The 113,302-nt window shown below is 62.5% G+C and carries 103 protein-coding genes, 4 tRNA genes, 2 pseudogenes and 1 riboswitch (1 of these 110 cut by a window edge); of the genes and pseudogenes, 57 read left to right on the top strand and 52 right to left on the bottom strand.

The genetic code is table 11. The features are described from left to right. Window positions 1–1,029, top strand: partial view of an amidohydrolase gene (locus NKJ73_RS07460; RefSeq protein ID WP_352568876.1) — the 3' portion only. Its footprint begins 171 nt before the window's first position; 1,029 of the gene's 1,200 nt are visible here — the last part of the coding sequence; the start codon falls outside the window, past its left edge; it ends in the stop codon at window positions 1,027–1,029. Here the strand turns inward: NKJ73_RS07460 and NKJ73_RS07455 are convergent. The 5 genes from NKJ73_RS07455 to NKJ73_RS07435 all read right to left on the bottom strand — a co-directional run bounded on the left by NKJ73_RS07455 (window position 1,007) and on the right by NKJ73_RS07435 (window position 7,122). Beyond that, the gene (locus NKJ73_RS07455) at window positions 1,007–3,229 is read right to left on the bottom strand and encodes a xanthine dehydrogenase family protein molybdopterin-binding subunit (protein WP_352568875.1); all 2,223 of its coding nucleotides are present in this window, start codon (window positions 3,227–3,229) and stop codon (window positions 1,007–1,009) included. The two genes, NKJ73_RS07460 and NKJ73_RS07455, sit on opposite strands and share 23 nt — an antisense overlap. Further along, complete coding sequence (locus tag NKJ73_RS07450) at window positions 3,226–4,215, bottom strand: FAD binding domain-containing protein (protein ID WP_352568874.1); 990 nt, start codon at window positions 4,213–4,215, stop codon at window positions 3,226–3,228. The genes NKJ73_RS07455 and NKJ73_RS07450 overlap by 4 nt, the downstream gene beginning before the upstream one ends. Beyond that, window positions 4,212–4,697: a (2Fe-2S)-binding protein gene (locus tag NKJ73_RS07445; RefSeq protein WP_352568873.1), complete on the bottom strand. Its 486-nt coding sequence runs from the start codon at window positions 4,695–4,697 to the stop codon at window positions 4,212–4,214. The genes NKJ73_RS07450 and NKJ73_RS07445 overlap by 4 nt, the downstream gene beginning before the upstream one ends. Window positions 4,698–4,948: 251 nt before the next feature. Next, window positions 4,949–5,920 carry an NADP-dependent oxidoreductase gene (locus NKJ73_RS07440; protein WP_352568872.1) on the bottom strand — a complete coding sequence of 324 codons (972 nt, stop codon included), beginning with the start codon at window positions 5,918–5,920 and terminating at the stop codon, window positions 4,949–4,951. A gap of 128 nt (window positions 5,921–6,048) precedes the next feature. Beyond that, window positions 6,049–7,122 carry an alkene reductase gene (locus tag NKJ73_RS07435; RefSeq protein WP_352568871.1) on the bottom strand — a complete coding sequence of 358 codons (1,074 nt, stop codon included), beginning with the start codon at window positions 7,120–7,122 and terminating at the stop codon, window positions 6,049–6,051. An 83-nt stretch (window positions 7,123–7,205) separates the two neighbouring features. Here NKJ73_RS07435 and NKJ73_RS07430 point away from each other — a divergent pair, with 83 nt between their 5' ends. After that, window positions 7,206–8,075, top strand: coding sequence for a LysR family transcriptional regulator (locus NKJ73_RS07430; protein ID WP_352568870.1), 870 nt, complete (start codon window positions 7,206–7,208; stop codon window positions 8,073–8,075). Between the two features lie 433 nt (window positions 8,076–8,508). On the opposite strand, the gene NKJ73_RS07425 is transcribed toward NKJ73_RS07430, so the two are convergent. Next, entirely contained in the window at window positions 8,509–9,159 is a 651-nt protein-coding gene (locus NKJ73_RS07425) for a hydrolase (protein WP_352568869.1), read from the bottom strand. A gap of 181 nt (window positions 9,160–9,340) precedes the next feature. Here NKJ73_RS07425 and NKJ73_RS07420 point away from each other — a divergent pair, with 181 nt between their 5' ends. Then, entirely contained in the window at window positions 9,341–10,234 is an 894-nt protein-coding gene (locus tag NKJ73_RS07420; protein WP_352568868.1) for a LysR family transcriptional regulator, read from the top strand. A 511-nt stretch (window positions 10,235–10,745) separates the two neighbouring features. On the opposite strand, the gene NKJ73_RS07415 is transcribed toward NKJ73_RS07420, so the two are convergent. Continuing rightward, a tRNA-Asn gene (locus NKJ73_RS07415) sits at window positions 10,746–10,820 on the bottom strand. 220 nt (window positions 10,821–11,040) lie between these two features. Between NKJ73_RS07415 and NKJ73_RS07410 the strand changes: the two genes are divergently transcribed. Further along, on the top strand, window positions 11,041–11,301 hold the full coding sequence (locus NKJ73_RS07410) for a hypothetical protein (RefSeq protein WP_023676401.1): 261 nt from the start codon (window positions 11,041–11,043) through the stop codon (window positions 11,299–11,301). 64 nt (window positions 11,302–11,365) lie between these two features. On the opposite strand, the gene NKJ73_RS07405 is transcribed toward NKJ73_RS07410, so the two are convergent. Then, window positions 11,366–11,566: a hypothetical protein gene (locus tag NKJ73_RS07405; protein ID WP_156937330.1), complete on the bottom strand. Its 201-nt coding sequence runs from the start codon at window positions 11,564–11,566 to the stop codon at window positions 11,366–11,368. 217 nt (window positions 11,567–11,783) lie between these two features. On the opposite strand from NKJ73_RS07405, the gene NKJ73_RS07400 reads away from it, so the two are divergent. The 8 genes from NKJ73_RS07400 (at window position 11,784) to NKJ73_RS07365 (ending at window position 22,919) form a co-directional block, all read left to right on the top strand. Next, window positions 11,784–11,857 (top strand) — tRNA-Cys (locus tag NKJ73_RS07400). An 89-nt stretch (window positions 11,858–11,946) separates the two neighbouring features. Beyond that, complete coding sequence (locus NKJ73_RS07395; RefSeq protein ID WP_352568867.1) at window positions 11,947–12,615, top strand: protein-L-isoaspartate O-methyltransferase family protein; 669 nt, start codon at window positions 11,947–11,949, stop codon at window positions 12,613–12,615. A 186-nt stretch (window positions 12,616–12,801) separates the two neighbouring features. Next, a complete protein-coding gene (locus NKJ73_RS07390) occupies window positions 12,802–14,193 on the top strand; it encodes a TolC family outer membrane protein (protein WP_023676398.1) in 1,392 nt (463 codons plus the stop codon). 199 nt (window positions 14,194–14,392) lie between these two features. Continuing rightward, complete coding sequence (locus NKJ73_RS07385; RefSeq protein ID WP_352568866.1) at window positions 14,393–15,274, top strand: DUF2497 domain-containing protein; 882 nt, start codon at window positions 14,393–14,395, stop codon at window positions 15,272–15,274. A 389-nt stretch (window positions 15,275–15,663) separates the two neighbouring features. Next, window positions 15,664–18,447, top strand: a complete 2,784-nt coding sequence (locus NKJ73_RS07380) for a valine--tRNA ligase (RefSeq protein WP_352568865.1) — start codon at window positions 15,664–15,666, stop codon at window positions 18,445–18,447. Between the two features lie 424 nt (window positions 18,448–18,871). Continuing rightward, the gene (locus NKJ73_RS07375; RefSeq protein WP_352568864.1) at window positions 18,872–20,092 is read left to right on the top strand and encodes an outer membrane protein transport protein; all 1,221 of its coding nucleotides are present in this window, start codon (window positions 18,872–18,874) and stop codon (window positions 20,090–20,092) included. Between the two features lie 279 nt (window positions 20,093–20,371). After that, complete coding sequence (ilvD, locus tag NKJ73_RS07370; RefSeq protein WP_352568863.1) at window positions 20,372–22,096, top strand: dihydroxy-acid dehydratase; 1,725 nt, start codon at window positions 20,372–20,374, stop codon at window positions 22,094–22,096. Beyond that, window positions 22,083–22,919, top strand: coding sequence for a tetratricopeptide repeat protein (locus NKJ73_RS07365; RefSeq protein ID WP_023678939.1), 837 nt, complete (start codon window positions 22,083–22,085; stop codon window positions 22,917–22,919). The genes ilvD and NKJ73_RS07365 overlap by 14 nt, the downstream gene beginning before the upstream one ends. Before the next feature lie 24 nt (window positions 22,920–22,943). Here the strand turns inward: NKJ73_RS07365 and NKJ73_RS07360 are convergent, their stop codons facing one another. The 5 genes from NKJ73_RS07360 to erpA form a co-directional block, all read right to left on the bottom strand. Then, window positions 22,944–23,261 (bottom strand): hypothetical protein, encoded by a 318-nt coding sequence (locus tag NKJ73_RS07360; protein ID WP_023678938.1) that lies wholly within the window; start codon window positions 23,259–23,261, stop codon window positions 22,944–22,946. A 77-nt stretch (window positions 23,262–23,338) separates the two neighbouring features. Then, complete coding sequence (xth, locus tag NKJ73_RS07355) at window positions 23,339–24,133, bottom strand: exodeoxyribonuclease III (protein ID WP_023678937.1); 795 nt, start codon at window positions 24,131–24,133, stop codon at window positions 23,339–23,341. A 30-nt stretch (window positions 24,134–24,163) separates the two neighbouring features. Beyond that, window positions 24,164–24,553, bottom strand: a complete 390-nt coding sequence (locus NKJ73_RS07350; RefSeq protein WP_352568994.1) for a VOC family protein — start codon at window positions 24,551–24,553, stop codon at window positions 24,164–24,166. A 2-nt stretch (window positions 24,554–24,555) separates the two neighbouring features. Then, window positions 24,556–25,035, bottom strand: a complete 480-nt coding sequence (locus NKJ73_RS07345; protein WP_352568862.1) for a hypothetical protein — start codon at window positions 25,033–25,035, stop codon at window positions 24,556–24,558. A gap of 37 nt (window positions 25,036–25,072) precedes the next feature. Next, a complete protein-coding gene (gene erpA, locus NKJ73_RS07340) occupies window positions 25,073–25,420 on the bottom strand; it encodes an iron-sulfur cluster insertion protein ErpA (protein ID WP_352568861.1) in 348 nt (115 codons plus the stop codon). A 73-nt stretch (window positions 25,421–25,493) separates the two neighbouring features. Here erpA and NKJ73_RS07335 point away from each other — a divergent pair, with 73 nt between their 5' ends. The 13 genes from NKJ73_RS07335 (at window position 25,494) to NKJ73_RS07275 (ending at window position 42,241) form a co-directional block, all read left to right on the top strand. Continuing rightward, on the top strand, window positions 25,494–26,708 hold the full coding sequence (locus tag NKJ73_RS07335; protein ID WP_352568860.1) for a deoxyguanosinetriphosphate triphosphohydrolase: 1,215 nt from the start codon (window positions 25,494–25,496) through the stop codon (window positions 26,706–26,708). Between the two features lie 61 nt (window positions 26,709–26,769). Then, window positions 26,770–28,527, top strand: a complete 1,758-nt coding sequence (gene argS / locus NKJ73_RS07330) for an arginine--tRNA ligase (protein WP_352568859.1) — start codon at window positions 26,770–26,772, stop codon at window positions 28,525–28,527. 103 nt (window positions 28,528–28,630) lie between these two features. Further along, the gene (locus NKJ73_RS07325; protein WP_352568858.1) at window positions 28,631–32,248 is read left to right on the top strand and encodes an SPOR domain-containing protein; all 3,618 of its coding nucleotides are present in this window, start codon (window positions 28,631–28,633) and stop codon (window positions 32,246–32,248) included. A gap of 116 nt (window positions 32,249–32,364) precedes the next feature. After that, window positions 32,365–33,384: a beta-N-acetylhexosaminidase gene (gene nagZ / locus NKJ73_RS07320; protein WP_352568857.1), complete on the top strand. Its 1,020-nt coding sequence runs from the start codon at window positions 32,365–32,367 to the stop codon at window positions 33,382–33,384. Window positions 33,385–33,442: 58 nt separating this feature from the next. Continuing rightward, entirely contained in the window at window positions 33,443–34,243 is an 801-nt protein-coding gene (locus NKJ73_RS07315; RefSeq protein WP_023678931.1) for a segregation and condensation protein A, read from the top strand. Next, window positions 34,240–35,019 carry an SMC-Scp complex subunit ScpB gene (scpB, locus tag NKJ73_RS07310; RefSeq protein WP_352568856.1) on the top strand — a complete coding sequence of 260 codons (780 nt, stop codon included), beginning with the start codon at window positions 34,240–34,242 and terminating at the stop codon, window positions 35,017–35,019. Before NKJ73_RS07315 ends, scpB begins: the two co-directional genes overlap by 4 nt. 178 nt (window positions 35,020–35,197) lie before the next feature. After that, the gene (locus tag NKJ73_RS07305) at window positions 35,198–35,419 is read left to right on the top strand and encodes a twin-arginine translocase TatA/TatE family subunit (RefSeq protein WP_352490594.1); all 222 of its coding nucleotides are present in this window, start codon (window positions 35,198–35,200) and stop codon (window positions 35,417–35,419) included. Window positions 35,420–35,448: 29 nt separating this feature from the next. Then, window positions 35,449–36,135, top strand: coding sequence for a Sec-independent protein translocase protein TatB (gene tatB / locus NKJ73_RS07300; protein ID WP_352568855.1), 687 nt, complete (start codon window positions 35,449–35,451; stop codon window positions 36,133–36,135). Further along, window positions 36,132–36,995 carry a twin-arginine translocase subunit TatC gene (gene tatC / locus NKJ73_RS07295; protein WP_023678927.1) on the top strand — a complete coding sequence of 288 codons (864 nt, stop codon included), beginning with the start codon at window positions 36,132–36,134 and terminating at the stop codon, window positions 36,993–36,995. The genes tatB and tatC overlap by 4 nt, the downstream gene beginning before the upstream one ends. A 413-nt stretch (window positions 36,996–37,408) precedes the next feature. Continuing rightward, complete coding sequence (gene serS / locus NKJ73_RS07290; protein ID WP_352568854.1) at window positions 37,409–38,716, top strand: serine--tRNA ligase; 1,308 nt, start codon at window positions 37,409–37,411, stop codon at window positions 38,714–38,716. A 244-nt stretch (window positions 38,717–38,960) separates the two neighbouring features. Further along, a complete protein-coding gene (gene surE, locus NKJ73_RS07285; protein ID WP_352467008.1) occupies window positions 38,961–39,719 on the top strand; it encodes a 5'/3'-nucleotidase SurE in 759 nt (252 codons plus the stop codon). Further along, window positions 39,716–40,381: a protein-L-isoaspartate(D-aspartate) O-methyltransferase gene (locus NKJ73_RS07280; RefSeq protein ID WP_352568853.1), complete on the top strand. Its 666-nt coding sequence runs from the start codon at window positions 39,716–39,718 to the stop codon at window positions 40,379–40,381. Before surE ends, NKJ73_RS07280 begins: the two co-directional genes overlap by 4 nt. Window positions 40,382–40,708: 327 nt before the next feature. Next, window positions 40,709–42,241, top strand: coding sequence for a peptidoglycan DD-metalloendopeptidase family protein (locus NKJ73_RS07275; protein ID WP_352568852.1), 1,533 nt, complete (start codon window positions 40,709–40,711; stop codon window positions 42,239–42,241). A gap of 97 nt (window positions 42,242–42,338) precedes the next feature. On the opposite strand, the gene NKJ73_RS07270 is transcribed toward NKJ73_RS07275, so the two are convergent. Then, the gene (locus NKJ73_RS07270; protein WP_352568851.1) at window positions 42,339–43,214 is read right to left on the bottom strand and encodes an ATP-binding protein; all 876 of its coding nucleotides are present in this window, start codon (window positions 43,212–43,214) and stop codon (window positions 42,339–42,341) included. A 292-nt stretch (window positions 43,215–43,506) separates the two neighbouring features. On the opposite strand from NKJ73_RS07270, the gene yajC reads away from it, so the two are divergent. From yajC to NKJ73_RS07250, 4 genes are read left to right on the top strand one after another with little or no spacing between them, the layout of a single operon-like run. Beyond that, entirely contained in the window at window positions 43,507–43,848 is a 342-nt protein-coding gene (gene yajC / locus NKJ73_RS07265; protein ID WP_352451381.1) for a preprotein translocase subunit YajC, read from the top strand. 51 nt (window positions 43,849–43,899) lie between these two features. Beyond that, window positions 43,900–46,452, top strand: a complete 2,553-nt coding sequence (gene secDF / locus NKJ73_RS07260; RefSeq protein ID WP_352568850.1) for a protein translocase subunit SecDF — start codon at window positions 43,900–43,902, stop codon at window positions 46,450–46,452. Between the two features lie 15 nt (window positions 46,453–46,467). After that, window positions 46,468–46,857 (top strand): Mth938-like domain-containing protein, encoded by a 390-nt coding sequence (locus NKJ73_RS07255; protein WP_352568849.1) that lies wholly within the window; start codon window positions 46,468–46,470, stop codon window positions 46,855–46,857. Between the two features lie 25 nt (window positions 46,858–46,882). Next, window positions 46,883–47,710, top strand: coding sequence for a phytoene/squalene synthase family protein (locus NKJ73_RS07250; RefSeq protein ID WP_502894606.1), 828 nt, complete (start codon window positions 46,883–46,885; stop codon window positions 47,708–47,710). Between the two features lie 26 nt (window positions 47,711–47,736). Here NKJ73_RS07250 and trmFO read toward each other — a convergent pair whose 3' ends face one another. The 3 genes from trmFO to NKJ73_RS07235 all read right to left on the bottom strand — a co-directional run bounded on the left by trmFO (window position 47,737) and on the right by NKJ73_RS07235 (window position 49,850). After that, the gene (gene trmFO / locus NKJ73_RS07245; RefSeq protein ID WP_352568848.1) at window positions 47,737–49,146 is read right to left on the bottom strand and encodes a methylenetetrahydrofolate--tRNA-(uracil(54)-C(5))-methyltransferase (FADH(2)-oxidizing) TrmFO; all 1,410 of its coding nucleotides are present in this window, start codon (window positions 49,144–49,146) and stop codon (window positions 47,737–47,739) included. Between the two features lie 374 nt (window positions 49,147–49,520). Then, window positions 49,521–49,661 (bottom strand): DUF1127 domain-containing protein, encoded by a 141-nt coding sequence (locus NKJ73_RS07240; RefSeq protein ID WP_023678914.1) that lies wholly within the window; start codon window positions 49,659–49,661, stop codon window positions 49,521–49,523. 48 nt (window positions 49,662–49,709) lie between these two features. Continuing rightward, a complete protein-coding gene (locus NKJ73_RS07235; protein WP_023678913.1) occupies window positions 49,710–49,850 on the bottom strand; it encodes a DUF1127 domain-containing protein in 141 nt (46 codons plus the stop codon). 222 nt (window positions 49,851–50,072) lie between these two features. Here NKJ73_RS07235 and NKJ73_RS07230 point away from each other — a divergent pair, with 222 nt between their 5' ends. Both NKJ73_RS07230 and NKJ73_RS07225 read left to right on the top strand, forming a co-directional pair. Beyond that, window positions 50,073–51,191: a DUF2157 domain-containing protein gene (locus tag NKJ73_RS07230; protein ID WP_352568847.1), complete on the top strand. Its 1,119-nt coding sequence runs from the start codon at window positions 50,073–50,075 to the stop codon at window positions 51,189–51,191. Continuing rightward, complete coding sequence (locus NKJ73_RS07225; RefSeq protein WP_352568845.1) at window positions 51,188–51,772, top strand: GDYXXLXY domain-containing protein; 585 nt, start codon at window positions 51,188–51,190, stop codon at window positions 51,770–51,772. Before NKJ73_RS07230 ends, NKJ73_RS07225 begins: the two co-directional genes overlap by 4 nt. Before the next feature lie 91 nt (window positions 51,773–51,863). Here the strand turns inward: NKJ73_RS07225 and NKJ73_RS07220 are convergent. Continuing rightward, window positions 51,864–51,948 (bottom strand) — tRNA-Leu (locus NKJ73_RS07220). A 343-nt stretch (window positions 51,949–52,291) separates the two neighbouring features. Here NKJ73_RS07220 and tig point away from each other — a divergent pair. From tig to NKJ73_RS07195, 5 genes are all read left to right on the top strand, one after another. Continuing rightward, window positions 52,292–53,767: a trigger factor gene (tig, locus tag NKJ73_RS07215; RefSeq protein WP_023678910.1), complete on the top strand. Its 1,476-nt coding sequence runs from the start codon at window positions 52,292–52,294 to the stop codon at window positions 53,765–53,767. 160 nt (window positions 53,768–53,927) lie between these two features. Then, the gene (locus tag NKJ73_RS07210; protein ID WP_023678909.1) at window positions 53,928–54,449 is read left to right on the top strand and encodes a hypothetical protein; all 522 of its coding nucleotides are present in this window, start codon (window positions 53,928–53,930) and stop codon (window positions 54,447–54,449) included. 212 nt (window positions 54,450–54,661) lie between these two features. Further along, entirely contained in the window at window positions 54,662–55,015 is a 354-nt protein-coding gene (locus NKJ73_RS07205; RefSeq protein ID WP_502894605.1) for a c-type cytochrome, read from the top strand. Between the two features lie 146 nt (window positions 55,016–55,161). Next, on the top strand, window positions 55,162–56,094 hold the full coding sequence (locus NKJ73_RS07200; RefSeq protein ID WP_023678907.1) for a heme o synthase: 933 nt from the start codon (window positions 55,162–55,164) through the stop codon (window positions 56,092–56,094). A 316-nt stretch (window positions 56,095–56,410) separates the two neighbouring features. Then, window positions 56,411–57,223, top strand: coding sequence for a DUF2189 domain-containing protein (locus NKJ73_RS07195; protein WP_023678906.1), 813 nt, complete (start codon window positions 56,411–56,413; stop codon window positions 57,221–57,223). 66 nt (window positions 57,224–57,289) lie between these two features. Here the strand turns inward: NKJ73_RS07195 and NKJ73_RS07190 are convergent, their stop codons facing one another. The 10 genes and pseudogenes from NKJ73_RS07190 to NKJ73_RS07145 form a co-directional block, all read right to left on the bottom strand. Further along, window positions 57,290–57,763: an aminoacyl-tRNA deacylase gene (locus NKJ73_RS07190; protein ID WP_023678905.1), complete on the bottom strand. Its 474-nt coding sequence runs from the start codon at window positions 57,761–57,763 to the stop codon at window positions 57,290–57,292. Window positions 57,764–57,907: 144 nt separating this feature from the next. Then, the gene (locus tag NKJ73_RS07185) at window positions 57,908–58,312 is read right to left on the bottom strand and encodes a cytochrome C oxidase subunit IV family protein (protein WP_023678904.1); all 405 of its coding nucleotides are present in this window, start codon (window positions 58,310–58,312) and stop codon (window positions 57,908–57,910) included. A 10-nt stretch (window positions 58,313–58,322) separates the two neighbouring features. Then, window positions 58,323–59,045 carry a heme-copper oxidase subunit III family protein gene (locus NKJ73_RS07180; protein ID WP_023678903.1) on the bottom strand — a complete coding sequence of 241 codons (723 nt, stop codon included), beginning with the start codon at window positions 59,043–59,045 and terminating at the stop codon, window positions 58,323–58,325. A 13-nt stretch (window positions 59,046–59,058) separates the two neighbouring features. Then, window positions 59,059–59,763: a cytochrome c oxidase subunit 3 gene (locus tag NKJ73_RS07175; RefSeq protein ID WP_352568844.1), complete on the bottom strand. Its 705-nt coding sequence runs from the start codon at window positions 59,761–59,763 to the stop codon at window positions 59,059–59,061. After that, window positions 59,760–61,529 (bottom strand): cytochrome c oxidase subunit I, encoded by a 1,770-nt coding sequence (gene ctaD, locus NKJ73_RS07170; RefSeq protein ID WP_023678901.1) that lies wholly within the window; start codon window positions 61,527–61,529, stop codon window positions 59,760–59,762. Before ctaD ends, NKJ73_RS07175 begins: the two co-directional genes overlap by 4 nt. 91 nt (window positions 61,530–61,620) lie before the next feature. Then, a complete protein-coding gene (coxB, locus tag NKJ73_RS07165) occupies window positions 61,621–62,436 on the bottom strand; it encodes a cytochrome c oxidase subunit II (protein ID WP_023678900.1) in 816 nt (271 codons plus the stop codon). 168 nt (window positions 62,437–62,604) lie between these two features. Then, window positions 62,605–62,761 (bottom strand): annotated as a pseudogene (locus NKJ73_RS07160) (efflux RND transporter permease subunit); the annotation flags it as partial. Between the two features lie 42 nt (window positions 62,762–62,803). Then, on the bottom strand, window positions 62,804–64,150 hold the full coding sequence (locus tag NKJ73_RS07155; protein WP_352451368.1) for a PQQ-dependent sugar dehydrogenase: 1,347 nt from the start codon (window positions 64,148–64,150) through the stop codon (window positions 62,804–62,806). After that, window positions 64,150–64,599 carry a DUF2231 domain-containing protein gene (locus tag NKJ73_RS07150; RefSeq protein ID WP_352568843.1) on the bottom strand — a complete coding sequence of 150 codons (450 nt, stop codon included), beginning with the start codon at window positions 64,597–64,599 and terminating at the stop codon, window positions 64,150–64,152. The genes NKJ73_RS07155 and NKJ73_RS07150 overlap by 1 nt, the downstream gene beginning before the upstream one ends. A gap of 131 nt (window positions 64,600–64,730) precedes the next feature. Continuing rightward, window positions 64,731–65,087: an SPW repeat protein gene (locus NKJ73_RS07145; RefSeq protein ID WP_352451366.1), complete on the bottom strand. Its 357-nt coding sequence runs from the start codon at window positions 65,085–65,087 to the stop codon at window positions 64,731–64,733. A 493-nt stretch (window positions 65,088–65,580) separates the two neighbouring features. Here NKJ73_RS07145 and NKJ73_RS07140 point away from each other — a divergent pair, with 493 nt between their 5' ends. From NKJ73_RS07140 to NKJ73_RS07130, 3 genes are all read left to right on the top strand, one after another. Continuing rightward, window positions 65,581–66,675 carry a glycosyltransferase family 4 protein gene (locus NKJ73_RS07140; protein WP_352451365.1) on the top strand — a complete coding sequence of 365 codons (1,095 nt, stop codon included), beginning with the start codon at window positions 65,581–65,583 and terminating at the stop codon, window positions 66,673–66,675. Window positions 66,676–66,912: 237 nt separating this feature from the next. Continuing rightward, entirely contained in the window at window positions 66,913–67,779 is an 867-nt protein-coding gene (locus NKJ73_RS07135; RefSeq protein WP_023678894.1) for a class I SAM-dependent methyltransferase, read from the top strand. A gap of 350 nt (window positions 67,780–68,129) precedes the next feature. Further along, complete coding sequence (locus tag NKJ73_RS07130; protein ID WP_036239064.1) at window positions 68,130–70,709, top strand: bifunctional diguanylate cyclase/phosphodiesterase; 2,580 nt, start codon at window positions 68,130–68,132, stop codon at window positions 70,707–70,709. Window positions 70,710–70,797: 88 nt separating this feature from the next. On the opposite strand, the gene radC is transcribed toward NKJ73_RS07130, so the two are convergent. Together radC and map are read right to left on the bottom strand one after the other, a co-directional pair. Then, entirely contained in the window at window positions 70,798–71,544 is a 747-nt protein-coding gene (gene radC / locus NKJ73_RS07125; RefSeq protein ID WP_352568841.1) for a RadC family protein, read from the bottom strand. A gap of 52 nt (window positions 71,545–71,596) precedes the next feature. Next, window positions 71,597–72,424 (bottom strand): type I methionyl aminopeptidase, encoded by an 828-nt coding sequence (map, locus tag NKJ73_RS07120; protein WP_352454462.1) that lies wholly within the window; start codon window positions 72,422–72,424, stop codon window positions 71,597–71,599. 294 nt (window positions 72,425–72,718) lie between these two features. Between map and NKJ73_RS07115 the strand changes: the two genes are divergently transcribed. After that, window positions 72,719–73,015 carry a DUF982 domain-containing protein gene (locus NKJ73_RS07115; protein WP_023678889.1) on the top strand — a complete coding sequence of 99 codons (297 nt, stop codon included), beginning with the start codon at window positions 72,719–72,721 and terminating at the stop codon, window positions 73,013–73,015. A 205-nt stretch (window positions 73,016–73,220) separates the two neighbouring features. Here NKJ73_RS07115 and NKJ73_RS07110 read toward each other — a convergent pair whose 3' ends face one another. Next, a complete protein-coding gene (locus NKJ73_RS07110) occupies window positions 73,221–73,709 on the bottom strand; it encodes a hypothetical protein (protein ID WP_352568840.1) in 489 nt (162 codons plus the stop codon). Window positions 73,710–73,926: 217 nt separating this feature from the next. On the opposite strand from NKJ73_RS07110, the gene NKJ73_RS07105 reads away from it, so the two are divergent. Together NKJ73_RS07105 and NKJ73_RS07100 are read left to right on the top strand one after the other, a co-directional pair. After that, entirely contained in the window at window positions 73,927–74,121 is a 195-nt protein-coding gene (locus NKJ73_RS07105; RefSeq protein ID WP_352568839.1) for a hypothetical protein, read from the top strand. A gap of 127 nt (window positions 74,122–74,248) precedes the next feature. Next, window positions 74,249–75,037 (top strand): DUF4145 domain-containing protein, encoded by a 789-nt coding sequence (locus tag NKJ73_RS07100; protein ID WP_352568838.1) that lies wholly within the window; start codon window positions 74,249–74,251, stop codon window positions 75,035–75,037. Window positions 75,038–75,104: 67 nt separating this feature from the next. Here the strand turns inward: NKJ73_RS07100 and NKJ73_RS07095 are convergent. The 3 genes from NKJ73_RS07095 to phaC form a co-directional block, all read right to left on the bottom strand. Beyond that, a tRNA-Glu gene (locus NKJ73_RS07095) sits at window positions 75,105–75,179 on the bottom strand. Window positions 75,180–75,353: 174 nt separating this feature from the next. Beyond that, complete coding sequence (locus tag NKJ73_RS07090; RefSeq protein WP_352568992.1) at window positions 75,354–76,466, bottom strand: YcbK family protein; 1,113 nt, start codon at window positions 76,464–76,466, stop codon at window positions 75,354–75,356. 327 nt (window positions 76,467–76,793) lie between these two features. Beyond that, entirely contained in the window at window positions 76,794–78,629 is a 1,836-nt protein-coding gene (gene phaC / locus NKJ73_RS07085) for a class I poly(R)-hydroxyalkanoic acid synthase (protein ID WP_352568837.1), read from the bottom strand. Between the two features lie 151 nt (window positions 78,630–78,780). On the opposite strand from phaC, the gene NKJ73_RS07080 reads away from it, so the two are divergent. The 5 genes from NKJ73_RS07080 to recJ all read left to right on the top strand — a co-directional run bounded on the left by NKJ73_RS07080 (window position 78,781) and on the right by recJ (window position 84,756). Then, window positions 78,781–79,113: a hypothetical protein gene (locus NKJ73_RS07080; protein WP_348625939.1), complete on the top strand. Its 333-nt coding sequence runs from the start codon at window positions 78,781–78,783 to the stop codon at window positions 79,111–79,113. Window positions 79,114–79,153: 40 nt separating this feature from the next. After that, window positions 79,154–80,371: an LL-diaminopimelate aminotransferase gene (locus tag NKJ73_RS07075; RefSeq protein WP_023678886.1), complete on the top strand. Its 1,218-nt coding sequence runs from the start codon at window positions 79,154–79,156 to the stop codon at window positions 80,369–80,371. A 40-nt stretch (window positions 80,372–80,411) separates the two neighbouring features. Then, window positions 80,412–81,725: a homoserine dehydrogenase gene (locus tag NKJ73_RS07070; RefSeq protein WP_352454459.1), complete on the top strand. Its 1,314-nt coding sequence runs from the start codon at window positions 80,412–80,414 to the stop codon at window positions 81,723–81,725. 202 nt (window positions 81,726–81,927) lie between these two features. Beyond that, window positions 81,928–82,911 (top strand): class II fructose-bisphosphatase, encoded by a 984-nt coding sequence (gene glpX / locus NKJ73_RS07065; RefSeq protein WP_352568836.1) that lies wholly within the window; start codon window positions 81,928–81,930, stop codon window positions 82,909–82,911. Between the two features lie 60 nt (window positions 82,912–82,971). Beyond that, window positions 82,972–84,756, top strand: a complete 1,785-nt coding sequence (recJ, locus tag NKJ73_RS07060; protein WP_352568835.1) for a single-stranded-DNA-specific exonuclease RecJ — start codon at window positions 82,972–82,974, stop codon at window positions 84,754–84,756. A gap of 19 nt (window positions 84,757–84,775) precedes the next feature. Here the strand turns inward: recJ and NKJ73_RS07055 are convergent, their stop codons facing one another. The 3 genes from NKJ73_RS07055 to folE all read right to left on the bottom strand — a co-directional run bounded on the left by NKJ73_RS07055 (window position 84,776) and on the right by folE (window position 86,975). Then, window positions 84,776–85,747, bottom strand: a complete 972-nt coding sequence (locus tag NKJ73_RS07055) for a patatin family protein (RefSeq protein WP_023678882.1) — start codon at window positions 85,745–85,747, stop codon at window positions 84,776–84,778. Window positions 85,748–85,831: 84 nt separating this feature from the next. Next, the gene (gene hisI / locus NKJ73_RS07050; RefSeq protein WP_352568834.1) at window positions 85,832–86,302 is read right to left on the bottom strand and encodes a phosphoribosyl-AMP cyclohydrolase; all 471 of its coding nucleotides are present in this window, start codon (window positions 86,300–86,302) and stop codon (window positions 85,832–85,834) included. A gap of 10 nt (window positions 86,303–86,312) precedes the next feature. Further along, window positions 86,313–86,975 carry a GTP cyclohydrolase I FolE gene (folE, locus tag NKJ73_RS07045; protein WP_023678880.1) on the bottom strand — a complete coding sequence of 221 codons (663 nt, stop codon included), beginning with the start codon at window positions 86,973–86,975 and terminating at the stop codon, window positions 86,313–86,315. Between the two features lie 240 nt (window positions 86,976–87,215). Between folE and NKJ73_RS07040 the strand changes: the two genes are divergently transcribed. After that, entirely contained in the window at window positions 87,216–87,662 is a 447-nt protein-coding gene (locus NKJ73_RS07040; protein ID WP_023678879.1) for an iron-sulfur cluster assembly scaffold protein, read from the top strand. On the opposite strand, the gene NKJ73_RS07035 is transcribed toward NKJ73_RS07040, so the two are convergent. Next, window positions 87,659–88,573 (bottom strand): LysR substrate-binding domain-containing protein, encoded by a 915-nt coding sequence (locus tag NKJ73_RS07035; protein WP_352568833.1) that lies wholly within the window; start codon window positions 88,571–88,573, stop codon window positions 87,659–87,661. The two genes, NKJ73_RS07040 and NKJ73_RS07035, sit on opposite strands and share 4 nt — an antisense overlap. Before the next feature lie 91 nt (window positions 88,574–88,664). Here NKJ73_RS07035 and NKJ73_RS07030 point away from each other — a divergent pair, with 91 nt between their 5' ends. The 4 genes from NKJ73_RS07030 to thrS all read left to right on the top strand — a co-directional run bounded on the left by NKJ73_RS07030 (window position 88,665) and on the right by thrS (window position 92,389). After that, entirely contained in the window at window positions 88,665–88,832 is a 168-nt protein-coding gene (locus NKJ73_RS07030; protein ID WP_352568832.1) for a hypothetical protein, read from the top strand. 79 nt (window positions 88,833–88,911) lie between these two features. Then, the gene (yidD, locus tag NKJ73_RS07025; protein ID WP_352454656.1) at window positions 88,912–89,286 is read left to right on the top strand and encodes a membrane protein insertion efficiency factor YidD; all 375 of its coding nucleotides are present in this window, start codon (window positions 88,912–88,914) and stop codon (window positions 89,284–89,286) included. A gap of 146 nt (window positions 89,287–89,432) precedes the next feature. Further along, window positions 89,433–90,248, top strand: coding sequence for a class D beta-lactamase (gene blaOXA, locus NKJ73_RS07020; protein WP_352568831.1), 816 nt, complete (start codon window positions 89,433–89,435; stop codon window positions 90,246–90,248). A 167-nt stretch (window positions 90,249–90,415) separates the two neighbouring features. After that, window positions 90,416–92,389, top strand: a complete 1,974-nt coding sequence (gene thrS, locus NKJ73_RS07015; RefSeq protein WP_352568830.1) for a threonine--tRNA ligase — start codon at window positions 90,416–90,418, stop codon at window positions 92,387–92,389. Between the two features lie 264 nt (window positions 92,390–92,653). On the opposite strand, the gene NKJ73_RS07010 is transcribed toward thrS, so the two are convergent. Next, window positions 92,654–93,619, bottom strand: coding sequence for an RgsD C-terminal domain-containing protein (locus NKJ73_RS07010; RefSeq protein ID WP_023678874.1), 966 nt, complete (start codon window positions 93,617–93,619; stop codon window positions 92,654–92,656). A gap of 156 nt (window positions 93,620–93,775) precedes the next feature. On the opposite strand from NKJ73_RS07010, the gene NKJ73_RS07005 reads away from it, so the two are divergent. Further along, window positions 93,776–94,360 (top strand): nitroreductase family protein, encoded by a 585-nt coding sequence (locus tag NKJ73_RS07005; RefSeq protein WP_352568828.1) that lies wholly within the window; start codon window positions 93,776–93,778, stop codon window positions 94,358–94,360. Between the two features lie 19 nt (window positions 94,361–94,379). Here the strand turns inward: NKJ73_RS07005 and NKJ73_RS07000 are convergent, their stop codons facing one another. Both NKJ73_RS07000 and NKJ73_RS06995 read right to left on the bottom strand, forming a co-directional pair. Then, window positions 94,380–95,261, bottom strand: a complete 882-nt coding sequence (locus NKJ73_RS07000) for an HpcH/HpaI aldolase/citrate lyase family protein (protein WP_352568827.1) — start codon at window positions 95,259–95,261, stop codon at window positions 94,380–94,382. Window positions 95,262–95,264: 3 nt separating this feature from the next. Then, the gene (locus NKJ73_RS06995; RefSeq protein WP_502894602.1) at window positions 95,265–95,756 is read right to left on the bottom strand and encodes a MaoC family dehydratase; all 492 of its coding nucleotides are present in this window, start codon (window positions 95,754–95,756) and stop codon (window positions 95,265–95,267) included. A gap of 110 nt (window positions 95,757–95,866) precedes the next feature. On the opposite strand from NKJ73_RS06995, the gene NKJ73_RS06990 reads away from it, so the two are divergent. Continuing rightward, window positions 95,867–96,988, top strand: a complete 1,122-nt coding sequence (locus NKJ73_RS06990; protein WP_352568826.1) for a DUF2336 domain-containing protein — start codon at window positions 95,867–95,869, stop codon at window positions 96,986–96,988. Here the strand turns inward: NKJ73_RS06990 and NKJ73_RS06985 are convergent. Then, window positions 96,985–99,051 carry an FUSC family protein gene (locus tag NKJ73_RS06985; RefSeq protein ID WP_352568825.1) on the bottom strand — a complete coding sequence of 689 codons (2,067 nt, stop codon included), beginning with the start codon at window positions 99,049–99,051 and terminating at the stop codon, window positions 96,985–96,987. The two genes, NKJ73_RS06990 and NKJ73_RS06985, sit on opposite strands and share 4 nt — an antisense overlap. A gap of 42 nt (window positions 99,052–99,093) precedes the next feature. Continuing rightward, complete coding sequence (parE, locus tag NKJ73_RS06980) at window positions 99,094–101,145, bottom strand: DNA topoisomerase IV subunit B (RefSeq protein ID WP_352451346.1); 2,052 nt, start codon at window positions 101,143–101,145, stop codon at window positions 99,094–99,096. A 273-nt stretch (window positions 101,146–101,418) separates the two neighbouring features. Here parE and NKJ73_RS06975 point away from each other — a divergent pair, with 273 nt between their 5' ends. Continuing rightward, a complete protein-coding gene (locus NKJ73_RS06975) occupies window positions 101,419–102,588 on the top strand; it encodes a GGDEF domain-containing protein (protein ID WP_352568824.1) in 1,170 nt (389 codons plus the stop codon). 72 nt (window positions 102,589–102,660) lie between these two features. Here the strand turns inward: NKJ73_RS06975 and gcvP are convergent, their stop codons facing one another. The 3 genes from gcvP to gcvT are packed head-to-tail and all read right to left on the bottom strand — an operon-like array spanning window position 102,661 to window position 106,980. Continuing rightward, complete coding sequence (gcvP, locus tag NKJ73_RS06970) at window positions 102,661–105,471, bottom strand: aminomethyl-transferring glycine dehydrogenase (protein WP_352568823.1); 2,811 nt, start codon at window positions 105,469–105,471, stop codon at window positions 102,661–102,663. Between the two features lie 16 nt (window positions 105,472–105,487). Next, window positions 105,488–105,856 carry a glycine cleavage system protein GcvH gene (gcvH, locus tag NKJ73_RS06965; RefSeq protein WP_352568822.1) on the bottom strand — a complete coding sequence of 123 codons (369 nt, stop codon included), beginning with the start codon at window positions 105,854–105,856 and terminating at the stop codon, window positions 105,488–105,490. A gap of 5 nt (window positions 105,857–105,861) precedes the next feature. After that, a complete protein-coding gene (gene gcvT / locus NKJ73_RS06960) occupies window positions 105,862–106,980 on the bottom strand; it encodes a glycine cleavage system aminomethyltransferase GcvT (RefSeq protein ID WP_352568821.1) in 1,119 nt (372 codons plus the stop codon). A 148-nt stretch (window positions 106,981–107,128) separates the two neighbouring features. After that, window positions 107,129–107,215, bottom strand: a riboswitch (glycine riboswitch). Window positions 107,216–107,419: 204 nt separating this feature from the next. Between gcvT and NKJ73_RS06955 the strand changes: the two genes are divergently transcribed. Next, window positions 107,420–108,418, top strand: coding sequence for a hypothetical protein (locus NKJ73_RS06955; protein ID WP_352568820.1), 999 nt, complete (start codon window positions 107,420–107,422; stop codon window positions 108,416–108,418). A 12-nt stretch (window positions 108,419–108,430) separates the two neighbouring features. Here the strand turns inward: NKJ73_RS06955 and NKJ73_RS06950 are convergent, their stop codons facing one another. Next, the gene (locus NKJ73_RS06950) at window positions 108,431–109,258 is read right to left on the bottom strand and encodes a transporter substrate-binding domain-containing protein (protein WP_352568819.1); all 828 of its coding nucleotides are present in this window, start codon (window positions 109,256–109,258) and stop codon (window positions 108,431–108,433) included. Window positions 109,259–109,344: 86 nt separating this feature from the next. Between NKJ73_RS06950 and NKJ73_RS06945 the strand changes: the two genes are divergently transcribed. After that, window positions 109,345–109,947: a DUF3011 domain-containing protein gene (locus NKJ73_RS06945; RefSeq protein ID WP_352568818.1), complete on the top strand. Its 603-nt coding sequence runs from the start codon at window positions 109,345–109,347 to the stop codon at window positions 109,945–109,947. Between the two features lie 23 nt (window positions 109,948–109,970). On the opposite strand, the gene NKJ73_RS06940 is transcribed toward NKJ73_RS06945, so the two are convergent. The 5 genes and pseudogenes from NKJ73_RS06940 to NKJ73_RS06920 all read right to left on the bottom strand — a co-directional run. Further along, a complete protein-coding gene (locus tag NKJ73_RS06940; RefSeq protein ID WP_352568817.1) occupies window positions 109,971–110,780 on the bottom strand; it encodes a molybdopterin-binding protein in 810 nt (269 codons plus the stop codon). Window position 110,781: 1 nt separating this feature from the next. After that, complete coding sequence (locus NKJ73_RS06935; protein ID WP_352568816.1) at window positions 110,782–111,663, bottom strand: cytochrome b/b6 domain-containing protein; 882 nt, start codon at window positions 111,661–111,663, stop codon at window positions 110,782–110,784. A gap of 105 nt (window positions 111,664–111,768) precedes the next feature. Continuing rightward, window positions 111,769–112,446 (bottom strand): DUF1345 domain-containing protein, encoded by a 678-nt coding sequence (locus tag NKJ73_RS06930; protein ID WP_352454436.1) that lies wholly within the window; start codon window positions 112,444–112,446, stop codon window positions 111,769–111,771. Between the two features lie 5 nt (window positions 112,447–112,451). Beyond that, window positions 112,452–112,919 carry a YaiI/YqxD family protein gene (locus NKJ73_RS06925; protein WP_352454435.1) on the bottom strand — a complete coding sequence of 156 codons (468 nt, stop codon included), beginning with the start codon at window positions 112,917–112,919 and terminating at the stop codon, window positions 112,452–112,454. A 66-nt stretch (window positions 112,920–112,985) separates the two neighbouring features. After that, window positions 112,986–113,302, bottom strand: a pseudogene (locus NKJ73_RS06920) (S-(hydroxymethyl)glutathione synthase); the annotation flags it as partial.

Raw genomic sequence — 113,302 nt, 5'->3', positions numbered from 1 at the left:
GGCGTCGTCGGTGTCCTGCGCAGCGGTGGCGGCGCACGCGCCATCGGCCTTCGCGCCGAGCTCGACGCGCTTCCGGTGCTGGAGAAAACCGGCTTGGCCTATGCCTCCAGGAAAGAAGGAGTAATGCACGCCTGCGGCCATGACGGCCACACCGTCATGCTGCTCGGCGCCGCCAAACTGCTCAGTCAATCGCGCACCTTCGACGGCACCGTCACTTTCATCTTTCAGCCGGCCGAGGAGAACGAGGGCGGCAGCATGCGCATGATCGAGGACGGCCTGTTCAAGCGCTTTCCGGTCGAAGCGGTCTATGCGGTCCACAACTGGCCGGGCATCAGGCTGGGGACGATCGCCGCCCGCGTCGGGCCGCAAATGGCGGCCGTCGATAATTTCGAACTGACCTTCGAGGGTCTTGGCGCTCATGCCGCCATGCCGCAGCTCGGCGACGACCCGATCCTGGCCGCCAGCGCCTTCGTGCAAGCCGTCCAGCGCATCGTCAGCCGCTCGGTCGACCCGCAGAGCGCGCTTGTCGTCAGCATCACGCAGATCCATGGCGGCAATGTCGGCAACATCGTGCCGGGCAAGGTCTGGCTGCAAGGCACTTGCCGCTTCTTCGAGCACGGCCTTTCCGACCATTGCGAGAGGCTGATCGGCGAGATCGCACAAGGTATTGCCGCCGCGCATTCGCTCAAGGCCAGGCTCGACTACAGGAAGGGCTATCCGCCGCTGATCAATACGGCGGATGCGACGGCCCGCGCCGTCGAGGCCGCCGCCTCCGTCGTCGGCCGGGAGAATGTCTTGACCGAGTTCAGCCCCAGTCTCGGCTGCGAGGATTTCGCTTTCATGATCCGCGACGCCGGCGGCTGTTATGCGTGGATCGGTGCCGGCGAGGTCGGCCCGGGCGAAGGCCTGCACGGCGACCGCTACGTTTTCAACGACGAGATCGTGCCGACGGTGATGCGCTATTACGGCAACCTCGTCGAGCAGACGCTTCCGCGGCCCGATCCTTCTACAGCAGTTTTTCCGGCGTGATCGGCAACTCCCGGATTCGTTTGCCTGTGGCGTCGAAGACGGCATTGGCAACAGCAGCGGCAACGCCGGTGGCGCCGAGTTCGCCGATGCCTTTGCCGCCGATCGGGCTGGCATGCTCGTCCACCTCGTCGACGAAGTGGATTATGATATTGCCGGGAATGTCGGCGTTGACCGGAATGGCGACCCCGGAAAGGTTCTTCGACAAGAACCGCCCAAGCACTGGTTCGTGCCTGCTCTGCTCCATTGCCGCCATGCCCCATCCCCAGATGATGCCGCCCGTCATCTGGCTGCGTGCGGTGCGGGGATTGACGATACGGCCGGCGCTGTAGCTGCCCACGGCGCGACGAAGCCTGAGCAGGCCGAGCCCCGGATCGACGCCGACCTCCATGAAGATCGCGCCGAAAGTGCGCATCGCAAGGCCTTTGCCATGCTGCGCCGGATCGAACGAGCCCGAGCCGGTGATCTCGCCGATGTCGGTATGACTCATCACGTCGGCGATCGTCTGACCGCCGGCAGCGCCCCTGCGGCGAATATGGCCGTCTTGCATCTCCACTTCGTCCGGCAGCAGATTGGCAAGACGGGCAAGCTGCGAACGCGCATCTTCGGCAGCGGCAAGCACCGCCGCGCCCACCCCCATGGTCGATGACGAGCCATAGGTCGGCCCCGCCTCCGGCAGCTGCGTATCGCCCATTTCCAAGTTCACCTTCTCCATCGGCAGGCCCAGCACGTCCGCCGCGATCTGCGGAAAGATGGTGAGTGTTCCGGTCCCTATGTCCTGGGTGCCGGTGCGGATGAGCACCGTGCCGTCCCGGCGCAACCTGACTTCGGCTGCAGGCGTCGGGTTGCGGAAACAGCCCATGCTGCAGGTTGCCATGCCGTAGCCGATCAGCCAGTCGCCGTCGCGTTGCGGCTTGCGCGGGCGCTCGCGCCAGCCGAACAGGCGGGCGCCTTCCTCATAAGCCTCGCGCAGCTTCTTCGACGACCAGGGCTGGCCGGTAGCCGGATCCGTGTCCGCATGGTTGACCAGACGCAGGTCGAGCGGATCGATGCCGAGGCGGTGGGCGAGCTCGTCCATCGCGCTTTCAAGCGCCCAGGTGCCCGGACCCTCGACCGGCGCGCGCAGCGGCGTCGGCATGGCGACGTTTGCGCGCTCCACGCGCTGGCTGAGACGCATGGCCGGCGTGGCGTAGAGACCCTTCGAGGCTTCGGTGGCGAACTCGACGAAATCGTCGGTCACGGTGGTCAGGTTGACCACGTCCTGCTGCACGGCCGTCAGCTTGCCCGACCTGTCCGCCGCCAGCACGATCTTCTGTGCCATGCGCGGCTGATACCCGAGGCAGGAATAGGCATTGGCGCGGCTGAGCGCCAGCCTGACCGGGCGCTGCATGATGCGCGCGGCGGCGGCGGCCAGCACCTGATGCGGCCAGATCCAGCCCTTGCCGCCGAAGCCGCCGCCGGTATGGCGGGAAATCACGCGGACCTTCTCGGCCGGGACATTCATGCGGGCGGCAACCACCTGGCGGACACCGTAGACGTGTTGCGTGGCGTCGTGCAGCGTCAGCTCTCCGTCATTCCATTCGGCGAGCGTCGCCGAGGGCTCCATGGCGTTGTGATGGCGCGACGGCTGCAAATACACGGCTTCGACCGTGGCGGCGGCGTCAGCAAGCCCGCGGTCGACCTCGCCCTTCGTAAACGTCGGCTCCAGGAACAGGAAGCCGCTCTCCCTCGGCGAGACAGCAGCCTTGTCGATGGCGGTCCACTCGGGGGGTGCCGGCAACTCCGGCTCGGCGAACTCGTAGCGCAATGCGACGCGGCGGGCACCGGCCTCCGCTGCCTCCAGCGTCTCGCCCAGCACAATGGCAAGCGGCTGACCCTCGTGACGTATCTCGTTGCCCTGCATGGGCATGAAGCTCTGCGCTGCCGGCGGGCCTTCGGCCTGCTGCATCTGCGTATCGGGCTCGGCCCTCGGCGATGCGAACCGGCCGAATTTGGGCATGTCCTCATGCGTGAGCACACGCACGACGCCGTTCTCGGCGAGCGCGTCGTCGACCATGATCGACGTCACGCGGCCGGCGGGAACGGGCGCGGTCACGAGTACCGCATAGAGCAGATTGGGGGCAAAATAGTCGGCCGCATAGCGGGCGCGGCCGGTCACCTTGACGCCGCCGTCAGGGCGGGCAACAGGCTGGCTGATCATCATGACGGCATCCTCGCTGCTCTTTCGATCGCCCGCAAAGCGGCGGTCTTGGCCAGTTCGATCTTGTAGGCGTTCTGCGACAAGGGACGCGCTTCGGCGAAGGATTGCTCGATAGCGGTGCTCAATGCCTCGCGATCGCCGATTTCGGCACCGGCGAGCTGCTCCTCGGCGGCGCTCAGCCGCCACGGCCGCAGCGCGACGGACCCCAGCGCCAGGGCCGCCCGACGGATGGTTTGGCCGTCCATCTCCAGCACAGCGGCGGCAGAGACGATGGCGTATTCGTAGGATTCGCGCTCGCGCACCTTGAGGTAAGCCGATCGCGGCGCCGGCGCCGGCAGCTCGATTGCCGTGATCAGTTCGCCTTGCTGCAACACATTGTCTGCCTCGGGCCGCGTGTCGGGAAGCAGGTGGAATTCCGCTGCCGGAATGCGCCGGCCGCCGCTGCGGTGCGCGGTGACGATGACCGCATCAAGTGCTGCCAGCGCCACGGCCGGGTCGGATGGCTGGGTGGCGACGCAATCCTCGGTCCAGCCGAATATCGCGTGATTGTCGTTGATGCCATGCAATGCCGAGCAGCCGGAGCCGAGCTGACGCTTGTTGCATGGCAACTGCTCTTCGGCACGGAAATAGGCACAGCGCGTCTTCTGCAGAAGATTGCCGCCTATCGTTGCTAGGTTTCTCAGCTGCGGCGATGCGGCGTTGAGGATCGCCTGGCTCAACACCGGATAGTCGCGCATGACCAGCGCATGCTGCGCGACATCGTTGAGATGCGTCAGCGCGCCGATCGTCAAGCCGCCGCCGGGCAGTGCCTCGATCTGATCCAGCCCGTCGAGGCGGGAGATGTCGATGATCCGGGTCGGCTCGGCAATGCCAAGGCGCAGCCAGTTGAGCAATTCGGTGCCGCCGGCGAGAAAGGCGCTGTCCGGCGCGGCACCTGCCGCGATCGTTTCGCCCAGGCTGTCGGCGCGCGCGTAGACGAATGGGGTCATTGGCTCACCCTCCCGGCCGCCGCGCGCACGGCCTCGACGATTTGCGGATAGGCCGAGCAGCGACACAGATTACCGCTCATCCATTCGCGGATCTCGGCATCGGAGCCGGTATGTCCCTCCTCAATCAGCGCCGCCGCCGACATCACCTGGCCGGGCGTGCAGAATCCGCACTGGAAACCATCATGATCGATGAACGCCTGCTGCACGGGATGAAGCGCATCGTCGTTTGCCAGGCCTTCGATCGTCGTGACCTCGCGTCCCTCGCAGGACACGGCAAGTATCATGCAGGCATTCACACGCCGTCCGTCGAGGTGCACGGTGCAGGCGCCGCACTCGCCGAAATTGCATCCCTTTTTCGTTCCGGTCAGATGAAGCCGCTCGCGCAGCAGGTCGAGCAGCGTGACGCGGGGATCGAGATCGGAAAGGCTGTGGTCCTCTCCGTTCACCCGCAACCGCAATAGGTGCCGATCGTGGAAGTCCATTGGGGGTTACCTCGAAGCACATGCCGTACTCGTCGCAGGGACTCGTCCAGCAAGCAGCCGCCCACCTGTCGAGGCGAAATAGGGCGATCGATTTTAGGGAAAAGGCGCTGCCGGTCAGGGAAAGCGAAAAAACGCGCATTTGAGATTTGCGGCGGAGCGGAAAGGCCCTGCATAACTGTGGTTCACGGCCGTCCCAACATGAGCCGAATGCAGACGGTCCCCCCTTTAGGGACGATTACCATGAGCTGCAGTCACCTGGTGAGGTCTAAGACTATCTTTCCGGGAGCGTGGCCGGTGCGATTGCGCTCGATCGCGGATGCCAGATCGTCGAAGCCGACCACTTCTGCAATCGTGGACCGCAGCGAGCCGTCAGCGATCTCTTGAGCGATTGTGGCTAGGCGCGCGGTGTCAGGTTTGACTGACAACCAGATGCCATGACGGCCTGCCGGGGCGCGCGAAACCACATCAGTTGCAGCGATGCTGGCAAGGACGCCGCCAGGCGATAGGACCGACCAAGATTTGTCTAAGACCTGGCCCCCGACAAGATCGACGATAAGGTCAATGTCGCTCGCAAGAACCTCGAAGTTCTGTTTCTGGTAATCGATCACTTCGTCAGCGCCCAAGGCTTGGACATGGGCCACGCTCTTGGTTGAGGCTGTAGCATAGACGGTCGCTCCAGCCGTCTTGGCGAACTGGACAGCGAAGCTGCCCACCCCGCCAGCCGCGCCGTGGATCAACACCCGCCGCCCCCGAAGGTTGAAATCGGCGACCTGAAGGACTTGCCATGCCGTCATCGCCGCCACCGGTACTGCCGCTGCGTCAATGTCTGACAGGACCGCAGGCGTCTTGACAAGTTTTTCGGCATTTATCAGCAAGTGGTCAGCATAAGCGCCCAGGCCACCCAGCGCGGCCATGACCCGGTCTCCGACCCTCACGCCTTCGACGTTGGAGCCGGTCCGCAGCACGACCCCCGCCATTTCGATGCCAAGCGTCGCGGGCAAAGATAACTTGAACTTGTCGCGGACGTAGCCTTCACGGATTTTCCAGTCGATTCCGTTTACTCCGGCAGCCTTGACCTGGACGAGCACTTGGTCGGGACCAGGCTCTGGGGCGGATAGCCAATCGACTTTCAAGCTCTCTGTGCCGCCATATGCTTGAAGACGTAGGGCCCGGCCGGAGCCAAGCGGTTCAGACCGGCGGGGGGCGCTTTTGAAGTCATTCATCGGGTTTATCCTTCCTGTGGGACGATATAGTTTGAAATCTCTCAAGAAGAACTTCTAAGTATGCAGTCCACATCGGGTGAGAAATGTTTATTCGGCTGCTGTCGCTTGGGGATTTACTTGCTTTCGCTTTACGCGCTCAAAGCAGGATAGTCGGTGTAGCCCAGGGCGGTGCCACCATAGAAAGTGGCTTGGACTGCCGCATTCAGCGCCGCATTGGTCTTCAACCGTTCCACAAAGTCCGGATTGGCCAGGACCATCTGGCCGTAGGACTCCTGATCGGCCAGCCCCGAAGCTACGTCGGCGCCGATCTGGTCACGCGGACGACTTGGCCGATTGAGGATCAGCGATTGGTGCCAGAGCTTGCGGATATCGGCCAGCAGCGCCTCGTCGCCCTGGTGCATGATGTGCACGTAAGCGAGCCCGAGCTTGTCGAGTTCGGCGACCAGATAGCGGTAGAGGTCCGGCCCCTCGGCGCCTTCGTCGATCCCCCATATCGTCGTCCCGGGTGACAGGCGGATCGCGGTGCGGTCCGCGCCAATCTCCTCGGCGATCGCCGTGGCGACTTCGATGGCGAAGCGCGCTCGGTTCTCGATCGACCCGCCATATTCGTCCGTGCGCGTGTTGGCGCTGGGCGCGAAGAACTGCTGGACCAGGTAGGCGTTCGCGCCGTGAATCTCGATGCCGTCGGCGCCGGCCTCGACCGCCGAGCGCGCGGCATGGCGGAAATCGGCGACCGTCTGGCGCACCTCTTCGGTCGTCAGCGCGCGCGGCGGGGGAATGTCCTGCATCCCCGTCATGGTGAACATACCCGTCCCCGGCGCTATCGCGGACGGCGCGACCCCTTGGCAGTGATGCAGCGTATTGTCGGGATGCGACATGCGCCCGGCATGCATGAGCTGGATGAAGATGTGGCCGCCCTTGTCGTGCACGGCAGAAGTGATCTTCCGCCAGCCGGCGACATGGGCGGGCGTGTAGATGCCGGGGGTGGTGAGATAGCCCTGGCCGTCATCCGAGGGCTGGGTGCCTTCGGTGACGATCAGGCCGACGCCGGCGCGCTGGGAATAATATTCGGTGGCCAGCTCGCCCGGCGTACCGTCGAAGCCGGCGCGGCTGCGGGTCATCGGGGCCATGACGAGGCGGTTAGGCAGAGTGTAGCGGCCGACGCGGACAGGGGTGAATAAGGGACTCATTGGGATCTCCATTTGCTGGAGCGCTTGTCCACTATTCCAATGTCGGGATAAATCCGGCAAAAGTGAAATCAATATTCCAAATATGGAGCAATAGCGTGAGCCACTTGAACGACATGGCGCTGTTCGTGGAGGTGGCGAGAGCGAGGAGCTTCCGGAAGGCGGCTGAGGCTCTGGGCATGCCCAACTCGACTCTGTCGCGACGTATCAGCGCGCTGGAGAAGGCGATCGGCCTGAGGCTTCTGCATCGAACGACGCGCAAGATCGAGCTCACCGAGGCCGGCCAGCTCTATTACGAACGAAGCAAACGCATCGTCGACGAGGCACGGCTCGCACACGAGCAGCTCGGCGCGATGCTGGAGCAGCCGAGCGGTGTCCTGCGGGTCTCGCTCCCGGTCGACTTCGCCACGCTTTACCTGACGCCGATCATCGTCGATTTCGCGCGGCACTATCCCGGCATCACCTTCGAGTTCGACCTGACCCCGCGCCGCGTCGATTTGGTGGCCGAGCCGTTCGATGTAGCGATCCGCATCGGCGAGCTGGAAGACTCCAGCCTGATCGCTCGCCTGATCGGGCGCCACGCGCGCCACCTCTATGCGTCTCCTGGCTACATCGAAGCGTCCGACGAGCCGGCGACACCGGCGGATCTGGCGGAGCATGAATGCATCTGCATGCCGAAGATCTGGACCCTGCATCAGGGGATGAACAAGGTCGAAGTCGAGGTTGGAGGCCGCTTCACAGTCAACAGCGTCGGGATGATCCGCGCCCTGGCGGTCGACCACCAGGGCATCGCCCTGCTTGCCGAGAAGATCGTCGCCGAAGATTTGGCCTCGGGCAGGCTCCGGCGTGTCCTGCCCGAATGGCAGGGATCGTCGGTCAGCATTCACGCCGTCACCGAAACGCGCCTCATTCCAGCCAAGACCCAGCGCTTCATCGAATTCCTGTCCGCCAGGCTGGTGGAAACTTGAACCAGATCGTTACGCGGAGAAAAGTCGGACGGCGGCGTGCAAAATCGCGACTTGGCGTAGAAAAGGCGATGGCTCGCCGGAGTCGATGAAGCTGAGAAATACGAATTTGCCATACCCCTACACCAGAATGCACCAGAGTCGCCAAAAATGCGCAAACGTGACCGGACGGCGCAGAAGCCCTACGCCTCGCCGGCGGGCCGACACCGACGCTCAGGGAGCGGGCCATCGCTCTACCGCGAGGGCGGGGCGAGGTGCGCACGGCTGAACTCACGGCCATCGGCATCCCCGATGCTATCTATCCAGGATGTGCGACGAGCGACTGCTCGTGAAGGTGGGTTCGGCATCACAAGGCTTCCCTGTGAGGTGAGATGGCGAGGGCCGGCAAACGGATCGATTCCGACCCTCACCGAAATGCTCGCCATCCCGGCCCGAATCAGCCTTCGCTCGGCACAGGCGTCTTGAGGAGTTGTTGCTCCCACAGGAAGGCGATGCCGCTGCCGCCGAAGTGCTGGATGAGAATCTCGGTCAGCTCTTCGACATGCTCGGTGCGCGCCCAGTCGCGCTGCCATTCGCCAGCGAGCGCCATCACGGTCATCATGTTTGCGCCAGCCGCGATCATCCGCTGGATGGCGATCTGGTGGGACTCGGTCGAAACGCCGCCCGACGCATCGGTGATCACGGACACGTCCCAGCCTTCGCCGAGGGCTTGGATGACAGGCATCGCGACGCAGACTTCGGTCCAAAGGCCTGCGATAACCAGTTGTTTGCGGCCGGTCGCCTTGACCACGTCCACCACCTTCTCGTCCTGCCAGGCGTTCACCCAAGTCCGGTCGATCACTTCCTGCCCCGGGAAGACGTCAGTGATCTGCTTGAAGAGGATGCCGCCACGACCCGCGATCACGCTGGTGAGAATGGTCGGAACATTGAAGGCTTTTGCTAGCTTCGCCAGCGCGGTCGCGTTGTTGACCACAGCTTGCGGATCGTGGCTGTTCAGGTTCGCGAGTTGGTAAGGCTGGTGGTCGATCAGAACGAGTACCGAGTCTTCAGGACGAAGAAGCGAATCAAGGCCGTTGCGAGGGGTCATCAAGACTTCCTTTCTCTGCCGCCATGGACGGCAATCTTTCTCTGCCGCTATGGACGGCAATGGGTTTCACGGGAGACATGCGCCAGCGGGCGACGTTGCCTGGACGCAATTTGCCGTTCCTTTTGGTGATGCAGTAGTGCCATAATCAGGCAAGCTGTGTCGCGAAATGAGGAACGCTGAATTGGACATCGAAGATCTACGGACATTCGTCGCAGTGGCCGATGCAGGGGGCGTATCGGCCGCCGCGCGCCGGCTCGGCGTCTCCAAGTCAATCGTCAGTCGGCGGCTCTTTCGGGTTGAAGCGGAACTTGGCGTCCAGCTTCTTGCACGAACGACCCGCGGCGCCGCGCTCACCGAAGCGGGAATCGCGTTCAGAGACCATGCGGCCCGGGCCAGCGCAGAGATCGATACGGCTCGGGAAACGATCCTCCCCACCGGTGAGCTGCGCGGCCGCCTGAGGGTTGCCATGCCGCTTACTTTCGGCGCGACCCACTTCGCCCCCGTGCTCGCGGAAATGGCGCGTCTGCACCCGAAGCTTCACATCCATACTTCCTACAGCGATCGCTTCGTCGATCTCATCGCAGAAGGTTTCGATTGCGCGATCCGGGGCGCCTACCTTCAAGACTCCAACCTGATCGCGAAGCGCGTCGGGCCGATCCATGGAAAGCTTGTCGCAAGCCCGGATTATATCGAGGTGCACGGGTCACCCGAGACTCTGGACGAACTCGTCACCCATCAGGCCCTCATGCAGGGAACGGAAGCCTGGCAGTTCATAAATGGCAGCAAGATTGTTACGGTCCAGCCGCAGGGCAGGTTCAAGGCCGATAGCGCCACGGCGCTTGCCGCCGCGGCGGCGGCAGGTCTCGGCATCGCCTGGCTCCCCGATTGCATCACACATGAATATGTGGCCTCCGGCGCGCTGGTCCCGATCATGACACGCTATCCGGTACCTCCAGGGGCCGCGTATGTCGTCCGACCGCCGGGTCAGCATCCCACGCGGAAAGTGCGGGTGCTCACCGAGATGCTAATTGAGTACTTCAAACGGAACACGGATCTTTGGGGTCTTGACAACTAGGACACGAACGGTGCGAAGCCTCCCCACCGGCAGGAGGCACGGGGGTAAATTCTCCAGGCAACGCCGCAGGCGCGACGTCCACGCGGATCATGTTCAACCGAGTAGGCGTTGAGATCTTGCCTGTGCAGATCTGGCGCGAGGCCTCTCCGCTTTGTCCCAGCGACGCCTCGCGCGCGCAGGCTCAAAGCTATGCAATCCGCCGTCCACGAACACCTCGCGCCCGTCTGTAAGCTGCTGTCGTTGAGGCAGCGACGGCAAGTAATAACGGGCGGCAACGTTCGGACGCCGCCGCGGCGAACTGAACGGCGCACTCGGGCGCGAAGCCGCCGGTCATCAGTATTTCCGCGCGGTAGCCGCCGAATAGGCGTGGGCGGGCGAGCCCTGCTATTCTACGCCTGATTTCATCGGTCCTCGATGCTCTGACACTCTGGAGGCAGGACTATCGAGATCGACGCGTAGGGAGAAATTGCACGCTGGCGCGCAATATCGCGCTATGGCGTAGAAGAGGCGGTGGCTCCCCGGGCCGGATTCGAACCAGCGACCAACCGGTTAACAGCCGGTTGCTCTACCACTGAGCTACCGGGGAACAGAGGCTCTTGCGTGAGTGGGGCAGCCTATAGCAAACCCGTTTCGGCTTTGCAAAGAAGCATTTCGCATTTTTTCGGTGCTTTTTGGCGCAGGGCTTGCTGGCAATGGCCGGCGAGCGCCCTCATATGAGCTGTCTCTCGCCTGTCACGGAACAGAAAAGGCCGTTGCGGCTTTCTCCGGCTGATGGTGCTACTGATGCAAACGGATCGACATTTCACATGACGGCAATGAGCGACGAACAGCCACCGGCCCGGAAAATCTCGGTCTTCGGCCGCCAGTTCACCATGCCGCGCTCGCGCGGCCTCAGGATTGCGATCGGCGTTGTGCTGATCATCGGCGGCATTCTCGGCTTCCTGCCGATCCTGGGTTTCTGGATGGTGCCGATCGGATTGCTGGTGCTCTCCTACGAATTCGCATTGGTGCGCCGTCACCGGCGCCGCTTCGTCGTCTGGTGGGAGCGACGGCGCCGGCCGGATTGAGACTGCCCTGCTGACAGGCCGGTATCCGGCAAAATGTCGGAGAGCGGCGTGGTCCGTCCAGGCCTCACCGAGGCTGGTCGAAACAGCTTTCCAGGCGTTCGCAAAGCTCCTTGAGAACGGCGGTAGCCGATGCCAGCCGCGCCCGGTCGCGCGGCGGCAGGCTGTTTGCGCCTTCTATGCTGAGGCGGTCGATGGCATAGCGCACAAGCTCTGCAGACTGCGACAATCCGCGCGACGTGCCGTCCTTCGTAGCTGCTCGACGCATGGCGGAGCCTCTTCCTTGCCCAACGTGGCCGCCGGTTTCGGGTTCCCGTCGCCCAGAATCATGCTTAACGATAAGCTAATATGTTATTGCTAACATGGGCATTGCGTTGATAAGGCAGGGCATGGAATGTCGAGGAACCGTTGGGAATGCATGGTGGCCGCTTGACGGCATTTTCGCCGCAACCTATTGGAGCCGGGTGGAACGCCGGGAGCAATGAGGCCTCGTGGCGGAGTGGTTACGCAGAGGACTGCAAATCCTTGCACCCCGGTTCGATTCCGGGCGAGGCCTCCAATGCCCGAGCTCCCGCGCGTCAGCGCCAGGGGGCTTCAGTTCCGGTCGAAACAGCCGCGGCCTTTGCGCGGCAAGCGGATGGTTGGAACATGAGCGCTGATTTTGCCGAACGCCGGGTGAAGATGGTCGACGGCCAGATCCGCACCACCGACGTGACCAGCGCACCGCTGCTCGAGGCGATGCTTGTCGTGCCGCGCGAGGCCTTTGTCGGCGCCGGCCAGCGCGATCTTGCCTATATCGACGAGGACATCCGCATTGCCGATACGGCAGATGGTCCGCGCTATCTGATGGAACCGTCGCCATTGGCCAAGCTGATGCAGCTGGCCGATATCGGCCCAAGCGATTCGGCACTAGATGTCGGCTGCGGCACCGGCTATGCGGCGGCGATCCTGTCGCGGCTGGCAAGGTCCGTGGTGGCGCTGGAAAGCGATCCGGCGCTGGCCGAGACCGCCACTTCGACGCTTGCGGCACTTGGTTGCGGCAATGTCACCGTGGTCCACGGGCCGCTGCCGCAAGGCCACGCAGATAAGGCGCCTTACGACGTCATCCTGATCGGCGGCAGCGTCGGGGAGGTGCCGGCGGCGCTGTTCGACCAGCTTGCCGAAGGCGGCCGACTCGTCGCCGTGGAGGGGCAGGGCAATTCGGGCGTAGCCCGGCTTTTTTTTAAGACTGGAGGGGTTGTAACGGGAAGACGCGCATTTAATGCGGCAATTAAGCCACTACCGGGATTCGAACGCATTCCCGCCTTCGAATTCTGAGTGATTTTGCCTTGCAGCGAAGGCGCTGTCATGATCGCTTGCGTTTGAACAATCGTTGCTGATCTGCATAACCGGGCGTTTCTGGGGGCTTTCAGCGGGGGAACGATAAAAAACGCGGCGCCGGCTGATCAGAAGGAGAAGCCAGCGTGGCGCAGTTCCCGTGCAAAACGAATGAGGGAATATAACGTGCCGTCTGTACGCAAGTTGCTTTTTACCGCTGTCCTCGTTTCGGCGACAGCGCTGTCTCCAATGGCCGCCTCGGCCGAAACCATTCTCGGGGCCCTTTCAAAAGCCTATCAGAACAATTCCTCGCTCAATTCGACACGCGCCGGCGTTCGCGTCACCGACGAGGGCGTTGCAATCGCAAAGTCCGGCTGGCGCCCGACCATCACCGGTTCCGCGGACATCGACTACACCAGCACCCATATCAATGGTACTAGTCGAACCGCGCGCATAACTACCGGCAACTTTGGCGTCCAGATCAATCAAACCCTGTTCGACGGCTTTCAGACCAGGAACAACGTCGCGGCCGCCGAAGCGCGGGTCAGCGCCTCGGTCGAGAGCCTGCGCAACACCGAAGAAAACACCCTTTTCAACGCGGCAAGCGCCTATATGGACGTCATCCGCGACCGCCAGATCGCGGTGCTGACCGAACAGAACCTGCAGTTCCTGACCGAGCAGGCGCGTGCGGCGCGTTCGCGCTTCGAGGTCGGCGAAGGTACCCGCACCGACGTCGCGCAAGCCGACGCGCAGCGTGCCTCCGCGGTGGCGCAGTTGAGCGCCGCCCGCGCGACGGCGCTGGCAAGCGCTGCGACCTATCGCCAGATCGTCGGCGACGAGCCGGGCAGGCTCAGGCCGGCTTCGCCGCTGTCGAAGCTGTTGCCGTCGAGCCTCGATGCAGCGATCGCGATCGCATCGGCCGAACATCCGGCCATCCTCGCCACCGAGCACCTGGTCGACGCGGCGGCGTTTTCGGTTAAATCGGCCGAAGGCGCGCTGCTGCCGCAGCTTTCGGCTAGCGCCGGCGTTTCCGGCGACTATCGCAACACGGTTCCGGGCGTCCTTGGGGCATCGCAGGATGGCACAAGGACGTCGGCGAACATCGGCGCGACACTGACCGTGCCGATCTATTCCGGCGGACGGACCTCGGCGACCGTGCGCCAGAACAAGGAATCGCTCAGCCAGGCGCGGATCGAAGTCGACGTGAGTCGCGACCAGGTGCGCCAGGCCGTTACCTCGGCATGGTCGCAATACACCGCCGCGCAGCAAAGCGTCACGGCCAACCGGCAGGTGGTCGCCGCCGCGCAGCTTGCCCTGAACGGCGTCATCGAAGAGCGCAATGTCGGCCAGCGCACCACGCTCGACGTGCTCAATGCGCAGGCGACCCTCATCACTGCCAAGATCAATCTTGTCAGCGCCGAACGCGACGTGGTGGTGGCGAGCTATGCCATCCTCTCGGCGGTTGGCCATTTGTCGGCAGACCGCCTTGCGCTCAATGTGACGAAGTACAGGCCCGAAGAGCATTACAACGCCGTCAAGGACAAGTGGATCGGCCTGCGCACGCCGGACGGCCGCTGATCGCCAAGCCGTGTTTTCAGCCCGCGCTCGAACGACGCGCGGGCTTTCAACTCCCGACCCTAATCTGTTGAAATCCGAGATGTCGCCAGATTGGGGATTCTCGCAAGCCGTTCCGTCGGTTACGCTGTTGCCATGATTCGAATCCGGCATTGCCGGACAGGAAATCTGAGAACGAGTCACAAGGGCGGCGGATGTGACGATGGCGACGGCAAGCAGCGTACAGCGCGAACCTTCCATGGAAGAAATACTGGCTTCCATCAGAAGGATCATCGAGGACAGCGATACCGGCCGCAAGCAGCCGGGCGACGCGGACGAGCTGCGCCAGGATCTGCAACCGGCGCCGGCAGCCGGACGGGCAGCGGAGGGGGATGCGTTCCGCTCCGAACTGCGCGGCGGACTGGAGATCGCCAAGCCGGCCACGCGCGCCGAGGTGCAGCCAACGGCCGCGCCGGTCATTGAGAGCCTGGAAACGCCGTTGCGCGCCGGCCCGGTAAAGGCAGCGGTGACGCTGGCTGAGGTGAACACCGCTCCCGCAAAGCCGGATCGGCCTGCGACAGCCAAGGCTGCCGAGACGACCGACACCATCATCGCCGATTGGCGGCGCGAGATCGCCGCGGTCGGCGACGCGATGGCCAAGCCGGAGCGCGCCGAGCCACTCCGGACGCCGGACGCCGAGCCGAAAGCCGAGGGTTTCGAGAACGAGGCGACTGCTGGACCTGTGCCGGAGCCTTCGGAAATTGGGCCGGAGCCTTCGGAAAGCGGCCCGGAGCCTTCGAAAACCGGCCCGGAATCTTCGAAAATCGGCCCGGAATCTTCGAAAATCGGATTGGCGCGTCCGGCGGCCAGCGAGGCGCCGTCCCTTCGGCCGGCGATCCTTTCGGAGCATACGGGCCGGCAGGTTGCCGCCGCCTTCGGCGAGCTTTCCGACGCGTTTGCCAGCCGCAGCAAGAAGACTTTCGACGAGATGGCCGAGGAGATGCTGCGGCCGATGCTGCAGGACTGGCTGGACAACAACCTTCCGACGCTGGTCGAGCGGCTGGTGCGCGAGGAAATCGAGCGCGTCGCGCGCGGCGCGCAGTAGCAATTCGGAGAGCCGCCAATGGGCGGCGCTCGACCGGCGAATTGTCGAAGTCGGCGCTGTCCCTCATCCGCCTGCCGGCACCTTCTCCCCGTATAGTGACGGGGAGAAGGGGTTGACCGCAATTTAGGCGCCTTTTCCGCAACGTTCGTGACTGGCGAAAGCTTCAGTACAGGCGTCTTTCTCCCCGTCACTATACGGGGAGAAATGCCCGGCAGGGCAATGAGGGGCAGCGCAAACCTGAAGCGATTGCCTCGCAACATTCAGTCCCGCGAGTTGCACCGAACCATCCCGGCGCTATCTATTGGCCATGCCGCCCTTGCGGTTGACTTGGCAACAACCTTCCGATTTACACCGGACCACAAATTCCGGACAGCGCGGACCGTTTTCCCATGCTCGAAAAGACCTACGACGCCAAAGCCGTCGAGCCGAAGATTGCCAGGATCTGGGAAGAGGCCGACGCCTTTCGGGCCGGCGCCGGGGCCGAGGAGGGGGCTGAAGCCTTCACCATCGTCATCCCGCCGCCGAATGTCACCGGCTCGCTGCATATGGGTCATGCGCTCAACAACACGCTGCAGGACATTCTGGTGCGCTTCGAGCGAATGCGCGGCAAGAATGTTCTTTGGCAACCAGGCATGGACCATGCCGGCATCGCCACGCAGATGGTGGTAGAGCGCCAGCTTATGGAAAAGCAGATCCACCGCCGCGACCTGACGCGCGATGAGTTCATCGACAAGGTGTGGGAGTGGAAGGCCGAGTCCGGCGGCGCCATCCTCAACCAGCTGAAGCGGCTCGGGGCCTCGGCCGACTGGAGCCGGGAGCGCTTCACCATGGACGAGGGCCTGTCCAAGGCCGTGCTCGAAGTGTTCGTGACGCTCTACAAGGAAGGGCTGATCTACAAGGACAAGCGCCTTGTGAACTGGGACCCGAAGCTGTTGACCGCCATCTCGGATCTCGAGGTCGAACAGCAGGAAGTCAACGGCAACCTCTGGCACTTCCGCTATCCGGTCGAAGGCATGACCTTCGATCCGGAAAATCCGAAGACCTTCATCACCGTTGCGACGACCCGGCCGGAGACGATGCTGGGCGATACGGCTGTCGCAGTCCACCCCGACGACGAGCGTTTCCGGCATCTTGTCGGCAAGAACCTCATCCTGCCGATCGTCGGCCGCAGGATCCCGGTGGTGGCGGATGAGTATTCCGATCCCGAAAAAGGCAGCGGTGCGGTCAAGATCACGCCGGCGCATGACTTCAACGATTTCGAGGTCGGCAAGCGCCACCGGCTGCCGGCGGTCAACATCCTCACCGTCAATGCGGCGGTGAGCCTCAAGGACAATGAGGACTTTCTCGCCGGACTGGACGTGACGCCGGAGCGCCAGGCCGTATGGGACGGCCTCGACGGCCTGGACCGTTTCGACGCGCGCAAGAAGATCGTCGAGCTGATGCAGGCGGGCGGCTTTCTCGAGAAGGTCGAGCCGCATCGCCACACCGTGCCGCACGGCGACCGCGGCGGCGTGCCGATCGAGCCGTTTCTGACCGACCAGTGGTATGTCAATGCGGCGGAACTGGCCAAGCCGGCGATCGCCTCGGTGCGCGAGAGCCGTACCAATTTCGTGCCCAAAAACTGGGAAAAGACCTATTTCGACTGGATGGAAAACATCCAGCCCTGGTGCATTTCGCGCCAGCTCTGGTGGGGTCACCAGATCCCTGCCTGGTACGGGCCGGACGGGCATGTCTTTGTCGAAAAGACCGAGGAAGAGGCGCTCGGTGCCGCCGTCGAATATTATCTGGCGCTGGAAGGGCCGTGGAAGGCCTGGGTCGAGGACAAGCTTGAGAATTTCCAGCCTGGCGAGATCCTGACCCGCGACGAGGACGTGCTCGATACATGGTTCTCGTCGGCGCTGTGGCCGTTCTCGACGCTTGGCTGGCCGGACCAGACGCCGGAGCTGAAGACCTATTACCCGACCGACGTGCTGGTGACCGGTTTCGACATCATCTTCTTCTGGGTCGCCCGCATGATGATGATGGGCCTGCATTTCATGGATCAGGAGCCGTTTCATACCGTCTATGTCCATGCGCTGGTTCGCGACAAGAACGGGCAGAAGATGTCGAAGTCGAAAGGCAACGTCATCGATCCGCTCGAGCTCATCGACGAATACGGCGCCGATGCGCTGCGCTTCACCTTGACTGTGATGGCAGCGCAAGGGCGCGACGTTAAGCTCGATCCGGCCCGCATTGCCGGTTATCGCAATTTCGGCACCAAGCTGTGGAACGCGACGCGCTTCGCCGAGATGAACGAAGTGGCGCGCGACGACGATTTCTGGCTGCAGGACGCCAAGCTGGCGGTCAACCGCTGGATCTTGACGGAGCTGACGCGAGCCGCGCGGGACATAACGGACGGTATCACCTCATACCGCTTCAACGAGGCGGCGGGTGCCGCCTACCGGTTCGTCTGGAACCAGTTCTGCGACTGGTACCTGGAACTGCTGAAGCCGGTGTTCATGGGCACCGACGAGGCCGCCAAGGCCGAGAGCAGGGCATGCGTCGCCTTCGTACTCGACGAGATCTACAAGCTGCTGCATCCGATGATGCCGTTCATGACCGAGGAACTGTGGGCCGAAACCGCCGGTGAGGGCAGGCAACGGCAATCGCTGCTTTGTCATGCGGCATGGCCGTCGCCCGACTTCGAGGACGAGGCGGCCGCCGCCGATATCAACTGGCTGGTCGACCTTGTCTCCGGCATCCGCTCGGTGCGTTCGGAGATGAACGTGCCGCCGGCGGCTATCGCACCGCTCGTGGTGATCGGCGCCAACGACGCGACACACGAAAGGCTCGAGCGTCAGGGCTCGGCTATCAAGCGTCTGGCGCGGGTCGGCGACATCTCGCTCGCCGAGGCGCCACCAAGGGGATCCGCCCAGATCGTGGTCAACGAGGCGACGATCTGCCTGCCGCTCGGCAGCCTGATCGACCTTGCCGCCGAGGCAGCGCGCCTGCACAAGGAGCTTGCCAAGGTGACCGAGGAAATAGCGCGGCTCTACAAGAAGCTGTCCAACGAGAAATTCGTCGCCAACGCGCCGGAAGAGGTGGTGGAGGCCGAGCGTGAAAAACTCGCCGAATATCGCGAGGCGCAAGAGAAGCTTTCGGTGGCATTGGCGCGGGTGCGTGATGCCGGTTGATCGAACAGATTGGGCCGGTTGATCGAACAGATTGGGCCGGCTGATCAAACAAATTGGGCCGGCTGGCCGCAATAGATTCGCCGGTCACGAATCTGCCTTCCAGACAGGCCGCCTGCCACGAAAACGGGCATTCCGCAGCGTAAATCTTGAGGCAAACTGAATGTTTTTGCCCCATTGTTGCCGTAATGTAACAATGGCTGACTGGCACGCAAAATGCCCTGTTTTATAGTGATTTAGGGGTTTTTCCCGAGTTTTCTCGTCGATCTGTATTGTGGCGGCCATTTTCCCGCCTCGGTAAGAAGGCCGACACCTTGTCGGAAATGCGTTCAGCCAAGCTGTACATGTACGCACGGCGAATTCGTTGTTGCGCCGTTAACCTGAATTGGTTCTAGCTTGATGCAAGGACATTTCGGGGAGGAGATTCATGTGTTATTCGCGTCTGAAAGTGCTGCTGGGCGCGGGGGCTTTTTCGCTGGCTTTGGCTGGGGCGGTGCAAGCCGGGGGCTTTGACCGGGGCGGCGTCAATATCGACCAGCTGTTCGACGCGGCGCCATATTCGTTCGACGCAGGCGTCACCTATGTTTCGCCACAGCGCAAACTCAAGAATGTGCAGCGTCTCGATGGCTCGGGTTTGTCGACATCGGCGGTGGACGTTGGTGGCGATTATGCGGTGCCGCATGTCGGCATCAAGGCCAACATCTTTGAGCCCGTAGACTGTCTTGCCACCTATACGAGACCGTATGGTGCGGACGCGAATTTCGGCATGAACAACGCCTATTCGCCGACAGCGGTCAAATACGCCGTCGACACAGACGATTTCGGTCTCACCTGCTCCTATAAGGTGAACGTCGGCAAGGGCGCCATACGATTCATCGGCGGTGTCTCCTACCAGCAGGTAGACGCGTTTCTTTCCCGTCAGACACTGCTCGCCTTCGGCAATACCGGCCTCGGCGTCTTCAAGCTATCCGACGAGGCATGGGGTTGGCGTGCGGGCGCAGCCTATGAGATCCCCGAGATCGCCCTGCGCGCCACCCTGATGTACTCTTCGAGCTACAAATATGACGGGCTGTCGGGAACCGTCGACACGACCGGCTTCAGGGGCGCCTTTCCAGCGGATCTGATTCCCGGCTCTACCGGCGTGTACCCAGTCTCGGCGTCGGCTGAGATACCTCAGGCTCTGGAATTCAAGCTGCAGAGCGGTATAGCTCCTGGCTGGCTGGCCTTTGGTTCCATCCGCTGGCAGGAGTGGAGCAAGCTTGGCGTCATTGCCATCAATGGCGTGCGCAGTCCGGTAACCGGTTTGCCCTCGCCCGTTTCATTCGACCTGCTTTATCGCGACGGCTGGACGGTCACGGGCGGTATCGGGCACAAGTTCACCGATCAATTGTCGGGCGTGGTTTCGCTGACCTGGGATCGCGGCACCTCGACGACCTCCGGCTATCAGTCGGATACCTGGGCCGTTGCCAGCGGCGTCTCCTATTCGCCGAACGACCAGATCGAGGTCAGGCTCGGCGGCTCGATCGGTGTGCTGACGAGCGGGTCATCGACTTTCAGCGGTGTCGGCGACGTGGCAAATGCCGTTACCTATACCTACGGCAACGACCTGCTTCTCGCTGGTTCGGCTTCCGTCAAGATCAAGTTCTAACTATTAAATTTTAAACGACAAAACGGCCGGGCGTTGCCCGGCCGTTTTGTTCGGTGCGTCATCCGGCATTCGGCCAATGCAACAAATTGCCCCCATGATGTTCGCTCCGATAATTGTGACGTTTTGGCAACAGTTTCTGAACAACCCTCGCGCCACCCGGCCGCCCGGGAACATTGCCTATTTCCCGCCATAAACCCGGCGCACCTCGAACTTGTCTCGGGACATGCGCCAAAAGGCTAGGCGAAGAGGCAGGCCGCACTGCCCGCGGCAAGGACGAGTATGGACGCCAGAGCGATCTCCAAGGCCAAGCTGCCGAGCCGCCACGTGACCGTTGGTCCCGAGCGGGCGCCGCATCGCTCCTACCTCTATGCGATGGGGCTGTCGGCGGCCGAGATCGCGCAGCCTCTGGTCGGTGTCGCCAGCTGCTGGAACGAGGCCGCGCCCTGCAACATCTCGCTGATGCGCCAGGCACAAGTGGTCAAGAAGGGCGTGGCGGCCGCCAACGGCACGCCACGCGAATTCTGCACCATCACCGTCACCGACGGCATCGCCATGGGTCATCAGGGCATGAAGTCGTCGCTGGTGTCGCGCGAGGTCATCGCCGACTCGGTCGAGCTCACCATGCGCGGCCATTGCTACGATGCGCTGGTTGGATTGGCCGGTTGCGACAAGTCGCTGCCCGGCATGATGATGGCCATGGTGCGCCTCAACGTACCGTCGATCTTCATCTATGGCGGCTCGATCCTGCCCGGCAGCTACCGTGGCCGGCAGATCACCGTGCAGGACGTGTTCGAGGCGGTCGGCCAGCATTCGGTCGGCACGATCGGCGACGCCGAGCTGCTCGAGATCGAGCAAGCCGCCTGTCCGTCGGCCGGCTCCTGCGGCGCCCAGTTCACCGCCAATACCATGGCCACCGTCGCTGAGGCGATCGGCCTGGCGCTGCCCTATTCCTGCGGCGCGCCGGCACCCTACGAGATGCGCGACCGCTTCAATTTCGCTTCCGGCGAAAAGATCATGGAGCTGATCGCAAGGAACATCCGCCCGCGCGACATCGTTACTATAGAAGCGTTGGAAAATGCCGCGACTGTGGTCTCGGCCACCGGCGGCTCGACCAACGCGGCGCTGCATCTGCCGGCGATCGCGCACGAGGCCGGGATAAAGTTCGATCTTTTCGACGTGGCCAAGATATTCGAGAAAACACCCTACATCGCCGACCTCAAGCCGGGCGGCAAATACGTCGCCAAGGACATGTTCGAGGCCGGCGGCATTCCGCTCTTGATGAAGACGCTGCTCGACCATGGCTATCTTCATGGCGATTGCCTGACGGTGACCGGCCGCACTTTGGCCGAAAATATGGAACATGTTTCCTGGAATGACAGCCAGGATGTGGTCCGTCCCGCCAACAGGCCGATTACCCAGACCGGCGGGGTCGTGGGCTTGAAGGGTAACCTTGCCCCCGAAGGCGCGATCGTGAAGGTCGCTGGTATGGCGGAGCTGAAATTCTCGGGTCCGGCGCGCTGCTTCGATTCGGAAGAGGAATGTTTCGAGGCTGTTACGAACCGTAACTATAGCGAAGGCGAGGTTCTCGTCATCCGTTACGAGGGTCCGCGCGGCGGCCCGGGCATGCGCGAAATGCTGTCGACGACGGCGGCTCTCTACGGCCAGGGCATGGGCGGCAAGGTGGCGCTCATCACCGACGGGCGTTTTTCGGGCGCGACGCGCGGTTTCTGCATCGGCCATGTCGGGCCGGAAGCGGCAGTGGGCGGCCCGATCGGGCTGCTTAGGGATGGCGACTTGATCTCGATCGATGCGGTGAACGGCACGATCGAGGTTGCATTGTCCAAAGCCGAACTGGCGGCGAGGGCAAAAGCATGGAAGGCGCGCACGACCGACTATCAGTCGGGCGCGATCTGGAAATACGCACAGACGGTCGGATCTGCCCGCGACGGCGCGGTCACCCATCCCGGCGGTGCCAAAGAAACACACTGCTATGCGGACATCTGAGTTGTTGAGGTCGTCTGTCCTTTCGGCACTGGTTGCGCTCGCCACGTTTGGCGCGACCTTGGGCGCCGTCGGCCAGGCCATGGCCTTCGACGACAAGGTGTTCGACGACAAGACCGGCGTGAAGCCGCAGTCGAGCCCGTGGGCGGTGTTCCAGTTCGGCTTTTCCGCCTACAAGAACGGCCATAAGGAGCAGGCCGCGGAAGCCTATAAATATGCCGCGGAGAACGGCCAGATCGGCGCCACCTGGAAGCTTGCGCGCATGTATGCCGAAGGCGATGGCGTGGCGCGAGACGACTACGCGGCATTCAAGTTCTTCAGCGAGATCGTCGACCAGGATGTCGAGCCCGGTTCGCCCGAGGAAAGCTATGTTTCGGACGCGCTGGTGGCGCTTGGCGACTATCTGAGGAAGGGCATTCCCGGCAGCCCCGTCGAGGAGAACGAGGTGGCGGCCCAGGAATATTACATGCGTGCCGCCGCCAACTACCGCAATCCGAACGCCCAGTTCGAGATGGGCCAGATGTTCCTCAAGGGTGAGGGCGGCGTCAAGGCCAGCGTCAAGCAGGCCGGACGCTGGTTCCAGCTGGCGGCCGAAAAGGGCCATGCGGGCGCGCAGGCGACGCTCGGCAACCTGCTTTTCCAAAGCGGCAAGATCGTGCGGGGGCTGGCGATGATGACCGCGGCGCTCGAACGGGCCTCACCCGCCGACCAGCCATGGATCCGCGGCATGCAGGAAGAAGCGTTTGCGGCCGCCGGCGAAGCCGACCGCCGCACCGCGATCTCGCTGGCCGACGACATCCTCACCAAGGGTGGCGGCGACCAGTAGGTCGGCAGAATTTCCGTTTTGAAATCAATTGTCGGTCGGTTCCGCCGGCATGCCGCTGGGCGCCGGTGTTGAGATCGGCGTGCCCTGCAGATGTGGGGCCAGCGTGTTCTCCGGGCAGCCATCCCGCTGCTTTGTCCAGGACGTGTTGTTGAGCACCATCTCGCAACGGGCGAGGTAGCTTTGGCCGGCAAGCGTCAGGCAGGCGACCCGGCCGATCTGGAATGATTTGCCGTTAGCCAGGCACTCTGCATCGGCAAAAGCCGGCGTCGCCACCGCCATCGCAAGCGCGCAGCCGATCGGGCAGAGTGCAAATCGAGTAGTCATGGGAACCCCAGCCACCATGATGATTTCTCATCAAGCACGCGATTTGTGGCGATAAGAGGTCAACTTATCAATGTGCCGCCGGACAGCAGCTGCGGTCAGGCCGGCTGCAGCGCCAGATCGATCGCCACCGGCACGTGGTCGGAGGGTTTTTCCCAGGCGCGCACCTGTTTTTCGATCGAAGCCGAGGAAAACCAGTTGGCGGCTTCGGGCGACAGAAGCAAATGGTCGATGCGAATGCCGTTGTTCTTCTGCCAGGCGCCGGCCTGATAGTCCCAGAACGTAAAAATGTCCGGGGCGTCGGTGACGGCACGCACGGCTTCGGTGAAGCCGAGATTCTTCAGCCGCCGGAACGCCTGCCGCGTCGCGGGCTGGAACAGTGCATCGCTTAGCCAGTTTTCCGGATACTTCGCGTCGATCGGCTCGGGAATGACATTGTAGTCGCCGGCCAGGACCAGCGGCTCTTCCAAAGCAAGCCGCTCCTCGGCCCAGCGCTCAAGTCGCGCCATCCAGGAAAGCTTGTAGGAGAACTTCTTCTCGTCGTCGATCGGGTTGCCGTTCGGCAGATAGATCGAGGCAACGCGCAAGGCGCCCTTGTCGGTCGAGAACACGCCCTCGATGAAACGCGCCTGCTCGTCGGCATCGTCGCCCGGCAAGCCGCGATTGACCTCGTCGAAACGCAGCTTCGACAGGATGGCGACGCCGTTGAAGCCTTTTTGGCCGTAAGTCTCGACATTGTAGCCGAGTGCCTCGATCTCGGCGCGGGGAAACTGCTCGTCGACCGTCTTGATCTCCTGCAGGCAGGCGATGTCGGGCGCGCTTTCCGTCAGCCAATGGGTCAAATTGCCGATGCGGGCGCGAACGCCGTTGATGTTCCAGGTGACGATTTTCATGACGGCCTCGATAGGCTGGTGGTCCGGAGACTAGCGATCCGGTGGATGACGTTCGACAAGGCCGATCGTATTGCCTGCCGGGTCCTTTAGGAAGGCCATCCATTCGCTTTCCCCCGCCTGGCCGAACAGGCCTTCGGTGTCGCGATGGACGAGCGCCGGCGGCGCGGTGAAGGGAACACCGGCGACCCTTGCCGAAGCGTGGAACTCGTCGAGGCCCGATATGTCGAGATAGACGGTGCCGGCAGGCAGGCCGTCGGTGAAAAGCAGGCGCACGTCACCGGCCATGATAAAGGCGATGCCTGGCGGATCGAAACGCGCATGCAGGTTCATGCCGAGCACCTCGCGCCAGAACGCCAGCGTCGCATCGAGGTCGCGCCCGGCGGAAAGCGCGACCTGACGGACCGCGCCGACACGGCGCATGCTCATTCACTCCCGAAAGGTTGGGGTTCGGCATTTTCCGCGAGTATTTGCTCTATCATCCATCGCAGGTGCGATGCCTGCTCGCGCGTTGCATTCTCGTCCATCCAATCACAGCCGTTGTAAAGGTCTCCAAGCCAGTGTGGAAAATCGTATTTGTCCTCAATCGGCGACACCATACGGCAGACCTGAAAGGGTTCCAGGTCGCCGTCAAGGTAAGTCCGAATGCGTCGAAGGAACAGCTTACGTGCTATTTCCTTGGCTTCATCGGACTTGTCGTTGAAATCGGGAAAACACCGCGCGATCAGCGACCTCAAATGGCCATGAGCTTTCGCAAGATTAACGGCATTCCGCGGATTGCACCGCACGAGCTGCACATAATCAGCGTCGTCTGCGTAGACCCGAGCTGCCTTGTGACGGTTGGCCCAACCAACGATATCGATATCGGAAATTGCTTCTATCTCGCGGGCGACAAGGACCGTCATCGGATCCTCAAGGCCCTCGAGGAGCGGCTTCATATTTTCAAATACTGAAGCTGGTGCCGCAGCCGCAGGAGGCGACCGCATTGGGGTTTCTGATCTGGAACGACTGGCCCATCAGATCGTCGACGAAATCGATCACCGAGCCGCCCATATAGACCAGCGACAGGTCGTCGATCAGCACGGTGGCGCCGTCCTTCTCGATGGCGACGTCGTCGTCATTGCGCCCATCGACCAGGTCGAACTTGTAGGAGAAGCCGGAACAGCCGCCGCCCTCGACCGAAACGCGCACGGCCGTCTTACCGGCTTCGCTCGCCACAATCTTGGCGATCCGCCTGGCGGCGGCGTCGGTCATCTCGACTTTCATGGCGGTCTTGGCATCAGCGCCCATGGGCGTCACCTTGCATTCGGTTTCGTATGATAGGTATGAAGCGCGACGGGGCAAGTCAACTGCGGCATACGCTATGACCAACGAGTTTGGCGACATCGGATTCGGCTATCGACCGCGCGCGGCCTATGCCAGCGACCCGGCGAAGTCGCGCGGGCGGCTGTTCGACGAGGTGGAAAGCCCGACGCGTACGCCGTTCCAGCGCGACCGCGACCGCATCATCCATTCGACGGCGTTCCGCCGGCTGAAGCACAAGACGCAAGTGTTTGTCGCGCACGAAGGCGACCATTACCGCACGAGGCTGACGCATTCGATCGAGGTAGCGCAAATCGCACGCGCTCTGGCGCGGGCACTGCGCGGCGACGAGGACTTGGCCGAGGCGGTGGCCCTGGTGCACGACTTCGGCCACACGCCCTTCGGCCATACCGGCGAGGACGCGCTGAACGAGAAGATGGCCGCCTGGGGCGGCTTCGACCACAATGCGCAGTCGCTGCGTGTGGTGACGCGGCTGGAGCGGCGCTATGCCGAGTTCGATGGGCTGAACCTCACCTGGGAAACGTTGGAGGGGCTGGTCAAGCACAATGGCCCGCTGACCGATGCCAAGGGCAAAGGGCTGAAGGGGCCGGTGCCGCAGGCTATCCGCGACTATTCCGAACTGCACGACCTCGAACTCGACCGCTTCGCTGGTATCGAGGCGCAGTGTGCGGCGATTGCCGACGACATCGCCTACAACACCCACGACATCGATGACGGCTTGAGGGCAGGGCTGTTGACGCTGGATATGCTGGAGGGCGTCTCGCTGCCGGGGTCGATCCTCAAGGGCGTGCGTCAGCGCTATCCGGCGCTCGATGACGTACGCACCGGCCACGAGCTGATGCGCCGGCAGATCACCATCATGGTCGAGGACGTGATCGTCTCGACGACAGCCAATCTGGCGCGCATCAAGCCCGGCAGCGCCGAAGCGGTAAGGGCGGCCGGCGAGCCGATGGTGAGCTTCTCCGCCGAGACGGCCGTATTGGAAAAGGAGCTGAAGGCCTTTCTCTACAAGCACCTCTACCGGCATGCGGAGGTCATGCGGGTGCGCGCCGATGCCGACCAGATCGTCAGGGACCTGTTCGACGTCTATTTCGCCGATCCGCGCGCTATGCCGGATGGCTGGCGCGAAGGGCTCGACCGGGCAGAGGACCGCGTCAAGGCGCGCAGTGTTGCCGATTTCCTAGCCGGCATGACGGACACTTATGCGCTCAAGGAACACAGGCGTTTGTTTGACCATACGCCGGATTTGAGCTAGGGCGGGCGCGATTTTGCCGGCCAACGAGCCGGATCCCTGCAAAACCGTCAGAGCCACAGCAATGAACATCTTCGCCGATTTCAACGCGCGAATCATAAAGGCCGTCGAAGCGCTTGATTTGAAAGACAAGGATGGCGTGTCGCCGGACCTGTCGCGCATCGCCGTCGAGCCGCCGCGCGATGCCAGCCATGGCGATCTCGCGACCAACGCAGCCATGGTGTTGGCCAAGCCGACCGGCCAGAACCCGCGTGCGCTGGCCGAAAGGCTGGCCGAGGCGCTGCGCGCCGACGAGGATATCGCGGCCGCCGAGATCGCCGGCCCGGGCTTCGTCAATCTCAGGCTCAAGGACGGCTTCTGGCAGGCGCATCTGACGGCGCTGCTCGGCGAAGGCCGCAACTATGGCCGCTCGACTATCGGCGACGGCAAGAAAACCAATGTCGAATATGTCTCGGCCAACCCAACCGGCCCGATGCATGTCGGCCATTGCCGGGGTGCTGTAGTCGGCGACGCGCTGGCCAATCTGATGGCCTTCGCCGGTTACGACGTGACCAAGGAATACGTCATCAACGATGCCGGTTCGCAGATCGACGTGCTCGGACGCTCAGTCATGCTGCGCTACCGCGAAGCGCTCGGCGATGAGATCGGCGACATTCCGGCCGGGCTTTATCCAGGCGACTATCTGATCCCCGTTGGTCAGGCGCTGGCCAGCGAATTCGGCCGCTCCCTGCTGCAGATGCCGGACGAGGAGGCGCTTGCCATCGTCAAGGACAGGACGATCGACGCGATGATGGCGATGATCCGCGAGGATCTGGCGCTGCTCAACGTGCATCACGACGTCTTCTTCTCCGAGCGGACGCTGCATGCGAACAACGCCCGCAAGATACGCTCGGCGATCAGCGACCTGACGCTGAAGGGCCACATCTACAAGGGCAAGCTGCCGCCGCCCAAGGGCGAGAAGCCGGACGACTGGGAGGACCGCGAGCAGACGCTGTTCCGCTCGACCGCGGTCGGCGACGACATGGACCGGGCGCTGGTCAAGTCGGACGGCACCTTCACCTATTTCGCCGCCGATGTCGCCTACCTCAAGGACAAGGTCGATCGCGGCTTCGTCGACCTGATCTATGTGCTTGGCGCCGATCATGGCGGCTACGTGAAGCGGCTGGAAGCGCTTGCCCGGGCGATTGCCGGCGACGAGGTCAAGCTTACCGTGCTGCTTTGCCAGTTGGTGAGGCTGTTTCGCGCCGGCGAGCCGGTGCGTATGTCGAAGCGGTCGGGCGAGTTCGTGACCTTGCGCGAAGTGGTCGAGGAGGTCGGCCGCGACCCGATCCGCTTCATGATGCTCTACCGCAAGAACGACGCGCCGCTCGACTTCGACTTCGCCAAGGTAACCGAGCAGTCGAAGGACAATCCGGTGTTCTACGTGCAGTATGCCTCGGCGCGCTGCCATTCGGTATTCCGGCAGGCGAGCGAGCAATTGGGCGAGGCCATGTTCGACCGCAACCAGCTGGCCGCCGAAGTGGCTTTGCTGACCGATGAGGGGGAGATCGGCCTGATCAGGAAGCTCGCCGAATATCCTCGGCTGATCGAAGCCGCGGCGCTCGCGCTCGAGCCCCACCGGCTGGCATTTTACCTCTACGAACTCGCTTCCAGCTTCCACGGACACTGGAACCGGGGCACCGATAATCCCGACTTACGTTTTGTTAAGGTTAACGACCGACAATTGACGCATGCCAGACTAGGGCTGGTGCAGGCTGTTTCGGACGTTTTGACGTCCGGCCTGACGCTGATCGGAGCCAATGCGCCCACCGAAATGCGTTAGGTTTGAGTAAAAAACCTGTCACCTTTTGCCCACATTGCGCTGGTAAGGGCCAACCCTACGCGACGTCCATGGCGTCCGAATGAGTGCGAGTTCGGGAACAATAATGGCAGACAGAACCCAGCTGAGAGCAGCCGACCACAACGACATCGCCAACGATGATCCGTTCGCGGAACTGACCAGGATCATGGGGTTCGACCCGCGCCAGCCGGTCAAACCGCAAACCCCGGCCCAGCCGAAAACCGCTGCCGCCGAACCGTCGGTGGACGAGGGCGATTTCGAGATCGATCTCGAGAAGGAGTTGATGGGCGAATTCGGCGCCGACGCCAACGACAATGCTTCCCCTGCCAAGCTTCGCGAGCCGACACCCGAACCGGCCGCCGCCGACGAAATGGAGGACGCGCTTGCTGCCTCGTTCGAACAGGATTTCGCGTTCGACGACAGTGCGGCGGATGATGCTGCTCCTGTTGCAGCCACTCCTGTTGCCGCCGACGAAATTGCCTCCGCCCCCGAAAGGGCGTTCGCTCCCGCCGTCGAGCCGGAGCTCGACGACGATTTCGATAACGCCGTCGCCGGCTCGCTCGAAGACGTGTCGCCGTTCGAGGACGACCTTTCGAGTGACGACGAACTTGCCGCCTCGCTCGACCAGGATTTTCGGCACGACGACGGTGTGACGGCCAAGATCGCGGTGACCGGCGAGGATGAACCCAGGGCCGCAGCCGAGGCGATCGAGCCGGTCGACGAGCCCGCCTTCGACGATGAGTTCGACAACGCCGTGGCAAGTTCGCTCGAAGACGAGCTGATGCTCGAAGAGCATGAGCCGATGGAGCAGACCGTCGCCGTTGAAACCGCCGCGCAAGCGGCCGCGTTCGATGACGAGTTCGACGATGCCGTTGCAAGCTCGCTCGAAGACGAGCTGATGTTCGACGAGCATGAGCCGGCGGAAAACGTCGCCGCCACGTCATCGCCGGTTGAGGCGGTTTCGGCCGATGAGGATCTTGCCGGCCAATTCGATGATGCCATGGCCGATGTCGACATGGACTTCGATGTTCGCTCGAACGGGCCTGCCGAAATCGAAGAACCAGAGTTTATCGAAGAGCAGTCGATCGAAGAGCCAGAGGCCGCCCGGCTTTCCGGCGCGGCCGCTGAAGCGGCGTTCGACGACGATTTCGATCTGAGCTTCGACGATGCGCCTGCCGAGGAAGCCGAAGAACCCATGGCGCAAGTTGCGGCCGAACCAGTGGCGCCGGCCGCTGTCGTCCCGACGGCCCCAGTGGCTGAGGAACGCAGCCTGGAAGACGAACTGAACGCGCTGCTCGGTGCGATGAGCACACGGCCGGCACAAGCGGTCAACGAACCTCAGACAAGCCCGCAGACTGCCCAGAAGCCCGTGATGGCTGTTCAGCAGCCTATCGCGCCGGTAGTTCAGAAGCCAGCAGTGGCCGCTGAACAGCCAATGGCGGCGGTCAAAGACGTCGCCAACGAACCGGTGCATGCTGTCGACGAGCTGGATTGGGAACTCGACGAGCACGAGCCCGCTGAGCCGCAGCAGTCCAGTGCCGCCGATGACGCCGATCTTGGCAGTGTCCTCCTCGATGAGCTTGAAGGCGAGGATTTCGGTGTCGAAGCCGCTGCCGGACGCGCGGATGATCTCGACAGCGATGCGCTCGATGCCGACTTCGCCAGGAATATCGGCCTGGATCACGACTCGGCCGACAAGAGTGCGGCAGCTGCTGCCGAGGAAGACCCGCTCGATGCGCTGAACTGGCTGACAACACGCGCCACACCGCCCGAGCCGGCCCGCTCGTGGAGCCGCGTGACGCCGGTCGCACAGCCTCAGCCTGCCTTTGCAAGCCAGCCGGTGGCTTCGGCGCGTCCGGCACCAGCGCCGCAGCCGGCTGCAACGCCGTCCTATCGGGCCGCACAGGTCGAAGAGAGGCCATCCTATGAAGATCGGCCCGCCTACACGGAAGCTGCACCAAGCTCGCATCAACAGCCTTCCGCTTATGACGAGATGCCCGATGTCGAGACGGTCGACGTGCCCGAGCGCGTCGTGGCGCTGGCGGACGATCTCGACATTCCGGAGCTCAACTTCGACGATGACGAGCCGGTGGCGCCCGCCTACGACGATCTCGATGCCGATTTTGCCAGCCTTCTCACCGAAATGAATGCCACGGATATAGCGCCTGCCCCGGTGCGCAGTGCTGGCTATGACGATGAATACGATGCCGGCTTCGCGTCTGGCTACAAGCAAGATCGTAGCGAGACGCGCGCCTATGGCGCCAAGCCTGCGGAAGCCCCCGTCAGCGCGGCGGCCGCTTCCTATGCCGATGCAGCGGACGGTTTCGATCTGGGCCCATTGCCTGGCGGCCAGCCGGTTTCGCAAGCCGACGATTTCACCTTCGATGAGCTCGACTACGATCCCGAACTGGACGAGGAGATGTCGGTTCCGGGCCTCGCCGAACGCGAGGCCGAAAGGCAGCCGCGCAGGCGCGGGCTGCTGATAGGTGCGGTGGTCGGCGCCGTGGCGATCGCCGGAGGCCTTGGCGCCTTTGCGTTGACCCTCGGCGGCAAGAGCGGCAGCGATGCGCCGGTTATCGTCAAGGCCGACAACAGGCCGATCAAGATCAAGCCGGAAAATCCAGGCGGCACCGTCGTGCCGAACCAGGACAACAAGGTTTATGACGCTGTGGTCAAGGGCGCCAAGCCCGCCGAGCCGGTTCAGCAGAAGCTGGTCACCAACACCGAAGAGCCTTTGGACCTGAAGGCCGACGAACCGGAGAGCCGCGTCGTCGATCTTTCGCCCAATGACCCCGATGCCGCAGACGATATCGACGCGCCCGGCACCGAGGCGTCTGATAGCAATGCGTCTGGCACCAACGCGCCCGGCACCAGCGCGCCTGACACCAATGCGCTTGGCGCCAATGCGGCTGGCGCTACCGAAACCGCCGCCGTACCGGCGCCCAAGTCCGAGGATCGCATCGCGCAGGTTCTGCAGGAGGCCGAGAAGGGTGCAACCCCCGAGATCGTCGCTGTTGCGCCGCGCAAGGTACGGACCATGGTCGTGAAACCTGACGGCTCGCTCGTGGCGCGCGAGGATCCGGCGCCCGCCGCCCCGCAGATGGCTGCTGCCGAGCCGGCCGATCCGGCGCCGCAGCACGTGGCTCCGGCCGCCCAGGCCGACGCCGCGGCGCAGACCGGCACCGTGCCCCTGATCGACCAATTGACAAGTGATCCGAAGATTGGCGACCAGCCGAGTGGCGACCAGGCGAGCGGCGATCAGGCCGAAACCTCCAAGCTGCAGCCGGCGCCCAAGCCCGACACAAAGGCTGAAGCCAAGCCGTCAGCCAGCAAGCAGTCCGCCAGCACCCCGGCCACGGTTCCGGTGGCGCCGCAGCGCCCGTCCGACCAGCCGGTCGACGTGGTCGGCGAGGTCAAGCCCGATCAGGTCGCTTCCATCGATCCGGCCGCGGCCGGCGCTGGTTCGTGGTCGATACAGATCGCTTCGCAGCCGACAGTCGAAAGCGCCCAGGCGACTTATCAGGATCTGCAGCGCCGCTACGGCAGCGTGCTTTCCGGCCGCACCGCCAACATCGTCAAGGCCGAGATTGCCGGCAAGGGCACCTTCTACCGCGTCCGCGTTCCGGCGCAGTCTCGCAACGAGGCGATCAAACTGTGCACCAGCTACAAGGCTGCCGGCGGCAATTGCTTCGTGTCCCACTAGGCACCAAAACCTCTCGAAAAGCCGGCGTCCGCGCCGGCTTTTTTGCGTGAACGGAAACCTCTGAAGGCAATTGCGGGCGATTCCCTTTGTCGGCGCGAAGCTCTAAACTGTTCCGCATGACCGAATCAAAATCCATGATCCTCGGCTGCGCCGGGAAATCACTGACCCGCGACGAGATCCGTTTCTATCGCAACGAATGCCCGTGGGGCTTCATCCTGTTTGCGCGCAATATCGGCGAGACCGAGCAGATCCGCGATCTGGTCGCCGCGATGCGCGACTGCGTCGGGCGTGCGGATGCGCCGGTGTTCATCGACCAGGAGGGCGGCCGGGTGCAGCGCCTACGGCCGCCGCTGGCGCCGAACTATCCGGCTGCCGGTGCACTCGGCGCCTTGTGGCGCGACGACCATGACGCCGGCACCCGTGCCGCATGGCTGATGGCGCGGCTGCATGCCTTCGACCTGCTGCGCTACGGCATCACGGCGGATTGCCTGCCGGTGCTCGACGTGCCCATCGAGGGCGCCAGCGACGTCATCGGCGCGCGCGCCTATGGCAAGGAGCCGCGCGCCGTCATCGAATTGGGTCGCGCCGCGGCGGAAGGCCTGATGGCGGGCGGCGTGCTGCCGGTGATGAAGCATATTCCCGGTCATGGAAGGGCCTTCGCCGATACGCATTTCGAACTGCCGACCGTCGACGCCTCGATCGGCGAGTTGCAGCGGCATGATTTTGCCCCGTTCAGGGAGCTCAACCATTTGCCGATGGCGATGACGGCGCATGTCGTCTATAGCGCGATCGACCCGAAGAACCCGGCCACCATATCCGGCAAGGTCATCGAAAAGATCATCCGCGACGAAATCGGCTTCGACGGGCTGTTGATGAGCGACGACACCTCGATGAAGGCACTTTCTGGGGATTTCCCGTCAAAGGCGGCCGCTATCCTTGCGGCGGGCTGCGATCTGGTCCTTCACTGCAACGGCGTGTTCGAGGAGATGGCCGGCATTGCATCGCGCACGACCGGGGTTGAAGGCAAGTCGTTTGAGCGCGCGGAGCGGGCGCTGACCTATATCAGGAACCGTGACGTGGCGGACGAGACCGAGATTCGGGCCGAATTTGCCAGTTATTTCGACGCGGCGGCCTAGCATCAAAGGAAGCGAAGTGGCGGAAACATTGGACCTGAAGGCCGGCAAGGCCGCACCGATGGACCGCTTGTGGGCCGAGAACGACGATTCCCGGCTGACCGGCGATCCGGCGTTGGTCGTCGATGTGGCCGGCTTCGAAGGTCCTCTCGATCTTCTGCTGCATCTTGCCCGCAATCAGAAGGTCGACCTGTCGCGCATCTCGATCCTGGCGCTGGCCGAACAGTATCTGGCCTTCGTCGAGAAGGTGAGGGCGCTGAGGCTGGAGCTTGCCGCCGACTACCTGGTGATGGCGGCATGGCTGGCCTTCCTCAAGTCGAAGCTCCTGATCCCCAAGCAGCCCGGCGACGAAGGCGAAAGCGGCGAGGAACTGGCGGCGGTGCTGCAGTTCCGGCTGAAGCGGCTGGAGGCGATGCGCGACGCGGCGGCACGGCTGGTCAACCGCAACCGGCTCGGACGCGACGTGTTTGCACGCGGCATGCCGGAAATGGTCATCGTCGAGAAGCGCAATGCCTATTCGGCCTCGCTCTACGACCTGTTGACTGCCTATGCCCAGCAGCGCCAGAAGCAGGCAATAACCAATGTGACGATCGCCAGGCGCGGCGTGTGGTCGCTCAAGGATGCGCGCGACGTGCTGACCAGGCTGATCGGGTCGCTGCGCGACTGGACGGCGCTGGACAGTTTCCTGGTCGAATATCTGGCCGGCCCGGAAGAGCGGCGCACCGCGGTTGCCAGCTCGTTTGCGGCGACGCTGGAACTGGTCCGCGAAGGCAAGATGGAAATGCGGCAGGACCAGGTGTTCGCGCCGCTTTATCTGCGCGGCCGCGCCCAGGCCATCAAGATAGTCGAGGTAACACCATGAGCGAACGCGCCAACGCTTCGGTCATTCCGTTCAAGATCGACGACGATGCCGAGCAAGGCGCAGTTGCCGAAAACCCGGCACAAAATCAGGGGCAGAATTTGTCGCGGAATCCTGGCGAGCGGCTGCATATGGCGGAGGCCGTACGGATGGCCGAGGCGATCGTATTCGCCAGCGCCGAGCCGGTCAGCGAAAAACAGCTCACTTCGCGACTGCCCGACGGCATCAACATTGCCGCGGCAATGGCCGAACTGCAGCAGATCTATGCGCGGCGCGGCGTCAATCTGGTGCGCGTCGGCGATGCCTGGGCGTTTCGCACCGCCGGCGACCTCGCCTTCCTGATGAGCCGTGACACGGTGCAGCAGCGCAAACTGTCCCGCGCTGCCCTCGAAGTGCTGGCGATCATCGCCTACCACCAGCCGGTAACGCGCGCCGAGATCGAGGACATCCGCGGCGTCGAGACGTCGAAGGGGACGCTCGACACGCTGATGGAGACCGAATGGGTGAGGATGCGCGGCCGGCGTCGCACGCCCGGCCGTCCCGTCACCTACGGCACGACCGACATTTTCCTCGACCATTTCGCACTGGAGGAGATACGCGATCTCCCCGGCATGGAGGAATTGAAGGGTGCGGGGCTGCTGTCAGGCCGCATGCCGTCGAATTTCTCGGTGCCGCTGCCGCCGGCCGACCCCGATGCGCTCACCGACGACGAGGATCCGCTGACCGACATCGACCTCGAAGAACTCGGCCTTTTGACGCCGCGCGTCACGGAAGATTGAGCCGAGCGCCATCTTAAAGCCACAGGCAGGATGGGACTGCGCCGATTGGTAGCGGGCCGCCGTGCCGAAAGTGCGTGACTTCGGCGACTCATTCATGAACTCTGTCGCAGTTCTGTTTGAATCCGAACCCGAAAGCGCATAGATCAGCGTCTGGGAAACCGTTCGAGAGAGATTTGCTATGGGTTCATTTTCGATTTGGCACTGGATGATCGTTCTGGTGATCGTGCTGCTGGTGTTCGGCCGCGGCAAGATCCCCGAGTTGATGGGCGACATGGCCAAGGGCATCAAGAGCTTCAAGAAGGGCATGGCGGACGACGAGACTGCCGAGGACAAGCGTACCGTTGAACACCGTGCCGACGAAACCGTTTCGGTACCGAAGGAAAAGGCCAGCAAAAGCTGAGCCCAAAACTTTAGTCGGAACGTATAGCCATGTTCGAAGTCGGCTGGACCGAGATGCTGGTGATCGCGATCGTCATGATCGTGGTCGTCGGGCCCAAGGATTTGCCCAACATGCTGCGCACCTTCGGCCGCACGACGGCGAAGCTGCGGAGCATGGCGTCCGATTTCCAGCGGCAGTTCAACGATGCGTTGAAGGAAGCCGAGCTCGACGACGTCAAGAAGTCGGTCGATTCGCTGAGAAGCCTCAATCCGGCAGCCGAGATCAGGAAGCAGCTCAATCCATTCGAGCAGGCCGCCGCCGACGTCCGTTCCGGCGTCGACGCAGTGATGAAACCCAAGCCGGCCGTCGATGCCGCCGCTTCGACAGAGCAGACAGCCGAGCCGCTGAAGAACGGCGCAACGACGATGCCGGGCGTCAGCCCGCCGGAGCCGACGCCGGCCACGCCGATCTTTCCGGCGATGACGGACGAGTCCGTCGTGGCGCCGGCAGTGCAGGCGCAAACGACCGCAGCGGCCGTGCCGCAAAAAGCGCCGGCGGCAAAGAAGAAGCCGGCGCCCGCAAACGCCGCGGCCGCAGTGCCGGCCAGGCCGGCAAAGACTGCTGCGCCAAAGGCTGCCGCAAAAGCTGAGCAAAAAGCGCAGTTGTCAGCAGCGAAGAAGCCGGCGTCAGCAACGAAGAAGCCGGCCGCCAGGAAAACGGCGGGAGCCGCCAAGTGAGCGTTTCGGACAAGGAAAAGGACGAGATAGAAAAATCGTCGGCTCCGCTGATGGAGCACCTGATCGAGTTGCGCCGGCGGCTGATCTGGTCGATTGGCGGTTTTTTTGTTGCCTTCCTGGTCTGCTTCTTTTTCGCCAAGCGGCTGTTCAACCTTCTGGTCATTCCGTTCAGATGGGCGACCCAATGGGCCGGGCTCGACCCGCACAAGGTCGAGCTGATCTATACGGCGCCACAGGAGTTCTTCTTTACCCAGGTCAAGCTCGCCATGTTCGGCGGCATGGTCATCGCCTTTCCGCTGATCGCCACGCAGATCTACAAATTCATCGCGCCCGGCCTCTACAAAAACGAGCGCAACGCCTTCCTGCCGTTCCTGATCGCCTCGCCGATCCTGTTCCTGATGGGCGCATCGCTGGTCTATTTCTTCTTCACGCCGATGGTGATGTGGTTCTTCCTCGCCATGCAGCAGACCGGCACCAACGACCAGGTGCAGATTTCGCTGCTGCCGAAAGTGTCCGAATATCTCAGCCTGATCATGACGCTGATCTTCTCCTTCGGCCTGGTGTTCCAGCTGCCGGTGGTGACAAGCCTGATGACGCGGGTCGGCATGCTGTCGTCCACGGCCCTGGCCGAGAAGCGCAAATGGGCGATCGTCATCGCCTTCGTCGTGGCGGCGGTGCTGACGCCGCCCGACCCGATGAGCCAGATCGGCCTCGCCATTCCGACGATCCTGCTCTACGAGGTCTCGATCTGGTCGGCCCGGCTGATCGAACGCAGCAAGGAGCGCGACCGTGTGGCCCGCGAAAAGCAGGACGCCACCGAAGAGGTGGCCGAAAAGCCGGCGGACGCGTCTTCGACGTAGGTTCGGTTGAAGCGGGCAGCATTTTTTTGCCGGCCATGGCAACTTTGTTCTTGCTTTGTGCCGGCAGCTATGCTATTAATTTAAGTATGGTGCCAATTGGCTCCAAAAACCCGCCCACTCAGGCGGGTTTTTTTGTTTCTTCCTTTGAAGTTCCGGTGTTGCCGCCTGAGGTCGGCGGGACAGCGCCCCCCTCTGTCCTGCCGGACATCTCCCCCACTTGGGGGGAGATTGGCAACTTCGCCGATGGCTTGCTTTTTCAGCGCCGGAGATTGGCGAAAGCAGCAGTGACGGCCGATCTCCCCACCCGTGGGGGAGATGTCCGGCAGGACAGAGGGGGGCGCGAAGGAACTCTGCCTTGACGCCTTGCATCGATGCGGTTTACCCCCTCTGGCCTACTCAAGGACGAACAGACCATGCTTGACATCAAATGGATTCGCGACAACCCGAAGGCCTTTGTCGAGGCGCTCCAGAAGCGCTCGTGGTCGGCTGAGGATGCGCAGTCCACGGTCGACGACCTGATCGCCGCGGATGAGGCGCGGCGCGAGCATCTGACCGAGCTGCAGACCAGGCAGGAACGCCGCAACGCCGCATCGAAGGAGATCGGCAATGCCATGCGCTCGGGCGATGCAGCTCTCGCCGAAAGGCTGAAGGCCGAGGTCGGCGAGATCAAGGCCTTCATCCAGAATGGCGAGGCGCGCGAGCGCGAGCTCGACAAGGCGCTGAACGATGCGCTGGCGGTGCTGCCCAACGTGCCGTTCGACGACGTGCCGGTCGGCAAGGACGAGCACGACAACGTCGTCATGCGCGTCGTCGGCGAGGTGCCGACGCGGCCGAATTGGGTGAAGGAGCATTTCGAGATCGGCGAAGCGCTCGGCATGATGGATTTCGAGCGGGCAGCACGGCTTTCCGGCTCGCGCTTCACGGTGCTGAAGAGCGGCCTGGCGCGGATGGAACGCGCGCTCGGCCAGTTCATGCTGGATCTGCACACCACCGAGCACGGCTATATAGAGATCCAGCCGCCGTTGATGGTGCGCGACGAGGTGCTTTTCGGGACCGGGCAACTGCCGAAATTCGAAGAGGATTTATTCTTCGTTCGGCACGGGGACGGCAGGCTTGGCCTAATCCCAACCGCCGAAGTGCCGCTCACCAATCTCGTTCGCGACGAGATCATGCCGCACGAAAAACTGCCGCTGCGCTATACGGCGCTGACGCCGTGCTTCCGCTCCGAGGCGGGCTCGGCCGGGCGCGACACGCGCGGCATGCTGCGCCAGCACCAGTTCTACAAGGTCGAGCTGGTGTCGATCACCGACCAGGAGACTTCGGTTGCCGAGCATGAGCGCATGACCGAATGCGCCGAGGAGGTGCTGAAGCGGCTCGGCCTGCCGTTCCGCACCATGACGCTGTGCACCGGCGACATGGGCTTTGGCGCGCGCAAGACCTACGACATCGAGGTCTGGCTGCCCGGCCAGAATGCCTATCGCGAGATATCGTCGTGCTCGGTATGCGGCGATTTCCAGGCGCGGCGCTTGGACGCCCGCTACAAGGACAAGGACGGCAAGGGCAACCGCTTCGTCCACACGCTGAACGGTTCGGGCACCGCCGTCGGCCGCGCTCTCATTGCCGTCATCGAAAATTACCAAAACGAGGACGGCAGCGTAACCATTCCTGAAGCGCTTCGGGCTTACATGGGCGGTCTCGCAAAGATCGAATCATCGAAGTGACAAGATTGTCGGCCCCGCGTTCCTTCGCGCCCCCCTCTGTCCTGCCGGACATCTCCCCCTCAAGGGGGGAGATTGCGCCGTCATCACAGCTTTCGCCAACTGTTGGCGTAGCAAGGAAGGCGGCGGCTACGGTATTGCCGATCTCCCCCCTTGAGGGGGAGATGTCAAGTGGTGGCAAAGAGGGCAGGACAGAGGGGGGTATCGTAGAGCGCTGCCGTCAATCCAATTCTGCAAAGGCGGTCTCATGCGCATCCTCCTGACCAACGACGACGGCATCCATGCCGAGGGCCTTGCATCACTCGAACGCATCGCGCGCACGCTGTCGGACGACGTCTGGGTGGTGGCACCGGAACAGGATCAGTCCGGCTATGCGCATTCGCTGTCGATCTCGGAGCCGCTGCGGCTCAGGAAAATCGGCGAAAAGCACTTTGCGGTGCGCGGAACGCCGACCGACTGTGTCATCATGGGCGTGAAGAAGATCCTGCCCGAAGCGCCTGACCTGATCCTGTCCGGCGTCAATTCCGGCGCCAACATCGCCGACGACGTCACCTATTCGGGCACGGTCGCCGGCGCCATGGAAGGCGCGCTGCTCGGCGTGCGATCGATCGCCATCAGCCAGGCCTATTCCTATGTCGGCGAGGACCGCGTCGTTCCCTACGAGACCACCGAAGCGCTGGCGCCGGCCCTGCTCGAAAAGCTCGTCGCCATGCCGTTGCCGGACGGCGTGCTGCTCAACGTCAATTTTCCGAACTGTGCGCCGGAAGAGATCGCCGGCACTGTAGTCACTTCGCAGGGCAAGCTGGTCCACAGCCTGTGGGTCGACGAGCGGCGCGACGGGCGCGGCCTGCCTTACTACTGGCTGCGCTTCGGCCGCGAGCCAGTCGAGGGCAAGCAAGGCACCGACCTCCATGCCTTGCGCAATCGGCTGGTGTCGGTGACGCCGCTGCAGCTCGATCTCACCGCGCATGAAATCCGCGATCAACTGGCCAAGGCGCTCGCATGAACTTGAACCACGCTGCAACGGTCGACGAGCGCGAAGGTTTCGCTGCCTTCCTGCTTCGTCTGCGCGGCAGGGGGACGGTGCCGAAGGCGCTGATCGCCGCCTTCGAGGCGACGCCGCGGCGCGGCTTTCTGTCTCCGCATTTCCACCCGATGGCCTGGTCGGACCGTATGCTGCCGATCGAATGCGGCGAGGCCATCGAAGGCGCCGACCTGCAGGCGGCGGTGATCGCGGCATTTGCCATCGAGCCGGGCAACCGGGTGCTCGAGATCGGCACCGGGTCCGGCTACACGGCGGCGGTGATGTCGCGGCTTGCCGCGCGGATCGTCACCATCGACCGTTACAAGACGCTGGCCGAACAGGCCCGGCAGCGCCTCGAGGCACTCGCCATCGGCAATGTGATCGTGCGCCAGGCGGACGGTTCCAACGGGCTGGCCAACGAAGCGCCGTTCGACCGCATCGTCGCCTGGGCGGCCTTCGACAGCCTGCCGCGCTTTCTCCTCGACCAATTGTCGAGCGGCGGCATCGTCATCGCGCCGATCGGACCCGACGAAGGCGAGCAGGTGCTGGCCAAGCTGACCAAGGTCGGCAGCCGCTTCGAACGCGAGGATATCGGCCTGGTGCGCCTGCAGCCGATCCTGCACGGTGTCGCCGCGGTGATCTAGACTGTGTCGATATTCAGGTGAGGCCGGCCTGCAAATGGCGGCTTCCTCCGCTTCCGGCCTTCGCCGGCCGAAGCATTCATAAGAGGTCGCGGCAGTTAAGGCTATGGCCGGCGTAGGCCGGTGCTCACGTACCGAAAAAGTACGCACCGCTCCGGTTCTCGGAACCCACCATTTTCGGCTCGGCCTGACCTGAATCTCGACACACCCGGCGCTCGATCCTCGAATATTTTAAGAAAATTTGCGTCTGATTCTACAGGTTTAACCGACCGGTAACATTAACGCGCTTTAATCACACTCAGTTGTACCGGGTCTGTGCGGGTTAGTGCGATGCAATTCAGTGTTTTGAAGGCAAACGGACGCAATCTGGCGCGTGGCTGCGCCGTCCTCATGATCGCAGGCGCTGCGACGGGGTGTAGTTCCCAGGTGGCGCGGTTCAACAGCGTCGATGACGTGTTCACCGCCTCGACCAACAACCAGCGCGCCATCATCGACAAGCAGGATGCTGCCCAGCCTTATCCGGGCGATGTTGCGGCCGCGCCGATCGACGGCAGCCACACCCAGTCGGTCAGCCGCTCAAGCCTCGAACCGGTTACGGCGCAGCAGTTGCCACCGCCGGCTCCCGCCCTGGCACCCGCCGCCCGCCCGGTGCGTACCGCTGCCGCGCCGGCGATGGCGCCTGCCGCTCCTCGTGTCGACAGGACGGCAACCGGCACCGTCGCTCCGGCGGCAAGGCCGTTCAAGAACGCCGAGCCCGACGCGCCGCGCATGGCGACGGCCGCCGGCGCACCGCATGCAGCCGAGATCGTCGTCAAGGACGGCGAGACCATTTCCGGCCTGTCGCGGCGCTACGGCGTGCCGGCCGATGCCATCATGAAAGTCAACGGGCTGAGCGCGACCAAGGGGCTGAAGACCGGCCAGAAGCTCGTCATCCCGGCCTATGCGTATTCGAGCAACGGCGCCACGCCGAAAGTCGCCGACGCCAAGCCCGCGAACGGCACCAGGCACGACCAGCCGGCCGACGCGCCGGAGAAGGTGGCCGTGCTGCCGCAGCAGCCGAAGCTCAGGGAAGGCAAGTCTGCCGCGCAGGTGGACGCCTCGGCTGCCGCAAGCCAGCCGAAGGATGGAAAGACCGCGCCCAAAGTGGCTTCGGCGACGGCCAAGCCAGCCGGTGCCGGCGGCACCTACACGGTTCAGCAAGGCGATACGCTGTCGGCCATCGCCAGAAAGACCGGCGTCGGCATCGTCGCGTTGAAGCAGGCGAACGGCATGCAGGATGGACTGCTCAAGATCGGCCAGACCCTGAAAGTGCCGGCAGGCGGAACCGCTGTCGTCGCCGGCGCGAAGCCGGCAAAGGTCGATCCGGTGACGACGGCCACCACCCAGCCGCCTGCCAAGGCCACGCCGACGCAGACGCTCGCCTCCTACACGCCGCCAAAGAAGGACGCGAAAGTCATCCAGCAGGCCGAGGACGACGATGCGGTGGCGCCGGACGCAACCGGCATCGGCAAGATGCGCTGGCCGGTGCGCGGCCGCGTGATCTCAAGCTTCGGTGGCGGCAAGGACGGCGTCGACATTGCCGTGCCCGAGGGGACGCCGGTCAAGGCAGCTGAAAATGGCGTCGTCATCTATGCCGGTGACGGCCTCAAGGAATTCGGCAACACGGTGCTGGTGCGGCACGAAAACGGTCTGGTCACCGTCTACGGCCACACCAGCTCGATCGAGGTGCAGCGCGGCCAGAAGGTCAAGCGCGGCCAGGAAATCGCCCTGTCCGGCATGAGCGGCACCACCGACTCGCCGAAACTGCATTTCGAAGTGCGCAAGAACTCGGCGCCGGTCGATCCTTCGACCTATCTCGAATAGACGACGAAAAGCGATTTGCGGGCCACCTGACCTTCAGCCCGCCGAGGAAGTCCGCTCCGCAAGGTGCGGGCTTCTTCTGCTGTTAGTCCTTGAGCGGCTAATCCTTCAGCGATTTGCCGAGCCGGCCTGCCAGATCCTGGGTGAACTGCCAGGCGACGCGGCCCGAACGGCTGCCGCGCGTCGTCGCCCATTCCAGCGCCTCGGCGCGCAGCGTCTCGGGATCGATGGCGAGACTGTGATGGCGGACATAGCCGTCGATCATGTCGAGATATTCGTCCTGCGAACATTTGTGGAAGCCAAGCCACAGGCCGAAACGGTCCGACAGCGAAACCTTTTCCTCGACCGCTTCCGACGGATTGATCGCCGTCGAGCGCTCATTGTCGATCATGTCGCGCGGCAACAGATGCCGCCGGTTCGAGGTGGCGTAGAAGATGACGTTGGCCGGGCGGCCCTCGACGCCGCCTTCAAGAGCTGCCTTCAGCGATTTATAGGACGTGTCGTCGTGGTCGAATGACAGGTCGTCGCAAAACAGGATGAAGCGGAAGGGTGCCGCCTTCAGCAGTCCCATCAGCTTCGGCAGCGTGTCGATGTCTTCGCGATGGATCTCGATAAGCTTGAGCGGCAGGTCGAGCTTGGCCGAAGCGTTGACCGCGGCGTGCACCGCCTTGACCAGCGACGATTTGCCCATGCCGCGCGCGCCCCACAACAGCACGTTGTTGGCAGCGTAGCCGGAGGCGAAGCGCTCGGTGTTGTCGACCAATATGTCGCGGACGCGGTCGACGCCGCGGATCAGGCCGATGTCGACGCGGTTGACCTTGCGCACCGGCTCCAGATAGCCGGGATCGGCCTGCCAGACGAAGCAATCGGCCTCGCCGAGGTCGGTTTGCGGCACCGGTGGTGGGGCGAGGCGGGCGACCGCCTCGATCAGGCGGTCGAGCTTCTGGCTCAGGATATCGATGGTGCTGTCGGTCATCTCATGTCTTTTTTGTTTCGCTTTCAGGATGGTGCGGCAGGCCAACCTACCTGATTTCAGCGGTTTCGAAACTCGTCCCAAGCATTTGTTCGGGCATGATCTTTTGCGGAAACCGAGCGTCGCTTTTGGGGATCACCCTCTAACACGGCTCACCAGGCCGGAAAAGCAGCCGATTTGCCCGGCCGCGCAGTTGCATTGGCAACGTTACCGACTATATTCCGGCCAAATTTGGCGGGGCCGTCAAATTCCCAGAACGGTTTGGCGGCTGTTTTTAAAATTCAGGAGTACCTCGATGTTCGTGACACCGGCATACGCCCAAGGCATCGGCGGGGACTCGTCCGCAATGTTTATCCAGATCGTGCCGTTTGCTCTGATTTTCGTGATCATGTATTTTCTGATCATCCGGCCGCAGCGCACGCAGCTAAAGAAGCGCGGCGAGATGCTGGCGGCGGTTCGTCGCGGCGATACCGTTGTCACCGGCGGCGGCTTGGTCGGCAAGGTGACCAAGGTGATCGACGATAACGAGCTGGAGATCGACCTTGGCGGCGGCACCAAGGTGACGGCGCTGCGCTCGACGATCGCCGACGTGCGCGTCAAGGGCGAGCCGGTGGCGAACCAGAACGCCAAGAAATAACCGAATTGTCGGCGGAACGATCCGCCAGTACGCCCTGACGGACGACGCCATATGCTTTATTTTTCGCGCTTCAAGATGATCCTGATCTGGCTGGCCGTGGCCGCCACAGTGGTCCTCGCTGCGCCCAACCTTTTTTCCGCCAGCACGCTGGCCAAGTTGCCCGACTGGGTGCCGAAGCGGCAGATGACGCTCGGCCTCGACCTGCAGGGCGGCTCGCACATCCTGCTCAGGATGGATCCGAACGATCTGATCAAGGACCAGCTGGAGACGACGCGCGACGAAATTCGAACGCTGCTGCGCAATGCCAAGGTCGGCTATACCGGCCTTTCCGGATCGGGCCGCAGCGTTCAGGTCCGCATCACCGATGCCAATCAGGTCGATGCCGCCAAGAATGCGTTGAAGACATTAACCGATCCGGTGCAAGCTGGCCTGTTCAGCGGCGGCTCCATCCGGGAGATGACACTGGATGAATCCCAGCCCGGCCTGCTCAAGTTCACCGTCACCGATGCCGGCATCAAATACCGCACCTCGGCGGCGCTGACGCAGTCGATCGAGGTCGTCGGTCGCCGCGTCAACGAGCTCGGCACCACCGAGCCGATCGTGCAAAGGCAGGGCGACGATCGCGTTCTGGTCCAAGTGCCGGGCCTGCAGGATCCGCAGCGGCTGAAGGAGATCCTCGGCCAGACCGCCAAGCTGACCTTCCAGATGGTCGACCAGTCGATGCCGGTGCAGGATGCGCTCAAGGGCCGCCCGCCGGCGGGGTCCTCGGTGCTCTATTCGCAGGACGATCCGCCCGTTCCCTATCTGATCGAGAACCGCGTCATCGTCTCGGGTGAAGACCTCGACAAAGCGAGTGCGACCTATAACTCCCAGACCAACGAGCCGGTGGTTTCGTTCACCTTCAATTCCAGGGGAGCGACGCGGTTCGGCCAGGCGACATCGCAGAATGTCGGCAAGCTGTTCGCCATCATCCTCGACAATCAGGTGATTTCGGCGCCGCAGATCCGCGAACCGATCCTTGGCGGCAGCGGCCAAATCTCGGGCAATTTTACTGCCGAGAGCGCCAACGACCTCGCCGTGCTGCTGCGTGCCGGCGCTTTGCCGGCGACCCTCACCGTGATCGAGGAGCGCACGGTTGGCCCTGGCCTCGGCCAGGACTCCATCCATGCCGGCAAGGTCGCCGGCATCATCGGGTCAATCCTGGTGGTGGCGTTCATGTTCGTCGCCTATGGTTTCCTCGGCTTCCTCGCCAACATCGCGCTGGCGGTGCATGTTGCGATGATCGTCGGGCTGCTGTCGCTGCTTGGAGCGACGCTGACCCTACCTGGTATCGCCGGTATCGTGCTGACCATCGGCATGGCGGTCGATTCGAACGTCCTCATCTATGAACGCATCCGCGAGGAGCGACGTGCCGGCCGCTCGGTCATTCAGGCGATCGATACCGGTTTCAGCAAGGCGCTGGCGACCATCGTCGATTCCAACGTGACCTCGCTGATCGCAACCGTGGTGCTGTTCTGGCTCGGAACCGGGCCGGTGAAGGGCTTTGCCGTCACCTATGCCATCGGCATCCTGACCACGGTCTTCACCGCCTTCACCTTCACCCGCCTGCTGGTGTCGATCTGGCTTCGCCGGGCCCGTCCGAAGGAGTTGCCGCGCGCGCCGGTGACCTTCATTCCGCCGGGAACGAAAATTCCGTTCATGGGCATCCGCCGCTGGACGTTCACACTGTCCAGCGTGCTTTCGGTGCTGTCGGTCATCGGCTTCATGACCATCGACATCAATTACGGCATCGATTTCAAGGGCGGCTCACTGATCGAGGTGCAGGCCAAGACCGGCAATGCTGATCTCGCCGACATCCGCGGCAGGCTGACGGAACTCAACATCGGCGAGGTGCAGGTTCAGCAGTTCGGCGAACCGAACGACGTGCTGATCCGCGTCGGCACGCAGGAGGGCGGCGAGAACGCCGAACAGACCGTCATCGACAAAGTGCGCGGCGAGCTGCAGGACCAGTATGATTTCCGCCGCGTCGAAGTGGTCGGGCCGACGGTCTCGGGCGAGCTTGCCAAGCAAGGCACCATTGCCATGCTGGTCGCGCTGCTCGGCATCCTGATCTATGTCTGGTTCCGCTTCGAATGGCAGTTCGCGGTCGGCGCCATCGTTGCGACCGTTCACGACGTGGTCATGACGATCGGCTTCTTCGTCATCACCGGCCTCGAATTCAACCAGTCGTCGCTGGCGGCGATCCTCACTATCATCGGTTATTCGCTCAACGATACGATCGTCGTCTATGACCGTGTTCGCGAGGATCTGCGAAAATACAAGCGAATGCCGCTGCCGCAATTGCTGAACAACGCCATCAACGAGACGCTGTCGAGGACGACGCTGACCTCGGTGACGACGATCCTGGCGCTGCTGGCGCTGGTGCTGTTCGGCGGCGAGGTGATCCGCTCGTTCACCATGGCCATGCTGTTCGGCGTCGTGTTCGGCACCTATTCGTCGATCTTTATCGCCGCGCCACTGCTTATCCTGTTCAAGCTGCGGCCGCAGGCCACAGCGTCCGATGAGGAAAAGCCGGTGGGCGGCGGCAAAGCCATAGCCACCTGACGGCTTGCCTCAAAAGTGGCCAAGGGCATCGTCATCCGCGAGGCGCATTTCCCCGGCCGCGCACCGATCGAGGCTTACGGCAATGGCGGTTTCCGCTTTGCCGACATGTCGCATCGCGGCTCGCTGCTGTGCCTGCCTTCTGGCATCTATGGCTGGGAGCCGGCCGATCCGTTGGCGCTGACGGCAGCGGATTTCACCAAGCTGTTCAACGAGGCCGCCAAGGTCGAGATCCTGCTGGTCGGCAGCGGCAAGGATCTGAGGCCGTTGCCGACCGCGCTGCGTGCCGCGCTGAAGGACGCCGGCATTTCCGCCGATCCGATGTCGACCGGGGCGGCGGTGCGGACCTATAATGTGCTGCTGGCTGAAGACCGCGCCGTGGCGGCAGCACTCCTCGCCGTCGACTGACGTGGCCGAAAACACCAAAGTCGTCATGGAGACGGTGCGCGCCGCCGATCATGACCGCTATCTGACCGCGCTCTACGCGCCCGAAGACAAGCGGGACGCGCTGTTTTCGCTCTATGCCTTCAACGCCGAAATTGCCGGCATACGCGATCGCATCCGCGAAGCGCTGCCGGGCGAGGTCCGGCTGCAATGGTGGCGCGATGTCATCGCCGCCGAAGAGGATGAGGCAGAGATTGGCCATCCCGTGGCGGACGCGCTGAAGGCGACGATTTCCACTCACCGCCTGCCCAAGGCCGCTTTCGACAATATGCTCGAAGCGCGCGTCTTCGATCTCTATGACGACCCGATGCCGTCGCGCACCGATCTCGAAGGCTATTGCGGCGAGACTGCCGCCGCGCTCATCCAGCTTGCGGCGATCGTGCTCGATCCGGCCGAAGCACCGCGCTTTGCCGAACTTGCCGGCAGGGCAGGTTGTGCGCAGGCGATGACCGGTCTGCTGCTTCTGCTGCCGCTGCATCGCAAGCGGGGACAGTGCTTTGTCCCGGCCGACATTTTGGCAGCGGCGGGATCCTCGCCGCAAGAATTCGTTACAGGCGACGGCGGGCCGGGCGCGGAACGCGCCGTTGCCGCGATGATCGCGCTGGCACGCGAGCATCTTTCCGCTTTCGAGCAGGGGGCGTCCACCCTGCCGGTTTCACTGCGTCCGGCCTTTCTGCCGCTGGCTCTGACGGGCGCGTATCTCGGCAAGATGGAGGGCTCCCGCCACTCACCGCTTGATGGCGCGGTGCGGCTTTCGGCCTTGCGCCGGCATTTGCTCTTGTTCCGGCGCGCGACGCGGGGCTGGCCGGTCGCATAGAGGCTGCCGCGTAGCCAACCTGATCGTTATTCCGCAGCTTCGGCCTGGGAAGGCAGCCCCAGCCATTCGCGGCAGTCGGCGAGCGCGCGCGATGTCACGGCGTGCCGCTTGGCAACCGTCTTGTCCTTGCCGCGCAGCCGCTTGCCCTCGATCTTTGGCGCGTCCACGGGCGGGAACAGACCGAAATTGACGTTCATCGGCTGGAAGGAGCGCTTTCCCGGCTCGTCGTCGGAGACAATATGGCCGCCGGTGATGTGGTTGAGCAAGGCGCCGAAGGCGGTGGTCAAGGGCGGCAGCGACGGCGCGTGGCCAAGCCTTTCGGCGGCGGCAAAGCGCCCGGCAAGCAGACCGATGGCGGCGCTCTCGACGTAGCCCTCGCAGCCGGTGATCTGGCCGGCAAAGCGCAGGCCGGGTCGCGACTTCAACTGCAGCGACGCGTCGAGCAGCGTCGGCGAATTGATGTAGGTGTTGCGGTGCAGGCCGCCTAGGCGGGCAAATTCGGCGTTTTCCAGCCCGGGGATGGTGCGGAATATGCGCACCTGCTCGGCGTGCTTCAGCTTGGTCTGGAAGCCGACCATATTGTAGAGCGTACCCAGCGCATTGTCCTGGCGGAGCTGGACGACGGCATACGCCTTTACAGACGGATTATGCGCATTGGTCAGTCCCATCGGCTTCATCGGCCCGTAGCGCAATGTCTCGACGCCGCGCTCGGCCATCACCTCGATCGGCAGGCAGCCGTCGAAATAGGGCGTGCCTTCCCATTGCTTGAATTCGGTTTTCTGGCCGTCGACCAGCGCCTGCACGAAGGCAAGGTACTGCTCCTTGTCCATCGGGCAGTTGATGTAATCCTTGCCGGTGCCGCCGGGGCCGACCTTGTCGTAGCGCGACTGGAACCAGCAGATATCCATGTCGATCGTGTCGAAATGGACGATCGGCGCGATGGCATCGAAGAAGGCGAGTGCGTCGGCGCCGGTTGCTTCCGCAATCGATTGGGCGAGCGAAGGCGCGGTCAGCGGGCCGGTGGCAACGATCGCCTGGTCCCAATCCGCCGGCGGCAGGCCCGGCATTTCCTCGCGCCGAATGGTGATGAGCGGGTGGGCTTCGAGCTTTCTGGTCACCGCTTCGGAAAACCCGTCGCGGTCGACGGCCAGCGCACCGCCGGCCGGCACCTGGTGAGCATCGCCGGCGCTCATGATCAGCGAACCAGCCAGCCGCATTTCGGCGTGCAGCAGGCCGACGGCATTGGTTTGCGCATCGTCGGAGCGGAAGGAATTGGAACAGACGAGCTCGGCCAGCCCGTCGGTCTTGTGCGCATCGGTGCCGCGGACGGGACGCATTTCATGCAGGACAACGGGAACGCCGGCTTCGGCCGCCTGCCAGGCGGCTTCGGAGCCGGCAAGTCCGCCGCCGATAACGTGAATGGGGTTCTTGTCCATGAGCGCCGAAATAGTCGCTTGGCGCAAGGATTGCAATTGCCACGCGGGAGAATGGCTGACGGGGGAAGCCGCCCCAAAACAACAACACCCGCCGGGGGAGGAGGTCCGGCGGGTGTCGTTTTGTTGGTCGATCCTCGGGAGGAGGTGAAGATCGACCGTATTCGTCATCGCCGGGGAGGAGGTCGGCTTTGACGAAATTCTTTTCGCCATTTGAAAGGGCGCGAAACCCTTTTTAGAAACAACCTGGAAACAGCGCCCGCCGAGGGAGGAGGTCCGGCGGGCGCCGTTTTTGTGGTCAACCCTCGGGAGGAGGTGAAGGCTGACCGTATCCGTCAGGGTCGGGGAGGAGGTCGACCCTGGCGAAATTCTTGTGGTTAGATCGCCCTGCGAGCGACCATCTTGATCTCGTCGCGGACGATGCCGAGATCGTTGAGCTGGCGATTCGACAGGCGACCCAGCTCGGTAACCGTCTCGCGGTAGACGCGCCAGTTACGATAGTTGCGGATCAGGTTCATTGTCGTTCTCTTTTCAAAACTGGTTCGGACCATTTGCGGCCCGAAGGATTAGACCGCCTTGCGGGCGACGTAGTGAATGTCGCTGCGGCTGATGCCGAGGTCGGTCAGTTCACGGGTGCTCAGGCGGTTCAGCTCGGACACGGTGTCCCTATAGCGGCGCCAGTTGCGATAGTTGCGGATCAGGTTCATGGTAGTCTCGTTTCGTCTTTCTTTCGGATCATTCCGTCTTTGTGTGCACCGTGAAAATAGGTGGGGTCATATCGATTTAAAAGCGCTATTGGTGCATGGCAGCAATGCAAATTGTGCAATGCAGCATTAACGCGCGTCCGGCTTTCCGCCCAGATCGGAAAATGCCGTTAGGTCAAACGCTTGGCCGGACGAGCTAAAAGGACCAAGCAAAGGGGGAGGGGCATGGCGAGCTATTCGTCACGGGTCAGGTCGGATATCGCACGATGGCAACAGGCCGGCCTGATCGACGCGCCGACAGCCGATGCGCTGACGCGCGACGTCGAGGCAAACGAACGCAAATCGCTGAGTTTCGGCTCGATCCTGGCGATGATGGCGGCGCTGCTGTTCGGCGCGGCTATCCTGATCTTTATCGCCGCCAACTGGGAAGTCATCCCGCGGCTGGTGCGGGTCGCGGCACTTTTTGCCGTTATCCTTGCCGGCTATGTCGGCGGCGCGGTGCTGAAGATGCGCGACCATGCGGCGATCGGCGAGGCGCTGTGGATCGTCGCGGCAGCAGCGTTCGGCGGATCGATCGCGCTGATCGGCCAGATGTATCATTTGTCGGGCGACGAGGCCTCGGCCTTGATCACCTGGGGCGCCGGCACGGCGCTGGCGGCGGTGGCGCTGCGCTCAAACCCGCTGACCGTCGCTGCTGTCGGCATCGCCGATGCCTGGCTGTTCCTGAGAGGGTTCGACTACTTCCGGCGCACGGAATTTCCGCATCTCTTCGTGGTCATGGCGCTAATTCTGTTCGCCGTTTCGTTCTGGACGCGCAGCCAGGCGGCGCGCCACCTGATCATCCTGTCGGTGCTTTTCTACCTCGTGCTGTTGGCCATGGAATACGACACGCTGCAAGTCGCCATCCCGCTCGTTGCCGCGTCGGTGCTGCTTTTTACCGCTGCGATCTTTGCTGCCGGGCCGGTCGAGAGGGTTTTGCAACTCGGCGGCAGGTTGCCCTTGCACGCGCTGATCGGCTTTCTCACCGGCCTGGCGATGATCCAATTCGAACTGGCGGATGAAAGCAGCTACAATAGCGGCTTCGCCATTGCCTCGGCTGTTGCGCTGGCCGGCATCGTCGCGGCGATCGTGCTGGGCGGCCGCGAGAGCCGGGGACTGCGCTGGGTTGCCTATGCGGGCTTCGCCTTCGAACTCGCCATCATCTATGTGGTGATGCTGCAATCAATGCTCGACACGGCAGGCTTCTTCCTTGCGGCGGCGGTGCTTCTCGCCGTTCTTGCTTTCATTATCATCCGCATAGAAAAGCGCATGAACGCCTCGAACATGACAGGAGCGGCGGCATGATGACCGGCAAAAGACTGATCATCTCGGCGCTGGTCCTGGCGCTCGTCCAGATCGGCTTTCTGAGCTGGATCATCGCCGGACGCGCGGCGATCCTGCGCGATGGCAGGCAGGTCCTGCTCAGGGTCGAGCCGATCGATCCGCGCGATCTCTTGCGCGGTGACTACATTCTGCTCGGCTACGATATTTCGCGCATACCGGTGAAGCTGATCGGCAACATTCCGGCCGGCAAGCTTTCCAGCGAGGAAACGTCGATCGTGGTCAGGCTGAAGCAGGGCGCCGACGGCTATTGGGGGCCGACCGCGGCTTGGTTCGGGCAAGCGCCGGCGCCGGCAGCATCCGATGAAGCCGATATCGTCGGACACGTCTCCGAGGGCTGGAATATCAGCCAGGGAGCAACGACGATCGCGCCGGATTACGGCATCGAGCGCTTCTATCTGCCGGAAGGCGAGGGGATGGCGATCCAGAACGACATGCGGGTGCGGCCGTTCGGCATCCGGGTGGCGATTGCGGCGAACGGCACGGCGCAGATCAAGGCGCTGGTGGATGGCGACAAGACACTGTTCGAGGAGCCGCTTTACTAGATCGCGCTACGGCCTTGGCAATGATCCTCCTTCGCCAAGGCTTCGGAGGAGCTTCGAGTGGCCTGCCACCTGCAGCTCGAAGAGCGAAGGGTGGTGCGGATGAAGGGACTCGAACCCCCACGCCTTTCGGCACTGGAACCTAAATCCAGGGCGTCTACCAATTCCGCCACATCCGCATTGCCCGGCCAATCCCATGTAGCCATCATTCTGTCAATGTCAGAGCCCACATCGGCATCATTGGCCGGAATGCAAAGATGGTTGAAAATCGGCCGCGCCTGTGACAAAAGGCGTGTCGAATGTGACGGGACGCGACGATCCGCTTCTGCAGAATGTGATAAGAAGTAGGAAAAACAAAGACTTATTCACATTTTGGAGCGTATTTCTGGAGGATTTGTGCCGCGTTGAGCGGACAGATCGCCAAGTCCCGCACCAAAAGCCATTCCCGGCAAGATCATACCGGCAGGCTGTAAACGGCAGGGGCCGTTTGACGGCCTCATTGGTGGAAACAAAGGTTTTATGATGCAGGTCACCGAAACGCTCAACTCCGGTCTCAAGCGCGAGATCAAGATCACCGTGCCGGCCGGTGACATGGAAGCCAAGCTGATGGCGCGGCTCTCCGACGCCAGGAACAAGGTCCGCATCAACGGCTTCCGCCCCGGCAAGGTGCCGGTGCAGCATCTGCGCAAGGTCTACGGCAAATCATTCATGGCCGAAGTGGTCAACGAGATTCTCAATGATTCGACCCGTTCGATCATCACCGGGCGCGGCGAAAAGGCCGCCATGCAGCCTGAAGTGATCATGACCGAGGACGAGAAGGAAGCCGAGAAGATCCTGGCAGGCGGTGCCGATTTCGAGTTCCGCCTGAACTATGAGGTCATTCCGCCGATCGAGATCAAGGATTTCTCCGACATCAAGGTGACGCGCCAGGTGTTCGACGTGCCGGATGAAGAGATCGACGAGCAGGTCAAGCGTGTCGCTGAATCCGCCCGCACTTACGAGCCGAAGACCGGCAAGGCCGCCGAGGGCGATCGCGTGACCATCGATTATGTCGGCAAGATCGACGGCGAAGCCTTCGGCGGCGGCGCCGGCACCGATCAGCCGCTGGTGCTCGGCTCGAAGGAATTCATCCCCGGCTTCGAGGACCAGCTGGTCGGCAGCAAGGCCGGCGACGAGAAGCAGGTCACGGTTACCTTCCCGGAAAACTACCAGGCGGCGCATCTGGCCGGCAAGGAAGCCACTTTTGACGTGACGATCAAGGAAGTGTCGAAGCCCGGTGCGCTTGAGATCAACGACGAGATGGCCAAAAATCTCGGCCTTGAATCGCTGGAGCGCCTGCGCGAGGTGGTGCGCGGTCAGATCGAGAACCAGTTCGGCTCGATAACGCGCCAGAAAGTCAAGCGGCAGTTGCTCGACCAGCTCGACGCTGCTTACTCGTTCGAGGCGCCGTCCAAGCTCGTCGAGGCCGAGTTCAACAACATCTGGAACCAGGTCAACCGCGACCTCGAAGCTGCTGGGCGCACCTTTGCCGACGAAGAGACGACGGAAGAAGAAGCGCGTGCCGAATACATGCGGCTTGCCGAGCGCCGCGTGCGTCTCGGCCTGGTTCTCGCCGAAATCGGCGAGAAGGCCGGCGTCACCGTGACGGACGAGGAATTGCAGCGCGGCCTGTTCGAGCAGGTGCGTCGCTATCCGGCCAACCAGCAGCAGGAAGCCTTCGAATTCTATCGCAATAATCCCGAAGCGCTGAACACGTTGCGCGCGCCGATGTTCGAAGAGAAGGTGGTTGACCATCTGCTCGGCCAGATTTCGGTCACCGATGTCAAGGTCAGCAAGGAAGAGCTGCTGGCCGACGACGAGGATACGGAGACAACCAAGGCCAAGCCGGCGAAGAAGGCGGCTGCGAAAAAAGCGGACACCAAGAAGGCCGACGACGACGCTGAAGAGCCGAAGAAAAAGGCCGCGCCGAAGAAGAAGGCCGCCAAGGACGCTGAATAACGTCCCTGCTGAATTCCGAAAGGCCGCCTTCTCGAGGCGGCCTTTTTCGTTGTGGCGCAGACGCAACGGATTTCACGCATCTGGCGGTCGAGGTAGCGATATGAAGCTTTGATGATTATCTGCGCTGGGTTGCTGACCGCAGCGGTTGTTGGAGGCATCGTTGAGACAGTTCTTCGGTATCGGAAGCGTGGCGGCGGCGTTCCTGCTTGCGTCGGTCTGCGGCATTGCCCAGGCTGATACGGTTCTCGACAACTGGCGGTTCGACAAGAGCAGCGATGGCCTTGTCACCGCCTCGCTTTACGCGACCAACAAGCTCATCACCGGTGGCGGCGCATTGAGCTACAGCCCGGTTTTGACGATCGCCTGCCGGACAGCCGGCGAACCGCGTTGGAGCGAATGGCTGCAACTGAGCGACACCGTTTCCGCCAGCCGAACCATCGCCATGTCGGTGACTGTCGGCCAATCCGGCAAGCTCAACGAAAGCTGGTCGGTCGGCCCGCGCAGCAGAATGCTGGTCCGCGACGGTGCCGACGGCATCAGGCGACTGATTTCCGCGGACCGGCTGCTGCTGTCCTGGCGGTTCGGGCTGCTGTCGGGGCGCGGCAAAGCCGAGTTTGACCTCACCGGAGTTGAAGAGGCGATCGGCCGGATCGCCGCCAGCTGCAACACCAAATTGCCTTGAGCAGATTGTCCGCATTAAACCTTTGCATGGCCGAACTCTACCTGCCGGCCGGGTTCTGTGGTATGTAGGTGCCGCAACCCCAGGCATTGGATATCCGTTCTGCCATTCAAGAGCGCATGCCAGCGGACTAAATGTCGGCCTGTGCAGGTCAGCCAGGGCAAATTGGCGATCAGGGAGGAAATGCCATGCGTGCCATTGTGTTTTTCATCATCATGTCCGTCGCCACCGTCATTGCCGGCCCCTCGCGGGCACAGGATGCCGCGGCGGGTGAGAAGGTCTTCGCCAAATGCAAGGTCTGCCATATCGCGGACAAGGATCAGAACAAGATCGGTCCGTCCTTGAACGGCGTCATCGGCCGAACGGCCGGCACGCATCCAGGGTTCAGCTATTCCAAGGCTATGACCGAGGCCGGAAAATCCGGCGTTAAATGGGACGAAGCCACGCTGACGACCTACCTTCGCGATCCCAAGGCGATGGTCAAAGGAACCAAGATGGCGTTTGTCGGCCTCAAGAAAGACGAGGACATCGCCAACGTCATTGCTTATCTGAAGCAATTCTCCAAATAGCCCGGCTCTTCCGCCGGGTCTTGGCATAGCAAACAGGTCGAGGCATAGCCTCGGCCGCAATCTGCCGGCAGTGTCGGTGGGAGGGCGGCTCGTTGCAAAAAAGACATTGGCCGGCTAGGCTGCCATTCCCATCGGTGGTCGTCTGAATGTCGACTGAAGAAAGCCGTCTCAAGGATACCGGCATCCGCCTCTCGGAGGCGACGGCGGGTGATTTCTTTGCGCTTTTGAAGCCACGCGTCATGGCGCTTGCCGTGTTTACTGCCTTCGTCGGCCTGATGATGGCGCCCGGCGTGATGAATCCAGTTATCGCCGTAATTGCCATCGGCGCAATCGCGGTTGGAGCGGGAGCCGCCGGCGCGCTCAATATGTGGTACGACGCAGACATAGACGCCTTGATGTCTCGCACGTCCAAGCGACCAATTCCGTCCGGTCGCGTCACGCCTGGCGAAGCTCTCAGCTTCGGTCTGGTGCTTTCCGCACTGTCGGTCATGACGCTCGGCGTGCTGGTGGGGTGGCTCGCCGCATCGTTGTTGGCGTTCACCATCTTTTTCTATGTTGTTATCTACACGATGTGGCTGAAGCGCTCGACGCCACAGAATATCGTCATAGGCGGCGCGGCAGGCGCCCTTCCTCCGGTGATCGGGTGGGCTGCTGCAACCGGCGCAATCGGCATTGAAAGTCTCATCCTGTTTCTGATCATTTTCCTCTGGACGCCGCCTCATTTCTGGGCGCTGGCCCTTTTCAAGGTCGGTGACTATGCCGCGGCGGGGGTCCCGATGATGCCGAATGTGGCCGGCCAGCACTCGACCAGAAAACAAATCTTCGCCTATTCGCTGCTCTTGGCGCCAATCGGCGTGCTTCCTTGGGGCTTCGGCTTCGCGAGCGGATATTACGGCACTGTTTCAGCCGCGTTGGGTGCAGGTTTCATTTGGCAGGCCTGGAAGGTTCTCGTCGCCGACAAGGAGATGAAGCCGGCAAAGGCACTGTTTGCGTATTCGATTGTCTATCTTTTCGCAATATTTGCGGCGTTGCTTGCCGACACCATTGTAATGCGAGTGATCGCTTCAGCCGACTATTGACCCCGGCTCAAAACATCACGTTGGCAGAGCACAAAATCCCAGCAACAGCAGAATAATGACGCCAAGGCCGAGTATGAGAACTGTCCTTCCGTCCATGACCTTCACCTTCGACTAGAAGAGCATATCGAAGAACGGCGTCCGTAGCTAGTCAGGCTACCCGGGAGCTCCTACTCCCGGGCCTTCCTACAAAGCGCGACAAGTCCCCCGCATGAGAGTATATTGATCATGGTGCAGGTCGCGGTTTGCGTGGGCCAATCATGCAGAACGGCAGCACCGTAAAACGCGACCTTACCGGACCTGGTCTGGAGGAATGGTCATGGCAAGCTTTCACGTGATAGCAGGCGCCAGCGAGACGCTGGAACACACCAGAATTCGAAAAATCGGTGTCTCCGATCTTTTTGATGCGCTCAGGCGTGGCGTCGATGATTTCATGGTCAAACCGTCGCACATCGTTTTTCTCTGCCTGATCTATCCGATTGCGGGAGTCGTGCTTGCTGTCTGGACATCAGGTAACAACACGCTGCCATTGCTGTTTCCGCTTGTATCCGGCTTTGCACTGATTGGTCCGTTCGCGGCGATCGGCCTCTATGAGATCAGCCGGCGACGGGAAGCCGGGCTCGACGCCTCGTGGAGGCACGCCTTTGAAGTCAGGAGTTCTCCGGCACTGCCGGCTATTGCAGCGGTCGGCGTCATGCTGCTTGCGATCTTTATCGCCTGGCTTTTGACGGCCCAGATATTCTACCAGACCCTGTTCGGCCCGGCGCCGCCGCAATCGCTGTCCAGCTTCATCAGTGAAATATTCGCCACGGGACGCGGCTGGACGCTCATCATCCTGGGTCACGCCATCGGCTTCGTGTTCGCCGCGGTTGTGTTGTGCACCACGGTCGTCGCATTCCCGTTGTTGCTCGACCGCGATGTCGGCGCCTACGAAGCCATCCACACCTCGGTGCGCGTTGTCCTGGCCAACCCGATCGTGATGGCCGTGTGGGGCCTTATCGTCGCCGTCGCCCTGATCGTCGGCTCGCTGCCAGTGTTCGCCGGGTTGGCAGTCGTGCTGCCGATCCTTGGTCATGCGACCTGGCATGTCTATCGGAAAGTTGTGGAATCGCCGCCGGCCACCAGACCGTGAGCTGAAAAAAACCTGCCCTGCGCGCACCGGTGAAAGTGCCGGTGCGGGCAGGGTGGGGCAGAGCTTTCAATAGGCCGGGTGGCTGAAACGGGCCTGGCGCGCGTCCTTTGTCAGGTCGCGGAAATCCTTGCCGCTCACATGCACCAGCGTCCTATGGTCACCGCCCTCGAAATAGACTTCGGGAGCGTCGCCGAGGCTTTCATCGAGGACCACTGGCACATCATAGGCAGCGCCGATCGGCGGCACAGCGCCGACATCGCAATCGCCGAACAACGAGACCACCTCGTCTTCGGAGGCAAGTCCAAGAGGCTTGTCCATGACATCCTGCAATGTCGCGAGTTCTATCCTGTGCGTGCTTGGAACCACGGCGAGCGCGTAGCCACGGTCGTGGTGAACGACCACCGATTTGGCCATTATGCTGCCAGGCACATGTGCCGCAATGGCGGATTGTCTGCTTGTCGCCGTGCGGTGATGCTCGACAGTGTCGTAGGAAATTCCTTTTCTGTCGATGAAGTCCTTCAGTCTGTTTGCGATGGTCATCTTGGGCGCCCCTTGCTGGTGTTCGCGACGCATGTGGAAACGCCGGCATTGCCTGTCGTTTCCGATACCAACAGAAATGGACCAGCCGTGGATTGTTTCAAGGCGAAGGCTCCAGGACCGGACCGCCTGGATCCGGATTGCATGTCAGGGCCCGGCCCCGAAAAACGCCATTCGGGTGAGAAGCGTGTAGTCCGCTTCGAAGACCATCATCGTCACGAACACCAGCACCAGCACCGGCGGCAGGATGATTGCATATGTCAGCGCCAGCCGTTCCCAGGCCATGTGCATGAAGATGGCGACGATCAGCCCTGCCTTGAGGATCATGAAGATCAGGATCAGCGACCATCTGAGATAGCCGTGGAGACCGAAATAGTCGACCAGATAGGAGCAGGTGCTGAGGATGAACAACCAGGCCCAGACCACCAGATAGAGCTTGATCGGGTGCTCTTGATGAACCTCCGCCGGGGTAAACCCGGTCGTCGTCGCATCATGGGTACGGGCGCTGTCCAGCGCATGCTGTCCCAGGCCGTTTGCGGTTGCTTCAGCCATGTCCTGCCTCTCACCAAAGATAGAAAAATGCGAAAATGAACACCCAGACCAGGTCGACGAAATGCCAGTAAAGCCCCATGATTTCGACGTTCTCGTAGCGGCCCCTCCGGCTGGTGAAGAAGCCGGGCCGTCCGACGTCGTAGTCTCCGCGCCAGACCTTTCGCGCCACGATGATCAGGAAGATCACCCCGATCGTCACGTGCGTGCCGTGAAAGCCGGTAATCATGAAAAAGGATGCGCCGAACTGGGCAGCGCCCCAAGGATTGCCCCAAGGCCGCACGCCCTCGGTGATCAGCTTGGTCCATTCGAAGGCCTGCATGCCGACGAAGGTCGCGCCGAGTGCTGCGGTCAAGAGCATCAGCACTGCCGTCTTGCGGCGGTCGCGGCGGTAGCCGAAATTGACCGCCATGGCCATCGTTCCGCTGCTCGAGATCAGCACGAAGGTCATGATGGCGATAAGGATCAGTGGAATGTCGGAGCCGCCGATGCGCAGGGCGAAGACCTCGCTCGGATTGGGCCACGGCACGCGTGTTGAGATACGCGCGGTCATGTAGGAGAGCAGGAAGCAGCCGAAGATGAACGTGTCGCTGAGCAGGAAGATCCACATCATGGCCTTGCCCCAGGACACGTTTTTGAACGCCCGCTGATCCGAGGACCAGTCGGCGGCGATGCCTTGCCAGCCTGCGGGCCGCGGCTCTGTTCGGCCGATGTGGGCCAGTGTCGTCTCTGCCATCCGCCCGTTCCTCCTAGGTCAGCAACCCTCGGCAAATGTCGATTAAAGTCGAAGCCCAGCCGGCCAGAAGCGCAAAGATGGCGAGCCAGACGAAAAGCAGGAAATGCCAGTACATGGCGCACAGCTCGACACTGAGGCGAAGCCGCTGCGGCTGCGCTCCGTTCCAGGCGCCGACGCTCGTTCTGCCCAGCCCGACCAGTCCTCCCAGTATATGCAGGCCATGCATTCCCGTTAGCAGGTAGAAGAAGCTGTTGGCCGGATTGGATGCCAGAAAATAGCCGTCCGCACTCAGTTCCCGCCATGCCACAAGCTGTCCAATCAGGAAGACGAGCGCCGTGAGTCCAGCGGTGGCGAGGCCAAGCCTGACCATGTCCACTTGACCCTTGCGCGCCGCGAGCGAAGCGCAGTGTATCGCAATGCTGCTCAAGACCAGTACGCCGGTGTTAAGCCAGAGCAGGGGCGGGATGGGCAGCGGCCGCCAATCCGACAGCGCCATGCGCATGAAGTAAGCACTGGTGAACAGCGCGAACAGGCAGCCGACGACGGCAAGGAAGACGCCGAGACCGATCTTTGCGGTCGGCAGCGCCGATCGGTCCAGAGCGACAAAATCCCCGATCATACCTTGCTCGAGCCACGGTTTCGTCATTAGCCGCTGATGGGAAAGCCACCACCCGGCAATACCGGCGATCACGAGCAGGAAGACCAGGATTACGCTCATGCCGGCTCCCTGGAGGGCGCGAAGGAGCCCGGAACGTTTTGCGGTATGAAGTCCTCCTTGGCTCCCGGTACGCTGTAGTCATAGGCCCAGCGATAGACGATCGGCAGATCCTTGCCGAAATTGCCGTGGGCGGGCGGTGTTTCGGGCGTCTGCCACTCGAGCGTCGTTGCCCGCCACGGATTGCCGCCAGCCTCACGGCCATGGCGGATGCTCCAGATGAGATTGAACAGAAACACAATCTGAGCAAAACCGACTATAAAAGCCATGATGCTGATAAACGAGTTCAGGTGATGGGCCGATTCCGTCATGATCGTCATGTCGGTCAATTCGTTGTACCGCCGCGGCACGCCCATCAAGCCGAGATAGTGCATGGGAAAGAAGATCAGATAGGCGCCGAGGAAGGTGACCCAGAAATGGAACCGGCCCAGTGTCTCGTTCAGCATCCGGCCGGTGACCTTCGGATACCAGTGATAGATCGCGCCGAAGATTACGATGATCGGGGCAACCCCCATGACCATATGGAAATGGGCGACGACGAACATCGTGTCCGACAGCGGAACGTCGACGACGACATTGCCAAGAAATAGCCCAGTCAACCCGCCATTGACGAAGGTGACGATGAAGGCCAAGGCAAAAAGCATCGGTATGGTGAGGTGGATGTCGCCGCGCCACAGCGTCAGCACCCAATTGTAGACCTTGATGGCTGTTGGGACGGCGATGATCAATGTCGTTGTGGCGAAGAAAAAGCCGAAATAGGGATGCATGCCACTGACATACATGTGGTGCGCCCAGACCACGAAGCTCAGCGCGCCGATGCCGACGATGGCCCAGACCATCATGCGGTAGCCGAAGATGTTCTTGCGCGCGTGGGTGCTGATCAGGTCGGATACGATGCCGAAGGCCGGAAGCGCCACGATGTAGACCTCCGGATGGCCGAAGAACCAGAACAGATGCTGGAACAGGATCGGGCTGCCGCCGCCGTGCTGCAACTGTTCGCCCATCTCGACGATCGCCGGCATGAAGAAGCTGGTGCCGAGCGCCCGGTCGAGCAGCATCATCACGCAGGCGACGAACAGCGCCGGGAAGGCGAGCAGCGCCATGATGGTGGCGGTGAAAATACCCCAGACAGTAAGCGGAAGGCGCATCAGCGTCATGCCGCGCGTGCGCCCCTGCAGCACCGTCACGACATAGTTCAAGCCGCCCATGGTAAAGCCGACGATGAACAGGATCAGCGAGACAAGCATCAGGATGATGCCCCAGTCCTGGCCGCCTGGCGTACCGGTCATGATCGCCTGCGGCGGATAGAGCGTCCAGCCGGCACCCGTCGGTCCGCCGGGCGCAAAGAAGCTCGACACCAGGACCAGCACGGCGAGCAGATAGATCCAGTAGCTCAGCATGTTGACATAGGGAAAGACCATGTCGCGAGCACCAACCATCAACGGGATCAGATAGTTGCCGAAGCCGCCCAGGAAGAGTGCCGTGAGCAGGTAGATCACCATGATCATGCCGTGCATGGTGATGAACTGGTAGTAGGCTTCCGGGGTGATGAAGTCGAATGTGCCGGGGAAGCCGAGTTGCAGCCGCATCAGCCAGGATAGCACCAGCGCGACCATGCCGATCGCTGTCGCCGTCGCCGAATACTGGATGGCGATGACCTTGGCGTCCTGCGAGAAAACGTATTTCGTCCACCAGCTGTGCGGATGGTAGAGTTCCATTTCCGCGACTTCGGCCGGCGGTACCGCATCTGCAGGTGTGATATCGACCATAGGAACACCTCCGTGCCCTTTTCGGCCAGCCCGACAGTTCGGGCTTGCCACACTAATTTCAATCCCGACGGCGCGCCGTCGTTCCGGTTTCCTACTCTGCCGAGCCCATCTGCTGGGGGGCGGACAGCTGCGCAAAAGTCTGCTGCTGGCCAAGCCACGCCAGATAGTCTTCCTGAGTATCGACCATGACCACGCCATGCATCATCGGATGTCCCTGGCCGCAGAGTTCGGCACACAGGACCTGGAAGGTCCCCGTCTTGGTCGGAGTGAACCAGAAATAGGTGACCGAGCCCGGGATCATGTCCATCTTGGCGCGGAATTCCGGCACGTAGAAATCGTGCAGCACATCGACCGAGCGGAGCAGCATCTTGACCGGTTTGCCTACCGGGAGGTGCAGGTCGGCCGCTTCCACTACGACATCGTCCTGGCCGTTGGCATCGGTGGCGATGACGCCGAGTGGATTTTCAGCGTTGACGTCGCGAGTGTCGGATGTGCCGAGCTTGCCGTCCTTGCCGGGGAGGCGGAAACTCCATTGCCACTGCTGGCCGACGACTTCGACCTCGGTTGCGTCACTTGGAACGTTAACGAACCGGCTCCAGACGAACAGGCCTGGAACGAGCAAAGCGGTGACCCCAACCGCGGTGACGACCGTCAGCCAGGATTCGAGCCGCCTGTTCTCAGGTTCATATGCCGCCTGATTGCCTTCCCGATGACGGAAGCGGAAGACGCAATAGGCCATGAAAAGAACCACGGCGGCGAAGACGACACCGGTGATCCAGAAAGTTATGATGATGGTGTTGTCGATATAGTCCCAGTTCGAGGCAATCGGCGTCCACCACCATGGGCTCAGGAAGTGGAACAACACCGAGCCCACGACTATCAGAACGAGTACAAGCGCAACGGCCATGTCCCGGTTCCTCCCGGTATTCCAAGCGGCGCAAGCCGTCCCCGGGAAATACCAAGTGCATCATAACTTGATTTGCGATGAAAATTCTAGAGCCGGCTGTGGGAAGGGCAAAAATACCATTTCGGCGCTGGCGGTCCTTCGGTTCGGCGATGATCAGCGGCAGCGCGTGGCAAACATCGTCAGCGTCGAGTAACCGGCAAGGGCGGGCACGCCGAATGTGCCCGGCAGAGTCACCGGAACGGCGATCGTCGGGGATCGTCGCGCGCAGGTTCTGCAGGAACAGCAGCATGACGAAGAACGTCAGCACGATTGCTTCGAGCAGTGTCCGTTCACCTGCTCGACGCTCGACGAAGAGAGTGGAGCCAGTTTATTGGCCGGCAGATGTCACCCGCCAAACTGTGTTGCCGACGTCGTCGGCGATGAGCAGGGCCCCGGTTTTGTCGACAGCCAGGCCGACAGGCCGGCCGCGCGCCTTGTTGTCCTTGTCCAGGAAGTCAGTCACCACGTCGGTAGCGACGCCGCTCGGACGGCCGCCGCTGAATGGTACGAACACTACCTTGTAACCATTAAAACGCGTGCGGTTCCAGCTGCCATGCTCGCCAACGAAGGCGCCGCCGCGATATGCCTCGGGAAGGCTGGTTGCCGTATAGAAGGCCAGTCCCAGAGGGGCGACGTGGGAACTCAGTGCATAATCCGGAACGATCGCTTTTGCGACCAGGTCCGGACGTTGGGGCATGACGCGGGGATCGAGATGCTGGCCGTAATAGCTGTATGGCCATCCGTAGAAGCCGCCATCCTTTACCGAGGTCAGATAATCCGGCACGAGATTGGGGCCGAGCTCGTCGCGCTCATTGATCACTGCCCAGAGCGCCCCGGTCTGCGGCTCCCAGCTCAGGCCGTTTGGATTGCGCAAACCGCTGGCGAAAATGCGCGACCGGCCGGTGGCCCTGTCTACCTGCCAGATGGCGGCGCGGTTCTTCTCCGCCTCGATGCCGTTTTCGGCGACGTTGCTGTTCGAGCCGATGCCGACATAGAGCAGCGAGCCGTCGGGGCTTGCCACCAGGCTCTTCGTCCAATGGTGGTCGATCGGGCCGCCGGGCAGGGCGGTTAGCGGCGTCCCGGGCGCGGTGATCTTTGTGTCACCGGTGTTGTAGGGATAGCGGACGATGGATTCGGTATTGGCGACGTAGAGATCGCTTCCCACCAGCGCCACGCCAAAGGGGGAGCTCAGGTGGTCGAGGAATACGCTGGTCAGCTCCGGCTTGCCATCGCCATCGGTGTCGCGCAGCAGCGTAATGCGGTTGCTTGGGCCGCTGTCGCCGCCCGAGGTAACCCAGGATTCGATCCAGCCCATCACCAAATCCTTGGGCCGTTTGATCGGTTCGCCACCCGGCGCCTTGGACTCGACCACTAGGACGTCGCCATTGGGCAGCACGTAAAGCGACCGCGGATGCTGCAAGCCGTGGGCATAAGCCTGGATCTGCAGCCCCTGCGCGACGGTCGGCTTTTCGTCGTTCTTCCATCCGACCACGGAAGCGAGGTGCATGGGCGGGAAGAAATATTGGATCGGCTCCGGCAGGTTTGGATTCGGCCCTATCTGACTGCTGGGATCCGGGTCGTTGCCGCTGCACGCTGCAAGAGTGATCGCCGCAGTGCAAACGAGGACGGACACCGCGATGCGCCTGGTCTGACCGATGGAGCTTGCTATGCGCATCAATCCGCCACTCCGACGTGATGCCGGTACACCATGGACCAGCCCAGCCAACCAGTGAAGATGAGGATGAGCACGACAACCGCCGAGAGGATCAAGCCGGTAGGAACGATGGAGGTCCATGCATCGCGGGAGTGCACGAGCATGTTGATGATGGATAACGCCAGCGCCAGAAGATTGCCGAGCACGTGCGGCCAGGCGGGGGGCTGTGCCCTTATCAGCGGATTGGCCAGGAAATCGATCAGCCCCGCGATCGCTGCTAGGCAGCCCATGATCACGCCGACGGTAACCAGCCAAGCGGAGAAGTCAGCCCACATCATCTCCGCTGTTCGCCAATAGGCTAGATCCGTCAGCAGGGTGCCGACGAAGCAGGCGATCGGAAATGGCACGAGCATCGGATGAATAGGATGTCCCGCAATCCTGGCCGTCGAACGCGGATTGTCACCGACCATAATGCGCCATCCTTCCTATTCTCGTCCAAACAAACGCCGCCTGCCCGGCCTCCGGCGGCTGTTGCCGAGAGACCGGCAGACGACCGATAGATCCGTCAGGCCCAAAAAAGGGCGCTGGCTGGCTGCGCCTGTTAGGCGGCGGACTGGGTCGGCGGGTTCTGATACATCATCCAGAGCTCGATCGCCGCCAGCACGGCGACCAGAATGCCGATCACGACATGCACGGTCATCGCCGTGGTCGCCTGGAATCCAAGCACCCAGGGCGATGCGAGAACCCACAGTCCGACGACCAGGTTCACCCACTCTTCCCACACGGCAAATGCTGCGAGGGCGGCAACCGAAAGCACGACAATCAAGATTCCGCTGCCGAGGGCGTTCTGCGTCTGCGGGCCTGCCGCAAAGGTGAAGATCCAGGGGGAGAAGAACAGAATTGCCCCAAGGATCAGGTTGGCTACGTCACAGAGCCTGGCGTTTGTCCACTGGTTCATGGCATCCTCCATAGGGAGCGTTTATGGCTCCCGAGTTCGGCAAGGTGGTGCCTGAGTTCGGCGAGATGCGCCCGAAGCCGCTCACTCCGTGTCACGGTAGTGCCCTGCCCGGCTGGAATTCCGCATCTGGCGGTACTCCAGCCAAATCCGGCTATCTAACTGAATTCCGGGCTTTATGTTCCATTCGGCACCGGCACGCCTGGATCACTTGGTGGTGATCGAGCGATCCAAAGCTGCCTGTCAGGGGGCGGCGGGGCGGCGGCGCGTAGCTCATTCTGTCTTTTTATCGAGCCGGTGAAACATTTCTCATGGATCGCAGTTCTTGGATGCAGAGGAGTTGAATAAGGGCAACCTGATTGCACGGGAGGAGCACGGACGGCACAACTATAAATACGCTCTGCATAGAATACTTCGCAACTGGAAGCTCTCGCTTGTCTTGGTTGCCGCCGAAGCTTGTTTGAAAGACGGCGGTCGCCGCCGAAAAGATTTCTAAATGAAAATAGCCCAGATCGCACCGCTAACCGAATCCGTGCCGCCCCGAACCTACGGTGGAACGGAGCGAATTGTTTCGTATCTGACCGAAGAACTTGTCCGACAGGGCCACGAGGTGACGCTGTTCGCCAGCGCCGATTCTCGTACCTCAGCCGAGCTGGTGCGGTGTTGCGACGTCGCGCTGCGCCTGAACCCCAGGGTCCAGGACGGTGGTCCGCACCATGTTATGATGCTTGAACGGGTGCGCCGGCGAGCCGATGAATTCGACGTTTTACATTTCCACGTCGATGTCCTGCACTTCCCCATAATTCGGGATTTTGCCAGACGAACGGTTACCACGCTTCACGGCAGGCTCGACCTGCCCGATCTGGCGCAGCTTTATGCGATGTTCGACGACGTTCCCCTGGTCTCGATCTCCTTCGACCAGCGCCGGCCCATGCCGCCCGTCAATTGGGTTGGAACCGTGCATCACGGCCTGCCCCGCGATCTTCTGCCATTCCACCCGAACACCTCTGGCTATCTTGCGTTTCTCGGTCGCATCTCGCCGGAAAAGGGGCCGGAAGCGGCCATAGAAATAGCAGCGCGGGCCGGGTTTCCCCTGAAGATCGCCGCCAAGATCGACAAGGTGGACCAGTCGTTCTGGAAGGAAAGGGTCGAGCCGCAAGTGCTGCGGCATTCGAACGTGGAGTTCATTGGCGAGATCGATGAGCGGCAAAAGGCGGATTTTCTGGGCAATGCGATAGCGCTTTTGTTTCCGATCGACTGGCCGGAACCCTTCGGGCTCGTAACGATCGAAGCAATGGCCTGCGGTACGCCGGTGGTTGCGTTCCGGCGTGGCGCCGTCCCGGAGATCATCGATGACGGTGTGTCCGGATGGATCGTGGATACGGTGGAGGAAGCCGTGGGCGCGCTCCGGCGCATAGACAGCCTCGATCGCGCACGAGTGCGGCAGACGTTCGAGAAGCGGTTCACGGTCGAGCGCATGTGCAGCGATTATGTGGCACTCTACCGAGCACTCACGAGCGGCACGGCAGACGCAGTTGCCCCCACAAACGAGCTCTCCAGAAATATCGCGATGGTGGCTGTGCCGGGCTGAGGAACCGACTAATCCACATACAGACCACGACGGCGGAGTCCGGGAGCGCCTGCGGGGTCCTGTCGCCGGGCGCGGCGATCGCGCCAGAAGCCTTTGATCAGCAGCAAGCCTTCCCGGGGCTGATGCTTTCGCGAGCGGCGGCGCACTGCCGCCCGGTCCGGATTGACGCGCGCTACTTTCGCTGCAAAGGTGCTTTAACGACTTGTTTACCATGCGTCAGTCAGGGGTGGGGGGAATTTGGAACGCTTTCTGGGCGCGAACCGCCTTAATTGGGATGATCGGGCCGAACTGCACTCGACCGACACAACGGGCAGCTACCACATCGAGAATGTGCTGGCCGGCGGATCCAATCTCTATGAGCTGGAAACACGCGAGCTCGGCGATATCGCCGGCAAGGATATCGTCCACCTGCAGTGTCACATCGGTCTTGACACGATCAGCCTGAAGAATCTCGGCGCAGGCAGCGTGACCGGGCTCGACTTTTCACCGACGGCGATCGTGGCGGCGCGGGATTTTGCTGCGAAGGCAGGCACCGACGTGCGCTTCGTGGAAGCGCCACTGTTCGAGGCGGTGGAAGCGCTCGGCCGGACCTTTGACATCGCTTACGTTACTTGGGGCTCGGTAAACTGGCTGGACGACGTGTTCCGTTGGGCGCGGGTGGTTGCCGATCTTCTGCGACCCGGCGGCCGCCTCTACATGGCCGAGGGCCATCCATTGATGTTTCAGTGCGATCGAAAGGCCGCGGCCCTGGAATTGAAGCACGACTGGCGAACGCCGATAGCTCGGCCGCTCGCCTGGAACGAGGAACTGACCTACACCGGCGATGATCGCATCTTGAAGCATCCTCGCTATTATGAATGGATCCACCCGATCAGTGACGTGGTGAATGCGCTGATTTCAGCTGGTCTGACGCTCGATTTTCTCAATGAGCATGATACGGTTTCGTGGCAGCACTTTTCATTTGCCGTGCGCGCCGGCAAGGATATGTACGGCCTACCCGAGAACTCTCCCAAGATACCGATGGCCTATTCCATTGGCGCGACGAAGCGCAGCGTCGGCAAGATACCATACCTTGTGTCTCCCAAGGCGATTGAGGGGCACTAGTCCAAGGTCAACGCTCCAGAGTACTCGGGTCGGAGCGTCGAAATGTGCAATGGCGCTCGTGCGCCTCGATCTTCCGAGCAAGGCTGATCTAGCTGGCGTTTCATGTTGGTCCGCATCGTGCAGCCCGCCTTCAGCATCGCTGTCGGTATCGCAGCCGGCGTCAGCCGTCGGAAAATGAAATTTCTCAGGAGTATGAAGGTCAAATTAAACATTGAAAGCTAATGTTCCTCATCGGGTCGACCCCGAGAACCTGAAAATGGCACTTGAGGAATCGCCTATTGGCTTTTTTCCGCGCTAGGTTCAACGGCATCAAGGAGGCCGTCTTTTCGTCGGCAAATATTCCGGCGGCGATCGCGTTTGTCGTCATCCTTGTCAGCGCAGCGTTCGCGGAGCACCAGAACAAAATCGTCTCGGACCAGGCCGTCCGTGCGGACGTGCTGACCAAGGTCAATCTCATCCGCGCCAAGCTCGAAGGCAATATCAACGGAAACCTTCAACTCGTGCGTGGACTGGTCGCCGCGGTCGTGACCGAGCCCTATATGGGACAGCAACGCTTCGCCTCGCTCGCGAGCAATCTGTTTGGCGCCGACTCGCAATTGAACGATATTGCCGGCGCGCCTGATCTGGTCGTTTCCCTTATGTATCCGATGGAGGGTAACGAGCAGGCGATGGGTCTGGACTACCGCAAGAACGAGCGGCAGCGTGCGGCTGCGCTAAGGGCGCGAGACGAACGCAAGCTGGTGCTTGCCGGTCCCGTCGACCTGAAACAGGGAGGACAAGGCTTCATCGGCCGCTTTCCGGTCTTCGTGCCGAGCGCTGGCAATACGGAAAGGTTCTGGGGTATCATTTCCGCCGTTGTCGACGTGCAGCGCCTTTACAGAGCGAGCGGCTTGCTTGACGACGATCTCGGGATCGACGTAGCGCTGATCGGCAGGGACGCCCTCGGTCACCGAGGTGGTCAATTCTACGGCAATGAGGAGATCAGCAAAAGCGATCCGGTGACGGCTGACGTTTTGCTTCCTTCCGGCTCGTGGCAGCTCGCGGCCATTCCCAAAAACGGCTGGCCTTCGACGCCAAGCAACGCATGGTTGTTGCGCGCGATCATGGCGACGGCCGGAGCCTTGGTTGTGTTCCCTTTCCTGGTCACAGGCCGCCTGATTGGCGAAAGACAGCGCAATTATGCGGAATTGCGTCGATTGTCACGACGCTTGGAACTCGCTCTGGAAGCTTCGGCTATTGGGGTTTGGGAACACGATCTCGCGACCAACGAGCTTACGTGGGATGATCGCGTCAACGAAATATATGGCAAACCAACCGGCGAGCACCGGGGCTACCCAGACTGGGCGGGAGCAATCCACCCAGATGATTTGGCTGGCGCCAACGCGGACTTCGACAGGGCGGTGGCCAGCGGACGACCATATTTGTCGGAGTACCGGATTGTGCGTCAGGATGGCGAGATCCGTCATGTCCGGTCCAAGGCGATCCTCTACCGGGTCGCAAACGACACCCCAAAAATGATCGGCGCGGAATGGGACGTGACTGCCGACGTCCTGCTGAACAAGGATCTGGTTCGTGCAAAACAGCTGTCCGAGTCGAAAAATGCAGAACTCGAGTCGGCCAAAGCGCGCATAGAGCACATCGCGCTTCATGATTCGCTGACCGGCTTGCCCAACCGGCGTTACCTCGACCAGGTACTGGAACATTACGCGGCAAACGCCAGGCGCTCAGGCGGGCACGCGGCACTGCTTCACATAGATCTGGATCGGTTCAAGCACATCAACGATACGCTGGGCCACGCCGCCGGTGACGCGATGCTGGTTCACGCGTCAACCGTGCTCAGGTCGAAGGTCGGCGACGAGGGATTCGTCGCCCGTATCGGGGGAGACGAATTCATCGTTCTGTGCGTGGTGCGCGACGATACCAAGCAACTGGCGCTGCTCGCCGACCGCATCATCAGCCAGATGCGCGAACCCGTCTACTATCAGGGTCATCGATGCCGTTTTGGTGTCAGCGTGGGAATCGCTGTCGATAACGCAAAAGATGTCGAAGCCAAACACCTGCTGGTGAACGCCGATATCGCGCTTTACCGAGCAAAGGGGCGGGGCCGCAATCGATACGAATTCTTCACCGACGCGATGCAAAGCGAAATCGTCGATACTAAGCGGATTGCCGACGAAATTCTCGGCGGCCTCGAGCGCAACGAGTTCATCCCCTTCTACCAGCCCCAATTTGACGCAAAGACGCTCGAAATCGTTGGGGTTGAGGCGCTGGCGAGGTGGAAACATCCAATAAAGGGTATTTTGGCGCCCGACATCTTCCTGAGGATTGCAGAAGAACTGAACGTCGTCTCGATTATCGACCAAGCCATATTGAAGCAATCGCTTTCGGATTTCGAAGAGTGGTCCGCTGCAAAACTTCACATTCCGCGGGTGTCGGTCAATGTCTCGGCCAGGCGCCTTCAAGACGAGGAGCTCATCAAGAGCCTGCGAGAACAAAATATCAAGAAAGGAACAGTTTCGTTCGAGCTTGTTGAGTCGATTTTCCTGGACGAGAACGACGACCTTGTCACCTGGAATATCGAGCAGATAAAAGAGCTGGGGATTGACGTCGAAATAGACGATTTTGGTACCGGCTACGCTTCGATGGTCAGTTTGCTGAAGTTGCAGCCGCGCCGGCTGAAGATAGATCGGCAGCTGGTCACCCCAATCGTCAAATCTCCGCAGAGAAGGCAGGTTGTCTCGTCGATCATTGAAATCGGCAAGTCGCTGGGTATCGAGGTCGTGGCGGAAGGCGTCGAGACGATGCAGCATGCACGGCTACTCAAGGGCCTGGGCTGCGACATATTGCAGGGTTATGCCTTCGGCCACGCATTCGATTCCGAGGGACTTAAGACCTTTGTCCGATCGCGACGCCTGCGCACGGCCAGCTGAGCCTCGGCGCCAGAATTTATCGAGCCGACCGCCTTGACGTTGCGGTACAGAGGCGCACAGCGGACAAAGCTGAAAACAACGCCAAACCTCAGATCAGCAGCAGGCCCTTCATGCTGGAGTGGCCTTTCCTGCCGATGATGATGTGGTCGTGAACGGCAATGCCAAGCGGTTTGGCCGTTTCTATGATCAGCTTGGTCATCTCGATGTCGGCGCGCGACGGCGTCGGGTCTCCCGACGGATGGTTATGCGCCAGAATGATCGCCGTGGCGGAGAGCTCCAAGGCGCGCCTGACCACCTCGCGCGGATAGACCGGTGTGTGGTCGACTGTGCCGACCTGCTGGACTTCGTCGGCGATCAGCGCGTTTTTCTTGTCGAGGAACAGGATGCGGAACTGCTCGCGCTCCTCGAAGGCCATCACCGACCGGCAGTATTCGAGAACCTGCGTCCAGGTCGACAACAGCTCGCGGCCGACGATCTCGCCGCGCGCCATGCGCTGCGCCGTTGCCGCAACCACCTTGAGGTCGAGCGCCACCGCCGGGCCGATGCCCTTCACCTCCTGCAGGCGCTCGACGGGCGCACCGAGGACCTCGGCCAATGTACCGAAGCGTGCCAGCAATGCCTTGGCGACCGGCTTGGTGTCGGCGCGCGGGATCAGCCGAAACAATAAAAGCTCGAGCAGTTCGTAGTCGGGGAGGGTGTTGGTACCGGCGGCGAAGCGCTCGCGCAGGCGGTCGCGATGGCCGAGATAATGCGGCTTGTCGGCGGCCACCGCCTTCGCGGGCGATCGCACTGGCCTTTCGGGAAAGAAGGCCCGCTCGTCATCGTCACCGTTCATGGCTGCCCCACCCAGCATTTGCCGGGCAAGGTAACGCCCGATCTGCCAGACACTAGGCCCGCAGGCCGGGGCGGTCGAGGTTTTTTGGCGACAGCGTGAAGATCTCGCAGCCGGTCTCGGTGACGCCGATCGTGTGCTCGTACTGCGCCGACAGCGAACGGTCGCGCGTCACCGCGGTCCAGCCGTCCGACAGCACTTTCACATGCGGCCGGCCGAGATTGATCATCGGCTCGACGGTGAAGATCATGCCCGGCCGCATCTCGACGCCTTCGCTGGCGCTGCCGTAATGCAGGATATTCGGCGCGTCGTGAAACAGCCGGCCAACCCCGTGGCCGCAGAAATCGCGCACCACCGAGCAACGCTCGGCTTCGGCATAGGTCTGGATGGCGGCGCCGATGGCGCCGGTTCGGGCGCCCGGCTTGATTGCCGCGATGCCGCGCATCAGGCACTCATACGTGACTTCGAGCAGCCGCTCCGCGGCACGCTTGATCGTACCCACCGGATACATGCGCGAGGAGTCGCCATGCCAGCCGTCGAGGATATAGGTGACGTCGATATTGACGATGTCGCCATCCTTCAATGGCTTGCTGTCGGGTATGCCGTGACAGACGACGTGGTTGATCGAGGTGCAGGATGATTTCGTGTAGCCACGGTAGTTGAGCGTCGCCGGAAGCGCGCCATGGTCCATCCCGAACTCGAAGACGAAGCGATCAATCGCTTCGGTGGTGACGCCGGGCGCCACAATCGGTACCAGTTCGTCGAGGCAGCGCGCGGTGAGATCGCAAGCCTTGCGCATGCCGACAAAACCTTCCTCGTCGTAAAGACGGATCTGGCCGGTGTTTCTGAGCGGTGCCGTGGCGGCGTCGAGATAGGTGACCATTTTTATCCGTCTTGCAGGATGCGGGGCTGGATGAGCCTCCGCGAGAGAAACCTTCCCAGATTTGGCACTGGAAAGCGCAAGGTTCAAGGACGAACTGCCGGCGACGGCCGAAGACCGGCGATATTCACGCCTGGGAGCATTCTCCTTGCCTCTAGCGGCCCATGCTTCGCCGGGTTCATTGACCACCGTAGTGACGACACATTTCTAGGCGAGAAGTCGGCCCAAGCGTTAGCCGCCACGGCAACTTTTTGCGACGAACGGCGCTGCTGCGGGGGTCGGTTCGGGAGAGATCGAATGGACAGACTGCAATTCGAGGTGCCGGTGCGGATCGCGCCTGTGCCCGGCCAGCCGGTCGAGGAAATCTACAGTGTCGAGCAGGCGCTCGATTTCCTGCAAACGTGGCCGGTTCGCCGGAAGGGACCAACCTACCAGGCCGCGTTCAATGCCTGTTTTGGCGCCACGGTGGACATCGTCGAGACCGAGGACGCATGGCGGGCCTTCATGGCCTTTTGCCGGGTGAGCGGCCTGCTTGCCAGGGACATGATGGTTCCGCGCAAGCGCGGCGGCGAGGCGAGGGGACTGCGGGCGTAGGGAGCCGGTTCGATTTCTGCCGGCGTTCCATCTGGAAGTTGACGAAGCGCTCCATGCGAAGCTCGATCATACCCGCGATCGTTGACATTTGGCGGCCTTTGCTTGCCGGGTGGGAAGGGTGTCTACAGGAGATGACGGCTTCGCACCGGCTTGCGCGGCTATGGCGGGCCGTAACCGGCGAGCGCTGGCGGTCCGGACCGAAGGCCTACAGCTTTCTGACAAGCTCCTTGCGTTTCGCGTCTCTGACGGTGTCGCTGTATCGGAACTCCGATTCCTTAGGAAAGCGAATCCAGACATCGTGCCATGCGTTCCGAGACGTGCCGCGCGCCACGTTCCTGACCCATTGAGACACCGAAGAAAATGTGGTCGCATCGCTTACCACATTCTCGGACTTGATGGTCGCGTAGTGTGTCTTACCCAGGTACTTCATGCGAAGCTCGGTTCCGTTGGGCAGGAACACAAAGCTCCACTGATGGCCGCGATCGGGGTCGCCGAACTCAGCTCCAGCAACGGCCTGCTCTGCTGCGAACTGGGCAACGCCCTCCCTGGTCCACACAAGCGGCTCGTCCCGCGTTCGCTCGATGAACTGTTCCACCTGATCGACGGCTAGGCTGACCGGGTCAAGCTTGCCCCCGGATCGAAGGATAATGCGGTTGTATAGATCCTGCGGGAAGGGAATCGAAACGTAATCCACCAGCGCTCTCCCTGTTCGAGTAGGGGCTTTATGGCAGAGTTAAAAATAGTAGTCAATCGTAGCTATGCGTAGTTATTTGCTGCGCTTTAGTGCCGTCTCACCTACTCCGAGCGGAAGCTCACGTTCGCGCTGAAGTCTCCCATCTTCCAGACGCCGTGAAATAACAGCGGCAAGCTCCGTGACCTGAGTGCCGAGCCCTGGGAGCCCCGGAGGAGAGATGCTGAGGCTGCGCTGGCGCCGCAGCCGCCATTGGGCGGAGCTCGACAGGATCGAGCGCATCTCCAAGGCGGTGGTGGACACCGAGCGCGGCGGCCAGCTGGTGGTCAAGTACACCGCCCAGCTCAGCAGCACCGAGATCGTGGCGAAGGCCGAAGCCGCCCAGCGGGCCGTCTCCGGGGCCATCAACAGCTGACTCCCATCGCTCCTTCCCCGGCAGCGCGGCTAGGGCCGCCCGCCTCGCGGCCGGGCGGCCCTAGCGTTGATTTCGTCTCTCGTCGGGTCTAATGCCGAGGGTCGGCATCGAATGAGAGAACGGCTGCATGTCCACGGAGACTCCTCCGACCGTCATCAAGGCGAACTGTTCGAGCTGCGGCGGGGAGCGCAACTGCGAGGTCCGCGGATATCACGATCAGCGCGGCGACGATGATTACCGCCACTGGTCAAAGAAGTGGTACATCCTCGAGTGCCGTGGTTGCGAACATGTATTTGCGCAGACATCGTTCTCCCGCAGCGAAGACTTCGAGGTCGTATATCTGCCGAACGGCGAAGAGATCTTGGATCACAATGTCTACAACGACACGTGGCCCGCACAGCTGAAGAGAAATCGACCTGACTGGTTTGCGAACGTGTTGCTGATAGGCGGGGACTTGAGTGAAGCTCTGACCGAGCTCTACGGCGCGCTCGACAACGACCTCAACACTCTGGCGGCCATCGGAATGCGAACGACATTCGATGTGGCTTCGGGCCGACTAGGGGTCAGTCAGAATATGACATTCAAAGAGAAACTGGGTGAGTTGGCCCATAAAGGCCACATCGGCGTTATCGACGAGAAGCGCCTCCTCGCGCTTGTCGAGGCGGGCAACGCTTCAGCGCATCGAGGCTGGAAGCCAAGTGGTCATGACTTGAACACGATGATGGACGTGTTGGAGCACTTTCTCCACGAGGCATTCGTCAGGCCGGCGCTTAATTCGCACCTCGATGCCAAGATCGATAAAATGAAGAGCCTTGTTCCGCCGAGAGCCACCATAAAATTTCCCGCAACTCCGCCCCTCAGCGTACCTGACGCGAATCCCCCCGCGCCATCCACACTGCCGCCCATATTACCCTAGAATCAGCCTGCGAAGGCGAGAGGGACCGCGATGCATCCGGTAAGTACCTGATTTCTTGTGGATTTTCTGGTACGCCCAAGGGGAATCGAACCCCTGTTACCGCCGTGAAAGGGCGGTGTCCTGACCGCTAGACGATGGGCGCGCTCAGATGTGAGCGCTTATAGTTGCGTCGCGACAAACCGGCAACCCGTCTGCCGCCGGCTGCGACAACTTTTTTCCTTTGGCTCCAAACCGCGTCTTTCCGACAGCCAAGCTGGTTTTTGCGGCATGATGCAACGCCGCCGAAGGGCCTTCGCGGTGACGGAAGATCCTCGCCCTAGCCGCGCCTGCGGCAACGCCAGTTCCAGTCGCGCTCCGGTCCGACATCGACGTGAACGGATTCGGTGTGGCAGTAGGTGCCGACGCCGCCGCGGCCCGGCATGGTGCGGATGTAGCTCGCCAGTTCCCACTTCGAGACGCCGGGGACCTGGATGTCGGCGGCGGCGCAGTACATGTGCAGCGAATTCTTGGCGCCGTTGGCGCGGCGGTTGCGGGCCGGATCGCGGTAGCCGGAGGTGACCGTCATCTTGCGGCCGTAGTGGCCTTCGATCGTCTTCAGCACGCGAACCAGCGACGGCTTCAAGCAGGCGACATCGACGCTTTCGTTCTGTTTCAGGAGGCCGTTGGGCGCCAGCCGGGCGAGGCCGGCGGCGGAGGCGACCTGGTAGGCGCCACCCGAACCTTCGTCTTCGTTGAGATCGACGTCACTCTCATCGTCGAGGCCGGATTTGCGCTTGATCTCGAACAGCGCCGTCTGTCGCACGCCGGGCAGCGCATCGGCCGTGAAGTGGCTGGTATCGCCCGTCGACACCAGCTGCACCGGCTTTTCAGCCGGATTGGCCGAGGCCAGGGTAACGGTGGGTTTTGCCGCAGGCGTCGCCTTGGCCTGCACGACCGTTGGCTGCCCGCCCGATCTGCTGTTGGCCGGCGATGCTGCCGAAGCGGGGGTGGCGCTGAACAGCGAGGCCAGGAAATTTTTCTTCGGTGCGTAGGCCTGTGGCTGCGGCATCTCGCCGGCGGTCACATAGACCGGGTTGTTCATCGCCGGCGCTGCGGCCTTGGCGTCGGGCTTCGATGCATCAGCACTGTTCTGTGCCACGGCCTGATCGGCCGTCTGGGCGTTTGGTTGCAGCGGCTGCGGCGTGTGTCCCGCGATCGTCTCGGCTGCCGTGGGAACGGCGATCGGGAAGCCGGCATCGGGCTTGGCCCCTGGCTTGGCCACTGGCACATAGGCCACCTGCTCGGGAAGGTTGGCGTCACCGTCGGCATTCATCGTCATTTGTGCGGTCGTCATCTGCGACGATGATGCGGCCGTGCTGGCCTGGGGCGCACCGGCGGCCGTGCTGATTTCGGTAGCCGAGGTATTATAGCCTGGCATGCCGACCGACATGGTCGGGTCGCCGGCCGAGGTGCAGGACGCCAGGAGCACCGAGAAAAGCGCCGCCACAATGGCGCGGCTTTCTCCCTTCGCGAGGCGCGATCCTGCTGATCTCAAAACAAAATTCCCCCTCGATATCCGACCGGTTCGTCATTGGCGCGGCGTCGAAACGTCTCGTCGAAATGACCCTTGTTCCCCGAACCGGAAACGAGACCTGTGTCAAATCTGCAAGCCTCAAAGTAATTTGGCGGCTAGAGGATGAATCAAGGCTGCTCAGGGTTGACGGCACCATTTCGCCCGCTTTTGGCGGCGCGTCAACTCACCACACATTACAGATGGTTACACGCGCACCTTGACATAGGTGCCGGGGGCTTCGCCTAGAACTTGCATATGCTCGCCCGGTTTGCGGGCCGGTACGCGGGTATTGTCCCTGGCTTCGATCCAGCGTTGCCAGTGCGGCCACCAGGAACCGGGATGGTCGGTGGCCCCGGCGAGCCACTGGTCGAAGTCGCCGGCCGGCTTGCCGCCGGTCGAGTAGTGATATTTCTGCGCCGCCGGCGGATTGACGACCCCGGCGATGTGGCCGGAGCCGGCCATGACGTAATCGACCTCGCCGCCGAAATATTTCGAGCCGAGGAATACCGACAGCGCCGGCGCGATATGGTCCTCCTTAGAGGCGAGGTTGTAGACCGGCATGGTAACGTCCTTCAGCGAAACCGTGCGGCCCGCCAGTTCCATCATGCCTTGCGAAAGCCTGTTCTCGAGATAGCAATTGCGCAAATAGAAGGAATGGTTGGCAGCGCCCATGCGGGTCGAATCGGCATTCCAGTAGAGCAGGTCGAAGGGCAGGGGATCCTTGCCGCGCATGTAGTTGTTGACGACATAGGGCCAGATCAGGTCGCCCGAGCGCAGCATGTTGAATGCAGTCGCCATCTTGGTGCCGTCGAGATAGCCTTTTTCGTTCATCGCCTTTTCGACGGCCGCGACCTGTTCCTCGTCGACGAACACTTTTAGATCGCCGGCATAGGTGAAATCGACCTGGGTGGTGAAGAAGGTCGCCGATTTGATGCGGTGGTCGCCTTCCTGCGCCATCAAGGCCAGCGCTGCCGCCAACAGCGTGCCGCCGACGCAATAGCCGATGGCGTTGACTTGCCTTTCGCCGGTGGCCTTCTCGATCGTGTCGAGGCCGTATTGCAGGCCCTCCCTGATATAGGCCTCCCAGCTCTTGGCGCCGTGCCGCTCATCCGGGTTGATCCAGGAGATGACGAAGACGGTGTGGCCTTGCTCGACCGCCCAGCGAATGAAGGATTTTTGCGGGTTGAGGTCGAGGATGTAGTATTTGTTGATCCATGGCGGGCAGATCAGCAGCGGCCGCTTGAGCACGGTGTCGGTAGTCGGTTCGTATTGCAGGATTTCGGCGACGTCGCTGCGGCCGACCACCTTGCCCGGCGTGGTGGCGAGATTCTTGCCGATCTCGAAAGGCGAATAATCGGCCTGCCGCAGCTTCAGGTCGCCCTTGCCGGCGGCAATGTCCTCGGCCAGCATCTTCATGCCGCGCACCAGGTTTTCGCCGTTGGAGGCGACAGTCTCGCGAAACAATTCCGGATTGGTCAGGATGAAATTCGACGGCGAGATGGCATTGGACACCTGCTTGACATAAAAGCCGGCCTTGTGGCGGGTGTGCTCGTCCAGGCCGTCGGCGTGCTCGACCAGTTCGGCCGCCCAGCGCGAGGTGACCAGATACGCCTGTTTGAGGAAATCGAAGAAGGCGTTGCGGCCCCATTCCGGGTCCTGGAAACGCTTGTCGCCGCGCTCGGGCTTGACCGCGTCCTCGGCGTCCTCGGCGCCGGCGCCGATGCGCTGGACGGCGTTGGCCCAGACGGTCATGTAGCCGGAAAACAGCCGCGTTTGCGCCTCCAGCGCGCGCTGCGGGTCGGAGAGCCAGTATTCGGTGAGCTTGGAGAACGTCTTCACCATGTCGACGACCGGCTCGGCGACGTGATCGCGCACCTCGCCCTTTTCCCGCGGCTCGGCCCATGCCGAGGCGGCCTTGCCGGCCTGCTCGATCATGCGGGCCATGTTCAGAGCGAAGCGTTCCGGGTCCTTCACCAGATATTGCTCGACGGTCGAAGGTTGGTCATCTTCCGCTTTGCCCGAATCGGGTGTTTTGGACATGGTTCGCGGGGTTCCTCCCGAAGCGTTTTGTTGACATATTACCATGGGATATCGAACAGGGTCCAATGTGCTCTAACCCGGCCGCCAGGAAAACAATATGACGATTAATATTGGCAAGAACGTTTTTTCCGGCACTGGTCGTTTTTGCCGCATGGCGCTCGTCCTGTTGGCGATGGCCGGTTGCACGAGCAGCAACATAGAAGGTGCGGCGCCCGCCACCGGCCTTGTCGGCGCGAAGGACACCGGTTCCTATCCGAACCTGAACATCCGGCCGCAGGTGGCGGCCGAGCAATTCACCGACGAGGAAAAGAACGCCAAGCTCGCCCAACTGAAGGCCGAGGAGCAGAGCCAGGCCGCCAAGGGCGGCGGCGTCAAGGTTGCGGACCAGGCAGCGCTGGACCAGCTGGCAAAAAAACACGGCGCCGAGGCGCTGAAGCAGATCGAAGGCAAATGCGACCCCGCTCTCGACCCTAGTTGCAAATAAGCTTATACGCGCGACCGCAACCTCACTGTCTGGAACTGCCATGGAAGAATTTCACAAGGTCCGCCGGCTTCCGCCCTATGTCTTCGAACAGGTCAACCGGCTGAAGGCCAGCGCCCGTTCGCGCGGCGCCGACATCATCGACCTTGGCATGGGCAATCCGGACCTGCCGACGCCCAAGGCCATCGTCGACAAACTCTGCGAGGTGGTACGCGATCCGCGCACGCACCGCTATTCGTCGTCGCGCGGCATTCCGGGCCTGCGTCGTGCCCAGGCCAACTACTATGCCCGCCGCTTCGGTGTGAAGCTCGACCCGGACAGCCAGGTGGTGGCGACGCTCGGCTCGAAGGAGGGCTTTGCCAATATGGCGCAGGCGATCACCGCCCCCGGCGATGTGATCCTGTGCCCCAACCCGACCTATCCGATCCATGCGTTCGGTTTCATCATGTCGGGCGGCGTCATCCGCTCGCTGCAGGTCGAGCCGGACGACGGCTTCATCCCGGCGTTGGAGCGCGGCATCCGCCATTCGATCCCGAAGCCGCTGGCACTGATCCTCAATTATCCATCCAACCCGACGGCACTGGTCGCTTCGCTCGATTTCTACAAGGAGGTGGTGGCCTTCGCCAGGAAGAACGACATCATCATCCTGTCGGATCTTGCCTATTCGGAGATCTATTTCGACGGCAATCCGCCGCCTTCGGTGCTGCAGGTGCCGGGCGCCATAGACGTCGCCGTCGAGTTCACCTCGATGTCGAAGACCTTTTCGATGCCGGGCTGGCGCATGGGTTTTGCGGTCGGCAATGAACGGCTGATCTCGGCGCTGACGCGAGTGAAATCCTATCTCGACTACGGCGCCTTCACGCCAATCCAGGTGGCGGCGGCGCATGCACTCAACGGCGACGGCGCCGACATCGCCGAAGTGCGCGACGTCTACCGCAAACGCCGCGATGTCATGGTCGACGCTTTCAGCCGCGCCGGCTGGACCATTCCCGCACCGGCGGCTTCGATGTTCGCCTGGGCGCCGATCCCGGAGCCGTTCAAGCACCTGGGCTCGCTTGAATTCTCCAAGCTCCTGATCGAGCACGCCGACGTCGCGGTGGCGCCGGGCGTCGGCTTCGGCGAGCATGGCGACGATCACGTGCGCATCGCGCTGGTCGAAAACGAGCACCGGATCCGGCAAGCGGCGCGCAACATCAAGCGCTTCCTCGCATCCAGCGCCAAGCAGCCGAATAACGTCGTGCCGCTCGCCGCGCATCGCTGATTTTCTACACATGAACCGACTGAATGGGGCGTCGCCGGACATGGCTGAAGCGTTGCGTGTTGGAATTGCCGGGCTCGGCACCGTCGGTGCGTCGGTCGCCCGCGTGCTACGCGACAAGGCGGCCGAACTGACGCGGCAGTGCGGGCGCGACATCGTCGTGTCGGCGGTTTCGGCCCGCGATCCCAAACGCGACCGCGGCGTTGATCTTGGCACAGCACAGTGGTTCGACGACGCCGTCAAGATGGCGCAGACCGCCGAGATCGACGTGTTCGTCGAGCTGATCGGCGGCGACGAAGGCCCATCACGCTCGTCCGTCAAAGCGGCGCTCGAGGCCGGCCGACATGTCGTCACCGCAAACAAGGCGTTGCTTGCCAAACACGGGGTGGCATTGGCCGAGATCGCCGAGAGGAAAGGCGTGCTGCTCAATTACGAGGCGGCGGTGGCCGGCGGCATTCCGGTCATCAAGACAATGCGCGAGGCGATGGCCGGTAATTCGGTGACCCGCGTTTTCGGCATCCTCAACGGTACCTGCAACTACATTCTGACGCGCATGGAAGCCGAGGGCCTGTCTTTCGATGCCTGCCTGAAGGATGCGCAACGGCTGGGCTATGCCGAAGCCGACCCGACCTTCGACATCGAGGGTCACGACACCGCGCACAAGCTGTCGATCCTGACCAGCCTTGCCTTCGGCACGAAGATCGCCGCCAACGATATCTACATGGAAGGCATCTCCAACATCAGCCAGGCCGACATCCGCGCGGCCGGCGATCTCGGCTACCGGATCAAGCTGCTTGGCGTCGCCCAACGCACCGAAAGCGGCATCGAGCAGCGCGTGCACCCGACCATGGTGCCGACGGCCTCGGTCATCGCGCAGGTGCACGGCGTCACCAATGCGGTGGCGATCGAAACCGACATCCTCGGCGAATTGCTGCTTTCCGGCCCTGGCGCCGGCGGCAACGCCACCGCGTCGGCGGTGATCGGCGACATTGCCGACATCGCCAAGAGCCGGCCTGGCTTCCAGCATGGTCCGGTCTTCGGCCGGCCGGCGAAGGAATTGAAGCCTTACAAGAAAGCGCAGATGCGCAGCCATGCTGGCGGTTATTTCATCCGGCTGACCGTACACGACCGCCTCGGCGTCTTCGCGGCAATAGCCAAGCGCATGGCCGACAACGACATTTCTCTGGAATCGATCGTCCAGCATGCCGCCGGGCCGGAAACCGAGGCACAGAAGACGGTTATCCTCGTCACCCACGAGACGACCGAGGCGGCGGTGCGCAAGGCCGTCGACGGCATCACCAGGGACAGCCTTCTGACCGACAAGCCGCAAGTCATCCGCATCGAGCGGGCCGGATAGCAGTCTCACATTTTGCGTTTAATCGATTGATATTGCTGCGCTTTCAAAAAGGTCCAGCGCAGGTCTTGCTGTTGTCACGGGGCTTTGACACAAGAAGCGCGTCTCTGGCGGGAGGCTAATGCATGTCGCCCAAAAGTGTGCAGCGGTTTTGGGACAACGACATGCATAATAAAAACAAAGTGCCAACGAGGATTGTCCATCGATGAATGTGGCCCAGAACATTGTCGCCGGCCTCGACCGGATACTGACCATGGAATTGGTGCGCGTCACCGAACGCGCCGCGGTCGCGGCCGCCAGATTGCGCGGACGCGGCGACGAGAAGGCCGCCGACCAGGTCGCGGTCGATGCCATGCGGCAGGAGCTCAACCGTCTTGCCATCAACGGCACGGTGGTGATCGGCGAAGGCGAGCGCGACGAGGCGCCGATGCTCTATATCGGCGAGGAGGTCGGTACCGGCAAAGGCCCGGCTGTCGACATAGCGCTCGATCCGCTCGAAGGCACGACGATCTGCGCCAAGAACCTGCCCAACGCATTGGCCGTTATCGCCATTGCCGAAAAAGGCAGCCTTTTGTTCGCGCCGGACGTCTATATGGACAAGATCGCGATCGGCCCGGGCTATGCCAACGGCATCATCGACATCGATGCCTCGCCGGCCGAAAACATCGCCAGCCTGGCCAGGGCCAAGGGCGTGCCGGTGGCGGACATCACCGCCTGTATTCTCGACCGGCCACGCCATGGCGCGTTGATCGAAGCCGTGCGGGCGACCGGAGCCGCAATCCGTCTGATCGGCGACGGTGATGTCGCCGGGGTCATCCATACCACCGACCCGGACGAGACCGGCATCGACATCTATCTCGGCACCGGCGGCGCGCCGGAAGGCGTGCTCGCAGCTGCCGCCTTGCGCTGCACCGGTGGCCAGATGCAGGGCAAGTTGATCCTCGATACGCCGGAAAAGCTGGCGCGCGCCGCCAAGATGGGCATCTCCGACCCTAAACGGATCTACCACACGCAAGACATGGCACGCGGCGACGTGCTGTTTGCCGCGACCGGCGTCACCGACGGCAATATGCTGGCCGGCGTCAAGTTCGGCCGCAATTTCATCACCACGCACACGATCGTCCTGCGATCGTCATCGCGGACCGTGCGCGAAATCAAGGCCAGGCACCAGGATCTGGAAAAGTTTTGATTTCGACTCAGTTAGCCGTTGCATACTGTGCGCAATGACAAATTGCAGACGGCGCGTCACGTGACGGGGGAAAGACGCTTTTTCCTCGATGTCAGGCAGTCGGCCACCGGCGTTTCCTGGGAACACCGGCTGACCGAGCGTCAGGACATGGCCGCGCTCGCCATCGCGCAAGGGTATGGCGTGCCCGATATCGTGGCGCGCGTGCTGGCCGGGCGTGGCGTCACCGCCGAGCAGACCGAGCAGTTTCTGGATCCGACCATCCGCAACCTGCTGCCCGACCCGGCATCGCTGACCGACATGGACAAGGCCGCCTCTCGCATCGCCCAGGCGGTGATGGCCAGGGAAAAGGTGGCGATCTTTGGCGACTACGATGTCGACGGCGCCGCCTCATCGGCGCTGCTCAAGCGCTTTCTCGCGCATTTCTCGGTGCCGTCGGAGATCTACATACCGGACCGCATCTTCGAGGGCTACGGCCCCAATCCGGAAGCGATGCGCGAACTCGTTTCGCGCGGCGCGACGCTGATCGTCACCGTCGATTGCGGCACCAATAGTGCTGCTTCCATCGACGCGGCGAAGGCCGTCGGCGCCGACGTCGTGGTGCTCGATCACCATCAGGTCGGCGGGCCGTTGCCGGCGGCGACTGCGGTCGTCAACCCCAATCGCGAGGACGACCTTTCCGGCCAAGGTCATCTTTGTGCCGCCGGTGTCGTCTTCCTTTGCCTGGTGCAGACCGCGAAGATTCTGCGCAGCCGCCTGCCGGATGCCGCACCGCCGGACCTGCTTGGCCTGCTCGATCTGGTAGCGCTTGGCACCGTCTGCGACGTGGTGCCGCTCACCGGCATCAACCGCGCCTTCGTTGTCAAGGGGCTGCAGGTTGCGCGGCAGCAGAGGAACGAAGGGCTGGCGGCGTTGGCGCGGGTCTCGCGTATCGGCGAGCCGATCAACACGTTCCATCTGGCCTTTCTGATCGGTCCGCGCATCAACGCCGGCGGGCGCATCGGCGACGCAGCACTTGGCAGCCGCCTGCTTGCAACCGACGACCCGGTCGAAGCCCGCACCATCGCCGAGACGCTGGATCGGCTCAACCAGGAGCGGCAGTCGATGGAGCAGGAGATGCTGGCCGCGGCGCGCTCAGAGGCCGATGCCGAGCTTGCTGGCGGCAATGGTCCGGCCATCGTGGTCACAGCCAGCAGCAACTGGCATCCTGGCATTGTCGGCCTGCTTGCCTCGCGGCTCAAGGACCATGCAAGACGGCCGGCCTTTGCCATCGCCTTCAACGCCAATGGTGTCGGCACGGGGTCAGGCCGTTCAGTGTCGGGCTTCGACCTCGGCCGGCTGGTGCGCGAGGCCGCCGATGCCGGGCTGATCGTCAAGGGCGGCGGCCACGGAATGGCGGCCGGCATCACTGTCGAGCGGGCGAAGCTCGGCCAACTCAGGGCTTTCTTCGAAGAACGCGCGGCGGTGGATGTGTTCCGGCTGCAAGGCGAGGAGAGCCTGGCGATCGACGGCGCGCTTGCCGCCGAGGGCGCGACGCTTGCGCTGCTCGATGCGCTTGAGAAGGCAGGGCCGTTCGGCGCCGGGCATGTTGCGCCGGTGTTCGCGCTGCCGCGCCACCGGCTTGTCGATGCGCGGGCGGTCGGCAGCAACCACATCCGCGCCGACCTGCAGTCGGAAAGCGGCGGCCGCATCCAGGCGATCGCCTTTCGCGCCGTCGACACGGCTCTTGGCGAATTCCTGTTCAAGAACAGGGGTAAGCCGGTGCATGTCGCCGGCTCGCTGTCGGGCAACCACTGGAACGGCAACCGCACGGTGCAATTTCGTATCGTCGACGCGGCGCTTGCCTGAGAGCTCGCTGCCGCCCTGCCTAAGCGAGGACGGTCTGCAGCCGGGTCAGGTCGCCGATCTGCGCCATCGTTGCCTGGTAGCCGATACGGATCGCTTCGTCGGCGCGGTGGAATTCGGTCAGGCCGATATGGCTGAGCTTCGGCTGCAGCGATATGTCCGGCGGGTCGCCGGCCAGCCTGGCGCGCGAAATGCGGTCCTGGATGATGTTGAAGGCCTCGACCATGACGCCGGTAATGCCGAGCCGCGTCTCGCGTGACTGGCGTTCAGGATCGGCGTGGCCGGCCCTCGGCGCGTCTTTCTCGATGACCAGCTCGCCGGCATTGTGCTTGATCACCGCGGCGCGGCCGAACAGATCGTAGTGAAGGTTCACCGCAACTACGAGCGGCTGCTCGTAGGCACGGCAGACCGAGACCGGCACCGGATTGACCAGTGCGCCGTCAACCAGCACACGCCCATTGCAGGCGACCGGCTCGAACACGCCGGGCAGCGCGTAGGAGGCGCGCATTGCGGTGCTCAACGAGCCGCTCGACAGCCAGATCTCATGGCCAGTGCGGATTTCCGAAGCGACGCAGACGAATGGTTTTGGCAGGTCCTCGAAGCGGATGCCGGCTATGTGCTCGCGCAGCCGCGCATCGAGCTTCATGCCACCGAACAGGCCGCTGCCGCGTAGATTGAGGTCGAGAAGGCCAAAAATGCGCCGCCTGGTCAGGCTGCGCGCGAATTCTTCCAGCTCGTCAAGCTTGCCGGCAACATAGCAGCCGCCGACCAGCGCGCCGATCGAGGTGCCGGCGATCATCGACACTTCGATGCCGGCTTCGTCAAGCGCGCGCAGCACGCCGATATGCGCCCAGCCGCGCGCACAGCCGCCGCCCAATGCCAGCGAAATCCCTGTTTTGCCCGGAGATTTGGTTTCGGATGCGCCCGCGGCCGAGGAGAGGCCATTGGCCTCCCGAACGTCAGGTCTGTTGCGCAATGACGCCCAGTCGAGCATCACAATCTCCCTTGTCCCACGGCCATCCTATAGGCGGGCCGTATCGAAATCATGAATATACGTGGCTGAAGTGCTGCGAATGGTTCATATTGATGGTGTATTGCGCTTTCGATACGTTTTTTCCGCATCGAACAGCGGCTTGCTGCCGTCGCTGGCAAGTGTCCCTTTGCCATCGCTCAGCCCCACCGTCCGATAAAAGCATGAACGTCGGCCGGTGTGACAAGTTGCTTGGTGACCCAGCACTTTGACGCGCAACCATATCGCGTCCTGGTCACAATCCGTGAGCATCTCGACAACCTCCTGGACATTGCCCGAGGTTTCGCCCTTCTTCCACAGCGCGTTGCGCGAACGCGACCAGTAGTGCGCGATGCCGGTCTCGAGCGTCAGCGCCAGCGCCTCGGCATTCATGTGCGCGACCATCAGCAGCATGCCGTCTTCGGCATCGGTGACGACGGCGGTGACGAGGCCGCCGGCATCGAAGCGCGGCGAAAGGACCGTGCCTTCCTCAAGCGCCTTCTTGTCTGAGGGAGCTTTCGGGAACTCCAATGCCGACATTCGCCGGTCCTTATTTAACTAAGGTGGGGCGGGTCTGATCAGTTCCGCCGCCGCGCACCATGGTGACGAAGCGGACCTGCTCTTCGGGTGTATCCTTGAAGACGCCGGTGAAGGTCGAGGTCAGTGTGGTGGAGCCCTGTTTGCGGATACCGCGCATGGCCATGCACATATGCTCGGCCTCGAGCATGACGGCGACGCCACGCGGATTGAGCACGTCCTGGATGACCCCGGCAATCTGCGCCGTCATCGCTTCCTGGGTCTGCAGACGATGGGCGAAGATGTCGACGACGCGGGCGATCTTGGACAGGCCGACGACCTTGCCGTCCGGCAGATAGCCGACATGCGCCTTGCCGATGATCGGCACCATGTGGTGCTCGCAATGCGAGTGGAACGTGATGTCCTTGACGATCACGAGGTCATCGTAGCCGGCGACTTCCTCGAAGGTGCGGCCGAGTTCCTCGGCCGGACACATGTCGTAGCCGTTGAACATTTCGCGGAACGCCTTAGTGACGCGCTTCGGCGTGTCGATCAGACCCTCGCGGTCAGGGTTGTCGCCGGTCCAGCGCAGCAAGGTGCGCACCGCGGCTTCGACTTCGGCCTCGCTTGGCCGGTCGGTGACCGGCTTTTCCATATAGGCCGACTGCGGCATGAGTTTCTTGATAACGGCGTCCATAAAGGCGTCTCCCGCAGTTCCTCTCTCAGGAGGAACGAGTTGAACGGACCACGACCTTTCGGGTGTTAGAAACTCGCCCGGTTTCCAGCCCGTAAGTGGCGTGAACAGATTTGGGCATGACGAGGTTTGTGGTCGCCTTGTCGATACCCGACTACCGCCATTATATATGTTCGTGCCGAGCGAAAGGAAGACGCCAGAGCGGCAATCGCTGTTCGCTGGGCGGCGACGGATTGGAAAAATATGATCGACGATGTCTACAATGCGAAAATTCTGGGTTTTGCCGGAAATATCGCACGGATCGGCCGGCTCGACCGGCCCGACGCAACCGCACGAGCACATTCCAAACTGTGTGGCTCGACAGTGACCGTCGATCTGAAGATGGATGACGGCGTCGTCAGCGATTTCGCGCATGACGTGAAAGCCTGTGCGCTTGGCCAGGCGTCGTCTTCGATCATGGCGCAGCATGTCGTCGGCGCCAGTGCAGAAGAATTGCGCAGCGTGCGCGAGACGATGCTGAAGATGCTGAAGGAAAATGGCCCGCCGCCCGAAGGCCGCTTCGCCGACCTGAAATACCTGGAGCCGGTGCGCGACTATAAGGCGCGCCACGCCTCGACCATGCTGACCTTCGACGCAGTGGTCGATGCCATCGGCCAGATCGAGAAGAAGCGGGCGGAAGAGGCGGCTTAAACCTTGGCGAGAAAACGCCGGCTTTCGGCGAATTCCGCCCGGACCCACTCGGCAAAAGCCCTGGCTGGCTCGGAAAGGTCATTCAGCCTTCTGGCCACTAGCCAATAGGCGCCCGACGCGACGTCGATGTCGAAAGGCTTGATCAGCGCGCCGGACGCAAGTTCTTCGCCGATCTGCAAAAGATCGCCCAGCGCGACACCATGTCCAAGCAAGGCTGCCTGCTTCGAAAGCGAAGCATCGGCCAGCATCGGGCCGCGCGCAGGCACGGCATCAGCCGTCACGCCCGCCGCTTCGAACCAGCGCGCCCAAGCCTGACGGTTTTCTTCGTGCAGCAATGTATAGCGACCAAGGTCGATCGGCTTTTCCAGAGCTGGGCCGGATGCAAGAAGTGCCGGCGACAGAACTGGGGAATCGACGACCGCGGCAAGCTGTTCGGCTTCGCTGCGTGGCCATGAGTTGGCGTGCGCACTGAAACGTAGGGCAAGTTCGGGCTGATCGCTGCGAAACTCTATCAACCTCGGGTCGACCTCAAGGGAAACGTCGATGTCGGGTCGCAACTCGCGAAACCGGTTGAGCCGCGGCACCAGCCATACGGATGCAAGCGATGGCTCGACGCTGACACGTACCACGGACTGCGTCGGGGCTGCCGTCAATTCCGAAAGCAGCCTGTCGATGCCCTCGAAACTTCTGACCAACTGATCGAGCAGCCGCCGGCCGGTGTCGGTCAACTCGACGCGGCGATGATGGCGGAAGAACAAAGGTTGGCGCAGGAAGGTTTCGAGCTCGCGGATCTGTCGGCTGATCGCCGCCTGCGAAACATAAAGCTCCTCGGCCGCACGGCTGAAGCTCAGGTGACGACCGGCTGCTTCGAAGCTTCTGAGGGCCGTCAGGGGGAGGTGTCCGCGCTTCATTCGCATAACTCAGAGTTATCTGACGTGGACGTTATACTCGTTTGAAGAGCAAGGCCAGCGGCGCTCTAATCGGTGCTCAAGGAGTGCCGCCATGATCCAGTTTCTCAACATTCTAGGCGATGTCGTGCGGATCGCGACGTTTCAGTGGTACGACGAGAAACCGCATAGGGATTGGTGCGAGGAGAGGCCGCCGACCAGCGTCGCCGTATGTCGAAGGCCGACGCCCGACCACTACCCGGTTCGCCGTACCAGGCCATGACCGGATTGCCGGAACGGCATTGCGTTCCTGGCCCGATGCGCACATCTATCGCGTAGGGAAACGCGATGTGGAGACTGCGGTGGTCGGCCAACATCGGCAAGCGCACGGCGCCAGACCGATTCGACAAGGACGCAATTGGCCCGGCCCGTGGCGCAAGACGCCGGGCCGCGTCTTCGGCACGTCGCTTGTCCGACTCTACCAGCTGACGCTGTCCGGCTTCGTCGGCAATTCCTGCCGGCATCTGCCGACCTGTTCCGAATACGCGCACGAAGCGATCGCCCGCCACGGGCTGTGGGCCGGCGGCTGGATGGGGTTTTTCCGGGTGCTGCGCTGCGGACCGTTCGGCACGCACGGCATCGACCGGGTGCCTGAGGCACTGGCTGATCGCTACCTCTGGTTCACGCCATGGCGGTACTGGCGGATCGGGAAAAAACGTGGCGACCTGGACAGTTGACCGCAGCTGTGCGGTGCACAAAGGGATCGCTTTTTACGATCTGTTAGGGTTAACCGCAGCTTGCGCTGACATAGCGCATTTGAGACAAAATCGAGACAAGACACCTCGCTAAGCCGCTCCTGACACCCTTCAGGAGAGATTACCAAATGCGCCGGATAGATCGTCTTCCCTTCGTTTTCGCCGTGGTTCTCTATGTCCTGGCGTGGCTGATGGGTTTTCCGATCCGTGCGCAATCGGCGCCGCTCGGGGACGTCGAATGCACGCTGATCGTCGACGCCGCAAGCGGCGAGACGCTGTATCGCCAAGGGACCTGCGATCAGCGCTTCAGCCCCGCCTCGACATTCAAGGTTCCGCTGGCGCTGATCGGCTATGATGCTGGAATCCTGAGCGACGAGCATACGCCAAGCTGGGAGTACAAGGCAGAGTTCAATGCCCCGAAACGGGACCGCAAGACCGTCGACCCGACGATCTGGGAAAGGGATTCGGTCCTTTGGTTCTCACGCGAGATTACGCGCCGGCTCGGCAGCAAACAGTTTGCCGGCTATGTGTCCAGATTGGACTATGGTAACACCGAAGTCTCCGGCACTGCCGGCAAGAATGATGGCCCCACCCATTCCTGGGTGAATTCTTCGCTCAAGATATCGCCGGTCGAGCAGGTCGATTTCCTGCGCAAGCTGCTGGCGCGGAAACTGCCGGTCTCGGACAAGGCCCATGCGATGACCAGCGCGATTGTCCCGACCTTCCGGGCAGGCGGCTGGACGGTGCAGGGTAAGACCGGAACGACCAGGCTCGGCGACAGCGCCGACAAGCGCTCGCTTGGCTGGTTTGTCGGCTGTGCGCAGACCGATGCTCGCAAGATCGTCTTTGCCCGCCTGGTAGTCGATACGAAACGTTCCGACACGCCAAAGGGGCTCAAGACGCGGGCGATGTTCCTGAAAGATCTGCCGAATCTCCTCAGGTGACCTACATCCGGCTTTACGGCACCGAAAACTGCCCATAAAAGACCGCTCGCCGCCGGACGCATCCGGCTCTTACTGATGCATGTCGTAGCCCCAAAACCGCTAAGCAGTCTTGGGCGACATGCATTTCACCACCCGCGCTCGTTTGCGGGACTGGATAGGAGAATCTTATGTTGAATTCCGTTTCCCTGACATTTCCCGATGGTTCCGTTCGCGATTACGACGCGGCGATGACCGGCGCCGGCCTGGCGGAATCGATCTCGAAGTCGCTGGCCAAGAAGGCCGTTGCCTATTCGATCGACGGCACGCTGCGCGATCTTTCCGACCCGATCGGCAAGTCCGGCAAGGTCGAGATCATCACCCGCGAGGACCCGCGTGCGCTGGAGCTCATCCGCCACGATGCAGCCCATGTGCTGGCCGAAGCCGTGCAGGAACTTTGGCCGGGAACGCAGGTGACCATCGGGCCGGTGATCGAAAACGGGTTCTACTACGATTTTGCCCGCAACGAGCCGTTCACGCCCGACGATTTCCCGGTGATCGAGAAGAAGATGCGCGAGATCATTGCGCGCAACAAGCCGTTCACCAAAGAGGTCTGGTCGCGCGAAAAGGCGAAAAGGATCTTTGCCGACAAGGGCGAGCGCTACAAGCTCGAGTTGATCGACGCCATCCCCGAGGATCAGGACCTCAAGATCTATGCACAGGGCGACTGGTTCGATCTTTGCCGCGGCCCGCATATGGCCTCGACTGGCCAGATCGGCAACGCCTTCAAGCTGATGAAGGTCGCCGGCGCCTATTGGCGCGGCGACAGCAACAACCCGATGCTGACCCGCATCTACGGCACGGCCTGGGCCGACCAGGCCCAGCTCGATGCCTATCAGACGATGCTCGAGGAAGCCGAGAAGCGCGATCACAGGAAGCTCGGCCGCGAGATGGACCTGTTCCACTTCCAGGAGGAGGGCCCTGGCGTCGTCTTCTGGCACGCCAAGGGCTGGAGGATGTTCCAGAACCTGGTCAACTACATGCGCCGCCGCCTCGACGAGCAGGGCTACCAGGAAGTCAACGCGCCGCAAGTGCTCGACAAGAGCCTGTGGGAGACGTCAGGCCACTGGGGCTGGTACCGGGACAACATGTTCAAGGTGACGGTTGCTGGCGACGACACCGACGACGACCGGGTGTTTGCGCTGAAGCCGATGAACTGCCCCGGTCACGTCCAAATCTTCAAGCACGGGCTGAAATCCTACCGCGATCTGCCGGTAAAACTTGCGGAATTCGGCAATGTGCATCGCTATGAGCCGTCCGGCGCGCTGCACGGGCTGATGCGCGTGCGCGGCTTTACCCAGGACGATGCGCACATCTTCTGCACCGAGGAACAGCTCGCCGACGAGTGCATCAAGATCAACGATCTGATCCTCTCGACCTATGCCGATTTCGGCTTCGACGAAATCACCGTCAAGCTGGCGACCCGCCCCGAAAAACGGGTCGGCACCGACGCGATGTGGGATCATGCCGAGGGCGTGCTGCAGGACGTGCTCGACAAGATCGCCGCGCGGTCGGGCAACCGGATCAAGACGGGCGTCAATCCGGGTGAGGGCACGTTCTACGGGCCGAAGTTCGAATATGTGCTGAAGGACGCCATCGGCCGCGACTGGCAATGCGGCACCACGCAGGTTGATTTCAACCTGCCGGAACGGTTCGGCGCCTTCTACATCGGCTCGGATTCGGAAAAGAAGCAGCCGGTGATGGTGCATCGCGCCATCTGCGGCTCGATGGAGCGTTTTCTCGGCATCCTGATCGAGAATTATTCCGGCCATTTCCCGCTCTGGTTCGCGCCGCTGCAGGTGGTGGTGGCGACGATCACTTCCGATGCCGACGATTACGCGCGAAAGGTCGTCGCGCAGCTGAAGGCGGCGGGGCTGATCGCCGAAGCCGATCTGCGCAACGAGAAGATCAACTACAAGGTCCGCGAGCATTCGCTGGCCAAGGTGCCGGTCATCCTCGTCTGCGGCAAGCGCGAGGCCGAGGAAGAAACGGTCAATATCCGTCGTCTCGGGTCGCGCGACCAGGAATCACTCGGCCTCGCAGCCGCCGTGAAGCTGCTTGCCGATGAGGCGGTGACACCCGACCGCAAGCGCCGCGCGGCCTGAACCAGCCGACCAGCAACGAATGGCGGTGGAGCGATCCACCGCCATTTTCATATGCCTGTCACGCCGCGAGCCTATCCGGCAAAATCGATCGACGTGCGCATCGGCGACGTGCTGGAGTGGGACGAACTGGAAGCCGCTGCGCGACCACAAGATCTTGCTCGACCGCCTTCACCGCTGCGTCTTCGACCTGCCTTCGGCCGTACCGCGTGGCCGCGCGCAGTTGCTGGCGCGACGCATGCGCAAAGCAGCCTAGAGGGGCGCGCCTCAGTCGGCGCCTTCCTCGGAATCGATGGCCGAAGCCTCGGTGGCCAGAACCTCGATGTCCTGGTTGTGCCCAGCCACCACCGTAAAATCCTTCTGGTAGATGCGGTCGCGGTTCTTGGCGATGATGGTGTAGTCGCCCTCGGCCAGCACCATCGAGGCAAAGGCGCCGACGGTTTCCTTGATCGGATCGCCGGATTCGTTGAGCAGGGACCAGGAGGTGTCGGCGATCGCCTCGCCGCCTGGTTCGCGCACCAGCTTCATGGTCATCTCGGCGGCACGGTGCTCGACGGTCGCTTCGGTCAGCTTGCCGGCCTCGACGCGGATGTCGGAGCGGATGACCGCGTTCACCGCGCCATAGGTCGACACGACGTGGTAGGTGCCGGCATTGAGCCGCACGACGCTGTTCGGCTCGACATCGGGTATGATCAGGGCGCGATCGCCATCGGCCGCGGCGTGGCTCTCATAGATCGAGAAGCGCAGCTTCTTCGGCGGTATGCGTACCCCGCCGGACAGCACGGCATCGAGCTTGAGGCCACCGGCATCGAGCACGAGGCTCTCGCGCTTGGCTTCCTTGCCGACGGTGATGCGCTTGGTGGCGCCGGCCCGCCCGTAGGAGGCGTGGACCAGATACGAACCCGGCTCGAGCTGGAATATGGCGGTGCCGCCATGAGCGGAGGCGACCATCGGCAGCTTGCCGTCGCTGGCCGATTCGGGCTTGAAGACGCGCCAGACTATGCCGCGCGTGATGTCGGCGCCCTTGTCGGTCAATTGCGCCGACAGCGTGATCGCCCCGCTGCTGCCCAATGCCAGCGATGTCTCGCTTTTCGGAGGCGCATAGCCCGAAATTCCGGGAAGCTTCAGCTCGCCGAGGCCGTCCACATCCTGGGCGACGGCAAGCGAAACCGGCACCATCAACAGTGCGGCAGCGAGCCATATCAGGAAAAGACGCAATGTCCCCTCAAACATGCCTTGCGTTGAAGCCCAAGGCGGTGGCAATTTCAAGGCTTAAGAGTCCGGTCGGCTTCTGCTACAGGGCTCTTTGTCCGGCGCGCCGCGCCAATGCCCAAGCCGCCCGATGTCCCGATGGTGCGCTTCAGCTCAAATTCCAGGAGACTTGCGCCCATGGCGTCGCCGATCATCGATCTTCTGCTGACCCGAAATTCCGCGCCGATCCCGGATTTGAAAGAACCGGCACCGGGCGATGCGGAGATCGCGACGATGATCGCCGCCGCCTCGCGGGTGCCGGACCATGGCCGGCTGGAGCCTTGGCGTTTCATCCTTTATCGCGGCGAGGCCCGCATCGAGATCGGCAAGAAGCTGGCAGAACTTGCCGAACAGCGCGAAGGGCCGCTGCCGGAAGGCCGGCGCAACCAGGAATTGGCGCGCTTTTCGCGGGCGCCGCTGGTCATCGGCGTGATTTCTATCCCCAGGGAAAATCCAAAGATCCCGCAATGGGAGATGTTCCTGTCCGGCGGCATGGCGGCGATGAACCTGATGCTTGCCGCCAATGCGCTGGGCTACGGCACCAACATGATCAGCAACTGGTATTCCGACGTGCCCGAGGGCAGGGCGATCCTCGGCCTGGCGCCGCATGAGCGGGTCGTCGGCTTCGTCCATATCGGCTCCTACCAGGGGCCAGCGCCGGAACGACCGCGGCCCGATCCGGCAAAGCTCTATGCCGACTATTCGGGGCCGTGGGTGGGATAATTTTCGCGCGGAACAGACCCTAAGCGTCAAGCCCCGCTGCCTTGGCTCGCGCCAGGAGCCGTTCGGCGAGCTTGAGATGCGGCCGATCGTACATCTTGCCATCCATGCCAACGACGCCGGGATTTCCTGCCGCCTCGAACGCCTCGACGATCGCCAGGGCGCTTTTCACCGCTTGCGCCGAAGGCGTGAAGGCGGCGTTGATGACCGGCACCTGCGCCGGATGGATCGCCATCTTGCCGGTGAAACCGTCGCGCTCGGCCTCGGCGCATTCGGCCTCGAAGCCGGCCATGTCGCGAAAATCCGGAAAGACGGTGTCGATTGCCGCGACTTCCGCGGCACTTGCGGCAAGCATGGTCATGGTGCGGGCGAGGCGGAACACATCCGTGTAGCGGCCATTCGCGTCGCGCGTCGCGCGCGCGCCAATCGCCGCCGACAAATCTTCCGCGCCCCAGGTGACGCCGACAAGCCGCGCGCTTGCACGGGCGTAGGTCGCTGCGGCCAAGACGCCTGCGGCCGTTTCTGTGATGATCGGCAGGATCCTTATCGCTCCATCCGGCAGGCCGCCTTCGGCTTCGTGCACCCTGAGCTTGGCCGAGAGATGCTGGACATCCAGTCCGCTGTTCGACTTAGGCAGCATGATGCCGTCTGGTTTCACCGGCACGAGCGCCGCCAGATCGTCGTCGGTCAGTCCGGTCGAAAGATCGTTGACGCGAACATAGATCGCGGAGCTGGTCCGGTGCCTGTGCTCGGCGATAAAACGCGCCGCTGTGTCGCGCGCCAGACCTTTGTTCTGCGCGGCAATCGAATCCTCGAGGTCGACGATGACCACGTCGGCGCCTACGCCAAAGCCCTTCTCCAGCTTCTTTTCCGAATCGCCGGGAACGAAGAGCAGAGAACGCATCGGCTATGCCTTTTTCATCATCATGGCTTGCCTCGTGCATTTGGCAACCAGCACATCGTTCTGGTTATAGGCGCGGTGCTCGAACTCGACGATACCGCGGTCCGGTTTCGACCTGGAATCGCGCACCGAAACCACCGTGGTCTCGACGCGAATGGTGTCGCCATGGAAGACGGGGTGCGGAAACACTGTCTCCTTCATGCCGAGATTGGCGATGGTGGTGCCGACGGTGATGTCGTTGACCGAGATGCCGATCATCAGGCCCAGCGTGAACAGCGAATTGACCAGCGGTTTGCCCCATTCGCTCTTCGCCGCGAAGTCGAAATCGATGTGCAGCGGCTGCGGGTTCAACGTCATCACCGAAAACAGCATGTTGTCGCTTTCGGTCACGGTCTTGCGCAGCGTGTGCTTGAACACATGGCCGACAACGAACTCCTCAAGGTAAAGTCCGGCCATTGTCGATCTCCTCCGCTGCTTAAGGGTTGATAGGCGTTGCATACCGGGCTCGCAAGCCAGTTAACGAACATGGTGAACCGTTCGTAAACCATTTGTGCCTACGGTCTCCACCAGGGTCAGAAGCGTTCTGGCAAGGGGCGTAAGCAGGCGACATGGTCGTTTCGCATTTCCTGAAATGGATCCATACGGCGAAGGTGTCGGAGCGTGCTGCGGCGGCAAGCGCGCTGGCTCGCGCCTATGTCGACTCGGAGCTGCCTTTCGAGGACCGCTGCGCTGCCGAGGCGGCGCTAACGTTGCTGCTCGATGACGTATCGTCGAAGGTGCGGCTGGCGATCGCCGACGCGCTTTCCATGAGCCATCATGCGCCGCCGCAGATCGTCAGCGCGCTGGCGTCGGACCAGCCCGAGGTGGCCGCGTTGGTATTGGCGCGGTCGCCGCTGCTCACCGATGCCGACCTGATCGATCGGGTTGCCGGCGGCCAGAAAGCGACGCAGAAGGTGATCGCCGACCGGCCACGCGTCTCGATGTCGGTTGCGGCGGCGATCGCCGAGATCGGCGAGCCGGAAGCCTGCGCCACGCTGCTCGCCAACAGCGGCGCCGATATCGCATCGATCAGCTTTCGGCGCATGGCCGAGCGGCACGGCCATCTGCCTCTGGTGCGCGAAGCGCTGATTGCCGACGCGCGCCTGCCCGCCGATTGCCGGCATTTGCTGCTGGTCAAAGTGGGCGAGACGCTCAAGGGCTCGCCGCTGGTGCTGGCGCTGATGGGCGCCGCCAGGGCCGAGCGCGTTACGCGCGATGCTTGCGTCAAGGCTTCCGTGACACTGATCGAAGGCACGCGTGCAGAGGAACATACCGCACTTGTCGAACATCTGCGCCTGCGCGGCGACCTGACCGCAAGCTTCGTCATCCGCACCATCGCGCACGGCAAGGTCGACTTCTTTGGCTCGGCGCTGGTCGCGCTCAGCCAACAGTCCGAACAACGGGTGAGAGCACTGCTGGCCGGCGGGCATGACATAGCGTTGCAGGCACTGTTCCGCAGCGCCGGGCTTGCCGCCGCCACCCACGCCATCATCCTGCGCGCGCTGAAGGTCTGGCGCGAGGTCGCCAATGGCAAACGCCTCGCCGGCGTCCAGGAAGTCAGTTGGCTGATGCTGAAGGAATTGGGCGGACAGTCCGCCGAAGGCGATCTCGCCGGGCTGGTCAAATCGATCCATCTCGACGCGCTGCGCGAGAACGCACGCGGGCACGCGCTGGCGATCGCTGCTGCCTAAACCCGGTCTTTCGCGAAAAAGTCCGGAAAATCCTCAATCGCGGCGGCGATGATGCGCAGCGAGGCGGCGGTCTGCAGCATTTCGGCTGCGACGCTGCGCTCCGCGATGCCTGCTGCATACTGCCTGGCGACTGCGACGGTCGCCGTCTGCGGCTCGCCGGGCCGTCTGAACAGCAGCTCGCGTGCCAGACCGCGCAGGAAATTGGCGATGGAAAGAGCTGTTTCAGGCGGGATCGCGGAACTTTGCTGTGCGTTGCGCAGCCGTAGGATTTCGAGGCCGACGGTAACCGCAGCTATGCCGCCGCCGAGAACCGCGTCGCCTTTCTTGCCGGCGTTCTGCAGCAGTGGCATCAACTGGTTGATCCGGTCGTAGGCAAGGCTTTCGAAGGCCGATCGCCGCGGCAGGCGGTCGTGCAGGCAAAGGCGTGCAAGATCTTCGCGCATGGCTTGCAGGATGCGGTTGACGGTGACCCAGGGGTCGGCGGGCAGCACGATGGCGAAGACGCCGATCGCCAGAAGAATGCCGACCAGGACCGATGCCGAATTGGCGAAGAACGGAAATGGATCGTAGGTCATCGCCTGATGTGGGCTGAGGAAGGCGAGGAAATTGATGGCAAAGGCCGTTGCCACGCCGACATAGCGCGGATTGGCCATGGCCAGTGCCGCTGGCACCAGGATCGGCACGACAAAGACCATGAACCATCCGAAGCCTGGCAAAGCCGGAAGCGCCAACTGGCCGATGAGAAACGCAAAGGGCAGGGCGAGCAACGTGCCCTCGAAGAAGTTCCATGCCGACCGGATCGGATCGGGGCGAGCGGCGAACAGGCTGGAGACGACGGCGACCAGAATGACCGTGCCGGTCGCGTCCGACCATTTCGTCGCCAGCCAGAAGCCGGCGACCAGGAGCGTGGCGATTGCTGCGCGCACGGCATTGCGCGATGCCGCACGGTAATCGCGGTGCACCACCAGCGCTGGCTGCCGCCGTTCGCGACTGGCACGAGACGGGGGAGAGCGGAGTGCATCCAGGCCGCGCAGCACTTGCTGCATTGCCTCGGCGAAGTCGGCGGCAATGGTTAGGCGGGTGACAGTGCCAGCCCAGTCAATGTCTTGCCCGGCCGCGATGTCAGGCATCTGCCGTGCCTTGCCGGCGATTGCGTCGAGCCGCGCCACCCAGGGCGCCGTATCGTCCAGCGCGCCCGGCTTGGCTACCAGTTCGCCGACAACGGCCTGCAACTCGGCGCGAACGGGGATGAGGGCTGCATTCTTCGGCGCGGCGTGGGCATGCAGCGCACGCGCCGCTGACAGGGCCGACAGAAGCTGGCCGATGGTACGCCGGACCGGATAGGCGCGGGTGGCGAGGCTCGGCCCCTCCAGCCTTGCGTAGGTGCGCATCTCGCCGAGCGTCTGGACGTCGCCGATCAGCTTGCGGTGCAGCCCGGCAAGCTTTTCCGCATCACCGCCGGAAAAAGCGCCGTCCGCATAGGCCGCCAGGTCGAGAATGCTGCGTTTCAGTCTTGAGATGATGGCGTCGGCGGCCAGTTTCGGCAGGATCAGCCGGCTGGTCAGCGCAGCGCAGACGATACCAAGCACGATTTCCGCGCAGCGCGCCACGGCGAGATCGATGACGAGGTGCGGCTGGCCGAAAGCCGGCAGGCCGATGATCATCGCGGTGTAGCCGGCAAGCGCCGCGCCATAGGCTTCCGGATTGCGTAGCAGCGACGAGACCAGCGAGCAGATGCCGATCCAGACGGCAAGAACTGCAACCAGCAACCACGGGTTGGCATCGAAAACAGTGGTAATGCCGATCGCCGCCAGCGCGCCGGCAAGCGTGCCGAGGAGACGATAAAACCCCTTCGCCAGCACCATGCCGGCGACCGGCTGTGCGACGATGAACACCGTCATCATCGCCCATTGCGGGTGGTCGAGCTTCAGCGCATAGGCGGCCAAAATTGCGATGAGGCCGGCCGAGACGGTGCGCAGGGCAAAGATCCAGTCCGAGCGCGTCGGCCGCGTCAGGCCAGCGATCCGCGTGCCGATATCGTCCTTCAGCCGCGCCCAGGTCAAGTGCTCGTCTCCAGCTCAGAAGGCCAAGCTAGCGGCGGGAGCTCAGATATCCAGCACTTCCGTCTCGGCGAATTCCGCGCGTTCCTGGATGAACCGGAAACGTGCCTCGGGCTTGGTCCCCATCAATGCGTCGACCGCATCCTTGGTCGCCGCCTCGGCATCGATAACGTCGACCCGCAGCAGCGTGCGCTTTTTCGGGTCCATGGTGGTTTCCTTGAGCTGGGCGGCCATCATTTCGCCCAGCCCCTTGAAGCGGCCGATTTCGACCTTGCCGCGCCCCGTGAATTCGGTGCGCAGGAGTTCGTCCTTGTGCGCATCGTTGCGGGCATAGGCGACCTTGCCGCCTTGCCGGATCGAATACAGCGGCGGCACCGCCAGATAGAGATGGCCGCCGCGGACCAGGCTTGGCATCTCCTGGTAGAAGAAGGTGATCAGCAGCGAAGCGATATGGGCGCCGTCGACGTCGGCATCGGTCATGATGATGACCCGGTCGTAACGCAGGTCCTCGTCGCGATATCTCGAGCGCGTGCCGCAGCCAAGCGCCTGGATGAGGTCGGATATCTGCTGGTTGGCGGCAAGCTTGTCGTTGCCGGCGCTGGCGACGTTGAGGATCTTGCCGCGCAGGGGCAGCACCGCCTGGCTGGCGCGGTCGCGCGCCTGCTTTGCCGAACCGCCGGCCGAATCGCCCTCGACGATGAACAGCTCGGCACCGGCGGCGGCATTCTGCGTGCAGTCGGCGAGCTTGCCGGGCAGGCGCAGCTTGCGCACCGCACTCTTGCGCGACACTTCCTTTTCCTGGCGGCGGCGCACCCGCTCGTCGGCGCGCGCGATCACCCATTCGAGCAGTTTCGAAGCCTCCTGCGGATTGTCGGCCAGCCAGTGATCGAACGGATCGCGGATGGCGCTTTCGACGATGCGGATCGCCTCGATCGTCGCCAACCTGTCCTTGGTCTGGCCGACGAATTCCGGTTCGCGGATGAACACCGACAGCATGCCCGCCGCCGAGATCATCACATCCTCGGAAGTGACGATCGAGGCGCGCTTGTTGCCGACCAGGTCGGCATAAGCGCGCAAGCCGCGCGTCAGGACGTTGCGGAAGCCGGCCTCATGCGTGCCGCCTTCGGCGGTCGGAATGGTGTTGCAATAGGAATTGATAAAACCGTCGCCGCCGAACCAGGTTACCGCCCATTCGAGCGAACCGTGGCCGCCCTGCTTCTCGCTCTTACCGGCAAACATTTCACGGGTGACCTGGAATTCGTCGCCGAGCGAGGCTTTCAGATAATCCTTGAGGCCGCCCGGAAAATGGAATTCTGCCTTGGCCGGCGTCGTGTCCTTTTCCTTGATCAGCGACGGATCGCAGGTCCAGCGGATTTCGACACCGCCGAACAGATAGGCCTTTGACCGCGCCATGCGGTAGAGCCGCGCCGGCTCGAAAGCAGCACCCTTGCCGAAAATCTGCTCGTCTGGATGGAAGCGGATCTTCGTGCCGCGGCGGTTGTGCACCTCGCCGAGCTGCTCCAGGCCGGTCACCGGAACGCCTCGCGAGAAGCGCTGGCGATACAGCTTGCGCCCAATCGCGACCTCGACCTCGAGATGGTCGGACAGCGCGTTGACCACGGAAACGCCTACACCGTGCAGGCCGCCGGACGTCTCGTAAACCTTGCTGTCGAACTTGCCGCCTGAATGCAGCGTCGTCATGATGAGTTCAAGCGCCGGCTTCTTGAATTTCGGGTGCGGATCGACCGGAATGCCGCGGCCGTTGTCGGTTACGGACAGGTATCCGTCTGCGGAAAGCTCGACATCGATGAAGGTCGCATGGCCGGCGACCGCCTCGTCCATCGAATTGTCGATGACCTCGGCAAACAGATGATGCATCGCCTTGTCGTCGGTGCCGCCAATGTACATGCCCGGGCGGCGGCGCACCGGCTCCAGCCCCTCCAGCACTTCGATATCGGCGGCACTGTAGCTCTCGCTGGCGTCGCGGGGCGCCGGCCGCTTCGCCGCCTGCACAAGCGGATCGGCCGGTCGCGCGGCGGCGCGAGCCGGCTGCGGCTGCTTGTCCAATTTGGCGAAAAGATCGTTATTGTCGTCCATGCCGATCCTGGATTCCGATGCTGCGAATCACCACCCGATACTGCCACGCTTTTCGCGGGCAGGCGACGGAGGTTCCTGTTACGTTCGAGGATAGAGCCTCTTACTGCAAAACCATTCGACAGCCAAGCGGCGGAAATGGGGTCGAAGCTTGGGGCATCGACGCTTTGTAAACCTTGTCCGAAGGTTACGCCGCAAGGTTGGCTGAAAAACGATATCCGCGAACTGTCGCTGACCTAGAATGCAGTGGAACCCTCAAGAGGCTGTCGCTTAAGCATGTTGGATTACAGTTCGCTTCTGCTCGCGGCGGCGCTGTCGGGCACGTGCCTTAGCATCACCATGTTTGCGATCTGGTTCAGCGCGCCACAGGCACGCTTTGTGCTGACGGTGGCCTGCGGCATTCTCGTGCTCGTCGCACATGTCGTGTTGTTTTGGCATTACGCAAGAGATCCAAGCCCCTGGCTTTGCCAGATCGTGCTTGCGCTTCTCAGCCTCGGTTTCCTGATTATCTGCCTGTCGGCCATGCAATATCTCGGCATAGGCGACTACAGGCGCGCCATCTTGCCGACCTTGGTTGCGATGGCTGTTTGCACAGGCGCGACGTATCTCGGATTTGATGGTGTCGGCTTTATTGTCACCTACGCAACGGTAACGGCGCTGCTCTCGCTCATCGGAGCGATGTTCTGGATTGAGGGTGGTCACGATCGCCGGATATTGCTGGTCGTCTCGTTCCTGAGCGGCGTCTGTGCGCTGTCGTTCGGACTTTGCGGCGCGGTCCTGCTGGTCACGGGCCAATGGGTGCTGGGTGTTGCGCCCGACAATTGGGCCGAGCGGGTGAATTCCGTCGTGGCCGTCGCCTGCATGACCGGGCTCGGCGCATTGACGCTCTCCCTGCACCATTTGCAGGCGCAGATCGAATTGAAGGCCGAGACGATGACCGATCCATTGACCGGGCTGATGAATCGGCGGGCGTTGACGGCACTCTACGGCGAGCGGGTCTTCGGTCCGTTCATGTCCGTTGCCATGTTCGACCTTGACCATTTCAAGAGGACGAACGACGTATTTGGTCACCCGGTCGGCGACCAGGTTCTGTGCCGCTTTGCCGCCGTCATCAGGAAATACGCCCGGACCGGCGTCGACGCCTTCCGGTTGGGCGGCGAGGAATTCGTGCTCGTCATGTCGCGGATGACGGAAGAGAAGGCCTATGACATTGCGAGCAAGATCAGCGTCGCCTTCGGCACGGAAGTCGTGGCCACCCAACTCGGTCCGTTGCGAAGCACAGTCAGCGGCGGCATCGGCTTTGGCGGAACAAACGGCACCGGTCTCGACGATGTGCTGGCCGAAGCCGACGCAGCACTCTATGCGGCAAAGCGCGCCGGGCGAAATCGCGTCGTCGTCCGGGACCGGGCGAGCAAGGCCGACGGGCCGGCCTTGCGTTCTGCCTGATTGAGGTTTCTATCTTCTTGTTAGACCCATGATCTTGTCCGAAAACCGGATTCCACTTTTCGGGATCATGATCTATTCCGCCGCACCCAGATATTCCGACAGCGGCGGGCAGGAGCAGACAAGGTTGCGGTCGCCGGCGACATTGTCGATGCGTGACACCGGCGGCCAGTATTTTGCCGCCGTGTCGGCATCGCCGGCGGGGTAGGCCGCCTCCAGGCGCGAATAGGGATGGGTCCACTGGCCGGCCAACGCCTCGGCGGCGGTGTGCGGCGCATTGACTAGAGGATTGTCGCCCAACGGCCATTCGCCCTTCGCCACCTTGGCTGCCTCGCCGGCTATGGCGATCATCGCCTCGCAGAAGCGATCCAGCTCGCGCTTGGGCTCGGACTCGGTCGGCTCCACCATCAGTGTGCCGGCCACCGGGAACGACATGGTCGGTGCATGGAAACCATAGTCGATCAGCCGCTTGGCGATATCGTCGACGCTGATGCCGGCGCTGTCTTTGAGCACGCGGGTGTCGAGGATGCATTCATGCGCAACGCGTCCGTTGCGCCCTTTGTAAAGCAGGGGGAAATGCTCGCCGAGCCGCGTCGCCACATAGTTGGCGGAGATGATCGCCGTCTCGGTCGCCTGCTTCAGGCCGGAAGCGCCCATCATGCGGATATACATCCAGGTGATCGGCAGGATGGAGGCACTGCCGAACGGTGCCGCCGCCACGGCATGGGCCGAGCCTTCGGTGATGTGGCCGGGCAGATATGGCTTCAGGTGCGCCTTGACGCCGATCGGGCCGACACCGGGGCCGCCGCCGCCATGCGGGATGCAGAAGGTCTTGTGCAGGTTCATGTGGCAGACATCGGCGCCGATATCGCCGGGACGGGCGAGGCCGACCAGCGCGTTGAGGTTGGCGCCGTCGAAATAGACCTGGCCGCCATGGCTGTGGACCAGCGCACAGAGATCGCGCGCGCCTTCCTCGAAGACGCCATGCGTCGAAGGGTAGGTGAACATCAGCGCCGCGAGATTGTGCGCATGCTCGGCCGCCTTGGCCTGCAGGTCTTCCATGTCGATATTGCCGTCCTCGGTGCAGCGCACGACGACAACGCTCATGCCGGCCATGGCCGCGCTTGCCGGATTGGTGCCATGCGCCGAGGACGGAATCAGGCAGACGGTGCGATGGCCTTCGCCGCGTGAGCGGTGGTAGCCGCGAATGGCGAGCAGGCCGGCATATTCGCCCTGGCTGCCGGCGTTGGGCTGCAGGGTCACCGCGTCGAAGCCGGTGATCTCCGCCAGCCAGCCTTCCAGCTCGTCGATCATGGCGCGATAGCCTGTCGAATGGTCAGCCGGGGCGAAGGGATGCAGGTTGGCGACATCAGGCCAGCTCACCGGCATCATTTCGGCGGCGGCGTTGAGCTTCATGGTGCAGGAACCGAGCGGGATCATGGCGCGGTCAAGCGCCAGGTCCTTGTCGGACAGCCGGCGCAGGAAGCGCATCATGTCGGTTTCCGAGTGGTTTTCGCGGAAGACGGGCTGGGTGAGAAACTCGTTGCCGCGCGGTTTTCCTGGCATGGAACTGCTGGCGGCAACGCCGGCCTTGGCGCCGAAAAGTGCTGCGATCGCCTCCAGATCGGCTTCGGTGGAGGTCTCGTCGAAGCTGATGCCGACATGGTCGGCGTCGATGACGCGCAGCAGTCGGCTGGTCTTTTCTGCGGCGGCGGCAATCGCGCCGGCTCTGCCCTTCACTTCCACGGTCACAGTGTCGAAGCGGCTGTCGCCGAGCACCGAAACGCCCGCTGCCTTGAGGCCGGCAGCCAGGCGGTTGGCCAGCGTGTGGACGCGGCCGGCAATCGCCTGCAGCCCGGCAGGGCCATGCCAGATCGCGTAGGCCGTCGCCATATTGGCGAGCAGCGCCTGTGCGGTGCAGATGTTGGACGTCGCCTTGTCGCGGCGGATATGCTGCTCGCGTGTCTGCAAAGCGAGGCGATAACCGGGACGGCCCTTGCTATCCGTCGACTGGCCAACGAGCCGGCCGGGCATCAGCCGCGTCAGCCTGTCGGAGACGGCGCAATAGGCGGCGTGCGGCCCGCCAAAGCCCATCGGCACGCCAAAACGCTGCATCGGGCCGACGGCGATGTCGGCGCCAAGCCTGGCCGGCGCATCGGTCAGCGTCAGGCCAAGCGGGTCGGCGATGAAGACGACCAGCGCGCCGGCAGCACGGGCCCTGTCGATCGCTACCTTGTGGTCGCCGTAGACGCCGAATGTATCGGGCCAGGAGACCAGCAGGGCGGCGGTGTTGTCGTCGATCACCTCGCCGTCGACCTCGATGCCGAGCGGCTCGGCGCGGGTGCGCACGACGTCCAGCGTCTGTGGGTGCGGCGTGCCGGCCAGTGCCACCTTGGTGCGCTTGTCGCGATGATGGCGCAGCGCAATGCCGACAGCTTCGGCCACCGCCGTCGCCTCGTCGAGCAGCGAGGCCGACGCCACCGGCAGGCCGGTCAGTTCTGTCACCAGCGTCTGGAAGTTGAACAGCATTTCCAGCCGGCCCTGGCTGATCTCGGCTTGGTAAGGCGTGTAAGCCGTATACCAGGCCGGGTTCTCGAACAGGTTGCGCTGGATCACCGGCGGCACGTGGACGCCATGATACCCGGCACCGATGAAGCTCTTCAGCACCGTGTTCTTTGCCATCGTCGCCGCGAGCTCGGTCAGCGCTTCCGCTTCGCTTGCGGGGGCGGGCAGGGCCAGCGGCCGGTCGAGCCGGATCGACTTCGGCACTGCCTGACTGATCAGGGTCTCGACCGAAGGAACGCCGATCGTCGCCAGCATGGCTCTGACGTCATGGAGGCCCGGGCCGATATGGCGAGCCGAGAAGGGGTAGGGTGCTGCGGTCATCTTCCTGGTCCTGCTATCAACCAATATGGGCTTTGTAAGCGGCTTCATCGAGGAGTCCGTCGAGCTGGCTTTCATTGGCCAGCTTCATCTTCCACAACCACCCGTCGCTGGTTGCTGCCGAATTGACGAGTGAAGGATCCGATGACAGCGAGGTGTTGGCCTCGGTGATCTCGCCGTCGACGGGCGCGTAGACATCCGATGCGGCCTTGACCGATTCGACCACCACGGCGGTGTCGCCCTTGGCCAGCTTCCTCCCCGGCTCCGGCAGTTCGACGAAGACGAGATCGCCGAGCTGCTGCTGCGCGTAATCGGTGATGCCGACCGTGGCGATGCCGCCCTCGACGCGCAGCCATTCGTGATCTTCGGTGAAATAGGTCTTTGCCATTGAAATCATCCTTTGCGATAGCGATGGGGCGTGAAGGGCAAGAGGTGGATGTCGACCGGGATTTTCGTCCCGCGGACATCGGCGAACAGTTTTGCGCCGGATTTGGCAAGCGGCGTCTGGACGTAGCCCATGGCGACCGGATGACCGGCCGAGGGGCCGAAGCCGCCTGAGGTGACATGGCCGGCAGGGTTGCCGTCAGCATCGAAAAGGGCAGCACCGGCGCGCACCGGCTGGCGGCCTTCCGGCTTCAGGCCGACACGTTTTTGCGCCGGACCGCGCTCCAGGATGGCGCGCAGCGCATCGGCGCCGATGAAGGCGCCAGAGGCGCGAACCTCCTTGGGGATGGCCCACATCAGCCCGGCGCTGGCCGGATCGATCTCCGGCGTGATGTCCAGCCCGTGCAGGCACAGTCCGGCTTCGAGCCGCAGGCTGTCGCGGGCGGCAAGGCCGACCCACATCACCCGCTCGTCCTCGAGCAGCCTGGCGACGAGGTTTCTTGCATCCGCTTCCGGCAGGCCGATCTCGAAGCCGTCTTCGCCGGTATAGCCGGACCGGCTCATGAACCATTTTTCGCGCGGTTCGATGCCGTGCATGAACACCAGCGAACCGGTCTCGATGCCGGCGCGGGAAAGGGCAGCCCACGCCTCGGGGCCCTGTATGGCCAAGAAGACGCGGTCGAGCGCATCCACTTTTACATCGAAATCGCCCTCTGCACCGAAATTTTTGGCCAGTGCGCGCAGATGCTTTTCGTCGGCGGCGGCGTTGCCGGCATTGGCGACCATCATGAAGCGCTCGGCGCCGAGCCTGGTTACGATCAGATCGTCCAGAATGCCGGCCGCCTCATTGAGGAAGAACGTGTATTTGGACTGGGAAATCTCAAGCGCGCCGGCATCGAACGGGCAGGCGCGGTTCAGAAGCGGTGCTGCGCCCAGGCCGCTGATTTCGAACAGCTTCATGTGCGAGATGTCGAACAGGCCGGCATGCTCGCGGCTGTGCAGGTGCTCCTTCATCACGCCGGCCGGATAGGTCAGCGGCATCGACCAGCCGGCGAAGGCGCCGAAACGCGCACCGGCTGCCATGTGCAGATCTTCGAGGGGAAGGTGTTTGGTGTCGTCGCCCGTCATGTCATCTCCAGAGTCGCACGCAAGCGGCCGCGAATGGCGACCAGTCCGTGCCCCTCTGTCTGAAGCCTGAGAGACTCGCGCCCCGTAACTCTGTCGGCAGCGCTTACACCTTCGGCGCGGGGGCAAGCCCCGACTTTCCAGAGTGTCTTTCCCGTCTACGGTTCTTTTGCCTGAGAGATTTCGGGCGATTTCCCCTTCGGCGGCAGCTCTCGCTGCTCTCTCCCGCAAACAGGTAGGACTCGGTCAAGAGCCCTCGACTCGTCATCCATAGCCCGTGGACGACACCTTGTCACCTGCCGGCGACATTTTTACTGGCAAGTCTTCCGCGGGCCTTCTTTACAGGCAAGCCTTCGCTAACCACGCCGCTTGCCGGTTTCTCAAGACCTTGTCGATATACCGCATAAGGGCCGGCAATTACCGGCAGCGGGCGGGGAAGACAATGGGCGAATTGATCATGAGCGCGCCGGTGGCCGGGCTGACCTCGAAAAATCGGATCACGGCGGAAGACGTGGTCATGCTGCGCGGCGAAGTGTTCGGCGACGGCGTAGTAACGCGCGGCGAGGCCGAGGCGCTGTTTGCGCTCGACGCGACGGCGAGGGACAAATGCGCGGAATGGCTCGAGTTTTTCGTCGAGGCCGTCACCGATTTCATCGTCCACCAGGAAAAGCCGGCGGGCTATGTTTCGCAGGACAATGCCGACTGGCTGATCCGGACGATTTCGCGCGACGGCATGGTCGACAGCCAGACCGAACTCGAGCTGCTGGTGCATGTGCTGGAAGTTGCCAAATCATCGCCGAGCAAGCTTTCCAGCTATGCGCTGGAGCAGGTCGCTCATGCGGTTGTGGACGGCAAGGGGCCGCTGATGACCGGCGGCAGGCTTATCCCTGGGTCGATTGCCAAGGCTGAGGTCGAGCTGTTGCGCCGCATCCTTTACGCCTACGGCGGCGATGGCAACATCGCCATCAGCCGCGCCGAGGCCGAGGTGCTGTTCGAGATCAACGAGCGGACAGCGGCGGGCGACAACGATCCGTCCTGGAACGATCTGTTCGTCAAGGCGATCGCCAATTTCGTCATGTGTTCGGCCGGCTACGAACCGCCGGTGCGCGACGTGGCGCTGCGCCGGGATGCTTTTTTCGAACAGGCCGATCCGGAGATCGGCGGGTTCTTCAGCCGCATGGTGTCGGGTGGCCTGTCCGGCATTATGGAGGCCTATCTCTCACCGGGCGACGTCGAGGCCGAATGGGAATCGAGGAACAAGGCAGCCGAGGCACTGGCCCGCCGCGCCGAGACGGTCGATGCCGGCGAGGCCAAATGGCTCGCTGAACACATAGGCGACCGGCCGCTGCAGGAGAACGAGCGCGCGCTGCTGACGCTGATCAAGCACGCCTCGCCGGAAATCCACCCGGCGCTGAAGCCGCTGATCGACAAGGTCGCATAACAGGTCGCGACCCTATTGCTTGGCGGGCTCGGACTTAGCTGTCTCGAAGCGCGACATCCATTTGAAGCTGCCGAACCAGTAGCGGCGCACGCCGCCTATGGTGCCGTCGGCGGTGCGCGCGCCGATCCAGTTGTTGACGTATTGGATGAGGCGGACATCGTCCGGGCGCATCGCAAACGCTTCCGGCGTCCGCAACAGCGGGCCGCCCACCATCGTCAACTTCGCGTCATAGAGCCTGGCGGCCATCTGCGGCGTCGGCGACGTCGCGACCATCGCCTGTGCGTCGCCGCCGATGATCGCGGCGAAAACATCTGAGGTATTGTCGAAAGACAGGATGGTCGCCTTGGGAAAAGCTTCCTTCGCGGCGGCTTCATCGGTGGAATTGGACAGCACGGCGATCTTGTATCCCGGCGCCGCCACTGCCTTTCCCGGCCTTTTCCCAAGGCTGGCGATCGTCGCAACCATACGGATATCGGCGGTACCGGTCTGGTTGGAGAACACCACCTCGCGTGCGCGTTCCGGCGTGCTGGCGTAGCCCGCCGCGATCATGTCGAAATCACCCTTGAGCAGTCTTGTCTTAAGGTCGTTCCAGGGCACCTCGACCAGCTTCAGGTCGACGCCGAGATCAGACGCCAGCGCACTGGTCAGGTCGACATCATAGCCGGCGAACTTCCCGTCGGCCTTCTTGAGGATCCATGGCGGGTTGAGCGCCACGCCGATCGTCAGTGTCTTCTGGTCGATGATGCGCTTGAGGCTGTCGTCCGCCCGGGCTGGCAGCAGCGACAAAGCCAACCAAGCAGAAAGGGCAAGTATAGTTGTGGCGATCATCTTAGCGCGCATTAATATAACCTCGCTGAGCCCGTCCGGTTGTCAGATTTACACAGAGGTGCCATTCTGTCGATAGCGGACCCTGATGGAGAGTTGCGATGTCGACACGGATGACGGTTACCGGTTCGATGATGTTCCTGGTTTGCATCCTGGGCAATCCGGCGAAGCTTTCGCTGCTGCCGGCGGCAGCGCAGGCTGCGGGGGCAAACCGCGTGGTCTGCTCCAGCGCCGATTACCGCTATTCCTATTGCGGGGTCGATACGCGCCGCGGCGTGCAGTTGACCTCCAGGCTTTCGAAGGCGCGTTGCGTATACGGTAGAAGCTGGGGCTATGACGGCGGCGGCATCTGGGTCGACAATGGTTGCTCGGCCGAATTCGCAGTCGCCGGCCCCAACCGCAATCCCTCTGCTGGCGACGTCGCCGCAGCCATTATCGTCGGCGGCGTGGTAGGCGCCATTCTCGACAACGGCAATTCGCATCGCCATCATTCCGATAATTACTATCCGAAGCCGCGCCCGCGCCGTTACGACCAATCGATCGATCCGACGCCGCAATTCGACAATCAGGGCAACCCCAACTTCGATACCCACGGCAACTACCAGGGACCGCACGGGCTGGGCAAGCTTGTCACCCCTGACGATAATCCTGACCTGAATCCGGCCCTGCGCAGCGACGGCGACGACAGCGACGACGACAGTTAGATGAAGCTTGGGTCAGGTTTCGGTCAGATGCCGCCGTACCAGTCGTAGCCATTGTCCTCCCAATAACCGCCTCTGCCGCCGCCGAGATTGGCGAAGCCGTCGACCAGCTCGATCTTGTAGAGGTATTTCGGCATCTTGTAGCCGAGCTGGCGCTCGACGCGGACGCGCAGCGGCGCGCCGTTCTCGACCGGCAACGGCTTGCCGTTGAGGCCATAGGCAAGGATCGTCTGCGGATGACGGGCATCGACCAGGTCGATCGAGCCGTAATATTTGATATCGCCGGCAAGGCTGCGGTCGATCGTGTCGAGGCAGTGGAACATGACGTAGCGCGCCTGCGGCTTGACCACTGCCTGGTCGAGCACCAGCGACAGCGGCGTGCCGGTCCATTTGGCAATGCAGCTCCAGCCTTCGACGCAGTCGTGGCGGGTGATCTGGGTGCGGCTCGGCATGTTCATCAGCTGCTCGCGGCTCAGCGACAGCGGTTTTTCGACGAGGCCTGAAACCTCCAGCCGCCAGTCGGCGAAATCGCTGGCGAGTAGGCCCTTATAGTAATCGTCGTCGGGCGCGGTGACGCCGTTCGGCCGCTGCGGCTGGCGAATGTCGGCTTCGGTGAACTCCGGCGCCAGCGCATCAGCGCCGGCAAGCAGTCGCTGCGCCCGCCAGGTCAGGCCATTAGCGCTTTCGAGGAAGCTGCGCAGGCTGTCGCCGACGCCAAGCTGGCTGTCGAAGGCGTCGCAGCCCGACAGCATGATGCCGGAAAGGCCGAGGCTGGCCGAGGTCAGGAACTTTCTTCGGCTTATCTGTAGCTTGGGGCTGATCTCGAATTTCGCCATGTCAGGCACTCCTCTCTGGCGCTTTGTCGCCATGCGCCGGCGGGTCGGTTCGGTACCACCCGGTGATGATGGAGCGCAGCTCGTTGATCGGGCCGGCGGCCAGGATCATCAGGATGTGGATAATGAAGAAGGCGACCAGCAGCAGCATCACCGTGAAATGAATGGTGCGCGCCGTCTGCCGGCCGCCGAGCAGATCATTCAGGAACGGCAGCACCGAATCCATGCTCGGCGACATGGCAAGGCCGGTGATGATCATCAGCGGCAGCAGCACGAACAGCACGCCGCCATAGGCCATCTTCTGCAGCGTGTTGTAGTCGCGCGTGTGATGGAACCTGAGCTTGGCGTGCTCGACAATGTCTCGCGGCAGGCGCCTGAAATCATCGAGGCGCGGGGCAAGATCGCGGCGCAAATGGCCGTTGATCAGGCTGGCGACCAGCCAGACCAGCAGCGTGGTGGTCAGCACCCAGGCAAAGAAGAAATGAACGACGCGCGCGGTGCCGAGATCGTAATAGGAAGGGATCGTCGCCCAGGACGGGAAGGCACGGGAGGTCTCCTGGCCGGCCGGACCCGACCAGCCGAGCACGCCAGTGGTATCGAAGCGCGTGCCGAAGATTTCGGTATAGCCGCGCGGGCCAGTCGCCGTATTCTCGGCGCCAATGGCGAAGACGGTGTTGTTATAGCCAAAACCCGACTCCTTGCCGATATAGAGCTGCGGGCGGGCGTTGAAGATCTGCAGGCCCGAAAGCAGCATGAAGAACAGCGCGATCGCCCACAGCCAATGCGTCAGCCGCGTCCAGCGCGACTGGCGATAGATCAGCGTCGCATCCGTCGAAGCAGCGCTATCTGCCTCGGTGCTGGCTTCGCCTTTGGCAACTGATTCCATATTTTCCGTGCCTCCCTGCCAAGTGGTTCCGCATGGCCTCGTCAGATCTCTTCTCCTCCCAATACGTCGCCAGCCTAAGCGATGTTTCACCCGATCACGGATTTATTACGGACTGCCGAGGCTGACGGCGAGGTTGACCGCGGCTGCCACGATGACCGTGTTGAAGAAGAACGACAGGATCGAATGCACAAGCACGACACGGCGCATTTGCGAGGTCGTGATGTTGGTGTCGGCGGTTTGCGCCGTCATGCCGATCACCGTGGCGAAATAGAGGAAATCCGAGCCTTCCGGCCGCTTGCCGCCCGGGAAGTCGAGGCCGCCGACCGGAATTTTCTTTTTTGTGTCGCCATCCATCGCATCGCCATCCAACCAGTAGATATGCGCGTAGTGAAGTGCCGCCATGGCGTGGATGGTCAACCAGCCAAGCGGGATAGACAGCAGCGCCACCGTAAGCTCGACGGTGTCCGCGCTCTTCTCCCTGTTGATCAATTGAAACAACGAAATGATGGCAATAGCGACGACAATCAGCGTGACCGCGAAGATGGCCAGTACCGGCAGGTCCGTGTCGCCTGCATTCTTGCGCAGATAGCTGCCGGTAAGCCGCGGCATGTGGGCGATGACAAGAACGAGATAGGCGGCAAAGAACACATTGGCGCCGATCGAATAGGCAAGCGGCGCACGCCAGACCAGCGCGGCGCCAAAGGCTGCCACGCCGATGCAGGCCGACACCGCGAACGGCGTGTGGGGTCGCATGGGCATTTTGGTCGGGGTACCAGTCGCCATGGCCTTCAGTCCGCTGACGCGGATTTCAGCGCTCGCCGTAGGATGCGGTCAAGCTCGCCTAGGAACCGCGAGCGATCCTGCGGCGCGAAGCTCGAATTGTAGCCCTTGCTTTCGCCGGTCTCGCGCAGATGCTGCTTGAGATCGCGCATTGCCACCGCCATGCCGATCGTTTCGGGCGTAAACGGGCGTCCGGTCGGACCAAGTACGTGGGCGCCAAGCGCCACCGCGCGCGCGGCAAGCGGGATATCGGCGGTCACCACGATATCGTTGGACCGGGCATTTTCGACGATCCAGTCGTCGGCGGCATCGGCGCCCTTGGAGACGACGACATTGCGGATCATCGGATCGCGCGACGGACGCAAGCCGCCATTGGAGACGAAGGTGACGACGATGCCGTGCCGCTCGGCGACTTTTTCGACCTCGGCCTTCACCGGGCAAGCGTCGGCATCGACGAGAATAGCAGGTGCGGGCATCGTTGTTCCAAATGTGAAAGAGCCGGGCGGCGTCGCCCGGCTCGATCGATGATAGTCGAGCGGCTACTAGGCCGGCAACGCGCCGGATCTCTTGGCCGTCCAGGTGGCGATATAGTCCATCAGTCCTGGATTGAGGCAATCATAAGGTTCGAGCCCGATCGACTTCAGCTGTGACCTTATGCCGTCCATACGGCTCGGATCGACACCGGATTCGATGATCGACGAGACAAAGGCGGTGAAGCCCGGCGGCGACCAGCCGTCTTCCTGGAAGCGTTCGGGATGGATGAAGGACAGCCCCTTGAAAGCGTGGTCGCGCTCGACCGGGCCGTGCATGTGGACGCCGCAGCCGGTGCAGGCATGGCGCAGGATCAGCGCGCCCGGAT

This window comes from Mesorhizobium sp. M0074 (assembly GCF_040322975.1).
Lineage (GTDB): Bacteria > Pseudomonadota > Alphaproteobacteria > Rhizobiales > Rhizobiaceae > Mesorhizobium.
This window is presented reverse-complemented; position numbering and strand designations above follow the sequence as displayed.

Excerpts from the sequence above, each read along its gene's own strand:
- NKJ73_RS07455 (WP_352568875.1), bottom strand. The coding sequence starts at position 3,229 with ATGATGATCAGCCAGCCTGTTGCCCGCCCTGACGGCGGCGTCAAGGTG.
- NKJ73_RS07450 (WP_352568874.1), bottom strand. The coding sequence starts at position 4,215 with ATGACCCCATTCGTCTACGCGCGCGCCGACAGCCTGGGCGAAACGATC.
- NKJ73_RS07445 (WP_352568873.1), bottom strand. The coding sequence starts at position 4,697 with ATGGACTTCCACGATCGGCACCTATTGCGGTTGCGGGTGAACGGAGAG.
- NKJ73_RS07440 (WP_352568872.1), bottom strand. The coding sequence starts at position 5,920 with ATGAATGACTTCAAAAGCGCCCCCCGCCGGTCTGAACCGCTTGGCTCC.
- NKJ73_RS07435 (WP_352568871.1), bottom strand. The coding sequence starts at position 7,122 with ATGGAGATCCCAATGAGTCCCTTATTCACCCCTGTCCGCGTCGGCCGC.
- NKJ73_RS07425 (WP_352568869.1), bottom strand. The coding sequence starts at position 9,159 with ATGACCCCTCGCAACGGCCTTGATTCGCTTCTTCGTCCTGAAGACTCG.
- NKJ73_RS07410 (WP_023676401.1), top strand. The coding sequence starts at position 11,041 with ATGACGGCAATGAGCGACGAACAGCCACCGGCCCGGAAAATCTCGGTC.
- NKJ73_RS07405 (WP_156937330.1), bottom strand. The coding sequence starts at position 11,566 with ATGCGTCGAGCAGCTACGAAGGACGGCACGTCGCGCGGATTGTCGCAG.
- NKJ73_RS07395 (WP_352568867.1), top strand. The coding sequence starts at position 11,947 with ATGAGCGCTGATTTTGCCGAACGCCGGGTGAAGATGGTCGACGGCCAG.
- NKJ73_RS07385 (WP_352568866.1), top strand. The coding sequence starts at position 14,393 with ATGGCGACGGCAAGCAGCGTACAGCGCGAACCTTCCATGGAAGAAATA.
- NKJ73_RS07380 (WP_352568865.1), top strand. The coding sequence starts at position 15,664 with ATGCTCGAAAAGACCTACGACGCCAAAGCCGTCGAGCCGAAGATTGCC.
- NKJ73_RS07375 (WP_352568864.1), top strand. The coding sequence starts at position 18,872 with ATGTGTTATTCGCGTCTGAAAGTGCTGCTGGGCGCGGGGGCTTTTTCG.
- ilvD (WP_352568863.1), top strand. The coding sequence starts at position 20,372 with ATGGACGCCAGAGCGATCTCCAAGGCCAAGCTGCCGAGCCGCCACGTG.
- NKJ73_RS07365 (WP_023678939.1), top strand. The coding sequence starts at position 22,083 with ATGCGGACATCTGAGTTGTTGAGGTCGTCTGTCCTTTCGGCACTGGTT.
- NKJ73_RS07360 (WP_023678938.1), bottom strand. The coding sequence starts at position 23,261 with ATGGTGGCTGGGGTTCCCATGACTACTCGATTTGCACTCTGCCCGATC.
- xth (WP_023678937.1), bottom strand. The coding sequence starts at position 24,133 with ATGAAAATCGTCACCTGGAACATCAACGGCGTTCGCGCCCGCATCGGC.
- NKJ73_RS07350 (WP_352568994.1), bottom strand. The coding sequence starts at position 24,553 with ATGCGCCGTGTCGGCGCGGTCCGTCAGGTCGCGCTTTCCGCCGGGCGC.
- NKJ73_RS07345 (WP_352568862.1), bottom strand. The coding sequence starts at position 25,035 with ATGACGGTCCTTGTCGCCCGCGAGATAGAAGCAATTTCCGATATCGAT.
- erpA (WP_352568861.1), bottom strand. The coding sequence starts at position 25,420 with ATGGGCGCTGATGCCAAGACCGCCATGAAAGTCGAGATGACCGACGCC.
- NKJ73_RS07335 (WP_352568860.1), top strand. The coding sequence starts at position 25,494 with ATGACCAACGAGTTTGGCGACATCGGATTCGGCTATCGACCGCGCGCG.
- argS (WP_352568859.1), top strand. The coding sequence starts at position 26,770 with ATGAACATCTTCGCCGATTTCAACGCGCGAATCATAAAGGCCGTCGAA.
- NKJ73_RS07325 (WP_352568858.1), top strand. The coding sequence starts at position 28,631 with ATGGCAGACAGAACCCAGCTGAGAGCAGCCGACCACAACGACATCGCC.
- nagZ (WP_352568857.1), top strand. The coding sequence starts at position 32,365 with ATGACCGAATCAAAATCCATGATCCTCGGCTGCGCCGGGAAATCACTG.
- NKJ73_RS07315 (WP_023678931.1), top strand. The coding sequence starts at position 33,443 with ATGGACCGCTTGTGGGCCGAGAACGACGATTCCCGGCTGACCGGCGAT.
- scpB (WP_352568856.1), top strand. The coding sequence starts at position 34,240 with ATGAGCGAACGCGCCAACGCTTCGGTCATTCCGTTCAAGATCGACGAC.
- NKJ73_RS07305 (WP_352490594.1), top strand. The coding sequence starts at position 35,198 with ATGGGTTCATTTTCGATTTGGCACTGGATGATCGTTCTGGTGATCGTG.
- tatB (WP_352568855.1), top strand. The coding sequence starts at position 35,449 with ATGTTCGAAGTCGGCTGGACCGAGATGCTGGTGATCGCGATCGTCATG.
- serS (WP_352568854.1), top strand. The coding sequence starts at position 37,409 with ATGCTTGACATCAAATGGATTCGCGACAACCCGAAGGCCTTTGTCGAG.
- surE (WP_352467008.1), top strand. The coding sequence starts at position 38,961 with ATGCGCATCCTCCTGACCAACGACGACGGCATCCATGCCGAGGGCCTT.
- NKJ73_RS07280 (WP_352568853.1), top strand. The coding sequence starts at position 39,716 with ATGAACTTGAACCACGCTGCAACGGTCGACGAGCGCGAAGGTTTCGCT.
- NKJ73_RS07275 (WP_352568852.1), top strand. The coding sequence starts at position 40,709 with ATGCAATTCAGTGTTTTGAAGGCAAACGGACGCAATCTGGCGCGTGGC.
- NKJ73_RS07270 (WP_352568851.1), bottom strand. The coding sequence starts at position 43,214 with ATGACCGACAGCACCATCGATATCCTGAGCCAGAAGCTCGACCGCCTG.
- yajC (WP_352451381.1), top strand. The coding sequence starts at position 43,507 with ATGTTCGTGACACCGGCATACGCCCAAGGCATCGGCGGGGACTCGTCC.
- secDF (WP_352568850.1), top strand. The coding sequence starts at position 43,900 with ATGCTTTATTTTTCGCGCTTCAAGATGATCCTGATCTGGCTGGCCGTG.
- NKJ73_RS07250 (WP_502894606.1), top strand. The coding sequence starts at position 46,883 with ATGGAGACGGTGCGCGCCGCCGATCATGACCGCTATCTGACCGCGCTC.
- trmFO (WP_352568848.1), bottom strand. The coding sequence starts at position 49,146 with ATGGACAAGAACCCCATTCACGTTATCGGCGGCGGACTTGCCGGCTCC.
- NKJ73_RS07240 (WP_023678914.1), bottom strand. The coding sequence starts at position 49,661 with ATGAACCTGATCCGCAACTATCGTAACTGGCGCGTCTACCGCGAGACG.
- NKJ73_RS07235 (WP_023678913.1), bottom strand. The coding sequence starts at position 49,850 with ATGAACCTGATCCGCAACTATCGCAACTGGCGCCGCTATAGGGACACC.
- NKJ73_RS07230 (WP_352568847.1), top strand. The coding sequence starts at position 50,073 with ATGGCGAGCTATTCGTCACGGGTCAGGTCGGATATCGCACGATGGCAA.
- NKJ73_RS07225 (WP_352568845.1), top strand. The coding sequence starts at position 51,188 with ATGATGACCGGCAAAAGACTGATCATCTCGGCGCTGGTCCTGGCGCTC.
- tig (WP_023678910.1), top strand. The coding sequence starts at position 52,292 with ATGCAGGTCACCGAAACGCTCAACTCCGGTCTCAAGCGCGAGATCAAG.
- NKJ73_RS07205 (WP_502894605.1), top strand. The coding sequence starts at position 54,662 with ATGTCCGTCGCCACCGTCATTGCCGGCCCCTCGCGGGCACAGGATGCC.
- NKJ73_RS07200 (WP_023678907.1), top strand. The coding sequence starts at position 55,162 with ATGTCGACTGAAGAAAGCCGTCTCAAGGATACCGGCATCCGCCTCTCG.
- NKJ73_RS07195 (WP_023678906.1), top strand. The coding sequence starts at position 56,411 with ATGGCAAGCTTTCACGTGATAGCAGGCGCCAGCGAGACGCTGGAACAC.
- NKJ73_RS07190 (WP_023678905.1), bottom strand. The coding sequence starts at position 57,763 with ATGACCATCGCAAACAGACTGAAGGACTTCATCGACAGAAAAGGAATT.
- NKJ73_RS07185 (WP_023678904.1), bottom strand. The coding sequence starts at position 58,312 with ATGGCTGAAGCAACCGCAAACGGCCTGGGACAGCATGCGCTGGACAGC.
- NKJ73_RS07180 (WP_023678903.1), bottom strand. The coding sequence starts at position 59,045 with ATGGCAGAGACGACACTGGCCCACATCGGCCGAACAGAGCCGCGGCCC.
- NKJ73_RS07175 (WP_352568844.1), bottom strand. The coding sequence starts at position 59,763 with ATGAGCGTAATCCTGGTCTTCCTGCTCGTGATCGCCGGTATTGCCGGG.
- ctaD (WP_023678901.1), bottom strand. The coding sequence starts at position 61,529 with ATGGTCGATATCACACCTGCAGATGCGGTACCGCCGGCCGAAGTCGCG.
- coxB (WP_023678900.1), bottom strand. The coding sequence starts at position 62,436 with ATGGCCGTTGCGCTTGTACTCGTTCTGATAGTCGTGGGCTCGGTGTTG.
- NKJ73_RS07155 (WP_352451368.1), bottom strand. The coding sequence starts at position 64,150 with ATGCGCATAGCAAGCTCCATCGGTCAGACCAGGCGCATCGCGGTGTCC.
- NKJ73_RS07150 (WP_352568843.1), bottom strand. The coding sequence starts at position 64,599 with ATGGTCGGTGACAATCCGCGTTCGACGGCCAGGATTGCGGGACATCCT.
- NKJ73_RS07145 (WP_352451366.1), bottom strand. The coding sequence starts at position 65,087 with ATGAACCAGTGGACAAACGCCAGGCTCTGTGACGTAGCCAACCTGATC.
- NKJ73_RS07140 (WP_352451365.1), top strand. The coding sequence starts at position 65,581 with ATGAAAATAGCCCAGATCGCACCGCTAACCGAATCCGTGCCGCCCCGA.
- radC (WP_352568841.1), bottom strand. The coding sequence starts at position 71,544 with ATGAACGGTGACGATGACGAGCGGGCCTTCTTTCCCGAAAGGCCAGTG.
- map (WP_352454462.1), bottom strand. The coding sequence starts at position 72,424 with ATGGTCACCTATCTCGACGCCGCCACGGCACCGCTCAGAAACACCGGC.
- NKJ73_RS07115 (WP_023678889.1), top strand. The coding sequence starts at position 72,719 with ATGGACAGACTGCAATTCGAGGTGCCGGTGCGGATCGCGCCTGTGCCC.
- NKJ73_RS07105 (WP_352568839.1), top strand. The coding sequence starts at position 73,927 with ATGCTGAGGCTGCGCTGGCGCCGCAGCCGCCATTGGGCGGAGCTCGAC.
- NKJ73_RS07100 (WP_352568838.1), top strand. The coding sequence starts at position 74,249 with ATGTCCACGGAGACTCCTCCGACCGTCATCAAGGCGAACTGTTCGAGC.
- NKJ73_RS07090 (WP_352568992.1), bottom strand. The coding sequence starts at position 76,466 with ATGTCGGTCGGCATGCCAGGCTATAATACCTCGGCTACCGAAATCAGC.
- phaC (WP_352568837.1), bottom strand. The coding sequence starts at position 78,629 with ATGTCCAAAACACCCGATTCGGGCAAAGCGGAAGATGACCAACCTTCG.
- NKJ73_RS07080 (WP_348625939.1), top strand. The coding sequence starts at position 78,781 with ATGGCGCTCGTCCTGTTGGCGATGGCCGGTTGCACGAGCAGCAACATA.
- NKJ73_RS07075 (WP_023678886.1), top strand. The coding sequence starts at position 79,154 with ATGGAAGAATTTCACAAGGTCCGCCGGCTTCCGCCCTATGTCTTCGAA.
- NKJ73_RS07070 (WP_352454459.1), top strand. The coding sequence starts at position 80,412 with ATGGCTGAAGCGTTGCGTGTTGGAATTGCCGGGCTCGGCACCGTCGGT.
- glpX (WP_352568836.1), top strand. The coding sequence starts at position 81,928 with ATGAATGTGGCCCAGAACATTGTCGCCGGCCTCGACCGGATACTGACC.
- NKJ73_RS07055 (WP_023678882.1), bottom strand. The coding sequence starts at position 85,747 with ATGCTCGACTGGGCGTCATTGCGCAACAGACCTGACGTTCGGGAGGCC.
- hisI (WP_352568834.1), bottom strand. The coding sequence starts at position 86,302 with ATGTCGGCATTGGAGTTCCCGAAAGCTCCCTCAGACAAGAAGGCGCTT.
- folE (WP_023678880.1), bottom strand. The coding sequence starts at position 86,975 with ATGGACGCCGTTATCAAGAAACTCATGCCGCAGTCGGCCTATATGGAA.
- NKJ73_RS07040 (WP_023678879.1), top strand. The coding sequence starts at position 87,216 with ATGATCGACGATGTCTACAATGCGAAAATTCTGGGTTTTGCCGGAAAT.
- NKJ73_RS07035 (WP_352568833.1), bottom strand. The coding sequence starts at position 88,573 with ATGAAGCGCGGACACCTCCCCCTGACGGCCCTCAGAAGCTTCGAAGCA.
- NKJ73_RS07030 (WP_352568832.1), top strand. The coding sequence starts at position 88,665 with ATGATCCAGTTTCTCAACATTCTAGGCGATGTCGTGCGGATCGCGACG.
- blaOXA (WP_352568831.1), top strand. The coding sequence starts at position 89,433 with ATGCGCCGGATAGATCGTCTTCCCTTCGTTTTCGCCGTGGTTCTCTAT.
- thrS (WP_352568830.1), top strand. The coding sequence starts at position 90,416 with ATGTTGAATTCCGTTTCCCTGACATTTCCCGATGGTTCCGTTCGCGAT.
- NKJ73_RS07010 (WP_023678874.1), bottom strand. The coding sequence starts at position 93,619 with ATGTTTGAGGGGACATTGCGTCTTTTCCTGATATGGCTCGCTGCCGCA.
- NKJ73_RS07005 (WP_352568828.1), top strand. The coding sequence starts at position 93,776 with ATGGCGTCGCCGATCATCGATCTTCTGCTGACCCGAAATTCCGCGCCG.
- NKJ73_RS07000 (WP_352568827.1), bottom strand. The coding sequence starts at position 95,261 with ATGCGTTCTCTGCTCTTCGTTCCCGGCGATTCGGAAAAGAAGCTGGAG.
- NKJ73_RS06995 (WP_502894602.1), bottom strand. The coding sequence starts at position 95,756 with ATGCAACGCCTATCAACCCTTAAGCAGCGGAGGAGATCGACAATGGCC.
- NKJ73_RS06990 (WP_352568826.1), top strand. The coding sequence starts at position 95,867 with ATGGTCGTTTCGCATTTCCTGAAATGGATCCATACGGCGAAGGTGTCG.
- parE (WP_352451346.1), bottom strand. The coding sequence starts at position 101,145 with ATGGACGACAATAACGATCTTTTCGCCAAATTGGACAAGCAGCCGCAG.
- NKJ73_RS06975 (WP_352568824.1), top strand. The coding sequence starts at position 101,419 with ATGTTGGATTACAGTTCGCTTCTGCTCGCGGCGGCGCTGTCGGGCACG.
- gcvP (WP_352568823.1), bottom strand. The coding sequence starts at position 105,471 with ATGACCGCAGCACCCTACCCCTTCTCGGCTCGCCATATCGGCCCGGGC.
- gcvH (WP_352568822.1), bottom strand. The coding sequence starts at position 105,856 with ATGGCAAAGACCTATTTCACCGAAGATCACGAATGGCTGCGCGTCGAG.
- gcvT (WP_352568821.1), bottom strand. The coding sequence starts at position 106,980 with ATGACGGGCGACGACACCAAACACCTTCCCCTCGAAGATCTGCACATG.
- NKJ73_RS06955 (WP_352568820.1), top strand. The coding sequence starts at position 107,420 with ATGGGCGAATTGATCATGAGCGCGCCGGTGGCCGGGCTGACCTCGAAA.
- NKJ73_RS06950 (WP_352568819.1), bottom strand. The coding sequence starts at position 109,258 with ATGCGCGCTAAGATGATCGCCACAACTATACTTGCCCTTTCTGCTTGG.
- NKJ73_RS06945 (WP_352568818.1), top strand. The coding sequence starts at position 109,345 with ATGTCGACACGGATGACGGTTACCGGTTCGATGATGTTCCTGGTTTGC.
- NKJ73_RS06940 (WP_352568817.1), bottom strand. The coding sequence starts at position 110,780 with ATGGCGAAATTCGAGATCAGCCCCAAGCTACAGATAAGCCGAAGAAAG.
- NKJ73_RS06935 (WP_352568816.1), bottom strand. The coding sequence starts at position 111,663 with ATGGAATCAGTTGCCAAAGGCGAAGCCAGCACCGAGGCAGATAGCGCT.
- NKJ73_RS06930 (WP_352454436.1), bottom strand. The coding sequence starts at position 112,446 with ATGGCGACTGGTACCCCGACCAAAATGCCCATGCGACCCCACACGCCG.
- NKJ73_RS06925 (WP_352454435.1), bottom strand. The coding sequence starts at position 112,919 with ATGCCCGCACCTGCTATTCTCGTCGATGCCGACGCTTGCCCGGTGAAG.